At 49.9% G+C, this 115,343-nt stretch carries 110 protein-coding genes, 1 tRNA gene, 1 other RNA gene and 4 pseudogenes (1 of these 116 only partly in view); 71 read left to right on the top strand and 45 right to left on the bottom strand.

The window, feature by feature from the left end; translation table 11 throughout:
* The 3 genes from pepF to EH198_RS13290 form a co-directional block, all read right to left on the bottom strand.
* Positions 1-859, bottom strand: the 5' portion of a protein-coding gene (pepF, locus tag EH198_RS13295; RefSeq protein WP_124696011.1) for an oligoendopeptidase F. Its footprint begins 932 nt before the window's first position; only the first 859 of its 1,791 coding nucleotides appear in the window; its start codon is at positions 857-859; its stop codon lies off the left edge, out of view.
* 229 nt (positions 860-1,088) lie between these two features.
* Positions 1,089-1,259, bottom strand: a complete 171-nt coding sequence (locus EH198_RS24665; RefSeq protein ID WP_179035248.1) for a hypothetical protein — start codon at positions 1,257-1,259, stop codon at positions 1,089-1,091.
* Between the two features lie 3 nt (positions 1,260-1,262).
* Positions 1,263-1,496 carry a hypothetical protein gene (locus tag EH198_RS13290; protein WP_124696010.1) on the bottom strand — a complete coding sequence of 78 codons (234 nt, stop codon included), beginning with the start codon at positions 1,494-1,496 and terminating at the stop codon, positions 1,263-1,265.
* 167 nt (positions 1,497-1,663) lie between these two features.
* On the opposite strand from EH198_RS13290, the gene EH198_RS13285 reads away from it, so the two are divergent.
* Positions 1,664-1,861 carry a cold shock domain-containing protein gene (locus EH198_RS13285; protein ID WP_124696009.1) on the top strand — a complete coding sequence of 66 codons (198 nt, stop codon included), beginning with the start codon at positions 1,664-1,666 and terminating at the stop codon, positions 1,859-1,861.
* 218 nt (positions 1,862-2,079) lie between these two features.
* On the opposite strand, the gene EH198_RS13280 is transcribed toward EH198_RS13285, so the two are convergent.
* Entirely contained in the window at positions 2,080-2,727 is a 648-nt protein-coding gene (locus EH198_RS13280) for a nitroreductase family protein (RefSeq protein ID WP_124696008.1), read from the bottom strand.
* A 71-nt stretch (positions 2,728-2,798) separates the two neighbouring features.
* The gene (locus EH198_RS13275) at positions 2,799-4,094 is read right to left on the bottom strand and encodes an MFS transporter (protein WP_246014280.1); all 1,296 of its coding nucleotides are present in this window, start codon (positions 4,092-4,094) and stop codon (positions 2,799-2,801) included.
* Positions 4,095-4,348: 254 nt separating this feature from the next.
* Here EH198_RS13275 and EH198_RS13270 point away from each other — a divergent pair, with 254 nt between their 5' ends.
* On the top strand, positions 4,349-5,431 hold the full coding sequence (locus tag EH198_RS13270) for a tetraprenyl-beta-curcumene synthase family protein (protein ID WP_185702876.1): 1,083 nt from the start codon (positions 4,349-4,351) through the stop codon (positions 5,429-5,431).
* Between the two features lie 24 nt (positions 5,432-5,455).
* On the top strand, positions 5,456-6,427 hold the full coding sequence (gene pfkA, locus EH198_RS13265) for a 6-phosphofructokinase (protein ID WP_124696007.1): 972 nt from the start codon (positions 5,456-5,458) through the stop codon (positions 6,425-6,427).
* Positions 6,428-6,697: 270 nt separating this feature from the next.
* On the opposite strand, the gene EH198_RS13260 is transcribed toward pfkA, so the two are convergent.
* The 4 genes from EH198_RS13260 to EH198_RS13245 all read right to left on the bottom strand — a co-directional run bounded on the left by EH198_RS13260 (position 6,698) and on the right by EH198_RS13245 (position 10,882).
* Positions 6,698-8,071, bottom strand: coding sequence for an MATE family efflux transporter (locus EH198_RS13260; protein ID WP_124696006.1), 1,374 nt, complete (start codon positions 8,069-8,071; stop codon positions 6,698-6,700).
* Positions 8,072-8,231: 160 nt separating this feature from the next.
* The gene (locus EH198_RS13255) at positions 8,232-9,488 is read right to left on the bottom strand and encodes a putative glycoside hydrolase (RefSeq protein WP_246014278.1); all 1,257 of its coding nucleotides are present in this window, start codon (positions 9,486-9,488) and stop codon (positions 8,232-8,234) included.
* Positions 9,489-9,695: 207 nt separating this feature from the next.
* Positions 9,696-9,884: a hypothetical protein gene (locus tag EH198_RS13250; protein WP_124696064.1), complete on the bottom strand. Its 189-nt coding sequence runs from the start codon at positions 9,882-9,884 to the stop codon at positions 9,696-9,698.
* A 176-nt stretch (positions 9,885-10,060) separates the two neighbouring features.
* Entirely contained in the window at positions 10,061-10,882 is an 822-nt protein-coding gene (locus EH198_RS13245; protein ID WP_124696005.1) for a YitT family protein, read from the bottom strand.
* A 333-nt stretch (positions 10,883-11,215) separates the two neighbouring features.
* Between EH198_RS13245 and cshA the strand changes: the two genes are divergently transcribed.
* Positions 11,216-12,844 carry a degradosome RNA helicase CshA gene (gene cshA / locus EH198_RS13240; protein ID WP_124696004.1) on the top strand — a complete coding sequence of 543 codons (1,629 nt, stop codon included), beginning with the start codon at positions 11,216-11,218 and terminating at the stop codon, positions 12,842-12,844.
* 83 nt (positions 12,845-12,927) lie between these two features.
* Here cshA and EH198_RS13235 read toward each other — a convergent pair whose 3' ends face one another.
* On the bottom strand, positions 12,928-13,026 hold the full coding sequence (locus EH198_RS13235) for a dihydroorotate dehydrogenase (RefSeq protein WP_124696003.1): 99 nt from the start codon (positions 13,024-13,026) through the stop codon (positions 12,928-12,930).
* A 184-nt stretch (positions 13,027-13,210) separates the two neighbouring features.
* On the opposite strand from EH198_RS13235, the gene EH198_RS13230 reads away from it, so the two are divergent.
* The 4 genes from EH198_RS13230 to EH198_RS24660 all read left to right on the top strand — a co-directional run bounded on the left by EH198_RS13230 (position 13,211) and on the right by EH198_RS24660 (position 15,090).
* Positions 13,211-14,044, top strand: a complete 834-nt coding sequence (locus EH198_RS13230) for a YesL family protein (RefSeq protein WP_124696002.1) — start codon at positions 13,211-13,213, stop codon at positions 14,042-14,044.
* Positions 14,045-14,156: 112 nt separating this feature from the next.
* Positions 14,157-14,348: non-coding RNA, 6S RNA (gene ssrS / locus EH198_RS13225), on the top strand.
* A gap of 156 nt (positions 14,349-14,504) precedes the next feature.
* Entirely contained in the window at positions 14,505-14,894 is a 390-nt protein-coding gene (locus EH198_RS13220) for a DUF1499 domain-containing protein (RefSeq protein ID WP_124696001.1), read from the top strand.
* A gap of 52 nt (positions 14,895-14,946) precedes the next feature.
* Positions 14,947-15,090: a hypothetical protein gene (locus EH198_RS24660; RefSeq protein WP_185702874.1), complete on the top strand. Its 144-nt coding sequence runs from the start codon at positions 14,947-14,949 to the stop codon at positions 15,088-15,090.
* On the opposite strand, the gene tpx is transcribed toward EH198_RS24660, so the two are convergent.
* Positions 15,074-15,592, bottom strand: a complete 519-nt coding sequence (tpx, locus tag EH198_RS13215) for a thiol peroxidase (RefSeq protein WP_124696000.1) — start codon at positions 15,590-15,592, stop codon at positions 15,074-15,076. The two genes, EH198_RS24660 and tpx, sit on opposite strands and share 17 nt — an antisense overlap.
* 120 nt (positions 15,593-15,712) lie before the next feature.
* Between tpx and EH198_RS13210 the strand changes: the two genes are divergently transcribed.
* Together EH198_RS13210 and gltC are read left to right on the top strand one after the other, a co-directional pair.
* Complete coding sequence (locus EH198_RS13210; RefSeq protein ID WP_124695999.1) at positions 15,713-16,342, top strand: rhomboid family intramembrane serine protease; 630 nt, start codon at positions 15,713-15,715, stop codon at positions 16,340-16,342.
* A 48-nt stretch (positions 16,343-16,390) separates the two neighbouring features.
* Positions 16,391-17,305, top strand: coding sequence for a glutamate biosynthesis transcriptional regulator GltC (gene gltC, locus EH198_RS13205; RefSeq protein ID WP_124695998.1), 915 nt, complete (start codon positions 16,391-16,393; stop codon positions 17,303-17,305).
* A 49-nt stretch (positions 17,306-17,354) separates the two neighbouring features.
* On the opposite strand, the gene EH198_RS13200 is transcribed toward gltC, so the two are convergent.
* Together EH198_RS13200 and EH198_RS13195 are read right to left on the bottom strand one after the other, a co-directional pair.
* A complete protein-coding gene (locus EH198_RS13200) occupies positions 17,355-18,029 on the bottom strand; it encodes a zinc metallopeptidase (RefSeq protein WP_124695997.1) in 675 nt (224 codons plus the stop codon).
* A gap of 24 nt (positions 18,030-18,053) precedes the next feature.
* Entirely contained in the window at positions 18,054-18,485 is a 432-nt protein-coding gene (locus EH198_RS13195) for a MerR family transcriptional regulator (protein ID WP_124695996.1), read from the bottom strand.
* 286 nt (positions 18,486-18,771) lie between these two features.
* Here EH198_RS13195 and EH198_RS13190 point away from each other — a divergent pair, with 286 nt between their 5' ends.
* Genes EH198_RS13190 through EH198_RS13180 form a run of 3 tightly spaced genes read left to right on the top strand, consistent with a single transcriptional unit; the run spans position 18,772 to position 22,014 of the window.
* Positions 18,772-20,157 carry an ammonium transporter gene (locus EH198_RS13190; RefSeq protein WP_124695995.1) on the top strand — a complete coding sequence of 462 codons (1,386 nt, stop codon included), beginning with the start codon at positions 18,772-18,774 and terminating at the stop codon, positions 20,155-20,157.
* A 40-nt stretch (positions 20,158-20,197) separates the two neighbouring features.
* Positions 20,198-21,268: a DUF294 nucleotidyltransferase-like domain-containing protein gene (locus EH198_RS13185; protein WP_124696063.1), complete on the top strand. Its 1,071-nt coding sequence runs from the start codon at positions 20,198-20,200 to the stop codon at positions 21,266-21,268.
* Positions 21,265-22,014: an exonuclease domain-containing protein gene (locus EH198_RS13180; RefSeq protein WP_124695994.1), complete on the top strand. Its 750-nt coding sequence runs from the start codon at positions 21,265-21,267 to the stop codon at positions 22,012-22,014. Before EH198_RS13185 ends, EH198_RS13180 begins: the two co-directional genes overlap by 4 nt.
* Here the strand turns inward: EH198_RS13180 and EH198_RS13175 are convergent.
* Complete coding sequence (locus EH198_RS13175) at positions 21,996-22,472, bottom strand: M67 family metallopeptidase (RefSeq protein ID WP_124695993.1); 477 nt, start codon at positions 22,470-22,472, stop codon at positions 21,996-21,998. The genes EH198_RS13180 and EH198_RS13175 overlap by 19 nt on opposite strands.
* 217 nt (positions 22,473-22,689) lie before the next feature.
* On the opposite strand from EH198_RS13175, the gene EH198_RS13170 reads away from it, so the two are divergent.
* Positions 22,690-23,295, top strand: coding sequence for a TlpA family protein disulfide reductase (locus EH198_RS13170; protein WP_124695992.1), 606 nt, complete (start codon positions 22,690-22,692; stop codon positions 23,293-23,295).
* 115 nt (positions 23,296-23,410) lie between these two features.
* Here the strand turns inward: EH198_RS13170 and cimA are convergent, their stop codons facing one another.
* Complete coding sequence (cimA, locus tag EH198_RS13165; RefSeq protein ID WP_124695991.1) at positions 23,411-25,030, bottom strand: citramalate synthase; 1,620 nt, start codon at positions 25,028-25,030, stop codon at positions 23,411-23,413.
* A 385-nt stretch (positions 25,031-25,415) separates the two neighbouring features.
* Here cimA and EH198_RS13160 point away from each other — a divergent pair, with 385 nt between their 5' ends.
* The 3 genes from EH198_RS13160 to EH198_RS13150 all read left to right on the top strand — a co-directional run bounded on the left by EH198_RS13160 (position 25,416) and on the right by EH198_RS13150 (position 28,729).
* On the top strand, positions 25,416-26,711 hold the full coding sequence (locus EH198_RS13160) for a DNA polymerase IV (RefSeq protein WP_124695990.1): 1,296 nt from the start codon (positions 25,416-25,418) through the stop codon (positions 26,709-26,711).
* Between the two features lie 167 nt (positions 26,712-26,878).
* The gene (locus EH198_RS13155; protein WP_124695989.1) at positions 26,879-27,121 is read left to right on the top strand and encodes a ferredoxin; all 243 of its coding nucleotides are present in this window, start codon (positions 26,879-26,881) and stop codon (positions 27,119-27,121) included.
* Positions 27,122-27,271: 150 nt separating this feature from the next.
* Positions 27,272-28,729 (top strand): L,D-transpeptidase, encoded by a 1,458-nt coding sequence (locus EH198_RS13150; RefSeq protein WP_124695988.1) that lies wholly within the window; start codon positions 27,272-27,274, stop codon positions 28,727-28,729.
* Here EH198_RS13150 and EH198_RS24655 read toward each other — a convergent pair.
* Entirely contained in the window at positions 28,726-28,863 is a 138-nt protein-coding gene (locus EH198_RS24655; protein WP_185702873.1) for a hypothetical protein, read from the bottom strand. The genes EH198_RS13150 and EH198_RS24655 overlap by 4 nt on opposite strands.
* A gap of 183 nt (positions 28,864-29,046) precedes the next feature.
* Between EH198_RS24655 and EH198_RS13145 the strand changes: the two genes are divergently transcribed.
* The 6 genes from EH198_RS13145 (at position 29,047) to EH198_RS13120 (ending at position 34,786) form a co-directional block, all read left to right on the top strand.
* Positions 29,047-30,144: a quinone-dependent dihydroorotate dehydrogenase gene (locus EH198_RS13145; protein ID WP_124695987.1), complete on the top strand. Its 1,098-nt coding sequence runs from the start codon at positions 29,047-29,049 to the stop codon at positions 30,142-30,144.
* A gap of 129 nt (positions 30,145-30,273) precedes the next feature.
* Positions 30,274-31,086 (top strand): GTP diphosphokinase, encoded by an 813-nt coding sequence (gene yjbM / locus EH198_RS13140; RefSeq protein WP_124695986.1) that lies wholly within the window; start codon positions 30,274-30,276, stop codon positions 31,084-31,086.
* A complete protein-coding gene (locus EH198_RS13135; RefSeq protein ID WP_124695985.1) occupies positions 31,076-31,525 on the top strand; it encodes a DUF309 domain-containing protein in 450 nt (149 codons plus the stop codon). The genes yjbM and EH198_RS13135 overlap by 11 nt, the downstream gene beginning before the upstream one ends.
* Positions 31,526-31,626: 101 nt before the next feature.
* A complete protein-coding gene (locus EH198_RS13130; protein WP_124695984.1) occupies positions 31,627-33,150 on the top strand; it encodes an RsmB/NOP family class I SAM-dependent RNA methyltransferase in 1,524 nt (507 codons plus the stop codon).
* Positions 33,151-33,909, top strand: coding sequence for a pseudouridine synthase (locus EH198_RS13125; RefSeq protein ID WP_124695983.1), 759 nt, complete (start codon positions 33,151-33,153; stop codon positions 33,907-33,909). It abuts the gene before it with no gap.
* A 76-nt stretch (positions 33,910-33,985) separates the two neighbouring features.
* Entirely contained in the window at positions 33,986-34,786 is an 801-nt protein-coding gene (locus EH198_RS13120; protein WP_124695982.1) for a Cof-type HAD-IIB family hydrolase, read from the top strand.
* 158 nt (positions 34,787-34,944) lie between these two features.
* Here the strand turns inward: EH198_RS13120 and EH198_RS24895 are convergent, their stop codons facing one another.
* Both EH198_RS24895 and EH198_RS13115 read right to left on the bottom strand, forming a co-directional pair.
* Positions 34,945-35,037, bottom strand: a complete 93-nt coding sequence (locus tag EH198_RS24895) for a YjcZ family sporulation protein (RefSeq protein ID WP_221621519.1) — start codon at positions 35,035-35,037, stop codon at positions 34,945-34,947.
* A 137-nt stretch (positions 35,038-35,174) separates the two neighbouring features.
* Positions 35,175-36,584 carry an RsmF rRNA methyltransferase first C-terminal domain-containing protein gene (locus EH198_RS13115; RefSeq protein WP_124695981.1) on the bottom strand — a complete coding sequence of 470 codons (1,410 nt, stop codon included), beginning with the start codon at positions 36,582-36,584 and terminating at the stop codon, positions 35,175-35,177.
* A gap of 354 nt (positions 36,585-36,938) precedes the next feature.
* On the opposite strand from EH198_RS13115, the gene EH198_RS13110 reads away from it, so the two are divergent.
* Genes EH198_RS13110 through EH198_RS13100 form a run of 3 tightly spaced genes read left to right on the top strand, consistent with a single transcriptional unit; the run spans position 36,939 to position 42,776 of the window.
* Positions 36,939-38,075 (top strand): glycosyltransferase family 4 protein, encoded by a 1,137-nt coding sequence (locus tag EH198_RS13110; RefSeq protein WP_124695980.1) that lies wholly within the window; start codon positions 36,939-36,941, stop codon positions 38,073-38,075.
* Positions 38,076-38,080: 5 nt separating this feature from the next.
* Positions 38,081-39,427, top strand: coding sequence for a metallophosphoesterase family protein (locus tag EH198_RS13105; protein WP_124695979.1), 1,347 nt, complete (start codon positions 38,081-38,083; stop codon positions 39,425-39,427).
* A gap of 1 nt (position 39,428) precedes the next feature.
* A complete protein-coding gene (locus EH198_RS13100) occupies positions 39,429-42,776 on the top strand; it encodes an AAA family ATPase (RefSeq protein ID WP_185702872.1) in 3,348 nt (1,115 codons plus the stop codon).
* Here EH198_RS13100 and EH198_RS13095 read toward each other — a convergent pair.
* Positions 42,763-43,872, bottom strand: a complete 1,110-nt coding sequence (locus tag EH198_RS13095; protein WP_124695977.1) for a YkvI family membrane protein — start codon at positions 43,870-43,872, stop codon at positions 42,763-42,765. The two genes, EH198_RS13100 and EH198_RS13095, sit on opposite strands and share 14 nt — an antisense overlap.
* A 320-nt stretch (positions 43,873-44,192) precedes the next feature.
* Between EH198_RS13095 and EH198_RS13090 the strand changes: the two genes are divergently transcribed.
* The gene (locus tag EH198_RS13090) at positions 44,193-44,765 is read left to right on the top strand and encodes a xanthine phosphoribosyltransferase (RefSeq protein ID WP_124695976.1); all 573 of its coding nucleotides are present in this window, start codon (positions 44,193-44,195) and stop codon (positions 44,763-44,765) included.
* A 118-nt stretch (positions 44,766-44,883) separates the two neighbouring features.
* A complete protein-coding gene (locus EH198_RS13085) occupies positions 44,884-45,201 on the top strand; it encodes a hypothetical protein (protein ID WP_124695975.1) in 318 nt (105 codons plus the stop codon).
* 31 nt (positions 45,202-45,232) lie between these two features.
* On the opposite strand, the gene EH198_RS24650 is transcribed toward EH198_RS13085, so the two are convergent.
* Entirely contained in the window at positions 45,233-45,385 is a 153-nt protein-coding gene (locus EH198_RS24650) for a hypothetical protein (protein ID WP_185702871.1), read from the bottom strand.
* Here EH198_RS24650 and EH198_RS13080 point away from each other — a divergent pair.
* Complete coding sequence (locus tag EH198_RS13080; protein WP_124695974.1) at positions 45,384-45,599, top strand: hypothetical protein; 216 nt, start codon at positions 45,384-45,386, stop codon at positions 45,597-45,599. The genes EH198_RS24650 and EH198_RS13080 overlap by 2 nt on opposite strands.
* 96 nt (positions 45,600-45,695) lie before the next feature.
* Here EH198_RS13080 and hisC read toward each other — a convergent pair whose 3' ends face one another.
* Complete coding sequence (hisC, locus tag EH198_RS13075) at positions 45,696-46,805, bottom strand: histidinol-phosphate transaminase (RefSeq protein ID WP_124695973.1); 1,110 nt, start codon at positions 46,803-46,805, stop codon at positions 45,696-45,698.
* Positions 46,806-47,044: 239 nt separating this feature from the next.
* Positions 47,045-47,479, bottom strand: a complete 435-nt coding sequence (locus EH198_RS13070) for a YhjD family protein (protein WP_124695972.1) — start codon at positions 47,477-47,479, stop codon at positions 47,045-47,047.
* A gap of 182 nt (positions 47,480-47,661) precedes the next feature.
* Here EH198_RS13070 and EH198_RS13065 point away from each other — a divergent pair.
* Positions 47,662-47,746 (top strand) — tRNA-Leu (locus EH198_RS13065).
* A gap of 83 nt (positions 47,747-47,829) precedes the next feature.
* Here EH198_RS13065 and EH198_RS13060 read toward each other — a convergent pair.
* Both EH198_RS13060 and EH198_RS13055 read right to left on the bottom strand, forming a co-directional pair.
* Entirely contained in the window at positions 47,830-48,789 is a 960-nt protein-coding gene (locus EH198_RS13060; RefSeq protein ID WP_124695971.1) for a TIGR03571 family LLM class oxidoreductase, read from the bottom strand.
* A gap of 14 nt (positions 48,790-48,803) precedes the next feature.
* Complete coding sequence (locus EH198_RS13055) at positions 48,804-50,009, bottom strand: MFS transporter (RefSeq protein ID WP_124695970.1); 1,206 nt, start codon at positions 50,007-50,009, stop codon at positions 48,804-48,806.
* A gap of 386 nt (positions 50,010-50,395) precedes the next feature.
* Between EH198_RS13055 and EH198_RS13050 the strand changes: the two genes are divergently transcribed.
* Together EH198_RS13050 and EH198_RS13045 are read left to right on the top strand one after the other, a co-directional pair.
* Positions 50,396-51,238 carry an aldo/keto reductase gene (locus EH198_RS13050; protein ID WP_124695969.1) on the top strand — a complete coding sequence of 281 codons (843 nt, stop codon included), beginning with the start codon at positions 50,396-50,398 and terminating at the stop codon, positions 51,236-51,238.
* Positions 51,239-51,313: 75 nt separating this feature from the next.
* On the top strand, positions 51,314-52,273 hold the full coding sequence (locus EH198_RS13045; protein WP_124695968.1) for an NADP-dependent oxidoreductase: 960 nt from the start codon (positions 51,314-51,316) through the stop codon (positions 52,271-52,273).
* Between the two features lie 110 nt (positions 52,274-52,383).
* On the opposite strand, the gene EH198_RS13040 is transcribed toward EH198_RS13045, so the two are convergent.
* Entirely contained in the window at positions 52,384-52,788 is a 405-nt protein-coding gene (locus EH198_RS13040) for a CHRD domain-containing protein (protein WP_185702870.1), read from the bottom strand.
* Between the two features lie 173 nt (positions 52,789-52,961).
* Between EH198_RS13040 and EH198_RS13035 the strand changes: the two genes are divergently transcribed.
* Positions 52,962-53,915, top strand: coding sequence for a divergent polysaccharide deacetylase family protein (locus EH198_RS13035; protein ID WP_246014276.1), 954 nt, complete (start codon positions 52,962-52,964; stop codon positions 53,913-53,915).
* On the opposite strand, the gene EH198_RS13030 is transcribed toward EH198_RS13035, so the two are convergent.
* The gene (locus EH198_RS13030) at positions 53,902-54,627 is read right to left on the bottom strand and encodes an N-acetylmuramoyl-L-alanine amidase (RefSeq protein WP_185702869.1); all 726 of its coding nucleotides are present in this window, start codon (positions 54,625-54,627) and stop codon (positions 53,902-53,904) included. The genes EH198_RS13035 and EH198_RS13030 overlap by 14 nt on opposite strands.
* A 180-nt stretch (positions 54,628-54,807) precedes the next feature.
* On the opposite strand from EH198_RS13030, the gene EH198_RS13025 reads away from it, so the two are divergent.
* Positions 54,808-54,996: a YqzE family protein gene (locus EH198_RS13025; protein WP_124695966.1), complete on the top strand. Its 189-nt coding sequence runs from the start codon at positions 54,808-54,810 to the stop codon at positions 54,994-54,996.
* A gap of 84 nt (positions 54,997-55,080) precedes the next feature.
* Here the strand turns inward: EH198_RS13025 and EH198_RS13020 are convergent, their stop codons facing one another.
* The 3 genes from EH198_RS13020 to EH198_RS13010 all read right to left on the bottom strand — a co-directional run bounded on the left by EH198_RS13020 (position 55,081) and on the right by EH198_RS13010 (position 59,279).
* Positions 55,081-56,232: a hypothetical protein gene (locus tag EH198_RS13020; RefSeq protein ID WP_124695965.1), complete on the bottom strand. Its 1,152-nt coding sequence runs from the start codon at positions 56,230-56,232 to the stop codon at positions 55,081-55,083.
* A 171-nt stretch (positions 56,233-56,403) separates the two neighbouring features.
* The gene (locus tag EH198_RS13015) at positions 56,404-57,540 is read right to left on the bottom strand and encodes a YqhG family protein (protein ID WP_124695964.1); all 1,137 of its coding nucleotides are present in this window, start codon (positions 57,538-57,540) and stop codon (positions 56,404-56,406) included.
* Positions 57,537-59,279: a DEAD/DEAH box helicase gene (locus EH198_RS13010; RefSeq protein WP_124695963.1), complete on the bottom strand. Its 1,743-nt coding sequence runs from the start codon at positions 59,277-59,279 to the stop codon at positions 57,537-57,539. Before EH198_RS13010 ends, EH198_RS13015 begins: the two co-directional genes overlap by 4 nt.
* Positions 59,280-59,714: 435 nt before the next feature.
* On the opposite strand from EH198_RS13010, the gene EH198_RS13005 reads away from it, so the two are divergent.
* On the top strand, positions 59,715-62,393 hold the full coding sequence (locus EH198_RS13005) for an adenosylcobalamin-dependent ribonucleoside-diphosphate reductase (RefSeq protein ID WP_124695962.1): 2,679 nt from the start codon (positions 59,715-59,717) through the stop codon (positions 62,391-62,393).
* A gap of 491 nt (positions 62,394-62,884) precedes the next feature.
* Here EH198_RS13005 and EH198_RS25165 read toward each other — a convergent pair.
* Positions 62,885-62,983: pseudogene (locus EH198_RS25165) on the bottom strand (hypothetical protein); the annotation flags it as partial.
* A gap of 97 nt (positions 62,984-63,080) precedes the next feature.
* On the opposite strand from EH198_RS25165, the gene EH198_RS24370 reads away from it, so the two are divergent.
* Positions 63,081-63,284, top strand: coding sequence for a hypothetical protein (locus tag EH198_RS24370; protein WP_148091502.1), 204 nt, complete (start codon positions 63,081-63,083; stop codon positions 63,282-63,284).
* Positions 63,285-64,335: 1,051 nt separating this feature from the next.
* On the opposite strand, the gene EH198_RS25160 is transcribed toward EH198_RS24370, so the two are convergent.
* Together EH198_RS25160 and EH198_RS12995 are read right to left on the bottom strand one after the other, a co-directional pair.
* Positions 64,336-64,437 carry a group II intron maturase-specific domain-containing protein gene (locus tag EH198_RS25160; RefSeq protein WP_246014290.1) on the bottom strand — a complete coding sequence of 34 codons (102 nt, stop codon included), beginning with the start codon at positions 64,435-64,437 and terminating at the stop codon, positions 64,336-64,338.
* Positions 64,438-64,784: 347 nt separating this feature from the next.
* Positions 64,785-65,411: a pyridoxamine 5'-phosphate oxidase family protein gene (locus tag EH198_RS12995; protein ID WP_124695961.1), complete on the bottom strand. Its 627-nt coding sequence runs from the start codon at positions 65,409-65,411 to the stop codon at positions 64,785-64,787.
* 259 nt (positions 65,412-65,670) lie between these two features.
* On the opposite strand from EH198_RS12995, the gene EH198_RS12990 reads away from it, so the two are divergent.
* The 11 genes from EH198_RS12990 to EH198_RS12940 all read left to right on the top strand — a co-directional run bounded on the left by EH198_RS12990 (position 65,671) and on the right by EH198_RS12940 (position 75,502).
* A complete protein-coding gene (locus EH198_RS12990) occupies positions 65,671-66,342 on the top strand; it encodes a GntR family transcriptional regulator (protein WP_342772035.1) in 672 nt (223 codons plus the stop codon).
* A gap of 257 nt (positions 66,343-66,599) precedes the next feature.
* Complete coding sequence (locus EH198_RS12985) at positions 66,600-68,054, top strand: 4-hydroxyphenylacetate 3-hydroxylase family protein (RefSeq protein ID WP_246014272.1); 1,455 nt, start codon at positions 66,600-66,602, stop codon at positions 68,052-68,054.
* A 3-nt stretch (positions 68,055-68,057) separates the two neighbouring features.
* On the top strand, positions 68,058-68,513 hold the full coding sequence (locus EH198_RS12980) for a PNPOx family protein (protein ID WP_036600696.1): 456 nt from the start codon (positions 68,058-68,060) through the stop codon (positions 68,511-68,513).
* A gap of 38 nt (positions 68,514-68,551) precedes the next feature.
* Complete coding sequence (locus EH198_RS12975; RefSeq protein ID WP_124695960.1) at positions 68,552-69,325, top strand: carbon-nitrogen family hydrolase; 774 nt, start codon at positions 68,552-68,554, stop codon at positions 69,323-69,325.
* A 26-nt stretch (positions 69,326-69,351) separates the two neighbouring features.
* Complete coding sequence (locus EH198_RS12970; RefSeq protein WP_036600691.1) at positions 69,352-70,023, top strand: DUF2848 family protein; 672 nt, start codon at positions 69,352-69,354, stop codon at positions 70,021-70,023.
* A 3-nt stretch (positions 70,024-70,026) separates the two neighbouring features.
* Positions 70,027-70,371 carry a cupin domain-containing protein gene (locus EH198_RS12965; RefSeq protein WP_036600689.1) on the top strand — a complete coding sequence of 115 codons (345 nt, stop codon included), beginning with the start codon at positions 70,027-70,029 and terminating at the stop codon, positions 70,369-70,371.
* A 38-nt stretch (positions 70,372-70,409) separates the two neighbouring features.
* Positions 70,410-71,291 (top strand): carbohydrate ABC transporter permease, encoded by an 882-nt coding sequence (locus EH198_RS12960; RefSeq protein ID WP_036600688.1) that lies wholly within the window; start codon positions 70,410-70,412, stop codon positions 71,289-71,291.
* Positions 71,291-72,121 (top strand): carbohydrate ABC transporter permease, encoded by an 831-nt coding sequence (locus EH198_RS12955; protein WP_036600687.1) that lies wholly within the window; start codon positions 71,291-71,293, stop codon positions 72,119-72,121. The genes EH198_RS12960 and EH198_RS12955 overlap by 1 nt, the downstream gene beginning before the upstream one ends.
* A gap of 97 nt (positions 72,122-72,218) precedes the next feature.
* The gene (locus tag EH198_RS12950; protein WP_124695959.1) at positions 72,219-73,493 is read left to right on the top strand and encodes an ABC transporter substrate-binding protein; all 1,275 of its coding nucleotides are present in this window, start codon (positions 72,219-72,221) and stop codon (positions 73,491-73,493) included.
* A gap of 26 nt (positions 73,494-73,519) precedes the next feature.
* Positions 73,520-74,344 (top strand): alpha/beta hydrolase, encoded by an 825-nt coding sequence (locus EH198_RS12945; RefSeq protein ID WP_124695958.1) that lies wholly within the window; start codon positions 73,520-73,522, stop codon positions 74,342-74,344.
* Between the two features lie 156 nt (positions 74,345-74,500).
* Positions 74,501-75,502: an NAD(P)/FAD-dependent oxidoreductase gene (locus EH198_RS12940; protein ID WP_379310768.1), complete on the top strand. Its 1,002-nt coding sequence runs from the start codon at positions 74,501-74,503 to the stop codon at positions 75,500-75,502.
* A 62-nt stretch (positions 75,503-75,564) separates the two neighbouring features.
* On the opposite strand, the pseudogene EH198_RS25155 reads toward EH198_RS12940, so the two are convergent.
* Positions 75,565-75,789 (bottom strand): annotated as a pseudogene (locus EH198_RS25155) (IS3 family transposase); the annotation flags it as partial.
* 231 nt (positions 75,790-76,020) lie between these two features.
* Between EH198_RS25155 and EH198_RS12935 the strand changes: the two are divergent.
* Positions 76,021-76,362, top strand: a pseudogene (locus EH198_RS12935) (transposase); the annotation flags it as partial.
* Between the two features lie 355 nt (positions 76,363-76,717).
* Positions 76,718-76,885, top strand: a complete 168-nt coding sequence (locus tag EH198_RS24645) for a hypothetical protein (RefSeq protein WP_185702868.1) — start codon at positions 76,718-76,720, stop codon at positions 76,883-76,885.
* A 75-nt stretch (positions 76,886-76,960) separates the two neighbouring features.
* On the opposite strand, the gene EH198_RS12930 is transcribed toward EH198_RS24645, so the two are convergent.
* The 3 genes from EH198_RS12930 to EH198_RS12920 form a co-directional block, all read right to left on the bottom strand.
* Positions 76,961-77,911, bottom strand: a complete 951-nt coding sequence (locus EH198_RS12930; RefSeq protein ID WP_124695957.1) for an alpha/beta hydrolase — start codon at positions 77,909-77,911, stop codon at positions 76,961-76,963.
* A 25-nt stretch (positions 77,912-77,936) separates the two neighbouring features.
* Positions 77,937-78,056, bottom strand: coding sequence for a hypothetical protein (locus tag EH198_RS25425; RefSeq protein WP_342772034.1), 120 nt, complete (start codon positions 78,054-78,056; stop codon positions 77,937-77,939).
* 195 nt (positions 78,057-78,251) lie between these two features.
* Positions 78,252-78,737 carry a LysR family transcriptional regulator gene (locus tag EH198_RS12920; protein ID WP_124695956.1) on the bottom strand — a complete coding sequence of 162 codons (486 nt, stop codon included), beginning with the start codon at positions 78,735-78,737 and terminating at the stop codon, positions 78,252-78,254.
* Positions 78,738-78,755: 18 nt separating this feature from the next.
* On the opposite strand from EH198_RS12920, the gene EH198_RS12915 reads away from it, so the two are divergent.
* Together EH198_RS12915 and EH198_RS25495 are read left to right on the top strand one after the other, a co-directional pair.
* Positions 78,756-79,133, top strand: coding sequence for an MFS transporter (locus tag EH198_RS12915; protein ID WP_124695955.1), 378 nt, complete (start codon positions 78,756-78,758; stop codon positions 79,131-79,133).
* A gap of 12 nt (positions 79,134-79,145) precedes the next feature.
* Positions 79,146-79,613, top strand: a pseudogene (locus EH198_RS25495) (MFS transporter); the annotation flags it as partial.
* Positions 79,614-80,127: 514 nt separating this feature from the next.
* Here the strand turns inward: EH198_RS25495 and xylB are convergent.
* A complete protein-coding gene (gene xylB, locus EH198_RS12895) occupies positions 80,128-81,633 on the bottom strand; it encodes a xylulokinase (protein ID WP_124695952.1) in 1,506 nt (501 codons plus the stop codon).
* Positions 81,634-81,709: 76 nt separating this feature from the next.
* On the opposite strand from xylB, the gene EH198_RS12890 reads away from it, so the two are divergent.
* Entirely contained in the window at positions 81,710-82,588 is an 879-nt protein-coding gene (locus EH198_RS12890) for a helix-turn-helix transcriptional regulator (protein WP_185702867.1), read from the top strand.
* Between the two features lie 53 nt (positions 82,589-82,641).
* Here EH198_RS12890 and EH198_RS12885 read toward each other — a convergent pair whose 3' ends face one another.
* Entirely contained in the window at positions 82,642-83,097 is a 456-nt protein-coding gene (locus EH198_RS12885) for an HIT family protein (protein ID WP_124695950.1), read from the bottom strand.
* 1 nt (position 83,098) lies between these two features.
* Complete coding sequence (locus EH198_RS12880; protein ID WP_246014270.1) at positions 83,099-84,106, bottom strand: zinc-dependent alcohol dehydrogenase; 1,008 nt, start codon at positions 84,104-84,106, stop codon at positions 83,099-83,101.
* Positions 84,107-84,368: 262 nt separating this feature from the next.
* On the opposite strand from EH198_RS12880, the gene EH198_RS12875 reads away from it, so the two are divergent.
* From EH198_RS12875 to EH198_RS12860, 4 genes are all read left to right on the top strand, one after another.
* Positions 84,369-84,908, top strand: coding sequence for a D-lyxose/D-mannose family sugar isomerase (locus tag EH198_RS12875; RefSeq protein ID WP_379310818.1), 540 nt, complete (start codon positions 84,369-84,371; stop codon positions 84,906-84,908).
* 29 nt (positions 84,909-84,937) lie between these two features.
* The gene (locus tag EH198_RS12870; protein ID WP_124695947.1) at positions 84,938-86,257 is read left to right on the top strand and encodes an MFS transporter; all 1,320 of its coding nucleotides are present in this window, start codon (positions 84,938-84,940) and stop codon (positions 86,255-86,257) included.
* A 418-nt stretch (positions 86,258-86,675) separates the two neighbouring features.
* Positions 86,676-87,164, top strand: coding sequence for a DUF6323 family protein (locus tag EH198_RS12865; RefSeq protein ID WP_124695946.1), 489 nt, complete (start codon positions 86,676-86,678; stop codon positions 87,162-87,164).
* Entirely contained in the window at positions 87,146-88,582 is a 1,437-nt protein-coding gene (locus EH198_RS12860; protein WP_124695945.1) for a DUF6179 domain-containing protein, read from the top strand. Before EH198_RS12865 ends, EH198_RS12860 begins: the two co-directional genes overlap by 19 nt.
* A 140-nt stretch (positions 88,583-88,722) precedes the next feature.
* On the opposite strand, the gene EH198_RS12855 is transcribed toward EH198_RS12860, so the two are convergent.
* The 3 genes from EH198_RS12855 to EH198_RS12845 form a co-directional block, all read right to left on the bottom strand.
* The gene (locus EH198_RS12855; RefSeq protein ID WP_124695944.1) at positions 88,723-90,450 is read right to left on the bottom strand and encodes an ABC transporter ATP-binding protein; all 1,728 of its coding nucleotides are present in this window, start codon (positions 90,448-90,450) and stop codon (positions 88,723-88,725) included.
* Positions 90,447-92,261, bottom strand: a complete 1,815-nt coding sequence (locus EH198_RS12850) for an ABC transporter ATP-binding protein (RefSeq protein WP_185702866.1) — start codon at positions 92,259-92,261, stop codon at positions 90,447-90,449. Before EH198_RS12850 ends, EH198_RS12855 begins: the two co-directional genes overlap by 4 nt.
* A gap of 237 nt (positions 92,262-92,498) precedes the next feature.
* Positions 92,499-93,266, bottom strand: a complete 768-nt coding sequence (locus EH198_RS12845; protein ID WP_185702865.1) for a radical SAM protein — start codon at positions 93,264-93,266, stop codon at positions 92,499-92,501.
* A 397-nt stretch (positions 93,267-93,663) separates the two neighbouring features.
* Between EH198_RS12845 and EH198_RS12840 the strand changes: the two genes are divergently transcribed.
* The 8 genes from EH198_RS12840 (at position 93,664) to treR (ending at position 103,245) form a co-directional block, all read left to right on the top strand.
* Positions 93,664-94,110 (top strand): DUF1259 domain-containing protein, encoded by a 447-nt coding sequence (locus EH198_RS12840; RefSeq protein ID WP_124695941.1) that lies wholly within the window; start codon positions 93,664-93,666, stop codon positions 94,108-94,110.
* A 295-nt stretch (positions 94,111-94,405) separates the two neighbouring features.
* Positions 94,406-95,200 carry an SDR family NAD(P)-dependent oxidoreductase gene (locus EH198_RS12830; RefSeq protein ID WP_124695940.1) on the top strand — a complete coding sequence of 265 codons (795 nt, stop codon included), beginning with the start codon at positions 94,406-94,408 and terminating at the stop codon, positions 95,198-95,200.
* Between the two features lie 39 nt (positions 95,201-95,239).
* A complete protein-coding gene (locus EH198_RS12825) occupies positions 95,240-96,235 on the top strand; it encodes an aldo/keto reductase (protein WP_124695939.1) in 996 nt (331 codons plus the stop codon).
* 369 nt (positions 96,236-96,604) lie between these two features.
* Positions 96,605-97,651: an aromatic ring-hydroxylating oxygenase subunit alpha gene (locus EH198_RS12820; RefSeq protein WP_246014265.1), complete on the top strand. Its 1,047-nt coding sequence runs from the start codon at positions 96,605-96,607 to the stop codon at positions 97,649-97,651.
* Between the two features lie 338 nt (positions 97,652-97,989).
* Positions 97,990-98,223: a ferredoxin gene (locus EH198_RS12815; RefSeq protein ID WP_124695938.1), complete on the top strand. Its 234-nt coding sequence runs from the start codon at positions 97,990-97,992 to the stop codon at positions 98,221-98,223.
* A 455-nt stretch (positions 98,224-98,678) separates the two neighbouring features.
* The gene (gene treC / locus EH198_RS12810; protein ID WP_246014263.1) at positions 98,679-100,379 is read left to right on the top strand and encodes an alpha,alpha-phosphotrehalase; all 1,701 of its coding nucleotides are present in this window, start codon (positions 98,679-98,681) and stop codon (positions 100,377-100,379) included.
* 48 nt (positions 100,380-100,427) lie between these two features.
* Positions 100,428-102,437, top strand: coding sequence for a PTS system trehalose-specific EIIBC component (gene treP, locus EH198_RS12805; RefSeq protein WP_124695936.1), 2,010 nt, complete (start codon positions 100,428-100,430; stop codon positions 102,435-102,437).
* Between the two features lie 91 nt (positions 102,438-102,528).
* Positions 102,529-103,245, top strand: a complete 717-nt coding sequence (treR, locus tag EH198_RS12800) for a trehalose operon repressor (RefSeq protein WP_124695935.1) — start codon at positions 102,529-102,531, stop codon at positions 103,243-103,245.
* Here the strand turns inward: treR and EH198_RS12795 are convergent.
* Positions 103,242-105,050: an ABC transporter ATP-binding protein gene (locus tag EH198_RS12795; protein WP_246014261.1), complete on the bottom strand. Its 1,809-nt coding sequence runs from the start codon at positions 105,048-105,050 to the stop codon at positions 103,242-103,244. The two genes, treR and EH198_RS12795, sit on opposite strands and share 4 nt — an antisense overlap.
* Positions 105,051-105,076: 26 nt before the next feature.
* The gene (locus EH198_RS12790) at positions 105,077-105,508 is read right to left on the bottom strand and encodes a MarR family winged helix-turn-helix transcriptional regulator (protein ID WP_124695934.1); all 432 of its coding nucleotides are present in this window, start codon (positions 105,506-105,508) and stop codon (positions 105,077-105,079) included.
* Between the two features lie 157 nt (positions 105,509-105,665).
* On the opposite strand from EH198_RS12790, the gene EH198_RS12785 reads away from it, so the two are divergent.
* Together EH198_RS12785 and EH198_RS12780 are read left to right on the top strand one after the other, a co-directional pair.
* Positions 105,666-106,436 carry an aminoglycoside adenylyltransferase domain-containing protein gene (locus EH198_RS12785; RefSeq protein WP_124695933.1) on the top strand — a complete coding sequence of 257 codons (771 nt, stop codon included), beginning with the start codon at positions 105,666-105,668 and terminating at the stop codon, positions 106,434-106,436.
* Between the two features lie 127 nt (positions 106,437-106,563).
* Positions 106,564-106,833: a hypothetical protein gene (locus EH198_RS12780; RefSeq protein WP_124695932.1), complete on the top strand. Its 270-nt coding sequence runs from the start codon at positions 106,564-106,566 to the stop codon at positions 106,831-106,833.
* 150 nt (positions 106,834-106,983) lie between these two features.
* On the opposite strand, the gene EH198_RS12775 is transcribed toward EH198_RS12780, so the two are convergent.
* On the bottom strand, positions 106,984-109,137 hold the full coding sequence (locus EH198_RS12775; RefSeq protein WP_246014286.1) for an extracellular solute-binding protein: 2,154 nt from the start codon (positions 109,135-109,137) through the stop codon (positions 106,984-106,986).
* Between the two features lie 250 nt (positions 109,138-109,387).
* Here EH198_RS12775 and EH198_RS12770 point away from each other — a divergent pair, with 250 nt between their 5' ends.
* The 5 genes from EH198_RS12770 (at position 109,388) to EH198_RS12750 (ending at position 115,271) form a co-directional block, all read left to right on the top strand.
* Positions 109,388-110,227: a glycerophosphodiester phosphodiesterase family protein gene (locus EH198_RS12770; RefSeq protein ID WP_221621518.1), complete on the top strand. Its 840-nt coding sequence runs from the start codon at positions 109,388-109,390 to the stop codon at positions 110,225-110,227.
* 29 nt (positions 110,228-110,256) lie between these two features.
* Positions 110,257-111,333: an extracellular solute-binding protein gene (locus EH198_RS12765; RefSeq protein WP_124695930.1), complete on the top strand. Its 1,077-nt coding sequence runs from the start codon at positions 110,257-110,259 to the stop codon at positions 111,331-111,333.
* Between the two features lie 91 nt (positions 111,334-111,424).
* Positions 111,425-112,432, top strand: coding sequence for an ABC transporter ATP-binding protein (locus EH198_RS12760; protein ID WP_124695929.1), 1,008 nt, complete (start codon positions 111,425-111,427; stop codon positions 112,430-112,432).
* 14 nt (positions 112,433-112,446) lie between these two features.
* The gene (locus EH198_RS12755; RefSeq protein WP_124695928.1) at positions 112,447-114,168 is read left to right on the top strand and encodes an ABC transporter permease; all 1,722 of its coding nucleotides are present in this window, start codon (positions 112,447-112,449) and stop codon (positions 114,166-114,168) included.
* Positions 114,169-114,389: 221 nt separating this feature from the next.
* A complete protein-coding gene (locus tag EH198_RS12750) occupies positions 114,390-115,271 on the top strand; it encodes a DMT family transporter (protein WP_124695927.1) in 882 nt (293 codons plus the stop codon).
* Positions 115,272-115,343 lie beyond the last annotated feature (72 nt).

Here is a 115,343-nt window from a genome sequence, read left to right as displayed (position 1 = left end):
GCTTCATATAACGGTGCATCAGCGGCAGACTCTCGTGGATCGTATCGATGAGATTCGTGTAGACCTCTTTGGAAATATTGTCGCCGAACAGCGACATTTCCAGCACGGAAGGATACTTGCGCACCCGCGCATAAAAGACGTTCTTGTTCACGTTGGCGCTCAGTGTTGCGGCGATCGTGTTCTTTTGCTTGGCATACGTTTCGTATACTGCCGTAAAGGCGTTCTTGCGGACTTCCCGGTTCGGGCTCTCAAGGAACTTTATGTAGCTGCCGTGGGTCAGTTCGACTTCCTTGCCGGATTCGTCCTTGATTTTCGGGAATTTAAGATCGGCGTTGTTCAGCATGCCGAAAATATTTTGCGGCGCCTGGGACAGCGTGCCGACCTGCGCGAGCAGCGCTTCTTCCGCTTTGGACAGGACATGGGCCTTCTGGCGCTTCATTTCGGTCAGAGTGAATGTGTACTCCGACAGCGCCGGATCGGCGATGAACTCGTCAAGCTTCTCCACGGGCAGCGCCAGGATTTCCGGCGTCACATAGGAGAGGGCTTCCCCAGCATCCACACTGAGCTTCTTCGCTTTCTGGGACAGCGCCTGGTAGACCGGATTGGCGGTATCTTCATCCTGGCGCATATGGGCGTATACATACAGACGCTCGGTCTTGAGCGACAATTCGTCGTCCAGTTCAAAACATTCTTTCAGCGCGGAAGCGGTGCTGAGTTTGCCCTGGAATTTGGAGGCTTCCTCAATCAACTGCTTCGTTTGATCATAAGTTTTGTCCCATTCCTGCTGTGAAGCGAACATATCTTCAAGCTTCCAGCGGTTCTCGGCAGGCACTTCGTTTCTCTTCAATAATTGTTCCATGGGAATCCTCCTTAATAGATGGGATGATGATTGCGCGGGCTGCCGTCCGGCCGCGGCGGAGGACAAGACCCCCTGCAGTAGGCCGAGCGCGAGCAGCAGTGAAAGAGATCGGGCGGCGAATGGCATGGCTGCGGCCTCCTTAAACTAAAGGTCCGCCTAGTATTCCCCGGCAATCCATATTTATGATTCTATTTCTGCGCTGTTTGCCAACCGTGAACTCGCTAAAGCGTCAGGTCAGCAAGTCAATGATGACGAAAACAAACGCCAGCGCAATCATAATAACCGTGATAAGCGCCATGCTCCTTCTCATTTTGGGGGCAAGGCGGTCTTTGCCCATAATCAGCACGGCTCCCAGGCACAGGACGGCGACGACATAAATCGCAAGACTCTCGTTGTTCACCCACTACACCTGCTTGAACGCTTCAATGATGCGATTATACTCTTCCTGATTATCTTTATAGGATTCCTTGTTGAACCGGTTATTCACCCACTGCATCATGGCAGGACGGCTCATGAAAGTGTGCGTTTCTTCGCCCCATTGGTCCGATATTTCCCGGAGAACGATATAGCGGCCCTGGACTTCAACAGTCATCATATTCCATTTGTCCGTTTTGTATATTTCGTGTTTTTTGATCATAGTAGTCCCACCCTGGCGATATTTGGTTTTGGGTAAATGATAACGCACCGGAGAAGGGAAAAGCAAATAATTCACGCTTAAGTAAAAGATGGATTGCGTTGCCCGGAAGATTAAAGTATAATGTAGATATTCGCCATATATGGCGGTATTTTTAGGAGGTTGTTCACTTGAAAGGTACAGTAAAATGGTTTAACGCAGAAAAAGGCTACGGTTTCATCCAAGTTGAGGGCGGCGAGGACGTATTCGTTCATTTTTCCGCAATCCAAGGAGATGGCTTCAAGACTTTGGAAGAAGGTCAAGCTGTTGAATTCGAAATCACTGAAGGCAACCGTGGAGCCCAAGCCGCTAACGTAACTAAACTGTAATACAAAGCGGAAGGGATCAACCCTTCGCTCTGAATATACTTGATATGGTAAGCTTTTATTAAGGCGCTATCCAACAATGTATAACTCAAGACACAGTTCTCGAATGGGAGCTGTGTTTTTTATTGCTTCTAGAGTTTGATTGAAATTTAAAATAAGGGCCCCGCCAGTCTCTTGAAGGAGACAGCGGGGCCCTTTTGTGTCCTGCGTTTTGCGGGATTTTACTCGACTATGGTCAAAATCTCATCGATCTCTTTGCGCGCAATCATTTTTGGCTGAACGACGGGATGTCCAAGCGCAACGGCCATATTGATCTGCCGGTCCTCGGGAATGTTCAAGTATTCTCTAAGATCCTGTTCCGCCAGCAGCACGGGTCCGGTCATCGGGCAGGTAGCAAGCCCTTTGGCGTGTGCGGCGAGCATCAGATTTTGAACGGACAGGCAGCTGCTCTTGATTCCTTCCTCTGCCCAGATCTCCGGACTGCCGAACTCGAGCGGGTCAAAGATACGTTCCCGGAATTTTGAAGTGTAGGGGGTGGCGAGGCAAATAATCATCGCCGGAGCGCTCCCGAAAGCGGTCGCGTAGGGGCCGAACGACTTCACCATCAGCTTGGCCTCCCGTGCCAGTCCGCGAGTTTCCGCCGCAGCCGCAATTTCGCCCAGCCGTTTCCAGGTAAAGGCTTCGATCGTTTTAATTTTGTCGCGGTTCATCACGGCGATAAATTCCCAGGTCTGCGAGTTGGTGTCGCTGGGAGCAAAGCGGGCGCAGTCGATAATATCCCTTACGTCTTCCGGAAGTACGTCTTCTTCGCTGAAATCCCGGATACTGCGGCGGGACTGAGCCAACTGCTTGAAATCGTCAAAAGTCATTGCGGAATGCCCCTTCCAATATTGTTACCAGGTACTAACACCTGCTGCTTAGTCTATTATAGCGTAACTTCTTACAGGTGAGAAGCATCGGCAGGGGTATGTGAAGCAGGTGCTTCCGGACGCTTCGCCCGGCTGAGCCGTTTCCATGGAACAAGCGCGGACTCGCTGTCCGAATCAACCCAGTATTTTCCGAAAAACCCGGCACAGGCAACGATAGAGAGCAGCATCGCTATGCGATAGAACGGCGCAAGTCCCGCTTCCTGAAAAATAATCCCTCCAAACGTTCCGCTGAGCAGTCCAGATACGCTCGACCAGATGACGGTGAAGATAGCCATTCCCGTCGCCCGCAGATGATCCGGAATAATGCGCGTAATATAGCGGACGGCCGTTACATAAAAGACTCCGAACGTGATGCTGTGCATCAGTTGAATGGCAATCATTCCGCCCGGATGGTGAACGGAGGACATGAGCAGAAACCGGACGGCGTACATCAGGCTGGCCAAAGCGAGCAGAGGCAGCTCCTTGAAACGGTCTCCGTATTTTCCCAGCAGGAACAATACCGGAATCTCGCTTAGGGCTGAAAACAGCAGTGCCCAGCCAATCAGTTCCGCCCCGGCTCCGAGCTGCTTCATACTTACCGTCAGAAAAGCCTCATTCATCCGGTGCCCCAGGGCAAGCACAAATACACAGCCGAAGAACCAGAGAACTTCCTTTTTAAAGAGAATCTGTCTTAAGCCGTCCGATTTGACGCCGGTTGGCAGTGCGTCTTCCATTGCGGATTTATTTGTTGTCCGGTTCGGTTTCTCCGGTTTCGAATCCTGAAGCATCCATGCTGTAAACAGAGACATAATAATGATAATGATACATAGATATACGCTCCACGACGTGCCGAGCGCTCTAAGCAGATAGCCGATTGTCAGGGCAAAGAAAGCGTACCCTATCGAACCGAACACGCGTATCGAAATGAAATTCCGGCCCCGCCGCTCTGCGATTTTGATCGCCATTGTATCCGACAGCGGAAAAACCGGGTAATAGAAGAAGTAAAAGAAGGACAAAATAACCATAACTGAAGAAAATTCGGACGCCTGGGAAAGCAGCACCGCTGTGGCAAGCTGACCGCCAAGCAGGATGACCATAATTTTTCGAATGGTACCGAACCGGTCGCTGATCATACTCCAGAACAGGTTGGAGAGAATTGAGATAAGCGGGCCGAGAGAATATAAATAGCCGACCTGAGCGCTGCTGAATCCCAAATGGCTGTAAAAGAGCGGGAAATAGGATACGGCAAGCACGCTGGTTCCGTAAATGGAGAACATAAACGAACGCAGCCAGTTCTGGTCGGTGAAACTTCCGTCTCTTTGCTTCATAGCTGCATTCCTCCCAATACTTGGCATAGGGACGGATGCACGCATAAGCTGACGGTTAAATTCATGTAAGCACTCCTCTGAAGATGAAATACGGATAGTATATCATAAAGTAATGATAGATTATGTAGTTAATTTGCCTTATTCATGAAAATTCATGAAAATATCCGAGTGATTTTCTTGTTTGTACAAACGTTTGGATCATATTATAATGATTATGATTTGGATAAGGAGACAACAATGTGGAGGCACCGTCATTGAGTGAATTTGAGCAAGGCCGTTCCCTGAGTCCGCGCGGCCCGATTGGATTAATGAGCAGGGTCTACAAGTACGTGCTGCCAGAGGTAAGGAACTGCCTTAATGTCTGGCGCAAGGATGCGGAAGGGATTCCCGATCCCGAGCTTCGGAAGCAAGCGCTCGCAAGTATCGAAACGAAACAGTTTCATTGCGAAGGCGGAGGCATTTACGCCGCGGGCAATTTGCCGATGAGGCATATTCTCATCCCGCTGATTGTCGCCTATCAGACGATAAGCGATTATTTGGACAATCTGTGCGACCGCAGCACTTCTATGAACGCCGAAGACTTCAGGCTGCTGCACCAATCAATGCTGGATGCGATTACACCGGGAGCTGAACCGGTTAATTATTACGCGCTCCGCAGCGAACAAGATGATGGCGGATATTTGCACCGGCTGGTCCGCACTTGCCAGGAAATGATTTCAAGGCTTCCCGGATACGCGTCCGCGGCCCCGGAGATTTCTGAACTGGCCGGATTATATACGGATCTTCAGGTCTATAAGCATATTCGTCCCGATTTAAGGGAAGCTGCGCTTAAGGAATGGTGGGAGAAGAAGCGAAGCAGGGCGCCGCAATTATATTGGAATGAATTTGCGGCGGCGACAGGATCGACGTTGGGTGTTTTTATGCTGTTTTTGGCTTCCTGTGACTCCAGGCTGAGCAAGCCGGACGCTTCATTGATTCGAGCCGGGTATTTCCCGCATTTATGCTGTCTGCATATTATGCTGGATTATCTGATCGATCAGGATGAAGACCGCGCCGGCGGCGATCTCAATTTCTGCAATTACTACGACAATACGGATACCATGCTGAATCGGATTGCTTCAATCGTGGAGTGGGCACGAAAAGATGTTCGGAACATACCTGAGACTCCCCTGCACCGCATGGTCATCGAGGGGCTGCTGGCATTGTATTTATCCGATCCGAAAGTCAGCGAACAGCGGGAGGTTCGCTCTGTCTCCAGAAGGCTGATGAAGAGAAGTCCTCTTACCAGACTGTTTTTCTTTATCAACAGCCGGTGGATACGCAAGCATTTGTATTAGCATTCTAAGGAGGAAACCATTCGTATGGCAGAAGTAAAGAAAATCGCAGTTTTGACAAGCGGCGGAGATTCGCAAGGCATGAACGCCGCTGTCCGCGCAGTAGTACGCAGCGCTCTTTTTTTCGGAGTTGAGGTATTCGGTATTCAACGCGGCTATCAAGGGCTTCTGAACCGGGATATTTTCCCGATGGATATCCGCAGCGTAGGCGACATTATCCAGCGGGGGGGCACGATCCTGCAATCCGCGCGATGTCTGGAGTTTATCCAGCCGGAGGGACAACAGAAGGGTGCCGAAATTTTGCGTGAATACGGAATTGACGGCCTTGTCGTAATCGGCGGCGACGGTTCCTACAACGGTGCCAACAAACTGAGCAAGCTCGGCATAAAGACGATGGGGCTGCCAGGTACGATCGACAACGATATCTCTTTCACCGACTATACCATCGGCTTTGATACGGCTGTCAGCATAGTCGTTGACGCCATCAACAAGCTGCGCGACACGATGTCTTCCCATGAACGTTCTTCCGTGGTCGAAGTCATGGGACGCCATTGCGGCGATATTGCCTTGCATGCGGGACTGGCTTCCGGAGCGGAGACGATTCTGATACCGGAAATGCCATTCGAGCTTGACGAGGTTGCCGACCGTATGCGGGAGAACTTTGCCAAAGGCAAACGCCACAGTATCGTTATCGTGGCCGAGGGCGTAGGTAAGGGTGAAGACATCGCCCAGGCGCTCAAGGACCGCCACGCATCGATCGATGCGCGCGTAACGGTGCTCGGCCATATTCAGCGCGGCGGCAGCCCGACTCCCGCCGACCGTAACCTGGCCAGCCGGCTCGGCGATTTCGCCGTACGCAAGCTGATCGAAGGCGAATCGGGCAAAGCATGCGGCATCATCAACGGCGAGCTTACCCTTACGGATATCGATAAGGTTGTCAATACGAAGAAGGATTTCGACCTTGAGCTGTACAATCTTGCTTCGCGTCTCTCCCAGTAATCATATACGGACAAGCCCTGCGTGTAATGCGCGGGGCTTTTTTGCTGCAATAAAAGCCGGTTTATATCGCCGGACAGGGTAATCAAGGAAGCGGTAGACTGCTGGTCAAAAGCCGTTGATACCCTGTGTTGACGCTTAACACCGCCAAGCGTCCACCGCAGCAGAATGCAAAATACCGCCTCTTTCGCAGATGTTCAGCGGAAGAGGCGGTATCATTTGTGCGGCATCGAAAGTATCGACATGCACTTTATTGAAGCTGCAGTAGGTTAATCAGCCTTCCGCTTTAAATGTGGTGTACTCGGCCGTAAAGCGGCGCTGAACCTTGACCAGCCGCGACAGCAGCAGAATCGCACCGATGGCAAGTCCGGTAATCAAGCCGATCCAGTAACCGTACGCGCCCAGATCCGTATATTCGGCCAAAACATAGCCGACGGGAAGGCCGATAATCCAGTAAGCGACAAAGCAAATAATAAAGGCCGGATTTACGTCCTTGTAACCGCGCAGAACGCCTTGGATAGGCGTTGCAATGGCGTCGGATATCTGGAAAAAAATCGCAAAAATCAGAAAATGCCGGATTAGTCCGATCACTTCCGGATCGGTGGAGTATAAGCCGGCCACATGCCTGCCGGCAAAGAGAAGCACCATCGCAGTCGCCAGCGACATGGCGGCGGCTGAGCTTATCCCTAGAACACTGTATTGGCGCGCATCCTTCAATCTGCCCGATCCCGCCTCGAAACCGACCAGAATGGTTAGACTCATGCAGATGCTGAGCGGAATCATGTACAGTGTGGAAGCGAAGTTGATCGCGGCCTGATGGGCGGCAATCGTCATCGTATCGAATCGGCTCATCAGCAGAGTAACCGTGGAGAAGACGGCCGTTTCAAAAAAAATGGAGAAGCCTATTGGGACTCCGATTACGAGCTGCTCCTTGATGGCTGCCGGAGAGAGCGAATGGAATTTACGGAGAATCCGCAAGCTTTTGAAGGGCTCCGCCCGGTATATAAATAGAAGAGCAACACTAAAAATAACCCAATAAGTGATCGCCGAAGCCACTCCGGCTCCGACACCGCCCAGGCGGGGAAATCCAAAGTTTCCGAAGATCAGCAGGTAGTTCAGTCCGACATTGACGGGCAGGGCAATCAGAGTAATAAACATGGACACCCGGGTCTGTCCGGTCGCATCAATGCAGCTTCGAAGCACAGTATATCCGAACAACGGAATGATGCCGAAGGAAATGGCGGCCAGAAAGCGAAAGGCGATGGTGCGTACTGCGGGTTCAAGGCTCATATAATTGAGGATTGGCCCCAAAGACAGCACTCCAAGCACCAGCACGAGAGCCGATACGATAAGCGACAGCCAGATGCCCTGCATGACTTTGTAGGCGACTTCGCCTTCGCGTTTTTTGCCTATCAGCTGCGAGACGATCGGAGTGAGGCCGATTAATATACCATTCAGTCCGGTTTGGACGGGAATCCACAGGCTGGTTCCGATAGCGACCCCGGCCAGATCGGCGGTGCCGAATTTGCCGGACATGTTCATATCGAAGAACGCAATTGCCGAGAGGGCAATTTGAGTGACAAGAATGGGAAATAAAATATGGAGGAACTGGATTGACTTCTGGCCTAATGATGTCGTTGGTTTCATGAAAGTTTGCCTCTTTATCTAATAGTTTGCAAAAATGGTTAGCATATGGGCACGCGGCGCTTCAAGCGCGTTTTTCCAGCAAAGAACCCGGCATCGGAGCCGGGTCCTCACTTAGCTGTATTCGGTATAGTTGAATGAAGCCGGATAAGTTCAGTATACGTTACTTTTCGTAGTCGACGCCCGATGTATAACGGTTGCTGGCGTTCCATAACAGGAATTCATCGACGTTCTGCTCTTTCAGAGCGCGGATCTGGTCTTCCACCTGCTGCTTGCCGTATTTGATATAATGCCCGCCGCCGAGCCAACTGGCGGTGAAATCCTGAATCCAGGGACGGATCACCGGTTTATAGCTTCCAAGCGGGTTCAGCTTCTTATGGGTGTCAACCATCGAGCCTTTAATAGTTGCATAAGGATTTTTGTCCGGATCTTTAACGTCAAACCAGCCGGTGGAATAATGGCTCGGGTAAACCATGGGACTGATGACATCTACGTTTTTGGAAATTTTCACAAAGTCCTGACCGATTCCCTCGGCTGCCGGAACCGATGCGGCATAACCGAAGATATCGACAGATACGCGCACGCCGAGCGGATTCAGCTCCTGCTTCGCATATTTGACGAAGTCCGAAACGATTTGAACCCGGCTTTTACCGGCGACTTTGGTATATTTCAGCGAATCCGCACGCTTTTCAAAACCTTCGGGGAAGCGAACGTAGTCGAACTGGACTTCCTTAAAACCGAGCTTGACGGCTTCTTTGGCAATTTCGACATTGTATTTCCATACGTTCTCATTGTAAGGATTGACGAAGCTGTCACCGCCTTTGTTATGCCATACGGAGCCGTCGCTCTTTACGAAGGACAATTCCGGGTGTTTCTTCGCGAGGACGGAATCCTTGAAAACAACAATGCGGGCGATGGGATAAACCTCATGTTTCTTGAGCCGCTCCATCAGCTTGCCTATATCCCGGATGAACGGCTGCGGCTTGCCCATTTGCTGCAGTTCGGCGTTATCCGTCTTGTAGGTAATATAACCGGCGTCGTCCTTGATATCGATTACCATTGCGTTCAGTTCCGTTTGATCAATCAAATTCAGGAGTGTATCCATCCGCGAGCCGCCTGCGCTGTACGCTGTGACGTAAACTCCCTTGACTTTGGGAGCGTCCGGCTGAGGATCGGCCATCGGCGCGCCATCGGCGGCTGCGGTTGCACCGGGCAAAGCGGATGGAGCCGGAGTAGCTGTTCCGGCGGTTGTTCCGGTGCCGGAGGATGACTCCGGAGCCTCTGTAGTACCGTTCTGATTCGAGACGATGGCCGTGTTGGCGGCGGATTGAAGCACAGAGGCTACGTCAGCATCTGTCTGGACATTTTGAACGCCTACGCTTCCCAGGGCCATCATCAATATAGCCCAAGTGATGTTCATTGTTTTCTCCCCTTTTATGTACGTTAGCTTAAATTATATAAGAACGTTAAATGTTAAAAAGAACAGGTTTGTAACAATAGTGGAACATTTATCTTTACCTTTTGTTTATAAACAAAGACAGTGGGATTATAACGGTAAAATAAAAAGTAAATGCCGCCTGAACCGGTAAAACGCCGGTCCAAGCGGCAATCTAAAACCTTGTAATTCTTATTGAAGATACGCAGAATCCTGATGCTCGCAAATGCTGTACTGAATGATGTCCATCGCATCAGCAGAGTCCAAAATGCTCAGCCCGTCCCGCAGAACGATCATGGAATCGAGTTCGTCCTGCTTGAGAAACGGCATCATATCCGGATACCACTTCATGACGATTTCTAACAGTTTTACCGTTTCCATTTCCACAGTAATCACCCTTTCCTTTTTCGAATGTTGCTGAACTTGCATTCAGGTTTCACCCAGAAAAACGACAAGTGCCTGGAAAAGAGGGCAAAGAAGAATCTTCATGAGCATTATATTGACTTCTGCGCATCATTAATATATCACAATTTTAAAGTAAGTGCATCCTTTAACAATCATCTTTTGCGGAAAGAGCCTAGAATGCCAACGGTTTCCAAAATATTGACAAAAGCCTGCGGATCGCTTTCTTTGATGATCCGTTTGAGCTCGGCCAGCTCGTATCGGGTCGTTACAGTCATTAGCATATCCTTTTCCGTGTGGGAATACGCGCCTTCGGTCTTGATTTTGGTTACGCCTCTTTGGAGACCGAGCAGATGCTGAAGCATTTCGTCCGTCCGGTTCGTTACAATAAATACGGTCACTTTGATATGGCTGACATGGATCAGATCGACCACCCGGCCGGTTACATACATGGAGGCCATAGAGGCCAACGCGATGTTCCAGTTGTTCTCAAGATAACCCGCGGCGAGGATGACGAGCGCATTCAGGGAAACGAGTACGTTGCCGATCGGAAAATCTCTGTGCCGGCTGATAATCGATCCCAGAATGTCGAAACCGCCGGAAGAACCGCCGACACGGAACGAAATCCCGCAGCCGATTCCGACGAGCACTCCGCCGAATACGGAAGCGAGCAGCATGTCCGAGACGAGCGGTGTGACGGGAATCATTTCAATGAGCCATGTCGCAGCGGCGACCGACGCGATGCTGAACACGATGAAACGCCGGCCGAGCTGAAACCATCCGGCGATCAGGAGCGGAATGTTGAACAGCAGATACAGCGGACTGACGCCCAGCGGCGTAAAGTAGCTTGCCAGCATGGACAGGCCGGAAACACCCCCGCTCAACAGGCGGTGGGGAATCAGGAACAGATTGAAGCCGGCGGCAATCAGTCCGGAGCCGAATACGACGGCAAGAAGGTTTAAGCAGTATCTAAGCAAGCAAATCACCTACCGAAGTATAATGTAAAAAAGTATGCAAACGATGTAAAAACGAATGAAAGGAATACGCTGGTATTCCTCTTCGAGTTTGTGATATAATGTATAGGATATTCTTGAGTAGAGCGTTACAATGAACTTTTTGCATTGTTTCGAATGTGAAGCTACTGTTGTTCGGGCCAATTGGAGCACCTGATGAAAGGACGGCCTGCCGTCCCCTTACGCGAAACCATGCAGAGTTTTCGGCATGATTGGACACCATATAAATGTTTGCCGCTACTTAAGAATACAGACAAGCATGTGGAATGTCCACTGTATAGAAGGAGCATGAATAATTTGAAAACATTTGCAGAATTTGACTTGGAGCCAAAAGTGTTGCAAGCCATCACAGAGTTGGGATTTGAAGAGGCGACCCCAATTCAATCGCAGTCGATCCCAATCGCGATGACAGGAAGAGACCTGATCGGACAAGCTCAGACCGGTACTGGGAAAACGGCAGCCTTTGGAATTCCTCTTATCTCTAAAATTTCCCGTGACGAAGAAAAAATCGCGGCGTTGATTATGACACCGACCCGTGAACTTGCCATTCAGGTCGCGGAAGAAATCGGAAAGCTCACCCGCTTTAAGGGACTTCGTTCCCTGCCGATTTATGGCGGACAAGACATCGGCCGTCAGATCCGCGGTCTCAAAAAGAAACCGCAGATCATTATCGGTACGCCGGGCCGTCTGCTTGACCACATCAACCGCAAGACGATCCGTCTGGACGACGTACAGACCGTCGTGCTTGATGAAGCGGACGAAATGCTGGATATGGGCTTCATGGAGGATATTCAGTCCATCCTGAAGCTGGTTCCGGAAGAACGGCAGACGATGCTCTTCTCGGCCACGATGCCTCCGAACATCCAGCGTCTTGCCCAGCAGTTCCTGAAGAACCCCGAGCATGTATCCGTCATTCCAAAGCAGGTCAGCGCGCCGCTGATCGATCAGTCTTACATCGAGGTTCCGGAGCGCCAGAAGTTCGAAGCGCTCAGCCGTTTGATCGACATGGAATCGCCTGAGCTTGCGATTGTGTTCGGCCGCACGAAGCGCCGGGTTGACGAACTGTCTGAAGCTTTGCAAAAACGCGGTTATTCCGCAGACGGCCTGCACGGCGACCTGTCGCAGAACCAGCGCGACGCGGTTATGCGCAAATTCCGTGACGGCAGCATCGACGTGCTGGTCGCAACCGACGTTGCGGCCCGCGGTCTTGACGTTTCGGGCGTAACGCATGTCATCAACTTTGACCTTCCGCAGGACCCGGAGAGCTATGTTCACCGGATCGGCCGTACCGGACGGGCCGGCAAAGAAGGCTCGGCTTGGTCTTTCGTTACTCCGCGTGAGATTGATCACCTTCGTCTGATTGAACGTGTAACCCGTCACCGCATTGCGCGCAAACCGCTGCCGACGATGGCCGAAGCGATTGAAGGCAAACAGCGCGTTACAGCCGAACGCCTGATGGACACGATGGAGAACGGTGATCTGAACGAGTACAAGGGCATCGCCATCCAGCTGCTTGAGCAGTACGATTCCGTTCAACTGCTGACTGCGGCAATCAAGCTGCTTACCGGAGAGAAGAAGGATTCCGATGTCCAACTGACACCGGAAGAGCCGATCCGCGTCAAACGCCGCGGCGGCAAGAACGACATCCGCAGCGGTCGCAAGCCTAGCGGCGGCTACGGCGGTAACCGTGGCGGCTACGGCGGCGGTAGCGGTGGCGGTGGCTACCGTGGCAACCGAGATGGCGGCAGCCGCGGTGGTTACAGCAGCGGCGGTGCTGCTGGCGGCGCTGGCGGAGGCTACAAAGGCAACCGTGACGGTAACACCAGCCGCGAAGGCTCAAGCTACCGCGGCGGGGAACGCAAGTCCCAACGTCCGGGAGACGGCGAGCGCCGCACGGCAAAACGTGAGGACTCTTTCGACATTTAAGTCCGGACCTGGGTTGACAAGCCCTGGCGGCAAAGAAGACGGTGCGCATCGATGCGCACCGTCTTCTTTTTGAATTATAAAAATTAAACGAACATAGTACGAGCCATGATGACAAGCAGGATGAACGGTACCAGAATCGTGCCGGTCGAAGTCCAGGCGCCGTAGCCAACAGGTGCGCTCATGGTATACTCTCCTTTGTCAAAAACGGTAATAGTCAGGGTTACGATTTTAATATATGGGTATATGGCGATTTTGCATGGGATGCTTAGACCTCTGCCCAAACTTGTGAACTTGGGCTATGGAAATGGCCCGATAAAATAAGGTATAGTTAAGGTACGCAGTAGCGAAGAGACAGGAGGAAGTAAAGTGGAGTTTAAAGGAGCAATGGGCGGGCTGTACCGCATTACGGAGTGGATTTCACGCATTGCGTTCAGCAATGTGCTGTGGACGATATGTTCGTCTCCGTTCTTATTTTTTATCGTTATGAAGTTCATATTGATGGCGACGGGCCAAGGGGGAGTAAACGAGCAGGTCACATTAAACTGGGGGCTTGCCATCACAGCTCCGTTTACTGTTTTTCCGGCAACGTCCGCACTGTTCACGGTTGTCCGCAAGTGGGTGATGGGCAATACGGACGTCAGCACGTTCAAGACTTTTTTTAAAGGGTATAAAGAAAACTACCTTAAGAGCATGCTCGGCGGTTTGATCTATACGCTGCTGTTCTTCGTGATGTATTTCGATGTGACGATTTATATGACGCGGATGCCCGATTTTAAAATCGTTGGGATTTTGATGCTTGTTCTGATGATTGTGCTGATGGTATCGATGTTTAACTTCTTCTCCGTCGTGGTTCACTATCAGATGACCTTCAAGCAAGTAATGAGCAATTCCATTCTGCTGACCATTGCCCGCCCGATCCGGGTGTTTACAACTTTAGTGGCAGGTGCCTTGCTCGCCTTTATCGGATTGAAATATCCTGCGCTTTATTTTGTTTGTATTCCTTCGCTGATTGCAATGGTCGCTTTCTTTAATTTTTATGCTACCTACAACAAGCTGCAGCTTCAGGCAGAGCAAAAGAAACAGCGGGACGAGGAAGCTCTCGAGGCTGAAAACGGCGAAGAAACAGAAGATTCGGTACGGCTTTCGGAAAATGTCGACTTATCCAAAGACACGCAGGATGAAGAGCGTACCCGGCCCTAGTTCAGGACTTCGGGGGAAGGGAGTTTCCGTTGGGTTCACGCAAACATAATCTCCATGTAAAATAAAGCGCATACAAGGTTTACTTTTTCGTTAAAACGCAATATAATAAGACTAAATCCTGCGATGTACGTTATCGGCTGCTCGTTGTTTTGAACCAATGATAATGTCTTGGGAGATCTATATGAAGCGCAGCTGAAAGGCCCTGTCTATATGACATGGGGACTTCAAAAACGCAACTGCGGTCACCCACCTGCTATTGCAGGTTCAGAAGACACTGTAGCCGGACGGCATAGGCGGGTTTTTCCTTTATCACTTACGAAGGCGCCACTTACCCTAACGGGAGAAGGGCGCTTTCTTTTTTTGTCGAAATGCAGTGGGAGAAACAAGCATTTTACTTTTGTTCCGGGAGCAACAGTGATACACTTGGAATAGTGAACTTGGGATATGAGGAGGAAGTATGTTGTCTTTAAAAAGAAACTTGGTAGGCTTGTTCCGCAGTCATGAAGGAACGAGCGACCGTGCCAAAGAACCTGCTCTGAAAACGCGGTATTACAACCTCACCAAAGAAAAAGGATGGGAGGAAGTGTCATCCACACTGAAGAAAATTCCAGGCTTTAAAGTACTGCATGAGGTTCAATCCGTAGGTGAAATCACCCTGGAGAAAAAAACGCCTTTCGGCCGGACGCTGGATATTACCGTTTCCGTGCTGAATACGTCGCCGACACGCTGCGCGGTCGATATTTATTCGGCATCCCGGGGCTCGCTCGGCGATTTGGGAGCCAACTATCGCGTCATTCAACGACTGTACGAGTCGATGGACAAGAAGATCGGCAAATTTAAACTCGATTGAATCCTTTTCCGGTATTTACCTTAAACAAGCGTGCATTGTATGCGCTTATATTATGAAAGAAGCGAATTTCCCCCGGGCTGACGGTGGAGGAAATCGTCTTGTTTTTGCTGTAAAAAAGCGGAAGAAGGTTGATCAGCCTTCTTCCGCTTTTTTAAACATGGATGTCTATTTTCCGCAGCTTACAGCAAGCTCTTGACCGCGCCGATCGCTGCTTCGTAATTCGGGTGTTCAGCCATTTCGTTTAGATATTCCACATAAGTAATCTTGTTGTCTTTATCTAGAACGAAAATGGATCGCATGTCCAATTTGAATTCCTTGATCAATACGCCGTAGGCTTCGCCGAACGCGTTCGTTTTGTAATCCGATAGGGTAATGACACGGTCGATGCCCGCAGCGCCGCACCAGCGCGCCTGTGCGAACGGGAGATCGGCGCTGACTGTCAGAATGGCGACACCGTCGCCCAGTTCAGCAGCTTCGCTGTTAAATCGGCGGGTCTGCGCGTCGCAAACGCCAGTATCAAGGGAAGGAACAACGCTGATCAGCTTTATTTTTCCACTGAAGTCCTTTAATGTGGCTTCCTCTAGCAGGCTTTTGCTGAGGACAAAATCGGGAGCCGAATCTCCTACTTGGAGCTGCGGCCCTACAAGAGTGATCGGACTTCCTTTAAAGGTGGCTACGCCAGTTCTTTCTTGAGACACTGATTATTCCTCCTTAAATTGGAAAATTGGATTGTTGCTGTTCCAGTAAATTATAATCTTTTTAATGAGACCATGTCCAACCGGGGACGTACATAGAAGAAGGAAGAAGGAGGGTGAGCCATGATATTCATTCGGTATGAGAACTGGAAGAGCTATCTTAAGTTTTATCCCGTTACCAGCCTAATCCTTATCGCCAATATCGTAATGTTTCTGGTGCTGACGCTGAACGGCGGTTCGACCAATCCCTATACGCTGCTTCGATTCGGAGGGATAGTGGATTCTGGACAGCAAAAATGGGAGCTGTGGCGGTTGGTTGCCTCTATCTTTCTTCATAACGGATTTACCCACCTGTTGTTCAACAGCTTTGCGCTCCTGGTATTTGCGCCGCCACTGGAACGGCTTATGGGCTGGTGGCGTTACGCGCTGTTGTATGTAATGGGCGGTGTTGTCGGCAATATTCTGTCCTTGGGAGCATGGGGAGACGGTCCGCAGGCGGTGGTGACCGTTTCGGTCGGTGCTTCAGGGGCAATTTTTGCCGTGTATGGCGCGTTTCTGTATATTGCCCTGCTCCAAAGGTCTATGATGGACGAAGGCTCACGCAAGACGCTTTACGTTCTGCTGGCGTTGGGGGTTATAATGTCCTTCACTAGGCAAAATGTGGATTTGATCGCGCATATCGGCGGGTTGATCGGCGGATTTTTTCTGTACGGCCTTAGTATTCGGGTCTTTCCCAGCAGGCGGCAGCGATGACAAAGATAACCACCATAGAAAGAAGCGTAAGACGGAGGCGAATGCGGCGTGGAGCTTAGACAACTGCAGTACTTCTTGAAGGTTGCCCAAAAAGAGCATGTCACCCGAGCGGCGGAGGAGCTGCATGTGGCGCAGTCGGCGGTCAGCCGGCAGATCCGCCTGTTAGAGCAGGAGCTGGGCGTTGATTTATTCATGCAAAAAGGAAGGAATTTGCAGCTGACTCCGGTAGGCCAGCTGTTTTGCAAGCGGGTGGAATCGATTCTTAAGGATCTCGACCGGTCTGTGGCCGAAATCCATGAATTTCTGGACCCGGAACGGGGAGAAATCCGGATCGGCTTTCCGCACAGCATGGGAACGCATCTGATTCCGGCCATCGTTGCCGAGTTTCGGCAGCATTACCCACATGTTAAGTTCCGGTTCAAGCAGGGAACCTATCCCTCCTTAATCAAGGATGTGCTCTCGGGTGAGGTGGATCTGGCTTTCATATCGCCCTGCCCGGACAGCGACGATCAATTGACCGGAGATGTGGTGATGACCGAAGAGCTGTTCGCCATCCTTCCTCAGAATCATCCGCTTGCCGAGGAGAAGGTTATAAGGCTGGAGCAGCTCAAGGAAGAACAGTTCGTGCTGTTCAGTCCTGGCTACTCGCTGCGCCCTATCGTTTGGCAGGCCTGTCTGAAAGCGGGCTTTACACCGCAGCTTGCGTTCGAGGGCGGAGAGACGGATACGATACGCGGTCTGGTCGCCGCGGGAATGGGGGTAAGCCTGCTGCCGGAAATGGCGTTGTTCCAGACAAGCTCGCTTCAGCCGGCTCAGGTGAAAGTGGTGGAGCCCGCGGTTACCCGCACAATCGGGCTCATTCACCGTTCCGACGGCAAGCTGCCGCTCGTCGCCCGCTCGTTCAGAGCTTTTCTGCTGACTTATTTCAGAGTACGGCAAAATAATACCCCGGTCGGCTCCTAGAGCCTCCCGGGGTTTGTTGTGTTTCACAAGGTTAATAGCGGTTTGAGAGTCAGTCTCGATTGCTGTTGTAAACCATAATCAAGCGGAGCAGTTCGAGCACGGAAACTAGAGCGGCGGCAACGTAGGTCAGCGCTGCGGCATTAAGCACTTTGGCGACTCCGCGTTCCTCTTCATTCCGGATAAAGCCTTCCTGGACCATAACTTGGCGGGCGCGGTTGCTCGCATTGAATTCCACCGGCAGCGTCACAAGCTGGAATGCGACGGCCGCCGAGAAGAAGATGATGCCTAGCCCGATCAAGTTCAAAGAACTGAACAGGAAGCCGGCCAGCAGCATGAACGGAGCGACGCCCGAAGCGAAATTTACAACTGGGAACATCCGGTGGCGCAGCACAAGCATCGGATAGTGAACCTTATGCTGGATGGCGTGGCCCACCTCGTGACAGGCTACGGAGACCGCCGAGATGGAACGTTCGTAATATACAGGCTCAGACAAGCGGACAACCCTGTGAATCGGGTCATAATGGTCGGTGAGGGCGCCCCGGATGGGTTCGATCGGAACATCCCCGAGACCGTTCGAATCCAGCATGCGTCTCGCGGCATCGTAACCGGTCATTCCGCTCAGGTTCGCAACTTGTGACCATTTGTTGAACGTTCCTTTTACCCTGAACTGCGCCCATAACGAGAAAAGAAAGGCTACTATTATTAATAGGTACATCATGTTCATTCCTCCAATTTTTGATCGGTTGATTTACATTGGAGGCCCTTGAGCCAGCAGAATGCGGATCGCTTCGATGCAGGCGGCTCCCTGCGGGATCAGATGGGCCAGCGCCCGTTTGGCCTGTCCCGGCTTCAACTGGCTCAGCGCCGGTTCAAGCGCCTTGACCTCGCGCTGAAGCTGCTGCATATGGGCCTCAAGCTCGGCCAGCTTGCCGGATACATCGACATCGGCTGTCGCCGTGTTCCACTTGGCTATTATGGACTTGATTTCTTCCAATGTATATTTTTCTTGTTTCAATTGATTAATACGTTCCAGGATACCCAAGGTTTCATGGCTGTAAAGCCGGTAATTTTTCATACTCCTTGTTTCCGGCTGGATTAGTCCGAGCTTGGTATAATAATCGATGGTACGCTCGCTGATACGAGCCGCCTTAGCCAGTTCGCCGATCCGATACAGGTTCATATCCCCATGCCGTTCACCTCACAGTCATAAATTTTTAGGCCATGGCAGGAAAAAGGCCTACTTTCTTGATGTATGATAATGATATCAACCGTAAACCGTACAGTCAAACGTCATACTTTCATAAAGTATATGTGGTAAACTCTTGATTGATGTTGCTAAATATTTACTGAAAATTTATTTCTCTTTTCGTGAAAAATACTCTTGTCAATTTTGATGCGTTTTGCTTATAATGACATTAAGAGTTTCATGCTTTGTTAGAATATATTACATAGGGGAGTGGGGAGTAATGAAGAGAAAGTGGTTATGTTTTGTGTTAGCGATGCTAACATTAACGATTTACCCGGTCAGCGCTTTTGCAGCTGACGGTCCTACGGCTCCGGACCTGCAAATCGGTCTGGACACAGCATTTACTTATTTGGCTTTTATCCTGGTATTTTTTATGCAAGCTGGCTTTGCCATGCTTGAAGCGGGTTCCGTTCGAATGAAGAACGCGGGCCACGTTGCCGGTAAGACCGTTCTGACGCTTGCGATTGCAAGCATTTGCTTCTGGGCTCTCGGCTTTGGCCTTGGCTTCGGTAACGGCAACAGTTTCTTCGGCACGTCGGGCTTTGGATACGGCGGTGATTCGATGGCTTCGTCCTTTGACTCGCTGGCATTCTCCGACGTAACCTTGAACGTGAAATTCCTGTTCCAAATGGCGTTTGCGGCTGTTTCGCTTGCCATCGTCTCCGGTGGTATGGCTGAACGCGCGAAGCTGAGCGTATACATTATCTTCGGTATTCTTTTCTCCGTCTTTATTTATCCGGTTGTTGCTCACTGGGTATGGGGCGGCGGCTGGCTGGCAACGATGGGCATGCAGGATTATGCTGGTTCGACAGTAGTCCATCTGACGGGTGCAACGGCTGCGGTAGTAGCAACGATCTTGCTGAAACCTCGTCTTGGCAAGTTCAACAAAGAAGGCAAGCCGGTTATTATTCCGGGGCATAACCAAGTATTCACGGTTCTCGGCGTTATCATTCTGTGGTTCGGCTGGTTCGGCTTCAACCCCGGCAGCGCACTGAGCCCGATGGGCGGCTTCTTCGGATATGTAGCCTTGACCACGAATATTGCGGCGGCAGCCGGTGGTCTTGCGGCTCTGGTAGCTTCCTGGCTGTACTTCGGCAAGTCCGACATTCCTGCAATGCTGAATGGCGTTTTGGCCGCTCTCGTAGCCATTACCGGCGCCTGCGCCTTTGTTGAACCATGGGCAGCTTTTGTTATCGGTATCGTTGCCGGCGCCTTTACATTCATGACTTCGCAATGGCTGGAACGCGCGGGTCTTGACGATCCGATCTATGCGTTCTCCGTACACGGCATCGCCGGTATGTGGGGTGCGGTATCCACTGGCTTGTTCGCGACTCCTGAGCTTGTTGAAACCGTAGGTATCGGTAAAGCCGGTCTGTTCTATGGCGGCGGCGTACACCAGTTGGGCGTTCAGGTTCTGGGCGTAATCGGAACTTTTGCCTTCGTTGCCATCTTGTCCTTTGTCTTCCTGTATATCATGAAGCTGGTAAGCGGCATTCGCGTTACGGAAGAAGAAGAATTGATGGGTCTGGATATCAGTGAACATGGTACTTACGGATATCCTGAGCAAATGAAGCTGATTTCGGAATCCGAGACCTCGAAACACTAATCATATTACGAACATTTGGGAGGCGGACCGAGTGACACCGATGGAGTCTGACGATTGGGACTATAAAGCAATTTATACGTCCATCGTAACTTCCGGTTCGCCGCAGGAGCTTAAGACAAGGCGTGTCGCCTGTCAAAGCAATCTCCTCAAACAGTTGAATGTTATCCCGATAGAGGAATGGATGCTGCGCGTCAATGCGATGCACGATGCTATTGCAGAAGCGGCAGTTGCTTTATCCGAGGCGCAGATGATTGAGGCGGGCCATGGCCCGCCTCCCTGCGCTTATTCCTTTATTGTTTTCGGCAGCGCGGGAAGAAAAGAAACGACGTTGTGGAGCGATCAGGATAACGGGCTGATTATTGAAGGGGAACCGGAGGAAGCGAAGGAGAAGTATTTTGAAGAATTCGGCATCAGGCTTTCCTTACTGCTGGCTGATTCCGGATATGAGAAATGCGAAGGCAAGGTCATGGTTTCCGAGCCGTTGTGGCGGAAGACTCTGATTGAGTGGAAAGAACAGCTGACGGGCTGGAGAACCCAGTTTGAATGGGAACCTATTCGATATCTTATTATTTGTTCCGATATGCGTCATATCGCGGGAGACCGCAGTCTCTCCGAGCAGTGGCTGGATTTTTATCATGAAGGATTCGTCGATAATCCCAAGCTTTGGACGGCCGTTCTTCGCAATACCGTCCGTCACAAAGCGACGCTCAATCTGCTCGGGCAGGTGCTTACCGAACGATTCGGGGATCATGCGGGCGGATTTGACGTCAAATACGGGCTGTATATTCCATTGGTTAACGGTGTGAGATATTTTTCTTTGCAGCATGGAATTCGCGAGACCTCGACATTGGAAAGGCTGGAGGCGCTGAGCAAGGAATTCAATCATTTGCCGGAAGGCGTGCGGAGCGCGTTCCTGACAGCGCTGAAGATGAGGGTCAACACTCCCTATTCGGTTCAAGACGGTCTTTTGTCCAGCAGCGATTTTGCATCTGAAAATGAACTGAGGAACAGGCGGCTGATGTCAGAGCTGCGAGATAGCCTGCTGCTTGTAAGACGCATACATCGCGTCCTGCAGCGCCAGCTCCGGTCAGCGGAAAGGAGACAGCTATGAAGGAGCCGAACAAAGGCGGCGGGTTCTGGAACAACCTAAGACACGGCGGAATGCCGTCTGCGATCGCTTCGATTCGTGGCGGAGAAACGGCGCAGCAGACCGCGCAACAAATGGCTTTTATCCGCTCTCTGATGCGGGAGAAACGCCGTCCGGAGGTACTGCATACGCCCTTATCCGAGCTTGAAACGGTTGTGTTCGATTTGGAGACGACGGGGTTTTCAAGCCAGCATGGGGATGAAATTCTGTCTTTTGGAGCCATAAAGGTTGTCGGTGAGGAAATCAAGGAGGAAGATTGCTTTTATACGCTTGTGAATTGTAGTACCTCCATTCCATCGAAAATTACCGATTTGACGGGAATTACCGAAGAAATGTGCAGGATGGCGCCTTCGCTTATTGACGGACTTCATAATTTCATGACTTTTGTGGGCAAAAGGGTGCTGATCGCCCACGCGAGCGCTCACGACAAAGCTTTCCTAAATGCGGCGCTCTGGAAAACGTCAAAGGTCCAGCTTACCCACCGTGTGCTGGATACGATGATGCTAGCGCGCTGGCTGGAGCCAACCCGAAGCAACTACACGCTAGACGAGCTGCTGGCGGTTCATGGCATACCGATTCACGGAAGGCATAACGCGCTTGAAGACGCCAAGATGACGGCAAGGCTCTGGGTGGCTTATCTGCGTGAAATCGCCCAGCACAAGAAGGTAGAGACATTGGGAGAGCTATATGCCTACTTGAGCAGAAGCTGAACCTGGGACTGAATCAGGGAGAAGGATAGCGCTCCGTCTCCGATTCTGGTGCGTTTAATATTGTACCCGTTCAAATGAAAGGGATGCTCGGGTTCTGAACCTGGAGCTCCAATCAAATATACCGCAAAATGGTCATCCAGTCCGCTCAGTCCGTCGAAATCGGCCGGAGAAGGCTGGGGGAGCGTCCGCGGATGGGAGTGGAACAGGCCAACTGGAGGCGGCGTCAAATAAAGCGCCGAAATCCAGTCGGCCGGATGGGGAACGAAAGTATGCAGCGGGTCAGGCGCTACGTTGCGCATGGGCACATAGGTGTCGATGAGCATGCCGCCCGCTGCGGCAGCACCCAGCAGGACGCCGCACGCTTCGTGCGGAAGAGCGGATGCCAAATGCTTCCCCAGCGCTTGGTATACGGAAGGTTTCAGCCATATGGGCGGGACTTTTCCCTGGATTGCTGTCATTGTTCACCCCTCTCTCTTCATTGGGTTTCGTCCTGGACGAAATCCTCTTTTTTTTGTCCGGATTCCGGATTTAAGTAGAGTAATCTTATTCATCGCATGATTTGCTTAAAAATATACACAGCTCTCGACTTGTTTATTTCCGCCTTGGCGGTTTGAAACTTGCCGGGTCGGGGGTACAATAGGAATTAACCACTCCACTTGCAAAGGATAAGCCGCGATGAAGATAGCAAACCGCAGAAACCTGATCATTGCCGTTATAGCGCTGATTGCGGCATCCGTAACACTGTCGCAGCACCTCGGGAAGAAGAATGAAACCGCTCTTCAGCAGAATGAGGGGCTGCCGGCAGCCCGGGAGACTCTTCCCGCTCTCGGTATGGCATTGCCGACCGAGAGCGGGCCCAAGGTCGGTCTTCTTGCGCCTTCCTTCACCATTCAGGGTGAGGATGGCACCGCTTATGCGGTCGGTGGAGCAAGGAATAAGGCTGTCCTGCTAAATTTCTGGGCTTCCTGGTGCGACCCTTGCCAGAAAGAAGCACCCGAGTTGAACAAAATAGCAGAGAAATACAAGGGTACGCTCGATATATACGGCATTAACGTCACCAGCTACGATTATAAAGCCAATGCCCAGCGTTTTGTCAAGAAATACAATCTGGCCTTCCCTGTAATGTTTGATCTCAAGGGCGAGGCTTACGCCAAATATAATGGAACCGTATTTCCTACCAATGTGCTGATTGACCGAAATGGCGTGGTTGCCGAGATTATTCTCGGAGGACTGACGGCGGAGCAGATGGATGAGAAACTTAAGAAGCTGGTGCAGCAGTAAGACTTATAAGATTAGCATAGAAAAAGAGCCGTTCCCGCGTCGTAAAGCATAGGGGAACGGCTCTTTTGCCGGTTTCAGCTTAATAATTGAAGTTGACAGGACGAACCGGTTGTACTCAATGATTGACTAGCCCGCACTGGCCAAGATCCAGCAGATCGGTTGTCTCCGGCGACATTTGACCCAGCAGGGCGTAGCGCATACTGTCGACCAGCGCTTCCCAGCTTGCCTCGATGACGTTGGCGGATACGCCGACTGTGCTCCAGGTGTCCGTGTAATTTTTAGATTCGATAAGAACCCGAACCTTCGCGGCGGTCTGATCCTTTTCGTCGAGAACCCGCACCTTGTAATCGGACAGATGCATTTCCTTGAGCTGCGGGAAGTGGGCCAGAAGCGCCTTGCGAAGCGCATTGTCGAGAGCGTTGACAGGACCGTTGCCTTCTCCGGCGGTATACAGCGTTTCGTTTCCTACTTTCAGCTTGACGAATGCTTCCGAGACAACCGGTTTTCCGGCGGATTTCTCAACAAGCATTTTGAATGACTCGAAGGTGAACAGCTCGTTCATTTCGCCCGTCGCTTCACGAAGCAGCAGTTCCAGCGAAGCGTCGGCGCCTTCGAACTGGTAGCCTTGATGCTCCAGATCCTTGATCTTATCGATTACTTTCCGCGCCTGCTCGCTACTTGGGTCGAGATTCAGGCCCATCTCCTTAGCCTTGGACAGCACATTGCTCTGACCAGCCAGTTCGGAGACAAGCACGCGCTGCTTGTTTCCGACTAGTTCGGGAGAAATATGCTCATAAGTGCGGGAATCGCGCAGGATGGCCGAGACGTGAATACCGCCTTTATGAGCAAACGCCGCGCTTCCCACATAAGGCTGGTTCACCGGCATGTTGACGTTAGCGACCTCACTCACATAACGGGCCGTATTCGTTAGCTGCGGCAGAGAATCGCCTGGAATGCAATTGTAACCCATCTTGAGCTGCAGCGTCGGGATGATGGAACAGAGGTTGGCGTTACCGCAGCGTTCGCCGTATCCGTTGATTGTTCCCTGCACCTGGCGGGCACCGGCCTCAATTGCGCTGAGCGCGTTGGCTACGGCAAGCTCGCAGTCGTTATGGGTATGGATACCCAGCGGCGCTCCGGGGAGCCTAAGTCCCAAAGAGGAGACGATGTCGCGGATCTCATGCGGCAGCGTTCCGCCGTTCGTATCGCACATAACGAGCCAATCTGCCCCGGCTTCGCGGGCCCGCGACATAACCGCGGCGGCGTAATCGGGATTATTCTTGTATCCGTCGAAGAAGTGCTCGGCGTCGAAAATGACCTCAAGCCCTTTGTTTTTTAAATAAGCGATGGAATCGCCGATCATGGCGAGATTTTCCTCAAGGGTGGTTTGCAGCGCAGTATGCACATGGAAATCCCATGATTTGCCGACCAGTGTGGCCGCGGGTACGCCTGCAGCCAGTATGCGCTGAAGATTGTCGTCTTGATCCGCTTGGGAGTTTTTGCGGCGCGTACTGCCGAATGCTGTAATTTTGGCGTGCAAATGAAGATCTTTTACTCTTTTGAAAAATTCGATATCCTTCATGTTGCTTCCAGGAATGCCACCTTCAATATAGTGCACACCCAGATCGTCGAGTTTCTTGGCGATTTTCAGCTTGTCGTCCGCCGACAGACTGATACCTTCGCCTTGGGTGCCGTCGCGCAGCGTTGTATCGAAGATGGAGATGGACTTTGGCATGTGCGTCCTCCTAAAAGTTTTGATAGCATAATCTACTTGTGCCCGCTTCGTAAAACTGGCTTCGGAAGTCGAACTTAGTTTTGATAGCATAATCTACTTGAGCCCGCTTCGCAAAATTGGCATCGAAAGCGTGAACTTAGCGGGAATGAATTTTTATATTATAGCATTTTTGCGCGGGAATGTAACAGAGAACCTATACAATTATAATACATTTCCAGCGAAAAAAGAGCGGAAAATTCCGGCGCGTGTACGTTAAAGGGCGCGGCCAGCTAAAGCGTCTCGTCCAATGGCTCTCCGGATTGACCTGCTGAGCGGGGAGCGTTATGCTAAAATCAGGTGGGGAATAGGCGCATCAGCAGTATTAGATGAAGGAAGAGGGACAAGCATGAGCGAAAATGTGGACCGGTATTATCCCGCAATCGGCCGGGTCATTTTGCATGTGGATATGAATGCGTTCTACTGCTCCGTTCATGAGGCGGAGAATCCGGAAGCTTATAGAGGCAGACCGACCGCCGTAGCCGGAAGCGTGGAGCTTCGCAAAGGAATTATCGTCACCTGCTCGTATCCGGCAAGACGGCGAGGCATATCGACAGGCATGCAGGTGCAGAAAGCCTTGAGGATATGCCCCGAGCTGATTGTCATTAAACCCGATTTTCATCTTTACCGACGCTACTCCGCCGCATTCATGCAAATCGCATACAACTATACGCCGATGCTGGAGGCGGTATCCATCGACGAGTGCTACCTCGATATAACCGGATCGCGCCAGTTCGGCACACCGCCGGAGATCGCCGAGACGATCCAGCGCAGAATTATGGAGGAGCTTGGACTGCCATGTTCCATCGGAATCGCGCCCAACAAGCTGCTGGCCAAGATGGCCTCGGATCTCAAGAAGCCGAGCGGCATTTCGATTCTAAGGCTGAGGGATGTGCCGAAGCTGCTGTGGAACAAGCCGTGCGGCGAGATGTTCGGGATCGGCGGCAAGACGGCGGAGAAACTGAAAAAGCTGGGTATCTACAGCATCGGACAGCTGGCTGCAGCGGATGAAGGGATGCTGACGGACGTCTTCGGTGTTATGGGTTCCTGGCTCAAACGCGCCTCGAACGGCATCGACGACTCTCCCGTAAATCCGGAGCGTGAGCAGAGCAAGTCGATTGGACACACGACGACGCTTCCCGGCGACATCGAAGGGATTGCCGAAGCGCGGCCGGTTCTGCTCTCCTTAAGCGACCAGGTGGCAAGAAGGCTGCGGCGGCAGAAGCTTGTTGCAAGCGGCGTTCAGCTTACCGTGCGAACACCGGATATGAAGACCATCACCCGCTCGAGGCAGCTAGAGGTTCCGACCGAGACGGCAGAGGAAATATATAAAGCGGCCTGCGGGCTGTTCCAAAAGCATTGGAACGAGGAGAAGCCAATCCGGCTGCTCGGAGTGACGCTGCACGGCTTGACTCCGAAGGAGGAGTCCGCCATTCAGCTTGACCTGTTCAATTACGAGCGACAGCCGAAAAAGGAATCGCTGAACAAGGTGATGGATATGCTGCGCAACAAATTCGGCGAGAATGCTGTGCTGACGGCCGGGATGCTGGGCGACTCGCATACCGCTCTGCTGCGGAACCATCAGGCGCGCGGAACCTCGCTGCAAAAGGATCAGCTGCGGCGGCCGTCTCAGAATGAAGAGTGACGGAATTCATGGCGGAAATCACAAAGCGTGGGAATACGGATTGAAATTGCCGTCTTTTTATATTAATATGACAAGAAGAAACGACAACTCGTCCACCAGGAACGACAATCGTTATTATAACAGCCTGCCTTGAGCGGAGCTGATTGGTCAACAGGAGGCAGAGAACTATGGCTAAATACACTTGGGTCGAGAAGGACACCTGCATCGCATGCGGAGCTTGTGGCGCTACGGCCCCGGACATTTATGATTATGACGATGAGGGATTGGCTGAGGTCATCTACGAAGCGGACGCAAACCGCGGCGTAACGGACATCCCGGAAGATTTGTTTGATGATTTGCAGGATGCCGCTGACGGCTGTCCTACGGACTCCATCAAAATTGCGGATACGCCTTTTAACAAGGAAGGCTAACTTTTTCGCCGTTTCATGGATTGAGCTAATTCAGCTCATTAAGAGACATCCCGTTTCACAGATTTTATTGTGAACGGGGTGTCTTTTTGCCGTTCGCGGTCCGATATATAGTATAAACGTTGAGCCTGTTCCAACTATACGGAGGTAATGATGAAAAATTCGCAGTACCTCAAGCAGTATGTGCAGAAGCATCCCGAAAATAAAATGGCGTGGTATTTGCTGGGGAAAGAATATAAGAAGAACGGGCAGGAAGGGAAGGCAAACTATTGCTTTAATCAGGCTGGGGGTGTGTATGAAGCCTTTGAACAGAGCAAGGTGCCGGGAGATATGCTCCGTGAGTACGAGGAAGGGCTGCTCCGGACGGCCCGTGAGCGGGAACGGCGGACAGGCGTGACACGCAAGCTGCTGCTCGCCTTGTCGCTGTTCCTGCTTGTTCTGATGCCTGCTGCGGCCATAGCGCCGGGTAAAGATTTGGGGGTATCAGCCGGAAAGCCTTACGCGGTTCAGTCTGCTGACTTGCCCGCACTTTCCGAAGGGCAAGCCGCCCGTGGGAAGCGCGGCGGATCAGAACCAACGGCGATTAATAAGGTTCTGTTCACAGCCAGAGAAGCGGGAAACGGGCCGTCAGCGCGCGATCTGGCCGGAATACTCGGAAGCGGAGGCGGTAAGGCTCATTCTTTGACTGCCGTGCTGGGCATGAAGCGCTCGGGGAAATGGCTCATCTGGAAAGAGCGGCTTCCCGTGGCATATACAGTGGATCGGGGGGAGAACGGACGAACGACGATCCAGTCCTACGATGCAGCAGCCTGCGCCTGCAAGCCGCCGGATGCCGGGACCCTCACGGAGCGCGCCGCCGGATGGCAGGAGCGGCAGGAGCAGCTGGCAACTCTCTGGAGCGCGCTGGCCGGCTTCCGCGCGGCCAAGGGACGGCTTCCAGAATCGCTCTCCGAGCTGGCTGGAGATTTTCCGGGTAATTGGCTGGCAGGGACGAAGCCGCTGATGGAGCGTGCGTTCGAGCCGCTGAAAGCGATAGCGGCGGAACGGAGCCGGAAGGGGGCGCAAGGCGCTGCGGCTGGGGCGACGGCGCCGGACCAGGATATGAAAGCCGCAGCAGGGGCAGCAGCATCGGCAGGAGAAGGCGGAATGGAGATGCCGTTCCTGTCCCAGCCGCTCGCCATTCTCATCGACAAGCAAAAACACCGCCTGGCGGTGACCAGCGGCGGAATTATCGTACGAAGCTATGAAGTAGGTCTTGGAGGAAGCCGGACGCCGGAAGGCCGCTTCGTCATTACCGACAAAGTCGTGAATCCGAACGGACATGACAATGGGGAATTCGGCAGCAGGGGGATGCAGCTGTCCGACACCAGCTACGCGATCCACGGCACCGATGAACCGGAAAGCGTTGGTAAAGACGAATCGAAGGGCTGCATTCGAATGAAGCGGGACGATATCGAGGAGCTGTTCAATCTTGTTCCTAAAGGAACCAAGGTGCAAATCGTCAAAGGGGGTCTTCTGCCTGACGAAACGCTGAGTTCAGAGAAGCCTTTCACCCTAAACGCCGCCGGGAACCAGACCAACCCCCGTAAAGAGTACCATTGGCTGAATTAACTGCCTGTTACGATAAAGAGGATGATGAAAACAAGCACAAGCAGCGCAATACTGACGCCGACCCAGACAATCGCTTTGCGGTTGACCTCTTCTTTTTTCTGCTGCATCGTAGGCGGTTTGCGTTTGGCTGACATAGGGATCGACCTTCCTTTTCTCTTATCGTTAATTCCAAGTACCCTTACATTGTAATGCGTTTACAAAAAAAATACTATACTCCTTGTCCAAGACGGTCTCCTCGGGCAGAGGCAAAAACTTTTCTTTTCTCGCGGAAAAGGCTAAAATCATAATGAAACCTTATGCCTGAAGGAGCGAGAACGGTGCTATATCGAAATATTGCTAAACCTTTTTTCTTCAAAATGGACCCGGAAGCAGCGCACCATCTCGTCATCGGGGGACTGGAAAAAGCGGCCGCCCTGCCGGGAGGACGCTCTGCTCTGCGCCTGATGTACGGCGTCCCGGAGACGCCGGAGCTGGCTGTCGACCTGTTCGGTCTTCATTTTCATACACCTGTTGGACTTGCGGCCGGACTGGATAAGAACGCCCAGGCGGTTCCCGGAATTTCGTCAATCGGCTTCGGCTTCATGGAGGTCGGTACGGTGACGCCGAAGGGCCAGCCGGGAAACGAGCAGCCGCGGCTGTTCCGGCTTCCGTCCGATGAAGCGCTCATCAACCGGATGGGCTTCAATAACGAAGGCGCGGAAGCTATGGCGCGGCGTCTGAAGTCGGAAACTAGGCGGAGTATTCCGGTGGCGGTGAATATCGGCCGGAACAAGACTACCGGAAACGAAGCTGCGCACGAGGATTACCGGAAGTGCATTCGTACGCTGTATCCGTACGGTGATTTTTTTGTAGTCAATATCAGCTCGCCGAATACACCAGATTTGCGCAGCCTCCAGCACGGAAGCGAGCTGTCCCATCTGCTGTCCGAGGTTAAGGAAGAGATGGAGCTTCAGCGCAAGGCAAGCGGCGTCAAGAAGAGCATACTTGTCAAAATCGCTCCCGATGTCAGCGCATCCGAACTTGAATATATGGTGCACGCGCTGACAGAAACGGGAATGGATGGTATCATAGCTACCAACACGACGGTTCGCCGTGAGGGACTCACCCATGAAAGAGCATCGGAGACCGGAGGACTCAGCGGAAAGCCGCTGCGGGACAGATCGACGGAGGTTATTTCCGCGATCTACCGTCAAACGAACGGAAAGCTGCCGATTATCGGATCAGGCGGCATTTTCACCCCGCAGGACGCCTATGACAAGATTCGGGCGGGCGCAAGCCTGGTCGAAATTTATACGGCGCTGATCTACGAAGGACCTGAGGTGAACCGCAGGCTGAACGCCGGACTGCGGAATCTTCTGCGGCGGGACGGGTTCCGGCATATCTCCGAGGCGGTGGGCGCGGACGTCCAAATATAAGCAAAGGTAAGCTTTGAACGCTTATCCTTGGGAACTTATATTTCTAGAGAAACGGGTGCAGTCCTTAAAGAGGCTGCACGGCCGTTTCTTCTTGGCAGGAGCGGCGACGAGAGGACAGGAGGAAGGACGATGGACGGCAGGGATTGGGGCACTTTTTTGCTTCCTTATGAACAGACAGTGGAAGAACTTAAGGTCAAATTCAAAACGATGCGCGCGGAGCTTAAAAAGCGCGAGGAATATACGCCGATCGAATTCGTAACCGGCCGGGTGAAGCGGCTCTCCAGCATTCTGGAAAAGGCTAAGCGCCTGAATGTGCGGATGGAGGATCTGGAGCAGGGGATTGAGGATATCGCGGGTATACGGATCATGTGCCAATTCGTGGAGGATATCCGGCGTGTGGCGGAATTTGTCCGCGCCCGCAAAGATCTGGAAGTGGTATATGAGAAAGACTATATTACCAATTACAAAGAGAGCGGCTACCGCAGCTTCCATATGATCATCAGATATCCGGTGCAGACGGCCCTCGGGCAAAAGATCGTTCTGGCCGAAATTCAGATCCGCACCTTGGCGATGAATTTCTGGGCGACCATCGAGCACTCTCTGAACTATAAATACCGGGAAAGCCTGCCGGATGAAATGAGGCTGCGCCTGAAGACGGCAGCGGAGGCCGCGTCGATATTGGACGCCGAGATGTCCAGCATCCGGGAAGAAATCCTGGATGCGCAGAAGACATTTGAGGAAAATTCCAATACGACGACCCAGGTGCTTCATGCGATACATCAATTGTATTTCTACCATCTTGTCAATGAAGCGATCCGCAGCCAGGAAGAGTTCAACGAAATTTGGCAGCGCCAGGACATGGAAGCGATGAAGGAACTGCTCCTGCGGGTGCGCGCAATGATTTCGCAGGCGAAGAAAGGCGATTTGCCGGATGGCTTATGATCGGTTGTATGTCGCATATCTGGTCTATTTCAACCGGGATCGCGATTTTTTTGAATGCCATGAGGTTCTGGAGGAACTATGGCTCTCCAAGGAACGCGATCCGCTGTATAAAGCGCTGCTTCAGGTTGCTGTGGGACTGTATCATTTCCGTAACGGCAACGTTCGCGGTGCGTTAATTATGTTGGAGGGCGCGGCGGCGAGACTCCGGCATTACCCGGATACGACGCTCGGCATTCATCTCGCCAAGCTCGTCCGCGAGACGGAAAGGTATGTCCGGCAGTTGAAGGAGTACAACAAGAAGCCGTTTCCTTATTACGATTTGACCATCGATATCGTGGATGGCGAGCTGGCGGTGGCGGTTCGTGCCGCCTCTCGCGGCATCAAGCCGAATATCCCTCAGCGGCGGGGGCCCCGCAGACAGCAGTCCTGCCGCCACTGATTAGGCAGGACTTAATAATTTACGGCACAGGGACACCCTCAAGGGGGTGTTCCTTAAGCTATTCAACCCCTTTGTTAAAGGGATTATCGGGAGGATGCAGCATGGCGGTACAACTTCCGCACTCCTTCTCCGAGCGGATGAAGAACCTGCTGGGACGGGAGTACGAAGCGTTTGCGGAGACGTATGGGGAGATTCCTCATACAGGTGTCCGTGTCAATACATTAAAGATTCCTGTGGAAGCGCTGCGGCGGATTATGCCGTTTGGCATAGAGCCGATTCCCTGGTGCTCCACCGGGTTTTACACCCCAGAGGGAGCGAGACCCGGCAAGCATCCTTACTATCACGCCGGACTTTACTATATTCAGGAGCCGAGTGCCATGGCGCCCGTAGAGCTGCTCGGCGTCCTGCCGGGCGACCGCGTACTGGATCTGTGCGCCGCTCCCGGCGGAAAGTCTACACAGATCGCCGCCAAGCTGCAGGGACGGGGGATGCTGGTCAGCAATGACCTGCATTCCGAACGGACCAAGGCTCTGGCCAAGAACCTGGAACTTTGCGGCGCGAGGAACGCGATCGTCCTGAACGAGAGCCCGGAGAGAATCGCCGAGGCGTTCCCCGGGTTTTTCGACCGCATCCTGATTGATGCCCCATGCTCCGGCGAAGGCATGTTCCGCAAGGACGAGGATATGGTGCGGCAGTGGGACGAGAGCACGCCGGCCAAATACGCCGGCATGCAGCGCGAGATTCTTCAGGCGGCGGCGCGCGCGCTTAAGCCGGGCGGCACTTTGGTCTACTCGACCTGTACTTTTTCGCCGGAGGAGAATGAAGGCGGCATCACCGAGTTTTTGGCCGGGCATCCGCAGTTTTCGGTCGTTCCGGTCGGAGGAACAGGCTCCTTTGCCCCAGGATTCCAGCCGCTTCCGGACACGGCGCGTTTGTGGCCCCACAAGGTTAAGGGTGAGGGACATTTTATTGCCGTCTTAAGGCATGAAGCAACGGCTGGAGAGGATACCGCCGGAACGCGAGCCGGCGACCCGTCTCTGCCGGTCGCTCCGCGCCGGGAGACCGGCGGCCGGACCGCCGTCCCCCGCAAGGACAAGACTCCCGAAAGCCGTGTCGACAACCGCGGCGGCCGATCTTCCGGCAGGAACGGAAGCCGGGGACGGAGCGTGGCCTTTACGTCGGAGGGAGACATTATGGCGGCGTATGCGGAGTTTACCCGGGAGCAGCTGGGCTGGCAGCCGGAAGGCTTCCCCATACTGTTCGGAGAGCATTTGTATATGTCTCCGCTGCCGCGTGAAGCGCTGGACGGCCTGAAAACGGTGCGTCCCGGCTGGTACATGGGACAGGTCCGGAACGGACGTTTTATTCCAGGCCATCCCCTGGCGACGGCGCTTGCTCCGCATGAAAGCCGGCGAAGCGTGTCGCTTGCCGGAGATGGGGCGGAAGCGGTTTCCTACCTAAAGGGGGAGACTTTGTCGATTCCGTCGGACCGTCTGAGACTTGCCCCGGGCGCAGCACCAAAAGGCTACGTGCTCGTCTGCATCGACGAATACAGCGTTGGCTGGGCGAAATGGCAGGAAGGCATCCTCAAGAATGAATATCCCGCAGGCTGGAGGTGGACATAGATGGCAAAGACGAAAGGCGGCGAAGGTAAAAAGCAGCGGCTTGACAAGGTGCTGTCCCATGTAGGCTTCGGCTCGCGCAGCGAACTGCGGAAGCAGGCGAAGCAGGGGCTCATCACGGTAAATGGCGCGGTCGTTAAAGACAGTGGCGCGCATGTCGATCCCTACGTCGACAAGATCGAGGTGGCCGGCGAGGCGGTTCTTTACCGTGAGCATATTTATCTCATGATGAACAAGCCGCCGGGTGTACTGTCGGCAACGGAGGACAAACGGGACCGGACCGTACTGGATCTGCTGGAAGAGCGCTACGCGGCGTTCGAGCCTTTTCCGGTAGGGCGACTGGATAAAGACACGGTGGGATTGCTGCTGCTCACGAGTGACGGCAAGCTTGCCCATGAGCTGCTGTCGCCGCGCAAGCATGTGCCGAAGACGTATGAGGCCGTTGTGGAAGGCGATGTCGGTCCGGAAGATGTGTCGGCTTTTGCGGAGGGAGTGAAGCTGGACGACGGTTATGTGACCCTGCCCGCGCAGCTGGTCATTCTGAGCAGAGAGCGCGGAAAACAAGTCATTTCGCGAATTTCCCTGACGATAACCGAAGGGAAGTTTCATCAGGTAAAACGGATGTTTCAAGCGGTCGGGAAAAAAGTCGTCTTTTTAAAAAGAGTCTCAATGGGCAATTTGTCTCTGGACGAGAGCCTGGCCGAAGGAGCCTGCCGGGAGCTGACCGAGGCGGAGCTAAAGCTGCTTGGCGCGGAAATTTAACATCATGGCCACATAACGTGAAGGCGCTATTTTATAATAAAAAGACAGATAAAAAGAATTTCAAGGATGGTGGAGAATGAAATACAAGCTGATAGCGCTAGATGTCGACGGTACGCTGCTGAACGACGATCACTCTTTAAGCCCCGAGAACAAGGAGGCCGTTGCGGAGGTCACCAGACAGGGAGGCCGGGTCGTTCTGTGTACGGGAAGAAACCCGAAGAACGCCCTTCCGCTTATGGAGGAGATGGGACTGACCGGTTATGTGCTTGCCGATAACGGGGCCGTCACCGTGCGGGTGGAGGATCAGAAGGTCATTCATCAATACGCCATGGACGGGCGAGGACTTGATCCATATATTCAGTATTGCCGTGAGCGCGATATCCATTTTGACGTAAATACCGCTTTCGAGCTTTACGTGGATAATGTTGAGCATCTGACAAAAGAAGCCCATTTTATGTATGAGCATCTCCAGCTTGTTCCCGCGTCGCTTCCGGCTTGGGAGGAGTTCCGCGAACCGATTGTGAAGTTCACCGTGTTCTCCACGGTGGAAATAATGGACGAAGCCCAGCGGGAATGGAGCACATGGATACAGTCGTTCAATATTCAGCGCAGCGGAGAGTTTTTCATCGATTTAATGCACCCCGAGGCATCCAAAGGCAATGCTCTGAAGCAGTTGGCCAAGCAGCTTGGCATCCGTCAGGAGGAAGTGCTGTCAATCGGCAATTATTATAACGATATTTCGATGCTTGCCTTCGCTGGCTTGGGAGTCGCTATGGACAATTCCCCGCTGGAAGTCAAAGCGGCGGCCGACGTGGTCACCGGCAACAACAACGAGAACGGAGTATCCAAGGCGCTCATCAAATACTGTTTGTCTTAAACCGGAAGGGAAATGGGTATCGCCGGTAGATTTTAATCTCGGATGTAAAAAAGCAGGTAATTAAACAATTTGCTTATGGATAATCGTTCATAAAAGAGTGCTCTTTAGCCGCGGCCAAGAGCACTCTTTTGTTATCCAAGCGTATAATATAAGGTAAACTAAATGAACAACGAGCGGGAAATAATGACGAGCAGAATGAACAGAACCAAAATGGCTCCGGTCGAAGTGAAGCCTCCGTAAGCTGCGCCCATGCGGATTCCTCCTTTAAAGGGACTGTCTCCCCGCTGCCGTCTTATATCGCCTCGGCTTCATGGGATAGAACATCGTATGTAGGGAGGGCCTCTGCCGCTCCGGTCAGCCGCCCAGCGGATTTAATATGGGCGGGCTTCTACGGAAGGCGCAGTCCTTTCGGGTAATGGTTCTTGAGCTGGCCGGCGCTTGCTTTGCCCCAGCCTAGCGGCAGGCGATCCACAGTGACCAGCGTCCAGCCTTGCAGGGGTCCCGGCGCGGCCAGGCTCTCGCCCCGCAGCCAGCTTCTTGCCTCAGGGCCGTCCGGGTCCAGATCGAACACGCGAGCGGCCTGCTCCGGACGAAGAGCCATGGCGAGCGCATGCGCCGGTTCTAACCGGTTTTTCTTCAAATGGGCCAGATGAAGGCCGGCGCGCGGAACGCGCAGGCCTTGGAGAAGTTCCGTGGAACAGGAGGCGCCAAATGAAGAAGGCAGCAGGTAGAGGGAATCCCCAAACAGAACGGGAATACCCTCCGGCCGGTAGCCCGGAGTTTCTGCGGACGCCCATTCCTGGAACTGCCGGAATGCGGCCTGCGCGGAGGCTTCCGGTTGTCCGGCGGACCGGCCTTTGCCCGCCCGGCCTCTGCGTTTGGCGGAACCCTGGGCGGAGATGACGGCAGAAGGCTTATCCAAGTCCAAGTCCAAGGACCCGCCTTTGGCCAGCAGCGCCACAAAATGCCCTTCGCCTTTTTCGAGATGCGGCCACAGCCGTTTAGTCGCGAGCAGCTCCATATCAGGATAATTTGCCGTAAGCCGCGATACGAGTTCTTCATTCTCTTTCGTGTTAAACGTACAGGTGGAATAGACCAGCCGGCCGCCCGGCTTCAGCATCGTGTAGGCGTCCTGCACAATGTCCCACTGCCTGGAGGCGCAGAGTTCCACATGCTCCGGCGACCATTCGCCGACGGCGTCCGGGTCCTTGCGGAACATTCCTTCCCCGGAGCAAGGGGCGTCAAGCATAATCCGGTCGAAGGCTTCCGGAAAGCGGCGCGCCAGCTCGCCAGGGTGTGCGCTGGTGACGAGGGCATTCATGATACCTGACCGTTCCACATTTTCCGCCAGTATTTTGGCCCGTTCGGGGTGGATTTCGTTCGATACGAGCAGGCCGTATCCTTCCATCAGAGAAGCGATATGGGTTGTCTTGCCTCCGGGAGCGGCGGCGAGATCCAGCACCGTCTCACCGGGGCGCGGGTCCAGCAGTACGGCGGCGGACATTGCCGACGGCTCCTGGATATAATATAATCCGGCCTCATGGTAAGGGTGGCGGCCCGGACGCGAAGGATCTTCATAATAATAGCCCTCGGAGCACCAGGGTACGGGCTGAAGGCCGAATAGACTCATAGCTTTTTCCGCAGTGTTTCGTCCCGATTCCGTACCGGTTTTTAACTTGTTCAGCCTTAGGCCTTGGGTCCTCAGCGCTGTGTATGTACCCAGAAAGGCGTCCGTTTCGTTTCCCAGCATCTCTTTGATCCTGGCTGTAAAAGCGGCGGGCAGCATTTCCTTATTCATTGTTGCGATCTCCTTTGTTCATTTTAATCAAGTTGGATAAAGCTTTGCGGCGCAAGGCCTAACGGCATCTTCGACGGACGATGTCGGTTTTGTATGTTGCCGTTTCAGACGTATGCCGATAAAATCTAAGTAGGAACTTTAACAGTGTCTATGTACATATGCTCAACTATAACATAATTGCCATGCAAGGCCGTTTTTTGAAGGATAAGAATTTATAGGCTCGCCCGCTTATAAAATGTTCTTCTATTTCTGCGGGAAACGGCACCATCCATAAAGGGGCGGGTGAAGGTGTTTCTTCCGGTCAAGGAAGGCGCAACCGTTTCATCTTAGGCAATAGAAAAGGGGACTTACTATATGAATTTGCTGCAAGCGCTCTTCTTTCCGCCGGAGCAGCCCGGCGGTGTTTCCTCAATGATTCCATATTTGCAAGAACGTTTTCGATCTAGCCGCTGGGAGATGGAACTCTTCTGGCTGCCCAAGCGTATCCGCGGTAAAGGCAGCGACGAAATCGTCTTTGAAACTTTCGATTGGACGCCGTACGGCGAGAGCCCGATCGTGCAAAAATACATCCAAACCTACCGGGATTATTTATGGTGGACGAAGCTGCGCCTGAACAAACGATACGATCTGATTCATGCGCATCACCCCATAGCCGGCATGGCGATGAAGAAAGTGTTTCCGGATGTGCCACTCGTTCAGACGTTCCATTCCAGCTACGAACGCGAGCTGATCCTGAACGGAAAAATTGCCGAGGATGGGCTTGAACATCAGTTCCTGACTTTGATTTACCGGGAACTGGAGTACGTGAGCGACCGGCTGATGACCGTGTCACAGTCCTTTGCGGATTATATGTCCCATTATACAAAGGAGCCGTCACGCATCCAAATCATCCCGAACGGATTTGACGAAAAACGGTTTAAGCCGGTGGCGCATGAAAATGATGTTCCTCAGTTGGTAACCGTTACCCGTCTCGTTCCGGCAAAAGGGATCGATGTGCTCTTCAAAGCCTGCGCCGAGCTGAAGAAACGCGGACACGAATACGTGCTGCATATTATCGGCGACGGCCCGTACCGCGCCGAACTGGAAAATCTCGCGAGATCGCTTGGAATATATAATGAAACGATTTTTTACGGGTACACGCTGCATCCTGAAGAATTTATGCCGTTCTTCGATATTTTCGTGCTGCCTTCCCGCGCGGAAGCATTCGGCTCCGTATTTGCTGAGGCCGCGCTGAGCTGCCTGGCGCTCGTCGGAACGGACGTCGGGGGTATTCCCGAGCAAATTGAGGACGGCGTTAACGGTCTGCTCGTCAAGCCCGACGATGTAGGCGCTCTGGCAGACGCGCTTGAGAAGGTAATCACAGATCCTGCTTACCGCTACGAGCTGTCCCGGTCGGCGTGGGACAAAGCCAAAAATCTGTACTCGCTGACCCGCATCGCTAATGAACTGAAGAAGACGTATCTGCAGCTCCAAACCGATAGTAAAGGGTGAACCGGATGGTTCCGTTTCGTTTTGTGCATGCCGCGGATTTGCATCTGGACAGCCGGTTTGCCGGCTTGTCGCATATCCCGGTACCGATTAGAGACTACCTGCGCGAAGCCGCATTCGCCGCCCTCGGGCGGCTTGTTGCCGTGGCGGTCCAGGAAGAGGCCGATTTCGTCGTCATAAGCGGCGACGTCTACGATTCCGCCGATTCTTCGCTTCAGAGCCAGCTGCGTTTCCATGAAGCACTGCTGGAGCTCTCCCGCAACGGAATTGCCATCTTCCTCATTCACGGCAATCACGACCCGCTGGACGGTCCGCGTCTTCATATGGAGCTTCCGGACGGCGTTACGGTATTCGGCGCCGATACGCCAGGGCAGGTGACGGTTGTGCGCCGCAGCGACGGACGGGAAGTGGCAGTCGTCAGCGGATTATCCTACCCCACATCTAAAGTGACGGAGAATACGTCGCTGCGGTATCGGCGGAAAGAGGGCAGCGGGCTGTTCCATATCGCGCTTCTGCACGCCAATGTCGATGGCGATCCGGCGCATGAGACTTACTCTCCCTGTACACGCAGGGATTTGATTGACTCCGGCTTCGACTATTGGGCACTCGGTCATATTCATAAGCGGCGGATTCTTCATGAGCGCCCGTATATCGTATATCCGGGAAATATCCAGGGACGCAGCATTAAAGAGACCGGACCGAAGGGCTGCTACGTTGTGGATGTAGACGGCAGCGGCATCGCAGGCCTGCGCTTCCGGGAGCTGGATGAAGTCCGCTTCCTGATCCGGGATATTTCAATTGACGGAATGGTCCGGGAAACGGAATGGATCGAGGCGGTTGAGCAGTCGGTCGAGGAAATTCGGGCCTCGCATCCGGAGCTGATGTCCGTCGTGCGGTTCCGTATCATTGGCCGCGGCGCCGTTCACCGTGTTCTGGCTGAAAAAGGAGCTTCGGGAGATCTGCTGGACGAGCTGCGCCGGCGTGAAGCATTAAGGGCGGAACAGGGTCTGTTCCGCGGGCTCGTCTGGACCGAAGGCTTCTCCCTGGAATCCGGAACGGAGGTCGACCGTGAACGCCTGCTTGCGGAGGACAGCTTTCTCGGCGAAATGATGCGAATGGCGGAAGAAAGCGCCGAAGACGGCAAAGCTCTGGACGAGCTTGCCCGGGCGGCGCTGGCGCCGCTTGCGGAGAACCGTGAGCTAAGAAGGCTGCTTGCCGAAGTCGGGGAGGACGACATGCGCGCCTGGCTGATGCGGGCGGCCGAAACGGCCGTGACGCTGCTGAGCGATGTTATGGAACCGGAAGAAGAGAGCCATCCGTTCCCTGAAAGCCGGAACCGGCAAGGAGGTCGGTAAGATGAGAATACAGCGGCTTGAAATCGGCGGCTTTGGCCGTCTTCACAGCAGGGAACTGGAGCTTGCGTCGGGACTCACGGTATTGTACGGTCCCAATGAGGCGGGGAAATCCACGCTGCTGCAGTTTATCCGCGCCATGCTGTTCGGCATTCCCGGCCGGAACTACCCTGCGGAAAGACTTGAGCCTGTACATGGCGGCCTGCACGGCGGCATCTTGACCGCCCGGGACGCCAAGGGAAACGCCTGGAGCATCCGGCGGTACTCCGGAGGTACGGAGGGCGGCAAGGGCGACAGGCTCAAGATTACGGTAAGCGGCATCAACGGAACCGTGGAGGAGCTCGGACAGGACGAGCTGGAGAAAATGCTGCTGGGCGGTGTGTCCCGAACGATGTTCCGACAGCTCTTTGCGGTGTCGCTGGACGAGCTTCAGGAATTGGGGACCCTGCAATCCGAAGAGATGAACAGCTATTTGTTTCACGCCGGCATCGGTGGCGGCGGGGATATTCTAAGGGCGGAGCGGCGTCTTCAGCAGGAGGCGGATAAGCTCTACAAGCCGCGGGGCAAGACGCAGGAGGCGGCCAAGATTCTCCAGTCAATCGAAAAGTTGGAGAGGCAGATAACGGAAAGCCGTTCCTATCTCCCTCGCTACAACGAGAATACCGCAGCGATGCAGGCTGCGGAAATCGAGTTGGAAGAGCTGGAGAACCGCCGCCGGGAGGAAGGCGCCCGGCTGGAGCGTCTGACCAAGGCGCTCGACATCCGCGAGCTTTGGCTGAAATGGGAAGCCGCACGCCAGGAACTGCGGGAACTGCCGAATCTCCCGTATTTTCCAGAGGATGTTCCGGAACGCTGGAAGGATCTTCAGACACGGACCGGAAATGCCGAGCAGGCGGTGGCCCGTGCCGAGCGAATCGCCTCGGAGCTGAGGGAGGAGCTCGCCAGGACGGTCCCCGACCGGCGGCTGGAAGCGCAGGGCCCCCGGCTGGAGCGGCTTCTCCGCGCACAGGGCGGATATGAGAACCGGAAGACGGAACTGCGGCGGCTGGAGGAGGAGCGGAAGTCGCTGCGGGAGCAATTGCGGCGCATTCTGCGCGGCATCCATCCCGGCTGGAGCGCCGCGGAGCTCGCGGATTTCGCCGGAGCCGCCGCAGACCGCGAAGCGGCGCGCCGCTTTGCCGCCTCATTTGCCGCTTACGACCGGCAAATGGAGAGCCTCGCCGCCGGGCGGCAGGCGCTGCGCGTACGCCTTGCCGCGGCGCAGGCGGCGCTGCAGCAGGCCGAGCGGTCGCTCGCGCGGGAGCAGCAGGAAGCCGCCGCCTCCTTTGCGGCGCTGCGGCCCATGAGCCCGCGCGAGACGGCGCGGCTGTGGGACGAGCTGCAGCACGCCGCGGAGCGCTGGCGCGAGGCTCAGCTGCAGCAAGCGCCGCCGGGCGCTGCGGCGGCCCCCGGCGGCCGCGCCGCCGCCTGGCCGCTGCTGGCGCTGGCGGCCGCGCTGACCGCGCTGCTGCCGGCGGCGCTGTGGCTGACCGGCGCGCCGCCGGCCAGCGCCTGGATCGCGTTCGGCGTGCTGGCCGCCGCCGATCTGGCCCTGCTCGCCGGCGGGCGCGGCGCGCGCCGGCAGCGTGAAGCCCCGCCCGTCAGCGGCGGGGCGGAGGCCGCAGCCGAGATGCTGCGGCTGCGGCGCCTGCTGCTCTCCGAGCAGCAGGCGCCGTCCAGCCCGGATGCGGGCGGGCTGGAGGCCGGCATGAAGGAGCTGCGGCGGCTGATGGACGCCTGGACGGCATGGCGCCAGCGCGCCGAGCGGCTGGCCGGCGAGCGGGACCTCCGCCGGACGGAGGCCGAGGCGATGGCCGGCCAGGAGCAGGCGCTGGTCCGCGAGATGGACGCGGCGGAAGAAGACTTCCGCGGAACATCCGCTCGCTTTGAGGAATGGCTTCGCCGCCGGAACCTGCCGGAGGATTTGTCTCCGGAAGGGCTGCCCGACATTTTCGCTCTGGCGGAGCAGGGGAATGATCTGCTGCGCCGGGAGGACGGGCTTCAGCAGCGCATTTCCGAGCTGAAGCGGGAGATCGAAGCGTTTGAGGAGGAATGCAGGGTCTTGATGGCGGAAGCGGGAGAGGCCGTAGATGAAACGGCCTCAGCCGCCGAAGAAGCCGTGCCGGGAAAGAAGATGGCTTCCTCCAGCGCTTCCTCCTTCCTTACCGCCTCCTCGGCCGTAAGACGGCCCGATGATCCGCCCACCTTGCCGGTCGGCGTTCTGCAACCGGATCACTCATTGCCCGAAGAGCCGCCTGCGGACGTTTCGCCTGCCGGTGTATTGTCACCGGCTCCCGTTCCCTTGCCCGTTCCCTTGCCTCTTTCGTCTTCCCCTATCCGCTGGCTGGAAGACCGGGCCGCCGCATGGGAGATGCTGAAGACAGCGCTCCTGCACCGGAAAGACCTGATGTCCCGGCTGCGCGGGACGGAGGAGGAGCTGGAAGAGTACACACGTGAACGGGAAACGCTGCGTCAGATGGGTGACCATCTGCTGAGCGAAGGTGGGGCGGAGAATGGCGAAGATCTGCTTCGCCGCGCCGCGGCCGTTACAAGGCGCCGGGAACTGGAGCGGTCGCTCCGGCACTGGGAACTGGCTATGTTCGGTGGCAGGGACGGGGAAGAAAGACAGGGGCTTCTGGAGCTGCTGGAGCAAAGGGATGCTTACGCGCTGGAAGAAGAGAAGCGGCGGATGGAAGTGAGCCTGGCCGAACTGGAGGAGAGAAGAAGCGGGCTGCTTCAGCTTCGGGGCAGATTGCTGCAGGAGAGGGAGAACCTGAAGAAGAGCTGCCGGGAGGATACCGCGCTTCAGCAGTTGGAGGAGCAGAAGGCTGCGCTGCGAAGTATCGCGGAGCAGTATGCCGTGTCCGCGCTCGCCTCGGAATTAATCGGCCGGACGAGGCGCATTTACGAGCGCGAGAAGCAGCCGCAGGTTCTGACCCTGGCTTCCTCTTACTTCGAGAGTTTGACTGAAGGGGAATATCGGCGGGTCGTGATGACTCTGGGGAAGAAAGAACTGAAAGCCGAGCACCGGAAGGCGGGGCTGCTGGACAGTGGATTGCTGAGCCGGGGAACGGCAGAGCAGCTGTATCTGTCCCTGCGGCTGGCACTTGCCGGAACGATGGACCGTCAGGACCCGCTGCCTTTGCTGTTCGACGATCTGTTCGTCAATTTCGATGAGAGGCGTCTGCATGCGGCGCTTTCTCTGCTTGGCGATCTGTCGTCTTCACGCCAGGTCGTTATGCTGACCTGCCACAGGCATGTAGCGGAAGCCGCCGCCAGACTGGTGCCTGAGGCCTCCATTATTTCCGTGTAGAGCGCGGAACCGATTTGGGGGCGGTGATTGTTGTCGATTTTGTAAAGGCGCCTGCTTTGCCTGGCGGAACCATGGGTGTAAGGATCAATCTGACCGCCCAGACCAGCGACAGCGCGCCGAACATGGGATAGAACAGCCCCAGCAGCGAGCTGAAACCGAATTGGCTGAAGACATAACAGGTCAACATCACCAAGGCGGTAATGACGGAGTGTGAGATCGGCAGGCGCTGCGCCAGTTGAAGCGTGACGCCGTAAATGTCGGCCACAAAGGTGCTGAAAATTTCCAGAAAGATCAGCAGCAGATACACAAGCTGAACCAGCGTTCCGAGCCGGAAAGCGATGCTGCCCATCGGAATCTCGAACTGCAGGATGCCCGGCATGTGCGCGCTCATCGCAAAATGGGCCGCCATCAGCATAAAGCCGATGCCCAGACCGCCGATAATACCGCCGAAGGCAAGTGTCCGATCGTTCTTGGAATGACGCGCCATAGGGACGAGGACGGCCTGCGCCATACCCAGATTGAACGCCGTATACAAAAAAGGCGACAGCCAGGCGGCAATTGCGCTGCGTTCGGTAACAAGCGACATGAAGCGGTGCGCCTCCGGATGTTCAAGCGTGTTGAAAATGATGATAAGCGAAAGGGTTAGCATCAGGGGAACGACAACGCTGTTCATCTGCATAATGCCGGTAATACCCCGTTTCAGCAGAAGATAAGAACCGACTAATGTCACCAGGAGCCCAGTTTGATAATGAAGTCCGAGATGCTCCTCAAAAATGGCTCCCGCACCCGCCAGCATAATGCTGTTGACTCCGATCAGTATGAGCAGCGTGAACAGGCTGATAATGCCGCCTGTGTTTTTCCCGAAGAGGTGGCGGTTGAAATCTTCATACGATTCGGCCCCGATCCGGCGGGCAAGAATCATCATTTTAGTGCCGAGCCAGATGAAGACCCCCGTGGAGAGGATGATGGTCAGCGTTGCCCAGCGGCCGTACTGCGTGAAGAACTGGAGAATTTCCTGGCCGGTGGCGAACCCGGCTCCCACAATCGTGCCTATATAAGTAAAGGCGATTTGCAGCGTGCGGAGCGTTTGTCTCATGGCTCTCCTCCTAAAAGTTTTGCAAGCATAAACCGCGTTGATCATTCTTCGGCAAAACTGACTTCGGAAGCGTGTGCTAAGTTTTGCAAGCATAAACCGCGTTGATCATTTTTCGGCAAAACGGCTTCGAAAGCGTGCGGTAACCTTTCCGGCGAAGCAAAAAATATGGTCTTTCGGCGATGCATTGCCGGACAAGCTTGTGTACTGGCATAGTACAGGTTATGATGTTGAGCAGAAGGACATGACTTCCGCCTGTTTTGCATTGCAAGAATTTTACAGTGGAACGTCCGAAGAGAATGGATAATGGAGGCGTAAGCGTCATGGAATTATTGAAAAAGAGAATTTTGGAGGAAGGGGTTGTCATTTCCGATCAGGTGCTTAAGCTGGACGGACTCCTCAACCATCAGGTCGATCCCGAGCTGACGATGGAAATGGGACGGGAATTTGCGAGGCTTTTTGCAGACCAGGGGGTGACTCGCGTCGTTACCGTGGAATCCTCGGGTATTGCCGTGGCATTTGCCACCGCTTATGAATTGAAGGTGCCGCTCGTTTTTGCACGCCGCAAAAAAACGCTGCTCGCCGATCCCGACGCCTTGTGCGAACGTGTTCCGTCCTTTACCAAAGGGATCGTCACAGATATTATGATTTCGCGCCAGTATATCTCGCCTGATGACAAAATATTGTTCATCGACGACATTATCGCCAATGGCGACGCCGCGCGCGGTCTGATCAAGATTATTAACCGCTCGGGAGCGGAACTGGTCGGACTCGGGGTCGTTGTGGAAAAATGCTTTGAAGCCGGCGCACGGACGATCCGTGAACAGGGCGTCCGCTTGGAATCGCTCGCAAAGATCAAGTCCCTGGCTGATGGCAGAATCGAATTCGAAGAGTAACTTAACGAGTTACAAATCGTGACGAAAATGAGAACAAAGCCTATTTTTATAACAATTGCTTTCCACCCCATACATTTTCATTTATAATAAGGTCAGATATAGGAGAGGAGGCGTCACAATGGGGAAAGAACCGGTGACAGAGCAATTCTTTATTGATAAATTAGCCGAGGCCAAGGATCACTTCGAGCGTGCGCTCGATTGCAAGCACACGGAGTTTGACGATCTGTATCCCTATATGATCGAACATCCTCAATTCTTTTGGTACAAACGCTATGTTGCCTGGTCGGAACTTCTGACTATTGCAGGATTGTGCGAAGAACTGGATTTCGCATGGAGAGAGAAGTTTACAAGCAAACAAGTGGAGTATCTGGAACAACGAGTGATGTCCGCTAAAGTGCTGGACTTCTGGTTCGAGAAGAACGAAGCGCTGATATAGGTCAAACACAAAGAGATGCATATCTCGTTATTTAAATGAGACCCAATGATTCGTCATTGCGGTCTTTTTTATTCAATATAACAATATATTGGCTTCGCGACGGCGCAGCCGTTTCTTCATCATTCGGAACAATCCGGTTCAGGTGCAGGATGCGCTTGTCCCGGGAGAAGGGAGAATTCTGCATGATCAGCGACGAACAGCTGAATGAATACCGTCTCTCTGGCGAAAAGATTCGGGTCGTTCGCGATGCCCTGGAGAGCAACGATGTGATCGGTATCGTTATAGCGTGGGACGGCAGTCAGGTTATGGTCCGCAGACCCAACCGGCGGGTAGTCAAGCTGGACCGGAATTATATGTTTCAGCCCTATGCCGAGCCGCGGCGCCATATTTTTGGATAATGCAGGCAAGGGACAAGCTTTGTAAGGAGCTGCAGCGAGGACGGCCTTCGAGATAAGTCTCGAAAGCCGTCTTTTTCATGTGCAGAATCGGTGGGATCAATCTCCCGGGTTTGGGGTTTGTTCGCTTTCTGGCAGGAGTCTGTTTGTTGCCATCACAATATCCATGAGCGCATCATAAAAGATATCCATTTCTTCATCCGTCCCGATTGTCACACGCAGGTAATTATCGATTCGGGGTTTGGGAAAAAAGCGCACGAAAATATTTCTCTCCCGCAACGCCTCATACAGCGCCTTTGCCCGTATCACCGGGTGGGACATCATTAGAAAATTTGCGCTCGAATCAATGACATGGAATCCCGATTCTCGGAGATGTTCCGTCATTCGGCTCCTGGTTGCGGCTATCCTGCCGATGTAATGTGTGAAGGTCTTCGTATCTTCAAGTGAGGCTATAGCCCCCGCCTGGGCGATCCAGTCGACGGTGAAGCAGTTGATACAATCCCTGACGCGTATGAGCGCTTCAATCAGATTGCGTTGCCCCAAGGCCAGGCCGATTCGCAGACCCGCCAGCGACCGCGATTTAGAGAACGTTCGGATGACGAGCAGGTTGTCGTATTTTGGAATCAGTCCTATCGAGGATTCTCCCCCAAAATCAACGTACGCCTCATCCACAATAACCACTGCCTGGCGATTGCGTTTAATAAGGAACTCAATGTCCTCCAGGGAGATCGTTTTGCCTGTGGGGGCGTTCGGATTGGCCAGTATAACGCCGTCATTGTCGGTGAAGAACCCTTCGATCGGAACCTCGAAGCTTTCCGTCAGCGGAACCGTTCGGTATGACACTCCGAACAGCTCTCCGTACACTTCATAGAAATTATACGTAATATCAGGAAAAAGGATAGTATCGCCCGGGTCGAAAAAAGCCTTAAAGCAGAAAGCCAAAATTTCGTCGGACCCGTTGCCGGCAAAGATCTGCTCGGCCGGGACGCCATAGTGGCGGCTGGCCGTCTCCCGCAAACGGGAGCAGTTCGGATCGGGGTATAGTCTCAGCTTGTCGGTAACGGCTGCTTTCATTGCCTCCAGCACTTCAGGCGAGGGCGGGTAGGGATTCTCGTTCGTATTTAATTTGACCAGTCTGCCTGCCCTTGGCTGCTCTCCCGGCACATAAGGCGCTATCCCCTTGATCGTCTCACTCCAGTATTTGTTCATTGCCCTTCCTCCAATCCCCATCTTATGGCGGCGATGCCGTTCTTCTCTATTTATATGTGCCGGACAGACGCGGAGGAACAATTAAAATCGATCTTGTCTTGACGAAAGCCGGGAAGTGCTTGAGCCTGAGGATAAGGCAGGGGAGATTACCGCTCAGGGCAAACAAAAAACAGCCTGACATATATATGCCAGACTGGAACGGTTGCGGTCCATAATTTCTCTTGATTATTCGGTTTCCGTCAGATGGACAAAGCCATCGGATTGGATGACTCTTCCCGGGCAAGAATGGGGAACTCTCCCGCTAGTCCAAGGTAGGCGCGCATGCGCAGCGTCATCTCCCGGCGGAAGCTCGGCCACTGAATATTCATCTCGCCGGCGATTCCCCGGCACTTGAACTGGGCTTCGACGCCCTTCTGATCCTGCCGGATCGTTGAAATGATGATATTCTGCGACTCCAGCTCGCGTTTGACCTCCTGCAGCATGAGGGCTGTCTTCTTGGCTCCGATGGAGACCAGTTCCATATAGAGCTGGGGCATCTTGAACAGACCGCTCTTGCCGATGGCCCGGCAGTCGCGCTCAAATACTTTATGAATGAACGTTAGCAGCAAATAGCTTCTGACAAGGGACAATTCTTCCTGAGTTGCTTCACGGTTACGCTTTGCAATCGTCGCCATCAGAATCACCTCAATTGTAGTATGCGAACCTTTGTTCTTATTATACATCCGATATAGCAGTGAAAGCAATATTTTTGCAAGCAATTTATGAAAAAAATGTTATTTAAAAAAATCGTTGACTGATATTTAGCGTCATGGTAAGATATATCTTGTGGCCGCGAAAGCGAGCCATTACAAAATACGCGGTCGTGGCGGAATTGGCAGACGCGCACGGTTCAGGTCCGTGTGGGCTAACCCCCCGTGGAGGTTCGAGTCCTCTCGACCGCATCCCTAAAATGAAAAGGTTCATAAAATTGCTCTTGCAGCAGTTTTATGAACCTTTTTTAGTTTGTTGTTCATGGCCCTTATTGTCAACCCTTAAACAAGTGCGGCGGGAAAAGAGGCAGCACGTATTCACCCAGTTCCTGTATGACTTCATCGGCAGGACGATCGCTGTCAAACAGAGCGAAGAAAAGGTGATTGACGCCGATGGAACGGTAGATTTCTAGTAATTCGACCAGTCTGTTCCGGCCTACGCGATATCCAAGCCGGATGGGGGTTTCCCTTTCATCCGGGTTATCCGCCAAATCAAGATGCATGGGCATGGAGAAAGGGCGGAAACCCTCGTTCCCTTGGCGGACAGCCGAATCACGCCATGCCGCTATAACTTCTTGCTGCCGTGTAGGTGCTTGCGGGTAATACAACCAGCCATCACCATTCAGTCCCAGCCAGTCCAGGTCTTGCTGCGCAAAGCCGGTAACAAGGGTAGGAATCTTGTGGTCAAGCTTCGGAACAAGCGTGGTTTGTTCCATATGGCCATAGCTGGAATGAATCAAGGGATAGTTCTCATACAACACTTTTTGAAGATAGGAGAAAGCTTCCCGAAATTGAGTGCCCCGGCTGGGGTGATCAACTCCAAGTCCTTGGAAGTCTGCTCGCCGGTCTCCGGAGGAGATTCCCATAATTAGTCTATGGGGAAACAGCGCTTCAATTGTAGCTGCCTCTTTCGCCAGCCGAAGCGGGTGGCGAAGAGGTAGTACAAGAGCGGATGTACCGAGAGCGATTTGTTTGGTCTGACTGAGAAGATGTGTGCCGTAAATTAAAATATCATAAATTTGTCCGACAGCCGGGTCCAGGAAACTGGGATCTTTCAAGATAACGTCCCGAAGCCAAAGCGCGGTAAAGCCGTAGTTTTCAGCAGCTTGCGCCAACTGGGCCTGATGCGCCATCGTCGGTGCCGTCATTCGATAATTCTCCAGGGGGATGTGAAGGCCAAGCGTTAGCTCGCCTTCTTGATACATCCTTTGGTAACTCTCATGAGATTCAAACATATGCGCGCCCCCGATCAATTCCGCTCAAGCTTAATCGAAACAGCGGTGAGTATAATCGCAACGATAACCATTAAAGAACCGATCCACGGGGTATGCACAAGGCCCATCGTATCGACAACAACGCCGCCGACAAAAGCGCCAATGGCAATGCCGATGTTGAAAGCCGCAATATTAAGCGCCGAAGCAACATCTACCGCTGATGGAACGTACTTTTCAGCCAGTTGAACAATATATAATTGGAGACCGGGAACATTCATAAATGCAAACAATCCCATCAAAATGACTCCAATCAGACCGACCGCTTTAAAGGGAATGAGGAACGTTAGAAGAATCAGAACCGCGGCTTGTATAATAAACATTATGAGCAGTGCGCGGATCGGGTTTTTGTTGGCCCATTTTCCGCCAAAAGAGTTGCCGAATGCTACAGCAACACCATAGGCGATCAGGATAATGTTGATGGCGCCTTGGCTGAATCCGGTAACGTCGTGCAGGAGCGGGTTTAAAAAAGTGAAAGCGACAAACGTGCCTCCATAACCGAGCGCAGTGATCAGAAAGCCCAGTAACAGCCGTCCGTTCGTGATCAACCGGAACATGTCCGAGAATTTGGCGGGAGGTGATTGCTTCAAATCACGCGGGATAAGTATGGAGCTGGAAATGATCGCAATGACACCGAGCAAGGCGACGCTCCAGAATGTCGCTCTCCAGCCGAAGGCTTGCCCGATAAATGTCCCGAGCGGAACGCCTGTAACGATAGCTATCGTAAGACCGGTGAACACAAGCGCGATAGCGCTGGCTTTTTTTTCCGGAGATACTAACTGGACGGCAATCGTCGATGCAATGGAGAAAAAGACGCCGTGAGAGAAGGCTGTAACGAAACGCGCAATCAGCAGCAGTTCAAATGAAGATGAAAGCGCGGCGGTCGCATTGCCGATGATGAAAATAACCATCAGCCACATAAGCAGAGACTTGCGGCTCATCCGATTGCTGAGCGCAGTTAGAATTGGTGCTCCCACAGCAACCCCGATGGCATAACCTGAAATAAGAAGGCCGGCCAGCGTAATGCCGATTTTCAAGTCGTCGGCTATGGCTGCAAGAAGACCTACCGGAACAAACTCGGTTGTTCCGATACCAAATGCGCTAATGGCAAGAGCTAGAAGCGCCCAGTTACCCGATTTTTGCATCTCTTTTGGCTGAGACGCGGATTGTGCATAGTTGCTCATTTATATTTCCTCCACTTTAATTATTTGCATTGAACAGGACTCCAACGCATTTGTTATCTGTATTGCATGGGGTTATTATATAGCTGTACAATCCTCGTGATAAGTAAGTACTTTAAAGTAATGTAGGCACCAAAAAGTACCTATAAAGAAGTATCCTTCATGTTTAAGGAGAGATACTGAACATAATCTTCGAACTTAAGGCTCCGCTTTGCTGAGCTTTTTTGCGCTGTCGTCCGGCATCCTCCCCAAGAGCTTTATAGGTACTTTTAAGTACCTGCGGTACTAAAAAGTACGTACTACACTAAATGAACGATTAAATCTATAATGATACCTGCGCCGGGTCAACGATCCGAATGAACTAGATATCAGAATGGAGGAAAGAATCAATGGCGAAGAATTTACATGATACAACTACTCTGCATAATGGTATAAGCATGCCGTGGTTTGGTTTGGGTGTATTTAAAGTAGAGGAAGGTCCCGAACTTGAGAATGCGGTAAAAACGGCGATCAAACATGGATACCGCAGCATTGATACGGCAGCCATCTATGGCAATGAAGAGGGTGTTGGACGAGGAATCCGCCAAGGGCTTGAAGTAGCCGGGATTGGCAGAGAAGAGCTTTTTGTGACATCCAAAGTATGGAATGCCGATTTGGGATATGAATCTACGTTGGCAGCCTATGAAACAAGCCTCAAAAAGCTGGATCTGGATTACCTGGATTTGTACCTGATTCACTGGCCGGTAGAAGGGAAATTCAAGGAAGCTTGGAGAGCGCTGGAAGCCATTTACAAACAAGGCCGTGTAAAAGCGATTGGCGTAAGTAACTTCCAAATTCATCATCTTGAAGAGTTAATGCGTGACGCAGAAATTAAACCTATGGTGAATCAAGTGGAGTACCATCCCCGTTTGACCCAAAAGGAATTGCAAGAATATTGCAGCGTGCAAGGCATTCAGTTTGAAGCCTGGTCTCCGTTAATGCAGGGTCAATTATTGGATAATCCGGTTATCAAAGAAATTGCCGATAAATACAATAAATCTGTTGCCCAAGTTATTTTGCGCTGGGACTTGCAGAACGGTGTGGTGACGATTCCTAAATCCACTAAGGAAAATCGAATTGTCGAAAATGCCAGCGTATTTGATTTCGAATTAACAAAAGAAGATATGGAACAAATCGATAATCTGAACCAAAATCATCGGGTCGGTCCGGACCCGGACAATTTTGATTTCTAAAACGTAATAAGACGATCCATCCCTTGAAATTTTTTAGGGGTGGATTATTTTTTCAGTGGAAAAGGGGACTGAGTGATGATCGGAATTGGAATTGAGGAATACGGCGATGAACAACAACTGAAGAAGATAGCTGTTCCAACTGAACCTTTGGGACCGGAAGACCTGCTGATTTCCATAAAAGCAAGCGGTGTAAACCCCGTAGACTGGAAAGTGCGGGAAGGGCTTTTGAGAGAAGATTTTCCCTATCGGCTTCCTCTTATTTTAGGTTGGGATGCGGCGGGGAAGGTGGCTGCTGTCGGTTCAAAAGTGACCGAATTTAAGGCGGGGGACGATGTCTTTTTCAGACCGGAAATGGAAAAACAGGGCACCTACGCAGACGAAATCGTGGTACCTGCATGCCTTGCCGCACCGATGCCCCGGGGATTGACTTATGTTGAAGCGGCTTCACTTCCCTTGGTAGGGCTAACGGTCTGGCAGGCTCTTGTGGAAGTGGGGAATGTTCAGCCAGGGGATAACGTACTTATTTTAGCCGGAAGCGGCGGGATTGGTTCAATTGCCATTCAGTTGGCCAAAGCACGCGGCGCCTATGTGGCAACGACGACAAGCTCTAAGAACAGTCAATTCGTACGTGATTTGGGCGCGGATGAAGTTCTCGCTTATGACCTGGGGAGCATGAATACAACAACGGAATTTGACTTTATGCTGGATACGCTTGGGGGCTCGTCTTATGGGGATGCTCTGAAATTCATGAAGAAAAATGCAACAGTGGCTACCATCATTAGCGAGCGGGATGCCATTCGTCCCGATTATGCAGATACATTGGAAAAAGAACGTCAGTTGACGGTTAAGTTTGTGTTTACTCGTCCGGACGGAAGGAATTTGAACCATATTCGTGAGCTTGTAGAAGCACGCCAAATAAAGCCGGTTGTAACCGAAGTCTTGCCGCTTACAGTTGACGGAGTCAGACAAGCCCACCTTTTAAGTCAGACAGGGCGGACAAGGGGAAAGATTGTTTTGAGTAATATGAACGGATAAATCAGACCCCATCCATATATATGCCAAACGAAAAAGCCTCCTGGTGAAGGGGGCTTTTTCGTTTATTATCGTTGAACGCGGGCTGCTTTTTTGCTATGATCCCGCCATTTTTACGCCTTTTTGATTTGTCCGCGGATTTCTCCGTCCGGATGTTGTATCGTGTGGACATTCGCGTAAGTATTGCCACGTTTAATTTCATTGACTAAGGATCTTAATGTCATCCCGCGCTGAGGCCCGACTAAGTCCGCCGCTGTGAGGGTTCCCCGCACAACCCCTCTCCTTACTGAGATGCCAAACTTGTTTGGGCCGAACAGAAATGCGACAACAGGACCGTTCTGCCCTCTCCGGCCCAGATGGATATGAGCTTGAGTGACCCGGGAAATGTTTCTTACGGTTAGAACGAAAAACAATTTTCTGCCGTCGCGGCTAAGCTTGAAGATAGCGGTTCCGAAAGCTTGTGTCCGGACCGGAGGCACCTCATTTCTGCCAGATAAAATAGCTCTGAATGTTCTCATGATATTCTCTCCTTTCGGAATAGATAAAGTATCTTATTCCGGTTAAGAGAGAATGACATGTTCAAAGGCCTAAGGCAGTTGTCAATTGTTGACTGCCGTCCGCCCTACATAAAATTCCCTTCGTCATCAAACAATGAAACTATATACCCCATGCTGGCAAGGGAGATGAAATCATGAACAAGAAACGTTTATGTCAACCGAATAGTGTCGGATCGAAAGCTGCCGTTCTGCTGGTTCTGTCATTGAGTCTAGCCATTGGCGGCGGCAACGGAAATGCAGCGGCCTGGCAGTTTTATAAATCCATGGGACAAGGACCAGCAGCAGATACGGCGCGTGATTATTCACTTAATAATCGGCAGATCCTGCCCGGCCGGGTGAAGACGAATGCTCCAGTGCCGGCCGGCCAGACAGCCGGGCGCGAAAATCCGAGTGTTGCCGTAATTATCGACGACTTCGGAAACGGTATGCGGGGAACGGAGGAAATGTTCGAACTGCCGATCAAGCTTACGGTTGCGGTGATGCCGTTTCTGTCCACCTCGGAGGCGGATGCCCGGCGGGCGCATGAACGGGGATTTGACGTTCTGGTGCATTTGCCGATGGAACCCCGAAACGGCAAGCCGGAATGGCTCGGTCCGGGAGCCGTAAGATCGGACTTAAGCGATGAAGAAATCCGTAAGAGGGTCGAAGCGGCCGTGGACAATGTGCCTTATGCAATCGGTATCAACAACCATATGGGCTCTAAAGTTACGGGAGATCAGCGGGTCATGCGCACTGTACTGTCCGTCTGCAAGGAAAGGGGCTTGTTCTTTGTAGACAGCCATACCAATTACCGCTCGGTAGTCGGCCAGATGGCCGTTCAAATGGGCCTGCCGCGAGTGGAGAATCATGTCTTCCTGGACGACACTCATACAGCCGGTTACGTCACCCGTCAGCTGCAATTGGCGGGGAAACGGGCGCTGGACCAGCATTATTGCGTAACGATCGGTCATGTCGGCTTACAAGGCAAAGAGACCGCCGCAGGGATCCGCGGCGGCATCAAGGAATTAAAGAACCGTGTTCAGTTCGTCGGAATTTCCGATCTAGTGAAGAAGGAGTGGAATTGGAACCCGCGGCCTACAATTCCATGAGATAAGCGGCAATGCCGCTGGATATCGCTTCGGCGATTTTCTCCTGGCCTTGCGAAGTGGTCAGCATGGCCCGGTCAACCGGGCTGCTTATAAAGCCCGCTTCCACGATAACTGTGGGAGCGGTTATTTTGTTAAGCAGGTAGAACGGCTTTCCGGGCAGGGTATGGGACTCTACCCCGTAGAGCCCATTCAGCTGTTCCTGAATGGCTTTAGCCAGTATGAAGCTGCGGCCTTCCTGGCGGTACAGCACAATCGGTCCGTGCTTCGAGGAAGTAGGCGCCCAATTGATATGAACGCTTACGACTACAGCTGCGGGCAGCGTCTCGGCAAGCTCCTTGCGCTGGGCAAGATCGCGCTGATGGCGGGAGCGGCTGCGAAGCCACATATTCTCCTCGCTGGGCGCATAATCGCCGAACCGGTTCAGGACGGCGTCAAAGTCATCCGCTCGAAGCAGCAGGAACAGCTTGCGGGAAATGGCGAGTGTCAGATCTTTTTCCAGAATGTCTCCATGCGAGGTCCCGCCGTCAATGCCCCCGTGCCCGGCATCGATCAGAATGATGCGGTGTCCGTGCCCAATCAGTGTTTGACGTTGTTCATGCCGATCGTCCGGTGAGGCAGAGGATGCTTGAGCGCTGCCAGCCAGAAAGGTTCCGGCAATGAGCAGAATCAGCACCCCTCTTGACGGCGCTCTCCATTTATTATTCAGAATCAAGAGATAACCCTCCTGTGTATCCTTGAAGCAGGAAGCGGCTGAGCTTTGCTTCAGGGTTTGTTCTTTTTTGGTTAGATTGTGCTTCAAAAGACAGATTTATGCGGATGGAGCCCGTTTAGAGCGGAGAGAAACGGTGCAAACTAACCAATAAGGAGAGGATGACAGGAGGAGGTGAGTGCAGTGGCCTCGGACGGTGAAGATCTGGTCAAATACATTACTGAAAAAGTGGTCGTTTTCATGGAAAGCCCGCGCGAAAGCCGCAGCCGGAACCGCGCCGGCAGACAGCCCTGGAGCCAAAAATGGTTCGGGATGCTGCCGGTCGGCTTGTCAATTTGGCGCAGCAGCCGAAAGGTTAAGGACAAAGGATAGATGAGAGAACAAATAACGAAAAAGCCCCATTCTCCGAAAAAAACGGAGTATGGGGCTTTATTGCTTTCAATTGATGCGGTGTGCTTAGCGTCTTGGTTGTGCCGCTACACCGTCGCTGGAGATATAGACTTGGAACTTGCCGCTTTGCTGAAGGGCGTCAAGCGGAAGGAAACGCCGTCCGCCAATGCCTAATGCGGCATAAGCTATCGTACCGCCGCCGGAAGCTTCCGGTCTTGACCACAACTGGTAACCCGAAATCATCAGCGGGGCGCTCAAGGTATCGTTCGCTCCGTCATTAGACCGGAACACAAGTCCGGGATGCCGGTGAAGCAGCTCGGCAAATTCTCCGGCTGCCAGCGGAGCGAGCTTCGGAGACGTCAGCCACAACAAATTATCGTATGGGTCTCCGGTATGTCCGGTCTGGAACATCGGCTTGGCCGTAAAGTCTGTCAGCGAACCGTAGGCCGTTAAGCCGTAGTGCTGGTCTGCTTCAGCGCTTCCGGCGACCGCTTCCGCCTTGCTTTTGTCCCAAGGAAGGATTTCCGGGACGATGGCGTTTACGTACAGCGTTTGGCCGTTCAATGTTTGGCTATTCAATGTTTGGCTATTCAATGTTACTTTCCAATAAGGCAGAAGCGGCGCATAAAGCGGAATCTGTTCAATTAATTCATCGGAAGAATGGATAAGGCCTTTCTGCGCCAAGAACAGGCGCAGCTCGGTGACGGAATAGGGAAGACTTTCGTCGGAACCTGCTCCGTATTCGCTTAATGTATATCCGCCGTTATCCGAGGCGGTAATGATCATATAACCGATCCGCTTATCGCCGCTGAGGAGGTTGACGAGCCATCCGTGAGTACCGGGACCCAGCGGATAGATCGATTGCTCTGCCGTCTTCCATTCCTTGAATGGAGCATCGACGGCAAGCTTGTCCACTGCTTCGCGGACAAAGGCCTTCAGCGAGTCCGGAATGGCCGTATCCTGCCGTTTAGGCAGCGGCGATAGGGCTGAAGACGCCGATTGGCTAGTCCCGGCATCGGCTGGGTCTACGAATCCGGCGACCCGGGAGGCTGAAGCTTGGTCCGCCTGCTTGTCCGTCAGTCTGACGACAAGAGCGCCCGCCGCCGGCGGTCCCAAGGGAAATCCGGGAAAGGCTGCCGTCAAAACAAGGACAAAAATGAAGAGAAAGCAAACGCGCATCGCCGAAGCGATCCGCCTTACCCTGCTGTTGTGTTCCATTAGCGTTAGTTCACCTGTCTTTCTGTTTCGTGCCGGATTTGTCCAAATATATGGTTCATCGTTCTCACTTTTATTGTAGCGGACAAGCGCTGAAAAGGTTGTTGCAAGCTGTCGGGCTTCCGGGCGGCGGATTTCGCTTTTTTTGGCCGCTTTTAGCGAGCCGGGTCGCTTCTACTGCTTTCGAAGATGAAACAGGCCATAGATGACCGGCGATACGGAAATATGCGGCTCATACTGCCAAATCGTTTCCTTTCTTCGGCCGTTGTACTGCTCTTCGACGGCAAGGCGCTGTGCTTCGTCAGGTTCTTTCAGCAGTTCGCCGTAGTAGGCGTCTATAATTTCAAGCTCGCCCTGCAGACGCCGCCTCGCTGCCTCGGCCCAGCCGTAATCCTGCCCGGAAAGCTTCGAAACGATACGGCGCTCCAGCAAATCGGCGCCCGTAGAGACGGTGAGTTCATAAGGCTGGATATGGACGTTCTCTGGCAGCCGGGGAGACAACTGGATGGAATCCAGCCTGGAGCCGAAGTTCTCCCGAACTTCCCCGGTGAGAAGGGATACACCGATAAAATGCAGTTCCTCCCGCTTCAAATCGCAGCTGAGCTCTACCTTGAAGCAGACGGCAAGCCATGGCTCGTAAGCGGCTGAAAATAACGTCATCCGTTGAAGGCTCCCCGGGACTTCGAATAGATGCAGGCATTTGCCCTCGGTCTGCGCCGCGCTCCAAATCTGGCGCAGCCGCCTGCTGCCGTAAGTGACATCCTCCCGGCGGATCAGGCCGGGACCCAGACGCGGCAGCACTGGCGTCACTCCGAAGTAACGCGAGAGGATGCCGTCATTCGGTCCAGCATTCGCCGCCGGCGTGTTTCCGGCGCCAACTGCTGCGCCGCCGGCGTTCGGCGCGGGACTACTCCCGGCGCCCGGTGCGGGATTGGCGCTGGCCTGGCCGGGGCCGGTGTCTCTCCCGGCGCTCAGACCCGGGCTCTCGGCGGGGAAGGCTCCCCCGGCGTTCGGCGCCTGGCCCGGCGCTGCTCCTCCCGCCGCGTTTACCACGGGGCTGACGCGTTGAGCCGGGGCATTCGCCGCGTCGTATTTTTCAGGGTCGAACACAAAGGTGAAGGACAGCGTCTGCGGCTCCGCGCCGGTGCGCTCGACGAATCCCCAGTAATACGGCCGGTCGGTCAGCATTTGATCGGCCCGGGGGGACAGCTTTACGGTCACGTGCGCCGGCGATTTTTCAATGACCTGACATTCTGTCGCTTCCAAGTAGTCCATTACATGCTTCTGCACCTGCTGGGGGGTCATTGTCATGGCGTGGCCTCGCTTTCATTAAGCATTCCGTCCTTCAGATCGGCCAGCGTCTGGCCGAGATTTTCCACTTTGCTGCGGATTTCTTCGTCGCTTCCGGCCTCCAGCATGATCTTGTAGAGGCTTTTTTCCAGCGACTCTTTCTTCTCGAAGCGTTCCAGAATCGTATCCAGACCGCCGATTACCGTCTCGAACAGATTAATCTTCTCATGCAGCAGATGCAGGATATGCTCCTCGATTGTGCCGTTGGTGGAGAGGTTGTGGATGATGACATCGTTCTGCTGTCCCAGCCGGTGCACCCGGCCGATCCGCTGCTCGACCCGCATCGGATTCCACGGAAGGTCGAAGTTGACCATATGGTGGCAGAATTGCAGATTGATGCCCTCGCCGCCCGCTTCGGTGGCGATCATCACCTGGGCGCGGCCGCGGAACAGGTCCATCATCCAGTCTTTTTTGCCGCGGTTCATGCCGCCGGAATAAGGGACGGACTGGATGCCGTGCTCGCGAAAATATTGCAGCAAATATTCCTGCGTCGCCCGGTATTCGGTGAATACGATTACTTTTTCGTTCATCTCCTGGATGAGCGAGATGGTCTTCTCCGCCTTGGTGTTCGCCTTTACCGTCCGGATCAGCTGAAGGAGTTCGATCATCCGGTCACGGCGCGGCGAGTCCTCGGGCAGCTTTTTCATCAAATTGACCAGGGTTACGAACACCGCGTCCCGGCTGCTGCACACCTCCCGCTGCAAGGTGACAAGCGACAGCATGCTGCTTAAATTGCCGCCCGATTCCTGATATTGATCTTTGACAAAAGAGGTAACGCCGTCATATAATGTTTGTTCTTCGGGTGAAAGGGTAAGCGGGACATTCCGCACTTTCCGCTTCGTAAAGGTCACCGGTCCTTCGCCCCTGCGGTTGCGGATCATCACTTTGGACAGCTCGCCCCGGAGCTGGTCTTCATTCTTGGCCACGCGCTTGTCCACTACGAAATTGGCGGCAAAATCCCCCTGATTTCCAAGCTGGCCCGGCTTCAGCAGGGTAATGAGATTGAATAGCTCGCCCAGATCGTTCTGGACCGGGGTGGCGGTGAGGAGCAGGCAGTATTTTTTGCGGAGCTGCTGGACGAATTGGTAGTTGGTCGTCTTCTTGTTCTTCAGCTTGTGGGCTTCGTCGATGATAAGCATGTCGTATTCGTCCGAAATCAGCCGGTCCTTGTGGGGACCGCGCTTGGCCGTATCCATGGACGCGACGACGATGTCGTTGTCCCAGGAGTAGGCTTTTTTTTGCGCAACGGCCGATATGCCGAACTTCGTGTTCAGCTCGCGGACCCACTGCAGCACCAGCGATGCGGGAACGAGAATTAGCACTTTGGAGACCAGCCCGCGCACCAGATATTCTTTCAGCACCAGGCCCGCTTCGATCGTCTTGCCGAGGCCGACCTCGTCCGCCAGAATCGCGCGTCCCGACATTTCAAACAGCACTTTGCGCGCCGTGTCGATTTGATGGGGGAGCGGCGACAACGATGACAGATGCTTCATGCACTGCAGTTCCTCGAAGCTTTCTACCAGGCCGGAAGCCTCGCCTTCTATTGCCAGCCGCGACAGCCTCCAGTCGCCCCAGGGGCCGCCTTTGTCCAGCCTTGACTCCAGATCTTTCAGCCATTCACGTTCGAAGGAGATAGGCACGGGGAGAACGAAATCCTGACCTTGTTCTTGCTCCGGATTATTGCGGGGTACGTGAGTCATGAGAGCTGTCTCCTCCTGCGGGCCTAATGTTTACGTTTGCGTTTACATAGTGAATTGTATAAGTAGTATGCGCGCAAAAGAGAGAATTCATAACTGCTATTTTTGGAGTCAGCCTTTAAGAACGAGAGAAACAGGGAGAAAATACGGGATGTTGCCGTGATTTTTCGGCATGGGCAGCGGTATTTCGCCAAAGACTCTTTCTACAATATATGGTATAGTTTAAAGGCTGCTTCACACAATATATTGTGACAAATGCAGTCGAAGCCGTTTTAATCCGGAATAACGCGGTTATTTGTAATTGACAAGATGAACTTCCGGCAGAGACGACAAAGCCGCCAGCGCGTGGCAGGGAAGCTCATGTTGTGGGTGACAAAATGGAAACCCGCCTGACACATACATCGGAATACTAATCATACTTACGGGAGGTTGTTTATATTGAGTACAGTGGAGCGCAAGCAGCAGCTGGAGGGGCTCAGCGAGAAAATCTTTTTGGACCGCTACGCCTGGAAGGACGCCGACACAAACAATGCCAAGGTGGGGGACGTGGTGCTGGTCCTGACGAAGGACGATCCGAAGTTCCCTACCAAGGAAGTGGGGGAAATCGTGGAGCGCAGCGGCAAGACCGTAACAGTCAAGACCCGCCGGGGCGAACTAGTGCAGTCCGACGTGGAGAAGCTGACGCTCAATATTGAAAAAACACCGGAAGAAATGTGGGACCGCCTGGCAGGAGCTATGGCTTCCGTTGAGAAGACGCCGGAGCTGCAGCGCGAATGGACGGATAAATTCCGCAGCATTCTGGATGACTGGAAGCTCGTTCCAGGGGGGCGGATCGCGGCCGGAGCGGGAGCGAGCGATGAGCTGACGCTGTTCAACTGCTATGTCGTGCCTTCGCCAAAAGACAGCCGGGGCGGCATCATGGAAACTTTGTCCGAAATGACGGAAATTATGGCACGCGGCGGCGGTGTCGGCATCAACCTGTCTTCGCTGCGCCCGCGCCGCGCCGTAGTCAAGGGCGTTAACGGTTCTTCCAGCGGAGCGGTATCCTGGGGCGGACTGTTCAGCTACACGACAGGCCTAATCGAGCAGGGCGGAAGCCGCCGTGGGGCGCTGATGCTGATGATTAACGACTGGCATCCGGATGTGGCCGATTTCATTACTGTCAAGCAGACGATGGGCCAGGTGACGAACGCCAACCTGTCGGTTTGCGTCAGCAACGGCTTTATGAAGGCGGTCAAAGAGGATCTCGACTGGGATTTGGTCTTCCCGGATACGACGGAGCCGGATTATAACGAAGTCTGGGATGGCGATCTTGACAAATGGAAGGCTGCGGGACGCAAGGTCAATCACTACCGTACCGTAAAAGCGCGGGAAATCTGGCATACGATCATTGAATCCGCATGGAAATCGGCGGAGCCGGGTGTCGTCTTCATGGAATACTACAACCAGATGTCCAACAGCTGGTATTTCAACCCGATCATTTGCACGAATCCGTGCGGCGAGCAGGGGCTGCCCGGCTGGGGTGTCTGCAACCTGTCCGCCATCAATCTCTCCAAGTTCTACGACGAGGAGAAGCATGATGTGGCTTGGGACGATCTGGCGACGACGACCCGTTATTCCGTGCGCTTCCTGGACAATGTCATCGACAAGACGCCGTATCATTTTCCGGAGAACGAAACCAATCAGAAAAAAGAGCGCCGCGTAGGTCTCGGAACAATGGGTCTGGCCGAGCTGATGATCAAGCTGAACGTCCGCTACGGCAGCCCGGAATCGCTGGAATTTCTGGACAAGCTGTACGGCTTCATGGCCCGCGAAGCCTATCTGGCCTCTGCCGGAATTGCGGCGGAAAAAGGTTCCTTTCAGGCGTTCGACGCCGAGAAATACCTGCTGAGCGGTTTTATGAAAAATATGGCTGAGGTGTACCCCGAGGTCGGCGAAGCCATCTCGAAGCAAGGGATGCGCAACGTTACGGTCATTACCCAAGCGCCGACAGGCAGTACGGGCACGATGGTCGGCACATCGACCGGCATCGAGCCGTATTTTGCCTTCAAATATTTCCGTCAAAGCCGTCTCGGCTTCGACGAGCAGTTCGTGCCGATTGCAGAGGAGTATCTTGAGGCTCATCCGGGCGAAGAGCTGCCGGACTATTTCGTAACTTCGATGGACCTGTCCGCCAAGGATCATATCCGCGTACAGGCCGCCATTCAGCGCTGGGTGGACAGCTCCATTTCCAAGACGGCGAACTGCCCGAACGACTTTACGGTGGAAGAAACGAAAGAGCTGTACGAACTGGCCTTCGACCTCGGCTGCAAAGGCGTCACGATCTACCGCGACGGCAGCCGCGATACGCAGGTGCTGCAAACGGAGAAGAAGGAAGACAAGAAAGACGCTCTGCTGAAGGAGACGGCTGAACCCGCTGCCGAAGCGGCTGCGGAAGCTCCTGCTGCGCCGGCTGTGAATGTAGCTCAACCTGCTCCGGCTCCAGCTGCGCAGGCTGCCGGAAGCGTCGTAGACAAGCAGTACAAGAAACGCCCGCAGGTGCTGCGAGGCGCGACATACAAGATCAACACGCCATTCGGCATGGCATATATTACGATCAACGATCTGGACGGCACGCCGGCCGAAATCTTCCTGAATGTCGGCAAGGCCGGCTCCGACGTGTTCGCGATGGCGGAAGCTCTTGGCCGCGTCTGTTCCCTATTCCTCCGCTACGGGGACCACGGCGAGAAGGTAGAGCTGCTGATCAAGCATCTCAAAGGCATCGGCGGCTCCGGCGCCATTGGCTTCGGCGCGAACCGCGTGGAATCCATCGCCGACGCGGTGGCGAAGGCGCTGGAAACCCATGTGCAGCAAAGCGCACATGAAGACCACGCTCCGGCGCCGATCGCCGCAACGCTCGCGCTGGAGGATTTCGAGAGCGCGCTGAACGCCGAGCTTCAGGCAGGCGGCGCTGTGGCTGCCCCGGCCGCCGAGGCCGACCACGGCCACGGCGGACACGGGCACAGCCACTCGTCTGCGACTTCCCGCGACTTGTGCCCGTCCTGCGGCAGCGCCTCGCTGATCAACATCGAAGGCTGCAAGACGTGCGGGAATTGCGGGTATAGCCGGTGCGGGTAAGGGGAAAAATGAAAAAATGACTTTCACATCATTTGTGATGGATCATGAAAGCTGCAAAAATGACCACAAATGATGTTAAAAATGGCTCATGGAAAATGACAATTATTTTCCTTATACATCATTTTGCATAAATATCCTATATTGTTTTTTTATTCACTTTATTACATGAATATCCACTCAAACGCGAAGATGTGTTAGATTAAACTTTGCGACCTGTTTGATTTTTCGTTTTAAGAAAACTGTACTATCATCTTTTACACGGCAGCATAGTCTAATTGCTGCCGTTTTTTGTTTTTTTCTTTTGGAGATATATGAGGATTATAATATTAAGGCTAGATTTGGATAATAACTTTAAGAAAAGTTAGCACAGGTAGGATGGGGAATCAGAGTATTAATAAAAACGATAAGAGCCCCTTCCACCGACAATGGGAAAGAAGGGGCTAATTGATTTTACGTTTTAGTATAAAAACCTTTAGATTTTGAATCAGCTATTAATATTCATCAAAATATTGCTGGATTTTCTCAGGATCCGTTGTTTTGGTAAGCGCGAGTTGAAGCAGAATTCTTGCTTTGAGAGGAGGTGAAGAATTCGTTTCAATTCTTCTTTAGCCCACCCTGCGTCGGCTCCGCGCGGATTGCAGCCGGGCATTATCCGGAAGCTCCGTGATGTGAACTGCAGCTGCCAGTATGGTCGGTGGCTGGTTTGATATCGGATTGGGTGGGATGGAGCATGCCTATAAAATGCTGCCCGAGGAAACGCGCAGTCGAAGCAAGATGGTGATCGGCCCTTGGGATCATTCCTTTAATCCATCCGGGGACTTGACCTATCCCAATGGCGATGGCATTAGCAGCATGGCGCCGGCCATCGAATGGTTTGTGATCGGCATTTAAAACCCAATGGGCAACACGCCGATGCTGGCGTGAAGGCTTACGTCATCGGTTCCGACGAATGGAAGACGTGGTCGAACTGGCCGCCCGCGGCGGACGAACAAGTCATGCATCTGCAGGTACCCAATGAAGGCGCAATAGTCGGGAATTTGACATTTGAACCGCCTACAAAGCAAGGGTGTATTCAATATACTTATGATCCAACAAATCCAGTTCCTACCATAGGAGGGAACGTCGTACTCCCATCGGGTATTTCCGAGGAAATCAATGTAATATCTGGGAGGCAGATGGGATAACGACAATAAGGGTTGGTCGTGTTGCTGAAAACAATACCAAACAATTGGTAGAGACGATCCTTATTCAACTTTGGCCGTTTCCATTGAAGTTGAATAAGGATTCGCAGATTCGAGTAGGTATTTCGTCATCCAACTTTCCTGCTTATCATGTTCATCCCAATATCGCAGGAATATGGTCAGGAATTGCGGATCAGAAAATCGCAAAGCAAACGATTTTTACCGGGGCAGGTTTCAGCAGTTTCATTGTACTCCCCATTGTAACCACTGATTAAAACCGTGCGAGTTATCTGGAGAGACCTACTCACCTCTCTGGGAATTTGCTGGACTATTGAAGTGAATTCATCACCGTAGCAACGAAAGACCATTAACAAGTAGGATAATAAACTTATCTGGGAGAAAGTGATAAATTAGTCTTTTCCCGTACGTAAACTTTTCGGAGGGATAACCATACCTGAATCGAGTAGGAGGGGGAAGCGCCTCCCACCCTCTTACACCTTTGTACATACGGTCTGCATACATCGGTTCCAAAAGGTTAACTAAATTCTAGATATCGTGAAGGCATACTATTCAGCCCTTTCGCTTCCCAATAGGAAGCCGGAAGGGCGTTATTCATATTCCGGGACATTTCACATTCGCTCGCTGAGAGTTGGACATGACAAAACAGGTCCACTCCGGCCCTCCTAACGCCAGCAATTCATGGATCTGCGTTCGCACCTGTTTCCAGTCTTTCCATAGGCACATTCGCAGTCGTCTTCGTATCATTGGCCGAAATGCTGCAGATGGGTCTTCGCCGAAACTAAGTGAAAGTATCCGAGCCATCCCAGCATATAGCGGTTTTGCCTCTGGATTCGTTCTTCCATCAAAATGAACCATGTTCGGTTTGTCAGTTCTCGGATCTTTTCTTTGAATTCCAAGACCGTATTGGGTGCCAGACAAATAATCGCTTGCTTCTGGCTTAGAAAGCTAAACCCTAGAACATGCAGTGCCACGGCCTTGCGACTGAGATTTTCTCCCAGTTTACTTTCTGTTCGTTTCCTTCCACAAAGCTACTTACTGACTCCATGAAGCGCCCCCCTGCACTACAAAGATATTACACCCGCCGAAAAGGAGGAGTATGCGGAGAATGTATTAGATTGTAAGTTTAAAGACTTTATCTATTTTTAATTTATTCCTCCTGATCATCAACAGGGATTTGAAATTTGAAATTTCACCATTCATACCGCAACGTATTTTCTTGCCTATCATTAGAAAATTCATAGATGGATGCAGAACCATGTTCGATATAAAACATAGTTAGAATGGGGTTATCCGCCGAACCATAAATCTTCTTAATGTTAGGGAACATCTCTAGAGTACGGTCAATTAATTTGTAATTGTATTTAAAAACGACTCCAGCGCTGACTCTCAGAGATTCTGTGTAATCTCGATTGCTTGAGACAAGTTCAATATATGGAAGCTTTTGCAGATCTTTATACAATGAAGCGTTTGTATCGGTTTGAAAATAGATTCTGCCATTCTCAAAAAATTGGAACTGAATCGCCCGGATCGCCGGTTTTCTGTCTGTGCCAACCGTTGCCATCTGCAATTCTTTATTAGCTGTGAGAAACTCGACAATACGTTTCATTTGGTCATTTAAACCAGTCAAATCTTGCTGAAACACAGGAGAGGTTTCTGAAGCTGCGGAAGTAAGTGGCGGTAATGCATGGGTGGAAGTGGGGGTGGGGTTAACAATTGCAGTTGATTGTACTGTGGGTGTTGGAACAGGCGTGGCAGTATTGTTCTGGGTGCATGCTGTGAGTCCGTATGAAACTCTAATATCAATATTTGAAAACAAGTTAGCACGGTTTTTTCACTTCAGTAAAGAAGCCCGCCTTTTATAGGGCGGGGACTCTTATGTGGATAAAAGTGGATGGAGAGTTTTAGTAAAAAAGCAGAGAAGAACAACGCCTGGGTCGACCGAAACTTGGATAAAACTTTCAATGAGGTTCTTGTGTGATTCCACGTTTTTGCTAAGTAAAAAAACTCCATATATTGTGTTGACGTTATTTGATAAGTTGCGTATTATGTATACATAAATCATAACTTAGAAAGGTATGGATTATATGGCCTCAATCAAGTTTAATATAAAACCAATCGATAAACCTTCCACGACAAAGGAAAGAGTTTACAATGAAATTAAGCACGTTATTTTGAGCGGTTATATTTCTTCGGAAGAAATTTTTACTGAAGTTAAGTTGGCAGAATTACTGAATACATCGAGAACACCCGTTAGGGAAGCTTTGCAGGATTTAATTAAAGAAGGCTTAATCGTTTCAATTCCGCGCAAAGGGATGACAGTTCGCAGAGTGACTGAAAGTGAAATCGAGCAAATATTTTTACTTCGAACTTCAATAGAAACGAAAATAATCCGAAAACTGGCCAAAATCATTACACCGGAACAATTGAAGATGCTAAAAAATATTTGTAAGCAGCAAAAGGAAGCTATGTTAGCCAACGATGACATTGCTTTTATTAAACTCGACCAATTATTTCATACTTCTCTTGTTAAATTTGTCGATTTTGAATTAATTGAGCAAGTACTGCTGAATCTTCACAATTTGTCACAGCTTATCGGATTAAGGGCCATTAAGAAAAGTAACCGGATGAACGAGGTATTAGAGGAGCATATGTCTATTATTTCTTGTATGGAAAGCAAAGATGAAGAAAAATCTGGTGAAGCGATGACTTTACATTTAAACAATACAAAACATACGTTAATTAACTAAATAAGATAATAAAATGATAGCACTCAATTAAGAAAGCGGTTACAAGCATTTTATTTATAGATATCTCCCCTTTCATGTAAGTAAACCTACAAATTTTTTAGAAAATTTGAAATACTATTGACTAATAAGAGCCTAATGCATAGAATTTAGTTAGCTAATCTAACATAAACGATTCAAGTAAATTTTTTTATGATTTTGTGTATACACAACACAACATACGGAATTCAAACTTGAATTAGGCGAAGGGATGGTCAGCGATGATTCGTAATGGCAAACAATATTTGGATTCATTGAAAGATAACAGATGTATCTACATTAATGGGGAGAAAGTTGATGATGTCACGACACATCCCGCGTTCAGGGGTATTACACAGTCATTTGCGACCCTGTATGATTTGGCTGCGGATCCGGCTAACGACATGATTTATACAACCGAGGACGGGACCACCGCCAATAAAGTGTTTATGATCCCCCGCTGTCGCGAGGAACTGGCTATCCGCCGCCGAGCAATCACCAAGTGGGCGGAAGCGACTTGTGGGTTCGCAGGACGCAGCCCTGACCACGTTGCCGCTTTCCTTGCCGGATTCGCCAGTTCCCCGGAAGTATTCGGTGAGTACAAGCAAAACGTGTTGGACTTTTATCAGTACGCTCGCGATGAAGACTTGTTTGTAACCTATGTCATCATTCCTCCGCAGGTGGATCGCAGTAAGGCCGCACATGAGCAAGAAGAAAAGTATTTACCGGTTGGTGTTCTTGAAGAGAGGAAGGACGGCATTGTCGTACGCGGATCGCAAATGCTCGGGACGAGCACTGCAGTTTCCAACTATTTATTTGTCAGTTGTATTACACCACTCAGACCGGGTGATGAGGATTATGCCATATCCTTTGTCCTGCCGATAGATACGCCCGGGTTAAAGCTGTACCCTCGTCCTGCCTATGCAACAGGCAAGGAAAGCACATTCGATTATCCTCTTTCTACTCAGTTTGACGAAAGTGATTCGCTAGTTGTATTCAACGATGTATTTATTCCGTGGAAGCATGTATTCACATATAAGAACATTGAAGCAACGAGGGCGCAGTTCCATGAGACACCGGCTCATTTGCTGGGGAACAACCAGGCGCAAATTCGACTGTGTACAAAGTTGAAATTTACGATCGGAGTAGCCCGAAAGATTACCGCAATGGGGGGCACTGACAAGTTCCCGCAGGTACAGGAACGGTTAGGTGAACTGGCTTCGTTGGCTGCGACGGTTGAGGGCATGCTGCTTGCGAGTGAGTATGAGTGTACAGTGGATAAGAATGGTACGGCTCGTCCTAATGCACGATTTTTGTATGGCATAGTTGGTATGCAAGATCAAATTTATGCAGGTGTAATTAAAATTCTGCGCGAGCTTGTCGGTGGAGGCGTGCTGCAGTTGCCTTCCTCCTATCATGAGATGGTCAATCCGGAAACCAAAGATGATATCCGCCAATATATACGCGCTTCCAGCGTCGATTCAGAGGCAAGAATTCAATTGTACCGATTGGCATGGGACATCATCGGTTCAGAGTTCGCTGGACGTCACCAACAATATGAAATGTTTTATAACGGGGCCCCTTTTGTCGTAAGAGGGCACGCATACCGTAATTATGGTTATCATGAACCTCTTGAAATCGTCGACCGTTTTCTGGGAAGCTATACCCTTCCGAAAGCCTTATTAAAGGAGGAGTAGGACATGACCACACTTATTACCGAGCTTACAGCCGGCATGATATCCGAGTTACAAGGCCAGAGCATTGTGATCCTGAATGTAGTGAATAAAGAAAACGGGGATATATTTTCGACGGCCCTTTCATGGGTCTATGCAGTAGGTCCCCAAACGATTCGTTTTGCAATCGACGCCAAATCTGATTTTGTACGGATATTGAAAGAGGACCCCAAATTGGTTTTGAATTTTTTTTCACATGAGACGGTGTACTCTATTAAAGGGACTGCAGTGGTAAAGGTCAGTAAAACAGAAGATATTACGTTAAAGATGGCACTGTTAGAAGTGGAAATACAAGAAATTCGAGACATCATCTTCTACGGCGGCAAAATGGTTACCCTTCCGACATTTGTCAAAACATACAAAGCTGAATTGATTAAGAAGCTGGATGATGAAATGAAGAATGCGCTGATTAACCTTGCTTAACGTATATTCACGATCCCAAAAGGAGGGGACAGAGAGGCATGAAGATTGCATCCATTCAATTGGAAATTAAGGATCAGGAGAGCAAAGAACAGCGAGTTGAACGTGCTGCCGGGCTGGTGGATCAGGCGGCTCAAGATGCAGATCTGATCCTGCTGCCGGAAATATGGGCCACCGGTTACTTTTCGTTTGATAGGTATATAGAAGAGGCGGAGTTGATTACAGGTCCCTTTGTTACATTATTTTCTGAAATTGCGAAAAGTCACGGGGTCTATTTGTTTGCGGGAAGCTTTGTCGAAAAGAGAGACGGAAATTATTACAACACAAGCATTCTGTTTGATCGTCAAGGCAAGCTGGCAGGCACTTATCATAAAACGCATTTATTCCGCTATGGCTCAAAAGAAGGCGAGCTTCTGACAAGAGGAGATGGCGCGAAAGTAATCGAAACCGAGTTCGGAAAGGTTGGACTGACAACATGCTATGATCTTAGGTTTCCTGAACTTTACCGCCAGCAGGTTGACTTAGGAGCGGAGATGTTCCTTGTTGCCTCGGCTTGGCCGCATCAGCGCCTTGAGCATTGGAAGTTGTTTAATGCTACGCGCGCATTGGAAAATCAAAGCTTTCTTATTTCATGTAATTGTGTAGGTACAACCCGGAATGTTCTGCTCGGCGGACACAGTTCAATTGTTGATCCGTGGGGCATTACGTTGGCATCAGGCGAAGAACAAGAAGCCATCGTGAAGTCAGAAATTGATCCGTCCGAGGTATCCCGAATAAGAGAAACATTCCCTAGCTTGAAACATCGTGTGTTATAGGCTGATGAGAAAGGATGTATGAGAAGATGGAATTTATATGCGAAGAGACCGTTATAAGCTGGTCACCCCAACGCTTGGTTATTGCGGGTTATACAGGCAAGGATCAAGAGGCTGTCAAGAAACATATAGAGGAATTAAAAGAATTGGGTGTCCCGGCCCCGCCACAGGTTCCGATGCTGTATGATCTATCCCCGGAGTTGCTGCTTACCTCGAACGAAATCACAGTTGTTCAAAATGACAGCAGCGGTGAAGCAGAGGTCGTATTGCTCCACATTAATGGAAGCTGGTACGCAGGGCTTGGCAGTGACCATACCGATCGGATACTGGAGGCGGTATCGATCCAAAAATCAAAACAGGTTTGCGCCAAAACCGTTACTAAAGAGCTTTGGTTGCTTGATTCGTTTATTAATCGGTGGGATGAAATTGAAATTAAAAGCTGGGTACAGATCAATGGCAGCGAGCAATTATATCAATCCGGAAGGTTAGGCGAGTTTCTGCATCCGGAGCAGTTGATGAGAATTGTAGAAGAAAGAGGCTATGCAGGCTCCGATATGGCGCTTTATTGCGGCACACTGCCGCTTCACGGGGGATTTGTGTTTGGAGGCGTCTTTCGGGCTGAGCTGGTGGATCGCAAGACAGGCCGCAAGCTTGAGCTTAAATATCAAATGAAGCTTTTAAAAAATGCTGAGGAGGAATAAGAAATGGGAAAACCGGAACTGGAATTTACCGATTATCGTCAATTTGCGCAAGTACCTTTTAGCAAGGTGGAAGGCTTATCAGAAAGAGTCATCGCCCAAGATCCGGAATCGGGTGTCGCGACGCGGATCCTCATCTTTGAGCCAGGGACCGATACGACGCCTAACGGGGTACAGATCCATGATTTTTGGGAGGAATTGTATATCATTGAAGGTTCAATAATCGACTTGACTCTAAATCAGGAGTTTACTGCGGGTATGGTGGCTTGCCGACCGCCCGGTATGAAGCACGGTCCTTGGATATCGCCGACTGGCTGTAAAACATTCGAAGTTCGTTATTATTCCAGATAGCATTATTAATATTAAGAAATAACAACAGAGGTGTTGTAATGAACAGAGTTTGGTCATCAAGTATAATGCAACAAATTGTATTTATGGGCCCTTTTGTTGTTTTGTTCATTTTGATCACGGCCATTCCTTTTACTTTTGGTATCTATTATTCATTTACGGATTGGAACGGTTTGTCGGATAAGCTGCCTTGGGTTGGAATTGACAACTATAAATTTATCTTCACAAATGATACAGCGTTCATACATTCACTCTGGTTTACGATTCGTTTTACAATTGTGTCAGTTATTTTATGCAATGTAATCGGGTTCATAATAGCATACTTTTTATCGAAGCCTTTAAAGAGCAGAAATGTACTGCGCACATTATTTTTTATGCCTAACGTAATTGGTGGAATAATACTTGGTTTCATATGGCTATTTATATATACTCAGGGGTTCTCTACTATCGGTGAGTATACTGGCATTGCTTTTTTTAATCTACCATGGCTAGGTACTGAAACAACCGCTTTTTGGGCGCTGGTCATCGTGTTTGTCTGGCAGGGAGTCGGTTATATTATGGTTTATTATATTGCAGGTCTTGCAAATGTACCGCAAGATTTGATCGAGGCAGCTACGATTGACGGAGCTAAAACCCTACAGATTCTGCGCAATATAATTTTCCCAATGATCATGCCATCCATTACAGTTTGTATTTTTATTTCTACTGTCGCTTCCTTCAAATCATTTGATTTAAACTATTCCCTTACAAAAGGAGGTCCTTTTCTTTCTACCGAATCAGTTGCTATGAACATCTATACTGAGGCATTTGCAAAAAATAATATGGGCCTGGGTGCTGCAAAAGCAATTGTTTTCTTTTTTATAGTCATGATTATTTCAATTATTCAAGTATATCTTACGAAGAAGCGGGAGGTGCAAGTGTGATGAGTGTCACTTATTTCCGCAAATTTTTCCTAATAGAACTAATGCTACTGCTTATTCTTGTCCTATTTCTCTCTCCCTTCTACCTTGTGTTAGCTAATTCTTTTAAGACTTTCGCCGAAATTACCCAAAACGCTGCGACCCTTCCAACTAGTTTTCATTGGGAAAACTTTTCAATAGCTTGGAAATCTATTAATCTTCCGATTGCATTTCGAAATACGATTGTTATCACATTGTTAGGATCAATAGGGATTACCTTGATCTCGGCAATGGGTTCATACCGAATCGCACGTCATGAATCTCGTGTGAATAGATTTTTATTTGGAATGTGTATAGCTTCAATGGCTGTTCCGTTTCAAGCGGTAATGATCCCTTTGATCAAGGTCGCGAAATGGTTTCAATTAATGAACAACATTCTAGGAATTGTTGTTGTATATTGGGGGCTCGGAGTTTCTTTTGCTGTAATATTATTTCACGGATTTATTAAATCCATTCCAATAGAGCTTGAGGAATCGGCACGAATAGACGGTTGCGGCCCGTACCGAGTATATTGGAAAATTGTATTTCCTTTACTGAAACCGATGGTTGTAACGGTTATTTTGATTAATTCATTTTCGATATGGAATGATTTTCTGCTTCCAAACATTATGTTGCGAAAACCGGGTTACGGCACTATACAACTGGCAGTAAGTACCTTTTTTGGTGAAAGGGAAAAAGATTGGAACACTGCATTGGCTGCTTTAGTCATAACTTCTGCTCCACTTTTATTATTCTTCCTCTTCCTACAGCGTTATATCATTGATGGGATTACAGCCGGCTCTGTAAAAGGGTAACGAATTGAACAAACTATCTACCTAATAAATTGTTTCATAATTAGGGGTTTGTTCTCATAAGCAATCGCAATTCCAAAAAATTACTGGAGGGGTAAGTATGAAACAGATTTGGTCGGTTGTTTGTACGGTAATAATACTGGGAACGTTACTGTCGGCATGTTCTTCTAGTGGAAATCAATCAAAAACAGATCAAGCAGCAAATGGTGATGGATCCAATAAACAAAAAGAAGTAACGATTAAAGTGGTTGAGTATAAGAATCTTGAAGGATACAAAGATATAGCCAGGGAATTTGAGAAACAGAACCCTGGAGTTAAAGTTGAGTTCTCGTATATTAATTCAGTCGACTTTGATCCAACTATGAAAGCAAGATACGCTGCCGGAGATATGCCTGATATTTTCAATAACTGGAATGTAGATGTCTGGAAAGACTTTTATGAGGATTTGTCCGACCAACCGTGGGTGGGTGATTTATTTGAAGGTACGAAAGGATTTGTCACGAGGGATGGCAAGTTGTTAGGGATGCCCTATATTATTGAAGGGGCTGGGCTGGTTTATAATAAAGAGCTCTTTGAAAAAGCAGGTATTACAGCAACACCGAAGACGTTCACAGAGCTTAAAGCTATTGCACAAAAGCTCGAGGATTCTGGAACCCAGCCGTTTGTTAACTCTTATGGAGAACCATTATTTCAGTTGGGAGCACATTTTTTTAATAATGCTATGGATAGAGTAGATAATCCCGTTCAGTTTATTGAAGACCTTAGGAATGGCAAGGCACATCTTGTTGGTAATCCAATGTTTGAACAGATGCTTGATGTTTTACGTTTCTCAGCTGAACATGGAAACCATAAAGATTTAACAACTGACGGAAATACACAGGCAAATGATCTCGTAAATGGAAAGGCTGCGATGGCTTTACAAGGGAATTGGATTCAAGACAATGTTAATAAATCAAATCCGGGATTAAAAATGGGAATCATGCCATACCCATTTACGGATGATATCAATTTAAATGACAAAATAAACATGCAAATTTATTCACTAGCGGTATACAACAAATCTCCGAATAAAGAAATTGCCAAAAAGTTCTTAAATTTCCTTGTAACCTCAGATATAGGGAAGAAAACTCTCGTTGAAGTTTTTCATCAAGTTCCAGCCATGAAAACGATCAAACCCACAGAGCAATTCGTTGGTCCCATCAATATGGATTTATTATCTTATCTTGAACAAGGGAAAGTTGTGCCCGTGGCATTTTGGGATTACTTTCCTATAGCAACCGATATTGGTCAAGTATTACAGAAGTTTGTTGCAAACAAAACTAACTCCACTCAAACTTTAAAGGAAATTGAAACTTTGTTTAAAAACTGGAGATAATACACATCGAATGGAGTGTGGTTCTTTTGGCTTTGATGGAATGCAAGTTTTTTTCTAGGAAATTAATGTTGCAAACTTCTATGTTCGTCTATATTCCTACTCCGACAATGGATGATGAAAATTTTGGGAGACTTGATCAATATTTTGAAGAGGGAAAGAAGTATCCTACTCTGTATTTGCTACATGGCTTGTCGGATGACCACAGTGCCTGGTTGAGGAATACCTCGATTGAACGATATGCTGAGGCAAAAAAAATCGCGATTGTGATGCCAGCAGCAGATCATAGCTTTTATACCGATATGGCTTATGGTAAGCCTTACTATAGTTATTTTAGCGAAGAGCTGCCACAGATAGCGAGAACGTTGTTTCCTCTTTCCAGCAAGCGAGAAGATAATTTTGTTGCCGGATTATCAATGGGAGGATACGGAGCATTCAAGCTTGCACTCAGCAACCCGGAAAAATACGCTGCTGCTGCAAGCCTATCTGGAGCACTTAATTTATATAAGGTCGCTAACAGCTTAGCTCAAAAAACGCATAAAGGAAGTCCAACTCTGCTGCCTTTGCATCAAGTTGCTATGAATGCATTTGGAAATATGGGAGAACTGAGTGGAACGGAGCACGATCTGAATTACCTTGCAGAGAGAGTCAAAGAATCCAATACAGAAATTCCTAAACTCTATCAGTGCTGTGGAACAGAAGATTATGTTTATGAAGTTAACGAGGATTTCAAAGATTTTACCAAAAAGATTGGACTCGATTTAACTTACGAAGAAGGTCCCGGAGGGCATGATTGGAGTTACTGGGACACCCAAATTCAGAGAGTTTTGCAATGGCTTCCAGTCAAACAATAAAGGGCGCCCAATGCTGGGATGTGACATACGACAGATATCTGAAGAAATCCATTAAAATTGATGACTTTTAATGAATAGGACTGTCAGCAGGAAGGGAAATAAACAAATAAAAATCTTAAGGAATATTCTAATTAGTTGACTAGGAGGATACTTCTTTTGACTCAAGTACAATTGACTGTTCAACCGGTAGATATCGCCATTATCGGCGGCGGTCCTGCCGGAATGTTCGCCGCTTTTTACGGCGGAATGCGTCAAGCTTCTGTTAAAATCATCGAAAGCATGCCTCAGCTGGGGGGGCAGCTCGCCGCCCTATATCCGGAAAAATATATTTACGATGTGGCTGGGTTTCCTAAAGTAACGGCTCAGGAATTGGTCGATTCGCTCCAGCGGCAGATGAATCACTTTTCGCCGGAAGTTTGTCTGGAGGAAAAAGTGGTCGAACTGATCAAACTTGAGGAGCGACTGTTCGAGATCCGTACGGATAAAGCGGTGCACTTCGCCCGATCGGTCATTATTACTGGAGGCGTCGGCGCGTTTGAACCCCGAAGTCTAGAGCTGCCAGAAGCAGTGAAATACAAACAGAAAAATCTGCATTATTTTGTCAGCGATCTGCATAAGTTCAAAGGGCGAAAAGTGCTGATCAGCGGCGGCGGCGATTCCGCAGTCGACTGGGCGCTCATGCTAGAGCCGATCGCGGAAAGCGTGATGCTCATTCATCGCCGGGACAAGTTCCGAGCTCATGAGCACAGCGTAGAAAATCTGATGAAATCGAAGGTCAACGTTATCGTCCCGACCGAGATTGCAGAGCTCGAAGGCGAGAGCGAAATCGAGAGCGTCACCCTGCGCAACGTCAAAACGAAAGAAGAAGTCAAACTTAACGTCGATGCCGTTATTGTCAATTTCGGCTTTGTTTCTTCGCTTGGACCGATTTCCGAGTGGGGTCTGGACATCGAGCATGGATCGATCGTTGTCGACTCCCGGATGGAATCGAGCATTCCAGGCATCTTCGCCGCAGGCGACATCACGACCTACCCCGGCAAAGTGAAGCTGATCGCGGTCGGATTCGGTGAAGCTCCAATCGCTGTTAACAACGCCAAGGTGTATTTAGATCCGAACGCCAAGTTGTCTCCGGGCCACAGCAGCAATATGAAGCTATAACGACTCTTCTGGTGATGTACGAAGCACCTTTTTATGATTCACCCATACGCAGTGTTCTATTTTACAGACTCTTCAACGATTGCCGTCGTTGTACAAATTAAACCTTCGCGATAGAACGTTTCATACTTTAGCGTGGAATGAAACGATTTGATGGGGGCATTACCAGCGGTCGTACCCTTGCGGGACATGCTCATGGTAATGCCTTTTCCCTTTACGGCATCCTAATACGTCCAAGACGTATCTTGATCGCTATGAAGGATCGTGCCTGGAAGGTCTGGCAGTTGATTCCATTAAACAAGTCTAGAATACTCGACAAGTACAACGTTTTTCCCTAAAACTTCTTTTATGAACCAATTGACCCTAAGTCGCGCTGTGGGCAAATGATTTCTCAATAATTAGGGCTTGCTGAACAAACAAAATCTCTTACTCCTACAAGGATTTGAGGCCATTTTGTCGAATGGATCTGCAAGGAAATACCCGAAAAACAGCCAAAACCCTTGCAGATGGAGGAAGCGAACATGTTTCATCGGATCGAAAATACCCCTGACCTTCTGAAAAACTTTTATCTCCCCTTCGGCGGTAAGCTGAACCCCAACAATCGGTGGGTTCAACTCGCCAAACTTATCCCTTGGAACAAAGCAGAGGAGAAGTACATCCAGACCTTAGGCTCTCCCATCGTGGGGCAAAAAGCGTATCCGGTACGTGTTGCACTCGGGTCTCTGCTGATCAAAGAACGCTTGGGCTTAAGCGATCGGGAGACGACCCTGCAGATTATGGAAAACCCGTACCTCCAGTACTTCCTCGGCTATGACGGCTACGTGGATGAAGAGCCCTTCCACCACTCTCACTTCTTTCGCTTTTCAGGCAATTGGCAAACCGATGCCCAATTTAGTCAGTGACGCTTTGCGTATGTTAATCACTTCATTTCCGGTGCTGCTGCCATTGCTTCATATTCCCATCAAAAATATAAACCTTATTTTCATATTCTTTGGAAGCGGAAATCTGATAGCATTCTTGCTTCTGTATTTGTGGGCAAAACGCGAGTTTATAAAACTGAGAAATAAGCCAACAGCTACTGAGGCTTAAAACAAGACGGGAGCGGGTTTTGAAAATAATTATGCGTTCTTCGGGCATTTTGACATCAAACCGGCCGCAGGCCAAGCTACAGAAACCGGAGCGTATTACTCCTACGATTATAGTAACGCGCATTTTGTGGTGCTGAACACGAATGAAAACTCGGAGGAGTATGCGGATTTCTCCAATGCCCAGGTAGAGTGGCTGAAAAGTGATGTGAAGGCAGCCAAAGCGGCGGGCGCCCAGTGGATTATTATAAAGGACACTGGGTTATTAAAAATCATGCTTATTGGACCGTTCTACAATTGATTAAGCAAAACGTAACTTGTTGGTTCGACTTATTGCTCCGATGCTAGTTGAGATACATCCCCCTTATCGGTAGGGTTATTGAAACCCGTCTTTCAGCCAAGCGCTGGCCAGAGATATTGCACTTTTGGCCGCGGCAGTGTCCGACAATGCATTCAACATAACAAAGTCATGGATTATTCCTTGATAGCGTACCGCAGTGACATCAACACCAGCTTCTCGAAGTTTATTCGCATAAGCCTCACCTTCGTCCCGCAGGACATCGGCTTCGGCTGTTATGATCAAAGCCGGCGGAAGACCGCGAAGCTGCTCGGTAGTTGCCCTCAGCGGGGAGGCCGTAATCTGGTTTCTTTCCTCAGAATCGCTTGTATACTGATCCCAGAACCACTTCATCCCGTCGCGCCGTAAAAAGTATCCTTCGGCAAATTGATGGTAGGATTCCGTATCAAATGAAGCATCCGTAACGGGGTAGAAAAGGAGCTGCTGCCCAATAGCAGGACCACTGCGTTCTTTGGCCATTAGCGTAATTGCCGCAGTCATGTTTCCGCCGACACTATCGCCGGCTACAGCCAAGTGATCCGAATCCAGCCCATGTTCTTTGCCGTGCTCTGCGATCCATTGCAGCACAGCATAGATTTCTTCAATTGCCGTAGGATACTTCGCTTCAGGAGACAGACTGTAATTCGGGAATACAACAGCAGCTCCACTCTTCACGGCCAGTTCACGGATCAACCGATCATGGGTGTGTGCGTTGCCGAACACCCAACCTGCACCGTGTATGTACAGAATGACAGGCAGATTCTTTTCAGTAATGAGTTTCGGACGTAAAATCCGAATAGATACATCGCTTGGGCCACCTGTTATGCTGATATCTTCAATGTCCACGTCTGGCTTTTGAATCTCGCCCGCTTGGGCTTCGTCGACCGCAATCCGCCCCTGCTCCGGTCCTAGCTCGAATAAGAATGGCGGATTGGCTGTAGCCTCAACAAAATTTTGTGCTTCCGTTTCAAGAATAAGTTTTTTCTCCATGTTTATCATTCTCCCTCACATCATTTTATCGAACCGCCGATTTGATACCTTGAATTCCCCCTGCGACAATAAGCCACAACTGTGATTCCGCTAAACAGCCAAGCAGAGAGCCTAGACCGAAGAGGCCTATGGCAATGATAAACATCCGGCGTCTACCTAATAAATCCGACCATCTTCCTCGGCAAGCAAGATCCGCCATAGACTAAAGAGTAAGTACTGACTACCCATCGAAGATTATTTACTGAAAAGCCGAGGTCTTCCGCGAGCAGGATAACGCTAATCCCTTATATTTGTTATTGTTCATGTTTAAACTTCCTCTCTAATTTTTGAATCATACCATTCAGTCTAAATTCATCCTAACAAGCATATCAGGCATAGGCTGTTCTAAATTGGCAAAAGCAATATCGATCTCACCGCGTTCCAACAATTGGTATAATTCCGTTGATTGCTGAGTGCGAATCCGAATTTCGATTTGTTTTGAATATTTGCTTAGTTCCTTGTAAATGGCAGGGAGGACGTAAGTTTGTATGCTATCTGCCGCTCCGATCGAAAGCGTCAAATGTTTTGTGCGGGTACGGATCTGACTGGTCTCCTGAACAAGGGCCTCCCATCTTCTGGCCAGCACTAAAAATTCCTGCCCGCTGGAAGTTAACGATAATGTTCTTAGCCCTCTTCCACGGTCGATTAAGTTCATCCCGACTTCCCGTTCCAGCTGAGCTAACCGGTGACTTAGAGTGGACTGGGATATAAATAAGGAGCTGGTGGCATCGGTTAAACTGCCGTGTCTTACTATAGAAAGAAAAGCTTCGATTCCTAATGTGTCCATAGCGTAGCACGCTCCAAAATGGCCTTATTTTTTACACATTCGTTCAGTTGGCTGCTTGTATTCCGATTTGTTCAAGGGACCTTGATAACCGGAGTAACGACGATCCTAATGACCTATGCGGCTGAAGAATTTCCCATCAAGAAAAAAGGGATGGTGCTGGCCACATATGTTAGCGTCACATTGGCTGGAGGACTTTTGGGAAGGGTATTATGCGGATTTATTACGGAGCACTTCAATTGGGAATGGTTCTTTTTTATAACAACGGTTATGACAACTCTCGTCAGTCTCTTGATCTATTTCTGTTTATCGGAATCGACTGGGCAGGTGAAAAGCGGTAAACAAAACTTCACGGATCATTTCAAAAATCTGCCGTTGTTTTCCATTTTCTTTATTTGATTTTCTCATTTTTTCGCTTTTGTCGGATTCTTTAATTACTTGCCTTTTTACGCCAGTCAAGCGCCTTTTCATTATTCAGTCACCCAAACATCGCTTCTCTATCTTACGTATATTTGGGGCATTGTATCTTCGCTAATTACGGGGACGGTCTCTAACCGGTTTGGCCGAAGAGCAACGATTGCCGTCGGACATCTTGTGGGAGCTACAGGGATATTGGTTACGTTGATTCCTTCTCCATATACGCTTATTTTAGGCGCTTCGATACTGACTTTAGGCCAATTTTGTTCCCAATCTTCAGCCACCGCCTATATCACGGATGTTGTAACCCACTCGAAGGGTCGGCCACTTCCTTGTACCAGTGTTTCTTTTATTTGGGGGGAGCCTCGGGGCGTGGATTCCTGGAATCCTGTGGAAACATTTTCATTGGTCCGGTATCGTGGTTACGACGGTAGGTTTTATTTTATTGACGCTTGTCATTAAACGTGGTCCTTGTACAACTGGAAGGACGGTTCGAACCATTTTCGCAGTAAAACCAGCTGTCCGGCATGAAAGGCAAGATGCTGAGCACAATAATGCAGCACAAACGGGATGGTCAAGCCGTCTTCTGTAAAAAGCCGGTCCAGATCCGATTCGGTGAACCGGCTAAGCACGTCGATGCTTTGTGTTTGAACGATACTCCATGCATGGAGAAGCTCCGCCTACATCCTTCCCGTGTGTAGCGGACATTTCTAGGTCCCGGTCACGTTCCAAGGGGATGCCTCCCAGTTTGTTTCCAATCCACTGGTGCTCCGATCCGCATACATGCATCAAAATATTTCCGATGGATAGGGTTGTGGGGGAGGTACGTTTCCAAACATACTCAGCCGGCAAACCTTCAACGCTTTGGTACATCAATATTCGGCATTGGTCAAGATTGGAGACAAGGGGTTGAAGACAGATTTAGCCTGCTACAACCCCGAGGCTAAACCTTGATCGCGATTGATCGCTTGTTTTGTTATGATTGATGATGACTACAACCTAGTTCTTTTTCCAAGTTATACATATGACTAAAAGCATCCTTCAAGGATCTATACAGTAAAGTATATTGCTGAAACCGCTTTTGATAAGCCTTATGTCTTATCTCATCAGGCTCAAATATATGATTCATACCTACAGGAGCATCTTTAAAAGCATCAAGCCCTTCCGTAGCTCTTAAAGCAAGAAGCGCAACACCCAAAGCTGGTCCTCCCGATGATACCCAATGCTCTACCGGGAGCCCGAAGATGTCTGCAATCATTTGAAGCCAAAGAGGGCTTTGCGCTCCTCCGCCAATGGCACGTACGCTGTTGACGGGGATTTGCAACTGCTGTGCAATAACGATAGATTCATATAAAGAGAAGCTTACGCCTTCAAGAACAGCTCGGGTCATGTCGCCTCTCGTATGTTGGTGACTTAAACCCAGGAATGTACCTCTCGCATAAGGGTCATTGTGAGGTGTGCGTTCACCGGATAGGTAAGGGAGGAAGTACAGCCCTTTTGAACCGTTTGGTATCTGCTCAGCCTCGGCTAAAAGTAAATCATAACGGCCATCTTGGATTTCTTCTACCCACCATTTGAGGGAAGCGCCTGCTGACAAAGTAACACCCATTACATGCCATTGTCCGTTGGCATCACAAAATGAATGCAGCCGTGCGAATTCATCCGGAAGATAAGTGCTTTGTGGAGCAAACACAACACCGGATGTCCCAAGAGAAACCATCACAGTGCCTTCTTCGGCAATTTGGATTCCAACTGCTCCTGCCGCATTATCCCCAGCCCCCGCTACAACAGGAATGCCAAGGGGAAGTGCCGTCTCTCTTTCCGCTGCTTCATTTACTTTTCCAGCTGCTTCGTAAGATTCATAGACTTTTGGCAACATGTCTGGATGTAACTCAAGGATCTTTAGCATGGGTTCAGACCATTTTCGATTTCGTACATCAAAAAATAGCGTTCCTGACGCATCGGAAACATCTGTGACTAATTCTCCGACAAGCTTGTAATTAATGTAATCCTTGGGAAGACAGATGGATTTCACCTTTGCAAAAATGTCGGGACGGTGTTTTTTTAACCATAATATCTTAGGAGCTGTAAAACCTGGAGAAGCAATATTTCCGGTAAGTTCGATTAAGGTCCCTTTACCTACCACATTATTTAAATAGTCTGTCTCCTCATGGGATCGCTGGTCGTTCCACAAAATAGCTGGGAGAAGGGGATTTCCGTTCTCATCCAACGCTACCAGGCCATGCATCTGACCGCTCACTCCTACACCTTTTAATTGGGAAGGGTCAAACGTTTGGAACAGTTCCTGAAGTCCATCTTTTACAGCTGTCCACCAATCCTCCGGGTCCTGCTCACTCCAGCCTGGGTGAATGTGATAAATAGGATATGCTCTGATTGCCTCTGCCACAATTTTACCGAACTTATCGATAATTACCATTTTTGCCCCTGATGTTCCTATATCTATCCCAAGTGTGTACGACATATAATGTCCTCCTTTATTTGTTAAAATGAATGTGCTAGAATACGTTGAAAGTTCTTTAAGAAGGAGTAAGAAGTGTATGAAATTAAGAGATAGCCAGCTTCAGGTATTATGGACAGCCCGTGTGGACTATTCCAGAAACAGCGGTATAAAAGAGCACTCTCATGATTTCTACCAGCTTCTTCATATCATTGACGGAAAAGGGTCCGTTTCACAGGAAGGGCGGTTATATCCCGTGCTTTCAAATCATTGTTATCTTTTTAAAAAAGGAGTTTCTCACAGCTTCCACTTTACAGAAGAAACCATCACATTTGACATTAAGTTCTCCTTGGCGGAAGAATTTGCAAAGTATATTGCGAATTATGATTGGTCTGGAGGATTAGCATTTAATAATATTGCTCAGTTTAAGGAATTATTTCGACTTTCAAGCATCAATCTGAAAGAAACCCATGATCTGCTGCCTTTTCGAATTGATGTGGGATATAAAGGAGTTTTATTAGAAATTGTTCAGGACAGGAATTCACAGAATTCTAACCCCCAGATTACAACACCGGTTACGGAAACAGACGAAGGGTATCCAATGGTCCAATATTTAAAGCAGAATCTGTCCTCCAAAATCAACCTGGAAGAAATGGCCGAATATTTCAACTTTAATTCTCATTATCTTATTGAACTGTTTAAAAAGAACTTGGGTACTACACCGATGCAATATCTGCAAGCCCTTCGGCTTGAAAAGGCAAAGGAATATCTTGAATTTACATCCTATTCTGTTTCGGAAATTGCTGAACTAATCGGATTAACTCCCCAGTATTTCTCTAGACTATGTATGGAGCGGCTTGGAATGTCCCCAAGTAAGATCCGTGAACAAATGCGGACCGTAGTAGGGAAAGATATTATACTGGAAGAAGATTTCAGTATTGATGAACAGCCGACTCTCACCAATATAGAAGGCAGCTGAATTTTGTTGGACAAAAACCCCTGTAAATATGTTACAGGGGTTTGGTTTGATTTCTACCTGAGCAACTTTGCTTGGATGAGCTTTATGGTCTCTTGATACCCTAATGGATCTAACATTTTTTTGGAAGGAGGAGCATTTAGGAAAGCTTCTCCCCATTCCGCAGATTCTTTATATTTTGGAACGAGATGAACATGCAAATGGGAGACCAGATCGCCGTAAATGCCATAATTCATCTTATCCGGTTGAAAAGCTTCATGAAGGGTTCTGGCCGCCTGGGAGACATCCTCCATAAATAGCTGCAGATCGGTTGGATCCAAATGGAAAAGTTCCCTGACATGCCGGTTATACGCGACAATGCATCGACCTTGATGTGTTTGGTCTTTGTTTAGATAGAGGGTGGATACTCTTAACTTGGCCGCCTCGATCATTAAACCTTCCAGTTTATGATTTTTGCTGCAATAAAAGCATTCCGGATCATCTATGCTACCATTGTCAGCTTTATTTGGCATATTAAGAATTTACCTCACAATCTATCATAACGTGAATAATATCCCCACTGCGTTGGTTGCGAAGCTTAAACGCTTCTTCAATTTTTTCCAGAGGGAAGATGTGGGTAATCGTCTCTTTTGTATTCACTAATCCGTCCATAACCAGACGAAGCCCTTCTTCGAAAAATCTACGATTATCAATGTCGCGCTTCGGTTCAGTAGATAAAATGTCTAGACGTTTTTTATGAACTTTAAAGAAATCGATTGGCTTGTGACTCGTTCCAATGCAGCCATACATAACAATCCGGCCGTTCTGTGCAGCTGCATCGATGGCGTCTACCATACCAGAGCCCTCAAGAAGACACGGGATGACCACATCAAAACCGTCAGGAAAGTCTTTACCAACGACGTCCATCGTTTTGGTATCGGATGATGGCAGCTTATAAGTATGCGTTGCTCCATATTTTTTGGCAAGCGCTAATTTTTCATCGAACAGATCAGTAACTACAAGATTCTTTGGGCTAAAAAGGTTAATAACCTGTGTCATAGCAAGTCCGCTAACACCTTGGCCCATAATCAGAACATTTTTAGCAGGAGAAATTTCAGCCCTTTCCGCCGTATGTAGCAGAGGAGGAAGCACCTCAATAAGCGAACCTTCAATTAACGGGAAATCTTTGGGCAGAACCTTTACCGCAAAAGGAATGCAGCATACATATTCTGCAAAGGCTCCCCATACATAACGTAAAGCAACATGATCACCTTCTTTTAATCCAATAACATTTTTTCCAACTTTGTCGATAATACCGGCTACTTCATGACCTAAACGGGTCGGATAGGAAAGAAACTCAGGTTCACGCGCTCCCCGGTACACTTCAAGATCACTCCCACAGATGCCAACCCACTTCACTTTAATTCTAACTTCACCTTCATTTGGCTCCGGAATATGAGCTCTTTTGATAGAAACAGATCCTATATCCTCCATCACTGCACACATTTGAGTGCCAGGGCCGTCTCCTTCAACTAATTCCATAGGGGGGACTGTCATCTTTCGTACCATCTATAAAACCTCCAATATCGAAATCACATCGGTGTGATGCGTTACACAAAGTGTATGGTAAACGCTTTCAGGTATCAATATCGAAAATTCATGTAAACTTAATCAAAATTCATAGGTTGACAATTATCTGTAGAATCTGACTTTTGGATAAATATCTATGGGTTTTCGATATGGCTTTGTCCGTCATGGGGGGATACAATGGTCACAACAAAATGAAAGGGGTTGCAAAAAAGTGATCAGTAAACAAGAATATAAAAATGTAAAGAATGAATCGCTTCGCTATCTAAAGGAGGCGGGTATCAAGCTTTCTTCTCAAGAAGCGGAAGCTTTGGAAATCGCTGATTTTGGCTTAGGCCGCATCCGCGAACTTGGGTTGCAGTTAGTAACCTATGTGAATACATCCAGATATTGTGCGAAAGAACTTGTATTATTGCCGCGTCAGACCTGTCCTGAGCATTATCACCCACATGTAAATGAAAATCCGGGAAAAGAGGAAACGTTCCGCTGCCGCAAAGGAATAGTCTATTTATATGTGCCGGGTACTGCAACTGAACATCCCCAAGCTGTCATCCCCGAAGGATATGGAGAGCATTTAAGAGTTTGGAAGGAAATCGTGTTGAAGCCCGGTGAGCAATATACGATTCTTCCAGAGACGCCGCACTGGTTCCAAGCTGGAGATGAGGGGGCGGTTGTATCGGAATTTTCATCAACGAGTACAGACGAGAATGATATTTTTACAGATCCAAAAATTATCAGAACTCCAATTCTCCAATAAGCCCAAAAAAATGAGAGGGTGAGAAGAAAATGAGTATTTCATCTGTCGAAAAATCCGCGACGAAAAAAATAACATTACACATTGTCCCTTATTTGTTTATTGCTTATTTGGTTTCTTTTCTGGACCGTGTAAGCATCACGTATTCTTCCTTAGGCGGTATGGATAAGGCATTAGGGATAACAAGCAGCGCTTTTGGTCTGATCTCGGGAATCTTCTTTATTGGGTACTTTGTTTGCACAGTACCCAGTAATATCATGTTGAATCGCTATGGAGCCAGAAAGTGGATTGCCCGCATCCTTGTTGCCTGGGGAATTGTAACCGTTATCACGGCATGGTCCAACAGCGTCAGCCATCTTTATATTCTTCGTTTTCTTCTAGGTGTAGCGGAAGCCGGCTTTTTTCCGGGAGTAATTCTTTATATCACCTTCTGGTTCCGATCGAAAGAACGGGCCAAAGTCGTAGCTTTGTTTATGACTGCGCCACCTCTTGCAAACGCTTTAGGCGCCCCTCTTTCCATATGGGTTGTGCAAAATATTCATTGGGCAGGAATGCCGGGGTGGCGCTGGCTCTTTATTTTTGCGGGAATTCCTGCTGTGGTTCTAGGAATTATTACTTTTTTCTATCTAAGCGATAAACCGGATCAAGCCAAATGGCTGAGCAGCGAAGAGAAAGAATGGTTAAGCAATGAACTCAAGAAGGAAAGTATAAATAAAAGAGAAACGAAAGCGCTGTCATTCAAGGAAGTATCTAAAGATAAAAAAGTCTGGAAGTTTGCCTTTACAAACCTGACCTATGTCATTGGACTTTACGGAATAAGCTTCTGGATGCCGCGGATTATAAAATCCTTATCTGGTGTTCTAACTGATACGCAAGTTGGTTACATCACTATGGCTCCTTATATTTGCGGGGCAATCGCCATGGTCTTGATGGGAGTGCATTCCGACCGTACGAGAGAACGTAAATATCACGCTGCTTTTGCACCATTATTGGGAGCATTCGGCCTAATCGGAGCGCTGATCGCTCCGAGTCCCCTTGTCGCAGTCCTTATGATTTGTGTGACCACTGCGGGGTTATACAGCTTTTCCGGCCCATATTGGGCATTTACTTCAGCCACACTAACAGCGGAAGCCGCTGTTGTAGGTATTGGGATTATCAACTCGTTAGGAAATTTCGGAGGATTTATTGGACCCTACGTCATCGGTATTTTAAATGATGTAACAGGCACAGTTTCATTCGGTATTGCCTTCCTGGCACTGATGCTGATTCTTACTTGTATTCAGGTATTGGCAGTAAAGAGCGGGAAGAATCGTACGATCGTGGAGAACCAGGAGCCGAGGAATGCAGTTTGAGAAAAGCTGCCCTCTTTGAAATAACAGGCTTATTAAAGTTAATAAGGAATCGGTGATATACGATATTTAAGTCTTAGATTATATTAGCCGGCGAAGATCGGCCAGCTCGTTAACTGCCACATTTCAGGATTCGACAAGTATATGTCCTTCAGAGGATTTTGGATTAACACAAAAAAGGTTGGGTCAGAATCATCTTCTGCCCAACCTTTATATTTTTAAAAACCACCTGCTGTTTTATCGTCAGCTTCAATTGACATCGATGCAAACAGTGATAAAATATAGAATGACTAAAATAATATATATTATACCATAAAACCAAAATAAAGTCAACTTCTTTTTTAAATTTTTCTCGAAAAATTAATGGCAGTGGAAAAATGATTGATCGTTATTTAAAAAGCGGAACAAGGAGGATAATAGCATGTATATTTCTCGCCTTTTCAACTCCTTGAACGTGTCTATGCAGGCACAGTATATGACCGAATTACTGGAATTGAATGAGAAGACCAAGGAATATGGTCTGGTTCTGACCCCACGGGATGTTGAACTGATGATGGCGGCAAGAAACGAGGTTCTGCACAGCTACGGGCGGGTGGAATTGAGCATCGAAGTGACCAAGGCGCTCATCGAGGTATTCTCGGCCTCCTCGTTCATCCAGCAGGAGAACTATGTGGATACGCTGAATGAGCTGCATGAGATTTTTTATGATCTGAAAAACGAAACCGAAGACCGAATCAGCGATATGAAGCTACTCCACAGGATGAAGGATATGTTCGAAGAGGATTGTGAGGGTTCACTGGGCTTGTTGAAGAGCAGACTCGAAGAGTATGCCGAAGAGTTCAGAAGAGAATTGCAGAAGAACGAGTCTTTATTTGAAGGAGAAAATGACTATTGGGATCTGAAAATTTGAATAAAAGACGCGAGCTGACTGTTCAGGGCGGCATTCGAAAATCTCGGCTGCAGCGAAATCAATATACGATCTCCTTAATGAACGAAGGCTTGCGGGCGGGGCTGCTGACGAGCCGGGAAATGATGCGGATTCAGAATGCGTTCATGCAGATCTTGCAGGAGCTGATTAAGAAATACACCCGGGGCGAAAGCACCTCGGTCACCACGGAAACCGCCGAAAGCCTCCTGACCTCCATCATGTATGCGGCCGATGCGCATCTGTTCAGCTTTGAGGAGCCGGAGAAGGCGATTGTGTATCTCAAAACGGTTGATGTTCGCCAAATCTATGAACGGGGCGTGGAAAAGGTCAGTCAATGCTTGGAAGAGACCAAGCAGCTATATAAGCAAATTACTGCTAACAAGCTGGAGGTTCCGGTCGACGCCTATAACATGACCATCGATGAGTCCCTGCCTGTCTTTCTCAGAAAGTACGGCATTATCTTCGATGCCCACAATACGATGGCTAGTATCGATTACCCGCTGGCTGTGGATGACATGCGGCTTCAGGGCGTTTTTTATATGAAGCAGTATCTGGAACAGCTGAAGCTGGAGACCGAGTTCTGCGCGATGTTCGATCAGCGGGAGCTGCTGGATTTGCTGGCCCACTACGGAAGGGAATGCAGGTTTAACTATCGAATCGAGCTGTTCAATATTTACGAGCTTGTGCTGAATAATGCGATTTTCTCTGTTTTATCAGGAGGAGATGCCGATCAAATCAGAATTTCCGAGAGTCAATACCAAAGGTTAGAACAGCAATTCATGAGCCTTACTGAACCGCAAATCAGGTCCGTCATCTCCGGTGCGATGGGTAAGCTTCAGCAAGAATTGCCAATTCATACCCGATTGAAGGAGTATATGGACGGTTGCATGGAAGACCTCGTTCAGCGAGTGACGAATGCCGCAAAGCATGGCAGCTTGCGGGCTGTCATTATTACAGAGCGGGAGGCGGGAGTGAAATCCATTGTCCTTTTCTTTAACGAAGAGGACAGAATGAGCGATGTAGAGCTAAGAAGACGGCTGGATGAGATTATGGCCTGCGAGAGGAAGGAGGACAAAGTCAAGCTGATCTTAACAAGCTTTCATTCATTCCACGACTTCCTCGATATGCTTGAATCCGAATGCCTGTTCGGGGATGAGTATACTGCCCTCTTTCATGCGTTTGGCGATATGGAGCTGGCTATTTTGGCGAAAACCGTTTTCTATGAAGAGCTGCGAAGCGAGTCTTTGGATTTGCCGTCCATTCTGTTATTGGAGAATGAGTATAAGATGGATTGGCAAATGCAATTTGTCCGGTGTCTGCAGAGTATGAGCCGGGAGCGGCTGCAAGGCGTAGAGAAGTATATGGATGAGATTGACTATGAACAAATGAAATTTTATTGATTTTTCAACATTGACAAACAGACCTGAGCGGAAACTCTCGATCAGGTCTGTTTGTCTTGTTAAAGGAGGCGCGAAAAATGAACGGCGGCCGAGCTACGTTAACGGGCAGATACTTACAGTCCCAACATGCAAATTTATTCCTACGCACTCGCCAAGTCTTGTGCTTCTCTTTCGAAAGTCCGAACCAATTCCGGATAAAGGTCGCCTTCTCTTAGCAGCTCCTCATGCGTGCCTTCCTCAACGACCTGTCCTTCTTTCATGACGAAGATGATGTCTGCATTCATTACCGTGGACAACCGATGCGCAATGATGATCGTTGTTCGTCCCGAACGCTTGTCATCCAGCAATTGCTGCACTTTCCTTTCCGTCTCCATATCAAGGGCGGATGTGGCTTCATCCAGGATGAGGATATCGGGATCTCTCAGCATCGCTCTGGCCAAGGCAAGACGCTGACGCTGGCCTCCGGAGAGCTGAATGCCCCGTTCCCCTATGGTTTCATCCAGCTTGTTCGGCAGCTTCATGACCGTATCAAGAAGCTGCGCGTCCTGAAGCGCGCCGATAAGGTGCTCATCCGTGTCTTCCCGGCCAAACAGCACGTTCTGCCTGATCGTATCGGCGAGCAGGTAGGGCTCCTGGAATACGATCGCAATCCTGCTCATCCAGTCTTGGCGCCGAATATCGGTAAGTGGAACGCCGTTCACCAGGATTTCACCTTCGCTTGGATTGTAAAACCGGGTGAGCAGTTGGGCCACGGTCGATTTGCCGCCGCCGCTTGCTCCGACGAACGCGATTTTCTTTCCGACAGGAAGGACGGCGGTAAGGCCGTTAAGTATATTTGTGTCCTCATAAGCGAAGCTGACGTTCCGGAATTGGATGGATTGAACCTCGCCGTTCAGTGGTTCCGTCCCGTTATCGATTTGCGGCATATTATTGAAAGCTTCAATGCGGTCGATTAGAGCGAATCGCGCGATCATCATCATGACGTAATCGAACAGCCAATGGATTTTATCCATGACCTGCAGTACCAATTGAAGGATGACCACGAAGGTGCCGAGGCTCAGTTTGCCCTCCATCAGCTGATAGCCGCCTACGGCTACAACCGCAACGGGAACCCCCCAGCGCAAAGGCGTGCTGAACAGCATCTGAAGGTTGACCGTCCGGCCTTCCTGCAGGATCGCGTCATAGTATTTTTGAAACAAGGCTTGATAACGGTTGGCCTCCCATTCCGTCTTGTGAAACGCTACGACTTCCCGTGTCGAGGAGATCCCTTCCTCCAGATGAACCGTCAGCTCCGTCCGTTTTTCCAGCACGACGGCTGCCGCTCTCTTAATCCTTTTCGCAAAGAAACAGGCATTTGCAATATACAGCAAGCATACGGCCAAGACACACAGCATGACCCAGATGCTCGAATAGCCGACAATCGCAAGCATGATTAGCGCTTCAAACGCACTCCTGATCCCTGTGGGCGTAAGATAACTGACCAGAGAACCCGTATCCAGCACATCGCTGTTCAGGTTTTGGACAAATCTGCCTGATCTCTCCTTTTGGAAAATGGATAATGGAAAGCGGAACAACCGGCTGAACATGTCCTTTGTCATGATTTTGGTAATAATATATTCGTTTCGGACAAAAGTGTAGGGCGTGGCGACGAACAAGACAGCATGACAGATGAAAATGAAGGCAAACACGCTAAGCAGAACGGGCAAAAGCTCGAACTTTTGTTGAATGAACAGGTCGTCGATTATGTATTTTTGCACGTAGATGGAAGCGACGCCGAAGAAACTTTCCAGAATAAGCAGCACGATGGCCAGCTGGAAGCCGGCTCTGATCATCATAAGATGATTCCATATCCATTTAATATATTTCATTGCGCATCCTCCGAATCACCGGAAATAGCGGTTGCTTGACCCTGTCCCTGAGCCAAATTATAGAAGACCCCTTCCTGAGCCATTAATTCTTCGTAGGTACCGATCTCTGCGATTGTCCCCTCATCCATGACCACAATCCGGTCAAAATCCTTTATGGTCGATAATCGGTGTGCGACGGCGATCATCGTACGGCCTTGAAACAGACGATCCAGCGCCGTCTTCACCTCTCCCTCCGACACGTTGTCCAGCGCCGAGGTTGCTTCATCCAGCAGGACGATTCTCGGATCTGAAATGAGCATGCGTGCAATCGCGATTCTTTGCTTCTGTCCGCCCGACAGCTTCATGCCGCGGTCGCCGACCAAAGTGTCATAGCCCTGCGGAAGTTGAAGGATGAATTCATGCGCAAAGGCATCTTTCGCGGCCTGCTCTACCTCTTCGTCCGAAGCTTCCGGCCGCCCAAAGCGAATATTCTCCTTGACCGAGAAGCCGAACAGATACGATTCCTGAAAGACATAACCAATACTTCCTCTTAAATCTTGAAAAGATAGCCGGGTGATGGGCACACCATCCAGCTCGATGGATCCTTCCTGGGGATCGTAAAAACGGTTGATCAGCTTCAATAAGGTCGATTTGCCGTTACCGCTTGTGCCTACAAAGGCCAACCGCTCTCCGGGCCGGATGTCGAGCGTGAAGTCCTTGATGACCGCCGGGCGATTCGGGTAAGCGAAACCAACCCCTTTGAATGTGATTTGACCGGTTATTGTTCCCAAGGGAATCGGATGTTCCGGTTCCTCCACAAGAGGTTTCAGCAACATGAGCCTGCGGATCGGATTGGCCTGCTCCAGCATCATGCCTTGCTGCGCGAGATTGCCGATCAGCATAGATAATTTGAACATAACCACAGAGTAAATGAGGAAGAAGGAAAGGAAAGCGCCTACAGTTAACGTCTGATTACGGATAAACCAATATCCGAATACGAACAGCGCGACCGCGCCGGCGTCGAAGAACACCCTACGGATGCTCCAGCGGGTATGTATGAAGAACACCCATTTCAAGGTAGTGTCCGTGACGGTCTGATACAGCCGGAGTCCTCGCTGCATATCCCAATGCTCTGCGGAAAAAGCTCGAAAGTCGCGGATGCCTGACACCGATTCATGGATTTTGCGGTTATAATCCATCCGCTGTTCATTCATGCGTTCATTCCATTGACCTGTCTTTCGATCAAGGATCGGCCCTATAGCATAGTAGATTAAGAAGAACGGGACGGCAACCAATGTCAGCTTGAGACTGCCCGACACCATGACGGAAACGGCCAGAATAACGAACAGGGCAAGCTCCAGCATATCGGGAAAAAAGCTGGTGTACAGCTCCTGCACCGCGTGCACCTGATTGTTCATCAAAGAGAGCGTTTCGCCTACAGGACGCTGTTCATAGTAGGAAAAGCCAAGCTTCCGCAGCTTCTGAAGTACGGAGAACTGCAGATCACGCGCGGATTTGCTTCCGACCGTTCTTTGAAGCAGATTACGAAGAAGAGAAGCGGAGACGGAGAGCGCTACGATTCCAATTAGCAGGAGAAGCATCCTTGTAAAAGCGCCTTGGTCCTTAGCCGGAATGATGTTGTCGACCAAATGCTCAATCATCTTTGGAATAACCAACTCTCCCGCAGCGGCAATCAGTCCGCACAGCACGATCACCGTAAGTTGGCCCGCGTAAGGCCGAAGATAGGATACGACCCACAGATAAAGCCTGAAACGGCGCTCTTGCGGATATTCTGCCTGATTTACGGTCACAGCTTCAGAAACTTGGCTCAAGCTTAAACACTCCTTATTCATAAAAATATTTCCAAATTTGGTTACGCATACTTGAGTTCAATTACACAATATACAATAGATTTTTTGTTTACAACTACTTTTATCGGTTGTTTTGTTTCGATTTCATCGGATCAAGGCAGATACGGAATTTATGGCGCCTCCTTAGCCGGTCTAAATATGAAAAAAGACAATCTCCTCTAATCGGAGGATTGTCTTTAACTTTTGAGAATATGTTCATTAGGAGCAATTCATACGATGAGACAGAAAGGCTTCCTGATAGGCGGCCAATTCCAACTCGGTAAACAATGAAGCGTTGTCTGGGGCATTGTGCCGCCCTGACGGATCTGCCTGATTGTTGAAGGGGAAAAGCTGAACCTGTTTTACACCTATACGCTGAAGCAGTCTGGCAAATCCTTCTGCGTCTTCCGGACGGTCGTTTAATCCGGATATTAGGGTAAGCCGAACCTCAACCTCGCTTGGACCGGAGAGAGAGTTCCGCAAATTTTCAATAATCAGATCATTGTATACGCCGGTTATTTTTCTGTGCGCTTCACGTTCATAGTGTTTTAGATAGAATATCAGATGATCGATTAGAGGAAGCAGTTTGGCAAACTGAGCCTCTGGCACATATCCGGTAGTTTCAACGGTCGTATGTACTCCCAGGTCTTTCAAGTGTGACAGCAGTTCATGGAGAAAGGTGTGCTGCATCATGGCTTCTCCGCCGGTCAACGTGACCCCGGACACTGTCCTTCTGACTGGATCATGATTATCGAGGCATAACTCCAATACCTCCTGAACGGAATAGATCCGTCCGTCCTCGTAGTGCTTGGCTCTGATCGGGTCCCACAACAGTCTGACTCCGGGGTTGCGGAACTCCGGATTGGGGCACCAATTGCAGTAGAGAGGGCAGCCCTTTAAGTAGATGATCGTTTGAGTACAAGAACCGTCCTGGGTGCTCTGTTTCTGTATATCACTGATGCAAGCGCTTACGTTTCTTGTTATCACTGAAAAACTCCTCCTTAATAATAGTGACAAGTGGGGGCTACAAGTGATCACAAATATCCCTGGACAACCCAATCTGCCGCACATGTCCGTTATTTAACCCAAATCCAGCGGACAAAACCCGGATAAAATGAAAATAATGTGAAATAAACAAAATAACTCAGTCGTCATTCCATGAGGGAAATAGTTTGTACGAATACTAATACAATATATATTCACGAGGCTGTGAAATACGCATGTTGTCGCTGAAATGTTTGGCAGATTGATATTCATTAGTGTAATGTCATTTGAGTTTCGTGATATATGGAAAATGGGGAAATAGACGCCAAAACGCCGTTTCCGAAAGTATCACCTTCCAATATTATTATTTTATATTTTCAAAACAGGAGGGTGATAGAAAATGGCTGTAAGTCCACTTTGTAATCGGTTCGCGGAGATTTTTGGCGCAGAAGCTCAAGTCGTTAATGGGGTATGTGTAGCAACTAAGTTACGTACCAATATTAAGGTGAAAATATTAGGGAGACGTTCCAAGGGCTTATTTACCCTGCCGTTCGGCATTTCTTTCGAGAGTGTTGGTAAAGATGGTAGAGCATTATGTCTTGGGGAATCTGTTATTCTTACTCGGGAAATTAACCCGTTTATCTCCAGGCTCCGTAAAGCCGGTATTAAAGTAACAGCTCTTCATAACCACTGGTTATTTACAAACCCAAACATTTGGTACATCCATTGGGAAGCCATTCAACAGCCGCTGGTATTCGCCAGAAATGTGCGGAACGCGTCGAGCGTGCTGACGAACCAACCTGTAGGTCCATTTTTGTGTAAGTCTTCTGGAAAAAAAAGAAAATAATTAATATACAACCAATCATCCGGAAAGCGTTGGGGCTGTCCTTAAGTAGTATTTTTACTACTCAGTGACAGCCCCTATTTTTGTCCGATAAGGGTGCCGAAAGGGACGCCGAGAATGTTAGCGATTGTAAGTCCTGCAAACATCATGGAAATTGCGCTTGATTGTTTTTCGCGGGGACATATAGTAACCAACAGACCGCCGATGGCGACGCCCAGCGCATATCCGGTAATCAGCATGGCTTTCTGGATTAAATTGGTTTGGTAGGTTATCCTGTTATGGAGGAGGGAGATAAATCATGGAGCTTCATTTAGAAGGAAAAACAGCGCTTGTCACCGGTTCGACGGAAGGAATCGGCAGAGCCATCGCCGAGGCATTGTCCAAGGAAGGCGTTTCTGTACTGATCAACGGACGTAATGCGGACAAGGTGTCCAAAGTTGTACAAGAAATAAAGGAATTGTATCCTAATGCAAATCCGCAGCCTGCCGCTGCAGATCTGGGGACGGAAAACGGCTGTCAGGAGCTGATTAATCGGGGATTTGACATTGATATCCTCGTCAACAACTTAGGGATTTTTAGGCCGGCGGAATATTTCGAAATTCCGGACGAAGAATGGTTCAAGTTTTTTGAAGTGAATATTATGAGCGGAGTCCGGCTGACACGGCACTACCTTCAGCAAATGCTGAAAAAAGATGAAGGAAGAGTAATCTTTATCGCCAGCGAAGCCGCCATTATGCCTTCTCAGGAAATGGCTCATTATAGCGCGACCAAAACGATGCAGCTGTCTCTCTCCCGGAGCTTGGCCGAACTGACCACAGGCACCCGTGTAACCGTGAATACCGTTATGCCGGGTTCAACGCTTACCGAAGGAGTGGAGAGCATGCTCAATTCCTTATACCCGAATGAAGATCTTGGCATAGAAGAGGCAGAAGCCAAATTTATGAAGGAAAATCGGCCGACGTCCATTATTCAACGTCTCATCAAGCCCGAAGAAATCGCCAATTTCGTCACCTTCCTGAGCAGTCCCTTGTCTTCGGCAATCAACGGCGCGGCCTTGCGGATAGACGGAGGTTTGGTGAGAAGCGTTTTTTGATATCAAGTTATACAACGGAACAGAAAGGATGAAGACAAGGTGGAATTTGTACAGGTATCCGATACCGGGCTTCAAGCCTCCCGAATTGGTCTGGGCACTTGGGCCATCGGCGGCTGGATGTGGGGCGGAAGCGATGATGCGGAGTCGATTCGTACCATTCACGCCGCATTGGATCGTGGAATTAATGTAATCGATACGGCGCCCGTGTACGGTTTCGGTCATTCTGAGGAAGTTGTTGGACAAGCGGTTCAATCTTATGGGAAACGGGATCAAATTCTGATCGCGACCAAAGCGGCGTTGGAATGGGTTGATGGCAACGTCCAACGCAACGCGACAAAACAGCGCATCCTGAAAGAAGTAGACGATTCGCTTCAACGTTTGAAGACCGACTATATTGACATTTATCAAATCCATTGGCCGGACCCGTTAGTCCCAGTAGAAGAAACGGCGGAAACGATGCGGCAATTATTGGAGCAGGGGAAAGTTCGCGCGATTGGCGTTAGTAATTTCACAACCGCCCAGATGGACGAATTCCGCAAAATCGCGCCTTTGCATACGGACCAGCCTCCGTACAATCTGTTTGAGCGCGAGATTGAAAAGGACGTACTGCCTTATTGCGCGGAGAATCAAATCACGACATTGCTGTATGGCAGCCTATGCCGCGGATTGTTAAGCGGACGCATGAAGACTGATGCGGAATTTACGGGCGATGATCTGCGCAAGGTCGATCCGAAGTTCCAAGCCCCGCGTTTCGGGCAATATCTCAATGCTGTGCAGAAGCTTGATCAGTTTGCTCAGGAAAATTACGGCAAACGTGTAATTCATCTGGCGGTTCGCTGGATTCTGGCTCAACCCGGCGCCGGCATCGCGCTTTGGGGCGCGCGCAAACCCGAGCAGTTGACCCCGGTGGATGAAGTGATGGGCTGGTCGCTGGATCAAAACGCTTTGAAAGAAATTGATCGTATTATTGAAGAAACAGTGAAGGAGCCGGTCGGTCCTGAATTTATGGCGCCTCCCAGCCGGTCTAATAAGTAGGTGTAAGGAAATTTCCTCTTTTTAAGGAGGATTGTTGTGTGCTTAAAGACGCATCACCTGACACGGCAGCATCGAAACGGTGCTGCCGTGTTTTTTCATATGGACAGGGTTCTCGTTGTTCCCAAAGGGCAAAAGCGGCATGTAAGCTTGTTTAATTCATTAAGTTCTTGTGTAATCAAGCTTTGATGAGACTAAATGTGATCATGCATAACGTTATGGATTGTTTTTTATGCGCGTGAACAAAAACAAAGATTTTAGATTGATTATTAAAATGAAATGATATTAAAATACACATCATCAGTCATATTAAATGACATGCTAAAATTAATCACAATAAATATAATAATAATGAAGTGAGGTGGAGCGGTCATGTCAGAAAATAATAAGAAACCGATGGACGAACTCGAACTTCCCCGTGATTGCACGTTCTCGCCTGAGGATTGGCGTGTGTTGTCCCAATATTGGTACCCGGTTGCCATTGCGGATGAGGTGCAGGATAAACCGGTTGCCGTGAAGCTTTTGGATGTGAAGCTTGTATGTTACCGCAGTAATGGGAAGGTTGTTATTGCCCGTGACCTCTGCTTTCACCGGGGGGCGCCTTTAAGCATGGGCTGGGTTGAGAATGGGGAAATTGTATGTCCGTATCACGGCTTTCGTTATAACTGTGAGGGCAAATGCACGGCCGTTCCGGCGCACCCAAGCGCCAAAATCTCTCCCAAATTGAAACTGATTGTCTATCCCGCGGTTGAACGCTACGGTTTGGTATGGACCTGCCTGTCGTCTGCACCGGAGCAAATCCCGTCCTTCCCTGGATGGGACGATCCCGATTACCTGAATATTCTTCCTCCGAGCTTTGATATTGCGGGTTCCGCCGGACGCCAGATGGAAGGATTTCTGGATGTGTCGCATTTTGCTTATGTGCACACCGAAACGTTTGGTGACCGCAATAACACTGAAGTTCCTCAATATAAAGTGAAACGCGAGGGAGACGAACTGGTGGCCGAATATTGGAGTACGGTCAGCAATTACGGAAAAGGTCAGGATAATCCCGCCCCGGAGGGCTTTCAGTGGCTTCGTGAATTCCGTGTATTCCCGCCGTTCGCGGCTTCGCTTACCGTATACTTTCCGGACGAGGGAAGGCTGAAGATTTTAAACTGTGCCTCGCCGGTATCTGCACGCTACACCCGACTGTTCTGCCCGATCTCAAGAAACTTTGATAAAGATGCTCCGGTTGAGGATACCATAAAGTTTAACTTGCAGGTGTTCCAGGAAGACCGGGAGATGGTGGAGGCGCAAACGCCAGAGGATTTGCCGCTTGATTTGCAAGCCGAAGCCCACATTCCGGCGGACCGTACGTCCATTGCTTACAGACAGCTCCTTAGTGAAATTGGGCTCGGGAGACCCTACACTTCATAAGCCTAGTGAGGAGTGTTTTTTGATTAATCCAATACTAATTAACCGTCACAGAACAGACACAGGATTGATCGGAAGGGTCAGGCCAATTTTGCAAAAAAATGAATGAATGAGTCTGCCAGATTAGTGTTTGTGCGCAATTAAACAGCATCGGCTCTTCGGAAAATCAGTGATTTATGTAGAGATTTATGTTAAGTAAAGTTACTTGATTACGTTAATTTTAATGAAAAAACATTGTTAATTCCATTTTACTCTTAAATAATATAAATTAAGTCACATCCATACACGAAATCTCGCTTTTATAATATGACTTATCATTTATAAATAGAGGAGTGGGATTAATGAGTAAATATGTACTGGTTAAAAAGGATTCTTGTATCGCTTGCGGAAGCTGCGGCTCCGCGGCTCCGGAAATTTTCGATTTCGATGATGACGGTTTGGCGGAAGTGATTTTCGAGGGCGATAACAATAAGGGCGTTACGCTCATCTCGAGCGACCTGCTGGAAGAACTGTCTGATGCCGTTGACAGCTGTCCGACGAGCTGTATCAAGACAGCAGCCGCTCCGTTTGCATAAGCTGTTTTTTAGCATCGATCTTTACACCAAATCCTTCTTGGGTTGTTTGTTCCGCTTGGAGCGGACAACCCGAGGGGGATTTTTTGGTTTGCGGCGGCATATTTACTTTTCGGTCCGCATTTTGCGGTTGTCCCCAGTTTAATAAACCGCATGATTCAAGCCTCTATTTTTATGTGCTTCAACTATTCTGCCCGGACAAAATGCACTTTTCGGTTGCTTACTGTGCCCTTTAGGGTACATGAACGATCCGGAAAGTGCTTTTTTTCGATAAAATTCGAGCGCTTTCATTGACAACTTGTATATACAGGATTAGTATAGGGGTAAGAAAAAAATCCTGTATATACAGGTTGGTATGAGGATTCGCAGATTGTCTGCACCATTTTACGAAAACGCTACAATGAAGTGTTATAGGAAGTTTTCTAGGAAATTATATATTCAGCGGGAGGGATCAGGCCGTGAATGAAGTAAAAAAGCAGGAGTGGTGGCGGCGCTCCACGGTTTATCAGGTATACCCGAAAAGCTTCAAGGATACGACAGGCAGCGGACAGGGTGATATCCGGGGGCTGCTCGAAAAGTTGGATTATTTGCAGGATCTTGGCATCGACATTATTTGGCTGCAGCCGGTTTATGTGTCGCCGCAGAATGATAACGGTTACGACGTAGCCGATTATTGCGAAATCGATCCGCAGTTCGGCACGATGGAGGATTTCGACGAGCTCGCGGCCGAGGCCCGGCGCAGAGGCATGCGCCTGATGCTGGACATCGTTGTCAATCATTCCTCGACGGAGCATAGATGGTTTCAAGAGGCCAAGAAATCCAAGGACAATCCGTTTCGTGATTATTATATCTGGAAAGATCCGAAGCCGGATGGAAGCGCTCCTAACAACTGGCAGTCCAAATTCGGCGGTTCCGCTTGGCAGTACGATGAGGGGACCGGGCAATATTTTCTTACGTTGTTCGACAAGACGCAGGCTGACCTGAACTGGGAAAATCCGAAGGTCAGGGAAGAAGTCTACCAGCTTATGAACTTCTGGGCGAACAAGGGAGTCAGCGGTTTCCGGATGGACGTTATCAACCTGATCTCCAAGGACCAGCGCTTTCCGGAAGACGACGGCAGCGTTCCTCCCGGAGACGGAAGGAAATACTACACGGACGGACCGAGGGTTCACGAGTATCTCAAGGAAATGAACCGGAGAGTATTCGGTCCCGATACCGTGACAGTTGGCGAAATGTCTTCGACGACGATGGAGCACTGTATCCGGTATTCCAATCCGAAGGAACAGGAGTTCTCGATGACCTTCAATTTCCACCACCTCAAGGTCGATTATCCGGGCGGTCGAAAATGGGAGCTGATGCCTTATGATTTCGAGCAGCTGAAAGCGCTGCTTTCGCATTGGCAGATCGGCATGCAGCAAGGGGGCGGCTGGAATGCCCTGTTCCTGAACAACCACGATCAGCCGCGGGCATTGTCCCGATTCGCCGATGATGGCGAGTACCGGACGGAATGCGCCAAAATGCTGGCGACGACGCTGCACGGTCTTCAGGGAACGCCTTACGTGTTCCAAGGGGAAGAAATCGGCATGCCGAATCCGCACTGGAACGATATCGGAGAGCTGCGGGATATTGAATCCCGGAACATGTACGTCATTTTGCAGGAGCAGGGAAAGACCCCGGAAGAGGCGCTGGATATTATCCGCGAACGGTCCCGTGACAATTCACGCACACCGATGCAATGGGATGACGGTCCGCAGGCGGGCTTTACAACCGGAACGCCTTGGATCAAGGTGGACGAACGCTATCGCGAGATTAACGTCAAGAACCAGCTTAACGACCCGGATTCCGTATACAGCCATTATAAGAAGCTGATTGCGCTGCGCAAGGAAATCGACGTCCTGACCGACGGGCGGTATGAGCGTCTGGACGAAGGACATCCGCAGGTGTTCGCTTATGCGCGGATCAGCGATGGGGAGACCGTGGCGGTCGTTTCCAATTTCAGTGACAGCGAGGCGGTCTTCGAGTTCCCGGAAGCATTTGCAGCGAAGCTTTTGGAGGGCGGATCGTCAGAGCTGCTGGCCGGCAATACGAAGGAGGCTCCGGAGCTGAAAGCGCGGATTGAGCTATCCCCTTATGCCTCCTATATGTGGATTATCCGATAGATCTCATAATATTCCGATATGGTATAGATTAGAAGGGAGCGAGAACCAATGGCTGTAGATAGAGCAAATGTGGAGAAGATCGTCCAGGCTGTCGGCGGAGCGGACAACATCGAGGCCGCAACGCATTGTGTCACGAGATTGAGGTTTGCCCTGGTTGACGAAAAGAAGGTCGATCAGAAGCTGCTGGAGCAGAATGATTTGGTGAAGGGGCATTTCTCTTCCCAGGGGCAATTTCAGGTCGTAATCGGCCCCGGTCTTGTGGACAAGGTATATAATGAAATGATCGCCATCACCGGGGGGCAGCGTTCCTCCAAGGATGACGTAAAGAAGGTTGCCGGTAAAAAACAAAACCCGCTTCAGCAGGCGATCAAGACGCTGGCGGATATCTTTATTCCGATTTTGCCTGCCATCGTCACCGCAGGTTTGCTGCTCGGCATCAATAATATTTTGACGGGCCCCGGCATCTTCTTCGAAGGCCGGTCCCTGGTGCAGGAATACCCGGCATGGACGGACTTCGCCGGCATTATCAACCTGATCGCCAATACCGCGTTCACCTTCCTGCCGGCGCTTATCGGCTGGTCCGCCGCGACCCGGTTCGGCGGCAGTCCGCTGCTTGGGATTGTACTCGGCCTGATCCTGGTCCACCCGGATCTATTGAATGCATGGGCCTACGCCCAGGCCTCGCAGGAAGGCAAGATTCCGCATTGGAATCTGTTCGGCTGGCAGTTGGAGAAAATAGGCTACCAAGGTCAGGTGCTTCCGGTCCTCGTATCGGCTTACCTGCTTGCCCGGATTGAGAGATTCCTGAACAAGAAGGTGCATGACTCCATCAAGCTGCTCGTCGTCGCTCCGGTGGCGCTGCTGGTAACGGGGTTCCTGGCTTTTACAATCATCGGGCCGGTCACCTTTGCAATTGGAAACGCGATCACGAACGGGCTGGTGCATGTGTTCAATACGCTTCCTGCAGTTGGCGGCTTGCTGTACGGCGGAATTTACGCGCTGCTGGTCGTGACCGGGATGCACCATACGTTCCTGGCTGTTGACGTGCAGCTTATCGGCAATACGGGAGGGACCTTCCTGTGGCCGATGCTGGCGCTCTCCAATATCGCCCAGGGCTCGGCTGCGCTCGCCATGCTGTTTGTATTCCGCGAGCAGAAGTCCAAGGGCCTTGCTGTCACTTCCTCCGTCTCGGCATTTCTCGGCGTTACCGAGCCTGCTATTTTCGGGGTCAATATCCGCTATAAATATCCGTTCATCTTCGGCATGATCGGTTCCGCGTTAGGCGGACTGGTGCTAACGATCAATCACGTTCTGGCATCGTCTATCGGTGTCGGCGGCATTCCCGGCTTTCTGTCCATTTTTCCGAACCAGTGGGGCGTCTTCTTCGTCGGCATGGCCATCGTGCTTGTCGTTCCGTTCCTGCTGACAGCGGCTTATGGCAAAGTAGCCTCCCGCAAGGCTGGGGGAGCTAATGCTGACAATGGATCAACGTCAGGGGAAATCTCCTCCGAGACTGCTGGGGTAGCCGAAACAGAAGCCGTATCCCTGTCGGCTCCGGCTGTCTCGGCAGGGGAAGCTGTCAATGTGTTGGATATTCTCGCTCCGCTTGCAGGCCGGGTCGTTCCGCTTGAGAATGTGCCCGATCCGGCTTTCGCCGAACGCCAGATGGGACAAGGCATTGCCATCGAGCCTTCGGATGGCCGGGTTGTCGCTCCGTTCGACGCCAAGGTCGTGCATATCATCAAGAGCAAACATGCCATTGTTCTGGAGCATGCCACCGGCGTCCAGATTCTGATTCATGTCGGCATCAACACCGTGTCGCTGAAAGGCGTTCCCTTTACGACGCATGTCGGCATCGACGATGAAGTGAAGGCCGGTCAGCTGCTGATCGAGTTTGACAGGGAGGCCATCCTCCAAGCCAGACTTCCGGTTATTACTCCAATCATTATTCCGGACGGACAGCCCATTGTGGAGCGTGTAACCGAGGAGTCTGCCGGAGAAACGGTTTCCGGACGGGATATCGTGTTGAAGGTTCATTTATCCACTCAGGGTATCTAAACGGCTCTGTACAAAACAAAAGAAGCGCAGTCCTAGGGGCTGTGCTTCTTGTTATCTTCAGGTTATGCTATATACAGGATGGTGATAAACGGTGAGCGCCAATATTTATTGGACCATTTATAACGATTACGCGGAGAAAATCCAAAACGGCGACATACCTGCCGGCGCCAAAATCCCATCGGAGAGCGAGCTGGCCGACAGCTACGGAACTTCAAGGGAAACGGTGCGCAAGGCGCTGGGTCTTCTGTCGCAGAATGGATATATACACAAAGTCAAAGGCAAAGGTTCTTTTGTACTCGATTTGGGTAAGATGAAATTCCCCATTACGGGCCTGATCAGTTTTAAGGAAATGTCTGAGAGATTGGGCCGTAAATCAAGAACGCTTGTCTATAAGACGGAACGGGTTCCAGCGTCCCGGGTCATTTCGGCGCATTTGGATCTTAATGAGGGAACAACGGTGTGGGAAGTGATCCGTTCCCGCGAGATTGAAGGGGAGCGGGTCATTCTCGACAAGGATTATTTTGTACCGGAAAGGGTAGGGACATTGACTCCGGAAATTGCCGCAAGGTCGATTTACGATTATTTGGAGAATACTTTGAATTTATCGATCAGCTACGCCAAAAAAGAAATATCAGTCGAGCCGGCAACGCCCGAAGACCGGGCCCTGCTCGACCTGAATAATCTTTCCCATGTCGTGGTCGTACGCAATTATGTGTATCTGGAGGATACGACGCTGTTTCAGTATACGGAGTCGAGGCACAGACTGGATAAATTCCGGTTTGTCGACTTTGCCCGCAGGGCGCATTAAGTGACTTTTTTCCCAAACTGTTTATCGTATAAGTCCTTGTAAACCCCGCTCTTCTCCAAAAGCTGCTCATGCTTTCCTTCCTCAACAACCTTGCCTTCCTTGACGACAAGGATGTTGTCCGCCGACATAATCGTGGACAGGCGGTGGGCGATGACGATGCTGGTCTTGTTCTTCAACAGAACCGCCATCGCCTGCTGCACATAAAATTCCGAGACGGTGTCAAGGGAAGACGTTGCTTCGTCCATAATGATGATCGACGGGTTCTTCAGCAGAACCCTTGCGATGGAGAGGCGCTGTCTCTCTCCGCCCGAGAGCTTGATCCCCCGATTGCCCACAACCGTGTCGTAGCCATCCGGAAGTTCCTTGATGAAATCGTGAATGTAAGCCGCTTGGCAAGCCTGCAATATCTCTTCATCGGTCGCTTCTTCGTTCGCATACAGGAGATTCTCGCGGATCGTTCCGTTAAACAGGTAAGTGTCCTGCGTGACCAGCCCGATGCCGGACCGCAAGGACTTCAAAGTTATCGAAGCGATGTCCGCTCCGCCAATCCGGATGCTGCCCGAATCGGCATTATACAGCCGGGGGATGAGGTTCGTAATCGTTGTTTTTCCCGCTCCGCTCGGACCGACGAGGGCGGTCATTGTGCCCGGTTCGGCCTTGAAGGAAATATTCCGCAGCGCCGGCTTATCCAGCTGATAGGCAAAGCTGACGTTCCGGAATTCGATGCCGCTTCCTGCTCCGTTCAAGGAGAGGGCCCCGGGAGCGTCGGCGATCTGCGGCTCCATGTCGAAGTAATCGAAGATGCGCTCGAACAGGGCGACCGACCGTTTGATGTCCACGTACAAATTCGTAAGCTGCCCCACCGGAGCGTACAGTCTGCCGAGCAGCGCAACAAAGGCGATAATGGCTCCGACGGTAATCTCTCCTTGGATGAACAGATAGCCACCGTACAGGTAAATCAGCATGGGGCCGATGGACGCGAATGTGTTCACCAGCATCATAAACCAGCGGCCGGCCATGGATTCCCTGATTTGCAGATGTGTCGTTTCCGCGCTGACGGTTTTGAAGCGGTCCCGTTCCCGGTCCTCCTGAGTAAACAGCTTCATCAGCATATAGCCGCTAAGGCTGAGCGTTTCTTGGATAATATGGTTTTGCTCGGAGATTTTCTCCTGCGTTTGTTTCGCCAGCTTCCAGCGGACGCTGCCCATCTTGCGGGTAGGCGCGACAAACAAGGGGACAACGAACACGCTGACCAAGGCCAGCTTCCAGTTCATCCAAAAAAGCGTCCCCGCCGTCGTGACCAGCATCAGCAAATTGCTGGCAAAATTCACGATCGTTCCGCTGAACACTCCTTGAATCCCCGAAATATCGCTGGTCATTCGCGTAATCACCTCGCCCTGCTTTACATTCGAGAAGAACTGCAGCGGCATTCCCTGCAGATGGCGGTACATCTGGTTTTTCATGTCATAGACGATATTTTGCGAAACAAAAGAATTTAAATAGCTCTGGAGTACCCCCAGCAAACCGGAAGCGATGGTCGCGGCCAGTGAGCCCACAACCAGAAAGACGAGCAGCCGTAAATCCTTGCCCGGAAGCGCATGGTCGACGATTTGCTGAACGAGCAGTGGCGGCAGCAATCCAAGCACAGAGGTCGCAAGCAGAATCGCCAGCACGACAAGCGTCTGTTTCCAATAGGGCAGAAAATAGCGAGAAATCCGCAGCAGCATGTCTTTGGAAAGGTCGGGGTTCTCCAGCGAGTCGTCGAATTTCATTCTTCCCATGGTATGTCCGCTAAATCTTGACATATCAAATCACCAACTTTTTTATATAGTTACAGCTTATCCAGCAGCCGTTGATGCATATCCAGCAGGCTCCCGATCTCTTCCGCCGAGAACTGCCGTAATGCTTGGTCAAGCGCCAGGCGCGATTGATCTTCCCGGTCGTACCGTTCGCACAGCTCTTCACCGGTCGAAGTCGGGCGGAGCAGCGTTTCCCTGCGATCCTGCGGAGAGGTTTCACGCACGGCAAGCTCTTTTTCAACGAGGGCGTCAATATGCAGGCTGACTCTGCTCTTGGGCACCCGGAGCCGCTCGGTCACTTCCTTCTGGGTAAGCCCGGGAACCTTTCGGATCAACCGCAGAATATCGAGCTGATGGACCGTCAGACCGACTTCGGCGGCGCTTTGGTGGGCGAGCCTTTTGAGCTGCCTGGCAACGGAAAAAAAGGAATGATAAACCTCGGCGGTATGACGATTATCGTACATTTTAAACGCTCCTCATTAGTTATCGTAGTAAACAGTTTACAATAAAAACTAAGTGAATGCAAAATGCAGTCTATTACAATTTTGACATAGAAGAGAGAACGCCTTTCTGTATAATGGGAGCATCTGGATGGAATTTTGCGTATAGGAGGAACGACTCTTGGATACCCGGCATGCTTTGGATCAACTCGTACAATTATTCAAAGAGGAAATGACGGATAATCTGGCCGGTATTTATTTGCATGGTTCACTTGCCATGGGATGCTTTAACCCCGCCGAGAGCGATATCGATCTGCTGGTAGTCGCTTATGAGAAACTGTCTGTGGAAACGAACAAGCGGATTGCCAAAAGGCTGCTTGCGCTTCACGATGAGCTTCCGAATCGGCGCGGCATAGAGCTGAGCATTATTCTGGAGTCCTGTCTAACTGATTTTGTCTATCCGACGCCTTTTGAGTTTCACTACTCCGACTATCACCGGGAAAAATACCGTACGGACGAAAATTATATTTGCGGAGGGTTTGAGGATGCGGACCTCGCGGCGCATTTCACCGTTACTTATCACCGGGGGGTTGCCCTATACGGAAAGCCGGTCAGGGAGGCCTTTGCTCCGGTCGGCAGGCAGTACTATCTTGATTCCATTCTTTCCGATATCGAGGGCGCGCCTCACAATATTGTCCATTCTCCGGTCTACTATACGCTGAACCTCTGCCGGGTTCTATTCTTTCTGCAAGAGGGTATCGTTGCTTCCAAAAAAGAAGGCGGGGAGTGGGGAGCACTAAATCTGCCTTTACAATATCGCGATACCGTCCGGCTGGCCCTAAGCGAATACGCGGGAAACCCGTCGGCTGCGAAGCCGGAGCCAGAAGCATTGACGGATTTTGCCCAATATATGATGAATGCAATCGGCCGATTGACCGGGCATGAGTGTTAGTCCCCTCATATTTTCTACATATTTAAGGAATACAATGGATTTGAACAAGGCACTACATTCAGCCATCTCAATAAGCGGAGAAGCAACGATTGCCGCAGCTTATTTGCGGAAAAAGGAGGCGAACTTAATGAAGAAGAAATTGTGGATCGGCATTGGCGCTGTCGTACTGACTCTCGGAATCGGGACTGCCGTATATGCTGCAGATGCGGGCGACGCGACGTTTCAACAGATGCTCCCCTTTATGAAAAAAATGCACCCGAGCCTGTCCGACCAGCAGCTAAATGATATGCATAAATCCTGCGGACAGCATAACAGCAGCACGGATACCATGATGAAATCCGGTTCAGGGATGATGAAAAATGCGGGAAGCATGATGAACGGAAATTCGATGATGTAACAATTTCGAATGTGACGGGTAAATGAGGACAATGGCGTGCGAATCGGGAGATTCGCACGCCATTTTTGTTTTGGATAGAATGGCAAGAGCCGGCACGGCCCGCATCGTCGTGGGCAGCTCTAGCGGACACCACAACTCTGGTGCTTGACTCTATTTGAGAAATTTTCTTTCGTACTGCTGCTGAGCAGCACTCAATGCATCCGGGATTGACATAATGTCCAGAGCCGCATTGCGCACTGCCATCCCCAAAATTCTTTCAAATTGGTTTTCATTAAAATCCGTGGTAGAGTCAGGGTGTTTTCTTCGCCATCCCATTTTAAAATGATGCTCTATTCCTCGCAGCCACGGGTACAGCTCTAAAATTTCTTCGTTCTTATAAACCGAGGCACAAGGTGAGAGTCCTCCCAACAATGTAATCAAATTAGCAGTTTCAGTACTGTAGATCCAGTTAAGAAACTCTATACACAGATCAACATTCTTACTTTGTCTTGAGATACCGATGCATCCCCCGCCCAGCAAAGGAGTCTCCCCCGGAGTTGGTGCTGTGCCTACTCGGTTAAGAACGCCTGAAAATCGATTATTGACAATTCGTGAAGCGTGATTGATAAACACAATCGTCATTGCACATTTTCCATGAGCAAATGATTCAAGCGAGTCTCCCCACCAATAACTAATCTGCGGATCTGAATATTTTTTGGTTTCAAGGTATTCCTTCAAAGGAACACTAAATACCGGAGAATGCAGATTAATATCCCCCGATACGTGGTAAACTTCTTCTTCCTTTTCTTTTACCCAAGGTAAAAAATCACATGCTGCCACACTAGCGGAGCCATAGGTCATCGTGGTGCCGAATTTGGTAGGTGAGTTCGGATTAATGCTTTGTGTAAAAAAAGCCGCGATCTTGTTATATTCACTAAAACTGCTTGGAACAGTTAATTGTTCATGAGTCATTTCATAATACATTCTGCGAAGTGTCGTATTCTCAAATAAATCTTTTCTATAAAAAAGCATTTGAATGCTGGGATCAAAGGGCAGCGTATACTGTTCACCAGGTAACGAACAGTACACATTGCGAATTTCAGGTAAAAACGAATTGAGCGCCGTAGACAACTCATCCATCCGAGGGCCAAGCGGAATGCACAGTTCCTTTTCAAAACGTGATAGCCATACCATGTCCATTCTGATCAAATCAAAAGGGAATACCTGCTCAGAAGACAGCATCCCATACAGCTCTTCATACGGCAGGGCAACGATTTTCAATTTTATGCCCGTAGCTTTGTAAAAAAGTGGAGATAATACCGATATAATTTCGCTGGTTGGGCTGACTATGGTTGCAAGCGTGATTTCTTTATCTACGGATAATTTAGGTACAGTGAACTCCAGGTTTCTGAAGCCATTGGCAGAAAGCAATAGACTCTTCCCCATACACTCTCCGTCTAATACATCCATGACCTGGTGGGCCAATTTCCTGTAATCAAGCTCAAAGCGTGGGATATCCCATGTGGAGATTACCTCGGCTGGAGAAAACGAAATGATAGGAGGCAACTCTTTTCCAATAATCTCATGCATTCTCATCAGTTTTACAGCACGTTCCGTATCACTGGTAATAACGACATCAAAAGAGGGCTCATGATTCGCAATTTCAATGGCCCCACTGCCTGAAAGACGGGAATCATAGCTGAAATTGGATATAATAACCCCCTTGGCATCCAAATGAGTTTGTAAAGCTGTAAAAAAAGCCTGCTCTGAAGGCGTGTTCTCGGATTCTGCAAAGTAGGCGACAGATTTGTATCCCCTTGCCAACAGCTTATCTGCGAATACAGACGCGAAAACTGCGTAATCAAAAGTTACTACTGCCTGATTTGGCTGTGGAACAACAAAAGGATGATTCATAAACAGTACATTCGTATTGACCTTGTAAGCCTCTTGTAGTGAATGTAGGCAGCTAAATGTAACAATCAATTCAGGTCGATTGGACATCGCCTTTTGAATACATTCCTGTTCTTTTTCAGGGACGTTTTTTGATAGATGAAGACTTGTGTCGTAGTTTCTCTCTTCTAGCAGCTGAATCAATGTTGTATAGAATTGGTGATAAATTTCCTTCATGAGATCAGGCAAGATAATGGCAACATGCTTCACTGAATCTTTGCGCAGCTTTTGTGCCTGAGCGTTCGTATTGTACCCAAGCTTACGGGCTGCCTCTTCAACTAAACGGATTTTTTCAATGCTGACATTTCCTTTTTGATTGATGACATTAGATACAGTGCCGTGCGATACCCCGGCTAACTTGGCTATATCATGCATGGTGGGCACGTCGAATTCCCCCGCTTCTTTTATAATTTATTGATATCACAAATCATAATTAAAATAAAGAAAGGTTTTGATATATTAATTTGAACGTGTCAATTTATTTTAGATGATTTTCTATTGATATTGAATGTAATAATGAGTAATTAACATATATTTTACATGATTTTAACGAAAAACGAATTGATACGTTCCAATCTACGTGTATAATCTGAATTGTTCCAATTAACCCGGTGGAGGAGATAGCGTGGATATTGTCTTGTCGGAGTCTCAACATACACTTAGAAAGTTGACTGATCAAAATAAGGTGTTAATTATGGCTCACCGTGGTACTGCTGGAGGTAACATTGTCCAGAATACCATCGGAGCATTTGAAAATGCTTTGAAACATGGCGCTGATATCGTGGAAGTAGACGCATCTATGTCTACCGATGGCATTTTCTATGCTTTCCACGATGGTATGGAGCCTGTAGTACTTGGAACCACAACGAATATTCGCACCTTGGACTCCAAGGAGATTGATAGCTTGTGGCTCCGCAATTCAAACTTTGAAATCAAGAAAGAGAGGGTTAACCGCCTCGATGATATTTTGGAATATCTTAAAGGCCGCTGCTTAATAAACATTGATCGCGGTTGGTTGAATTGGGAAGAAATCATCAAGCTTGTCAAACGTCATAACATGAGTGATCAAATCATTTTAAAATCCCATCCAGTTCCTGAGTACTTGAAAGCTTTGGAAGATCAAGCGGCTGAATTTATGTTCATGCCGATTATAACTTCGGCTGAACAGACTGGGTGTTTCGATCAATATAAGATTAACTGGGTTGCCGCAGAATTGGTTTTCGAGGATGTTAACAGTCCTTTAATAGAAGAAGATCTGATCACTCATTTGAAGTACAAAGGGTTACTCCTATGCTGTAATCCGATCACCTTGAACGACTGGATCGTTCTTACAGCGAAAATGGATGATAACCATTCAATTTTGTATGGGCCAGATCCTTATTGGGGGTGGTGCATTAAAAAAGGTTTTGACATTTTGCAGACAGATTGGCCGATGCTGCTCAAATCATATATTAAAAGCTTGTAGATATTCTATTCATTAATAGGAGGCAAATGATGAAAAAAGCGGTTGGTAGGTTGTTTACGGGGCTCTTAGGTTTAATGCTAATTGCTGGCTGTACAAGCGGGAATACTTCGTCAACTAATAGTGCGACAACAACCAATTCGGCGAAGCCAGAGGGCTCGTTAGTTGTTTATACCAACTCTGGCGGGGACGGCCGTGACGTGTGGTTAAAAGAGCAAGCCGCAAACGCTGGTTTTGATATCTCTATCGTAAGTCTGGGTGGGGGGGATTTGGCCAACAGAGCCATAGCTGAAAAAAACAATCAGGTGGCAGATGTTGTTTTTGGTCTCAATCCGATGGAATACGAACGAATGAAGCGTGAGGATCTTCTTCAGCAATATGAACCCGCGTGGAGCAGCGGTGTCGACAAAACACTTGGGGATCCTGAAGGATACTACTATCCCGTTGTGACTCAGCCCTTATTCATGATCTACAACAAAGATCAGTACAGCTCACAGACAGCGCCAAAAGATTGGACTGATCTGGCTACCAATCCTGAATTCAAAGACAAATATACCATCCTAGGTTTAGGCGGCGGTACTTCCAAGGCGATATTGGTAAGCATAATTAGCCGCTATTTGGATGATACCGGTGAGTATGGTGTTTCGGCGGAAGGCTGGGAAATGGTAAAAAACTTCATTCAAAATGGACATGTTCAGGGAGAAGGAGAGGACTTTTTTGGGAATGTGGCTAGCGGAGAACGACCTATAGCCGAAATCTGGGGAAGCGGGTTCCTGCAATTCACCAATGAAACCGGCGCAGACAACGTAGATTATGTTGTCCCGGAAATAGGTGTGCCCTACACGGTTGAACAGACAGCTATATTTAAAAACAGTAAGAACATTGAACTCGCCAAAAAATTTGTGGACTGGTTTGGTTCAGCAGAGTTTCAAGCCAAGTGGTCCAACCAATTTGGAAGCATTCCTGTAAATAAGGATGCGGCTTCACAAGTAAAACCAGAAATTAAGGCTATGCTTGAAAGGGTACATCCCCAGAAGATTGATTGGAAAAATGCATCCGAAAAGATTGAAATGTGGATGGAAAAAATACAACTGGAGTACGTAAAGTAAATTTTGGACTTTTGCCCTCCTTGCAGTCTGGTGACCATGCCAGGCTGCAAGGGTTACAAAGCGGTAAGGAGTACTCGAAAGGAAATTAGTCATGATCTCATTTCAAGATATTCAAATCAAATATGGAGATTATGTAGCCATTGACCGTTTGAACCTTCATATCGAGCCAGGTGAATTTTTTACATTTCTCGGACCCTCTGGATGCGGAAAAACCACGACTTTGCGTGCGCTGGCAGGCTTTATTACACCTTCGGAAGGATCAATCTTCGTAAATGATAATGAAATAACCCACTTGCCGATTGAAAAGCGGAAAGTAGGCATCGTATTTCAAAGCTACGCGTTGTTCCCCACCATGAATGTCTATGAAAATATCGCGTTCGGATTGAAGCTGCAGAAAAAGACGCGTGAAGAGATTGATCGAAAGATAAAGGAAGTGGCCCGAAAAATCGATTTGAATGAAAGTCACTTTACCCGGAATGTGGCGGAGCTTTCTGGCGGTCAACAACAACGGGTAGCCTTGGCACGGGCCATTGTATTGGAGCCGGACATCCTGTGCCTGGACGAGCCTCTTTCCAATCTTGACGCCAAGATGCGTGTCGGCCTGAGAAGTGAACTGAAAAGGCTGCAGCGTGAATTAGGCATTACTACCCTTTACGTTACCCACGACCAGGAAGAGGCTTTAACCCTGTCAGACCGTATAGCTGTCTTTAATAAAGGGAAGATCGAACAAATCGGAACACCTTATGAAATCTACAATCAATCCGCTACAGAATTTGTATGTGACTTTATCGGAGATATGAATCGTCTGGACAAACACATTTTGCAAGAAGTAAATAAGCAAACCGGGAACTCGCTGGATATAAGCAGGGAAGGTTATATACGAATTGAAAGAGTCAGCCTGCAAAAAGCGCCTGATGCTAACGTGGCTTTAAGCGGGAAAATAATTGACAGAGAATATCATGGGATGTATATCAAGTATACCTTTGATGTTAATGGAAGCCATATAAAATGTATTGAGAAAAACGATGGTTATGTCTTTTTCGAAGTAGGAGAAGCTCATAACCTGCATCTGAATTCCCGGGATATTATGCAGTTTTGAAAGTAGGTGAATGTATGAAAAAATCTGCAGCACAGCGTTTGCTTCGTATTGGACCTGGCGGGCTCCTGCTTAGGGCGGGACTGCTTTGGGTTATTTTTGCCTTGCTCATCTATCCGAACTTAAATATGATTACGAGTATTTTTTACCAAGACGGTCATTTCACTGCGGAAATCATCGGGAAGTTGTTCTCCTCTGAAAGGGCGATACGCTCACTTGTCAATAGCTTCATCCTCGCCATCTCCATGGTGGTCACGGTCAACATTGTAGGAATATTACTCGTTCTCTTCACTGAGTACTTGGATATAAAGGGAGCATCCTTTCTTAAACTGGGCTATTTAAGCACGCTGATCTATGGAGGCATTGTACTTAGTACGAGCTACAAATTTGTGTACGGCAGCAACGGCATGGTCACGAATCTGCTGCTGAGGTTTGTTCCTGATATGAACACACAATGGTTTACTGGTTATGGTGCTGTTTTATTTGTGATGACGTTTGCTTGTACTTCAAATCATATCATTTTTCTAACTAACGCTATTCGGGGCATAGATTATCAAACGGTAGAAGCAGCCAAAAACATGGGAGCATCTTCATTAAAGATTTTTATCCGGGTCGTTCTTCCTACCCTTAAGCCTACTTTGTTTGCTGTGACGATCCTGACCTTTATAACGGGATTAGACGCAATGTCTGCTCCTTTGGTTTTAGGCGGACCGAATTTCCAGACTATTAATCCTGTCATTATGACCTTCGCCAAAAGCAGCTACTCTCAGGATATTGCAGCTTTATTGGCCGTTATCCTTGGAATTGCGACTGTATTATTGCTTGCAATCATGAACAAGTTTGAAAAGAACGGAAATTATATTTCTATCTCCAAAGTGAAATCCAAAATACAGAAGCAAAAAATATCAAATCCAACTTTAAACATCATCGTCCATGCGCTGGCCTATTTATTATTTCTAATTTATGTTGTTCCCATCGCACTTGTTATTTTATATTCGTTCTCCAATTCCCAAGCGATTCGTTCCGGCAGTTTGAATTTAAATGACTTGACGATGGATAATTATTTTAATATTTTCACATCCGCAGAAGCATTTCGTCCTTTTACAATCAGTATGATTTATTCCCTGTCAGCGGCCATACTTGTTGTGATTCTTACTTTGATCGCATCTCGTATCGTGCATAAAGATAAAAGTAAAGTTACGATGGTCTATGAATATGGAATGTTGATTCCATGGCTGTTACCCGGGACCCTGATTGCTCTTGGACTCATGACAACCTATGATTCCCCGCAGTTCATCATGTTCAATCATGTATTGATCGGAACAAGCACTATTATGCTTATTGCCTATATCATAATCAAGATTCCTTTTTCCTTGCGGATGATAAAGTCGAGCTTTGCCAGTGTAGACACGTCATTAGAGGAAGCCGCCCGGAGTATGGGAGCCAGTCCCCTCTACACGATGCTTAAGGTTATCCTGCCAGTAATCCTGCCAACATTATTATCAGTTATGACTCTTAATTTTAATAGCCTGCTTTCGGAGTATGATCTTACTGTATTATTATATCACCCCCTAATGCAGCCGCTTGGCCCTGTAATTAAGGCAGCAAGCGACGAATCCGCCTCGATTAATGCGCAGGTAATGCTGTTTGTTTATTCCGTGCTTTTGATGCTGATCTCTTCCTTGGCGTTGTGGCTTGTTTACGGAAAAAAGCTATCCTTCAAAAACCGGAAATATTAAGGAAAAGAGGGGTCTCCCTCTTTTTTTCGCTCAGATATCTTGGGGTAGAATGTGCGGATGATGTTAGTACAGAGGTAGCAATTGATAATCCAGATTCACTTCAACAAGGGAATTAACCCTTTTAGGATGAGATCGAATCCGCTGCTCCCCTTGCCCATGTATATTATAATGAAAGAAATCAATATGCATTTTCATAGGGTAGAAAGAGGCGAGCAGGGATCATGGGCAAGTACCGTACTTATCTTTTTTTAATTTTGGCTAACCTGTTTTGGGCGGGGAATTATGTGTTCGGCAAATATGTGGTGGCGGAGATGACGCCGGTGCAGATGACGTTCTCGCGATGGCTGATCGCGGTGTTTCTGCTGTTTCCAATTGCTCAGTTTGTGGAACGCCCCAAGTGGAAGAGCGTCTGGGCAAAGTGGAGGATTCTGCTGATCATGGCCGTACTGGGCGTGGTCGGATATAATTTTCTGCTGTATGAAGCGCTGAGGTTCACGACCTCCATGAACGCCGCGCTCGTCAATGCGATGAATCCGGCGATGATCGTGCTGTTCTCTTCCTTTTTTCTCCGGGAAAAAATATCGCTTGCCAAAGGTGTTGGCCTGCTGGTGTCGCTGCTCGGCGTGCTGCTTGTGCTGACCAAGGGACAGCTGCAGCTGATTTTTCAGACCGATTACAATCTCGGCGATTTGCTGATGCTGGCCGCGATACTGGTATGGACGCTGTACTCGATTTTTGGACGGAAGATTGGAGGGGTGCCTCCCATCTCGGCTACTGCGGTATCCGCGCTGCTGGGGCTTATTCTGATTCTTCCATTTTTTCTGGCATCCGGCATAAATCTGCCGCTGAGTCACCGGGCAACCTTGGGCATTCTGTATATCGGCATTTTTCCATCCGTGGGATCATTCATTTTCTGGAACGCGTCGATCCGCGAGATCGGGGCCAGCCGGGCGGGGATTTATCTGAATCTGATCACAGTGTTCACGGCCATTCTCAGCATGCTGCTCGGCAATCCGGTCACGCTTGCGCAGGTGCTCGGCGGGCTGCTTGTATTTGCGGGGGTATACATAACCGGGAAAAAAGGCAAAGAGATAAGAAGCTAGCTAAATTGAACTTCGGAATGAATTAGAGGCGGAGCGGCGAAGAGGAAGCTTGGAAGTGAAGGAGCGTCAGCG

The sequence above is a fragment of the Paenibacillus rhizophilus genome (assembly GCF_003854965.1).
In the GTDB taxonomy this organism is placed as follows: Bacteria; Bacillota; Bacilli; order Paenibacillales; family Paenibacillaceae; genus Paenibacillus_AQ; species Paenibacillus_AQ rhizophilus.
Note: the sequence above shows the minus strand (reverse complement) of the source record. Positions and strands in the feature narration are given on the sequence as shown.

Coding starts and splice junctions, on each gene's coding strand:
- EH198_RS13210 (WP_124695999.1), top strand. CDS start 15,713: ATGATATTCATTCGGTATGAGAACTGGAAGAGCTATCTTAAGTTTTAT.
- EH198_RS12790 (WP_124695934.1), bottom strand. CDS start 105,508: ATGTACGATAATCGTCATACCGCCGAGGTTTATCATTCCTTTTTTTCC.
- EH198_RS13200 (WP_124695997.1), bottom strand. CDS start 18,029: ATGAACATGATGTACCTATTAATAATAGTAGCCTTTCTTTTCTCGTTA.
- EH198_RS13125 (WP_124695983.1), top strand. CDS start 33,151: ATGGCAAAGACGAAAGGCGGCGAAGGTAAAAAGCAGCGGCTTGACAAG.
- EH198_RS13060 (WP_124695971.1), bottom strand. CDS start 48,789: ATGTTTGAATCTCATGAGAGTTACCAAAGGATGTATCAAGAAGGCGAG.
- xylB (WP_124695952.1), bottom strand. CDS start 81,633: ATGTCGTACACACTTGGGATAGATATAGGAACATCAGGGGCAAAAATG.
- EH198_RS13020 (WP_124695965.1), bottom strand. CDS start 56,232: ATGGAACACAACAGCAGGGTAAGGCGGATCGCTTCGGCGATGCGCGTT.
- EH198_RS13105 (WP_124695979.1), top strand. CDS start 38,081: ATGGTTCCGTTTCGTTTTGTGCATGCCGCGGATTTGCATCTGGACAGC.
- EH198_RS12950 (WP_124695959.1), top strand. CDS start 72,219: ATGAAACAGATTTGGTCGGTTGTTTGTACGGTAATAATACTGGGAACG.
- pfkA (WP_124696007.1), top strand. CDS start 5,456: ATGGCAGAAGTAAAGAAAATCGCAGTTTTGACAAGCGGCGGAGATTCG.
- EH198_RS12980 (WP_036600696.1), top strand. CDS start 68,058: ATGACCACACTTATTACCGAGCTTACAGCCGGCATGATATCCGAGTTA.
- EH198_RS13250 (WP_124696064.1), bottom strand. CDS start 9,884: ATGGAAACGGTAAAACTGTTAGAAATCGTCATGAAGTGGTATCCGGAT.
- EH198_RS13150 (WP_124695988.1), top strand. CDS start 27,272: ATGAAAAATTCGCAGTACCTCAAGCAGTATGTGCAGAAGCATCCCGAA.
- EH198_RS13095 (WP_124695977.1), bottom strand. CDS start 43,872: ATGAGACAAACGCTCCGCACGCTGCAAATCGCCTTTACTTATATAGGC.
- EH198_RS12820 (WP_246014265.1), top strand. CDS start 96,605: ATGTCAGAAAATAATAAGAAACCGATGGACGAACTCGAACTTCCCCGT.
- EH198_RS12765 (WP_124695930.1), top strand. CDS start 110,257: ATGAAAAAAGCGGTTGGTAGGTTGTTTACGGGGCTCTTAGGTTTAATG.
- EH198_RS13170 (WP_124695992.1), top strand. CDS start 22,690: ATGAAGATAGCAAACCGCAGAAACCTGATCATTGCCGTTATAGCGCTG.
- EH198_RS24895 (WP_221621519.1), bottom strand. CDS start 35,037: ATGGGCGCAGCTTACGGAGGCTTCACTTCGACCGGAGCCATTTTGGTT.
- EH198_RS13040 (WP_185702870.1), bottom strand. CDS start 52,788: ATGAGAACATTCAGAGCTATTTTATCTGGCAGAAATGAGGTGCCTCCG.
- EH198_RS13195 (WP_124695996.1), bottom strand. CDS start 18,485: ATGAACCTGTATCGGATCGGCGAACTGGCTAAGGCGGCTCGTATCAGC.
- EH198_RS12755 (WP_124695928.1), top strand. CDS start 112,447: ATGAAAAAATCTGCAGCACAGCGTTTGCTTCGTATTGGACCTGGCGGG.
- EH198_RS13070 (WP_124695972.1), bottom strand. CDS start 47,479: ATGGCGACGATTGCAAAGCGTAACCGTGAAGCAACTCAGGAAGAATTG.
- EH198_RS12760 (WP_124695929.1), top strand. CDS start 111,425: ATGATCTCATTTCAAGATATTCAAATCAAATATGGAGATTATGTAGCC.
- EH198_RS13115 (WP_124695981.1), bottom strand. CDS start 36,584: ATGAATAAGGAAATGCTGCCCGCCGCTTTTACAGCCAGGATCAAAGAG.
- EH198_RS13255 (WP_246014278.1), bottom strand. CDS start 9,488: ATGAACATCACTTGGGCTATATTGATGATGGCCCTGGGAAGCGTAGGC.
- EH198_RS12775 (WP_246014286.1), bottom strand. CDS start 109,137: ATGCATGATATAGCCAAGTTAGCCGGGGTATCGCACGGCACTGTATCT.
- EH198_RS12955 (WP_036600687.1), top strand. CDS start 71,291: ATGAGTGTCACTTATTTCCGCAAATTTTTCCTAATAGAACTAATGCTA.
- EH198_RS13045 (WP_124695968.1), top strand. CDS start 51,314: ATGATCGGAATTGGAATTGAGGAATACGGCGATGAACAACAACTGAAG.
- EH198_RS12965 (WP_036600689.1), top strand. CDS start 70,027: ATGGGAAAACCGGAACTGGAATTTACCGATTATCGTCAATTTGCGCAA.
- EH198_RS13185 (WP_124696063.1), top strand. CDS start 20,198: ATGGAGTCTGACGATTGGGACTATAAAGCAATTTATACGTCCATCGTA.
- EH198_RS13275 (WP_246014280.1), bottom strand. CDS start 4,094: ATGAAGCAAAGAGACGGAAGTTTCACCGACCAGAACTGGCTGCGTTCG.
- cimA (WP_124695991.1), bottom strand. CDS start 25,030: ATGCCAAAGTCCATCTCCATCTTCGATACAACGCTGCGCGACGGCACC.
- EH198_RS13155 (WP_124695989.1), top strand. CDS start 26,879: ATGGCTAAATACACTTGGGTCGAGAAGGACACCTGCATCGCATGCGGA.
- EH198_RS12830 (WP_124695940.1), top strand. CDS start 94,406: ATGGAGCTTCATTTAGAAGGAAAAACAGCGCTTGTCACCGGTTCGACG.
- EH198_RS13290 (WP_124696010.1), bottom strand. CDS start 1,496: ATGATCAAAAAACACGAAATATACAAAACGGACAAATGGAATATGATG.
- EH198_RS12750 (WP_124695927.1), top strand. CDS start 114,390: ATGGGCAAGTACCGTACTTATCTTTTTTTAATTTTGGCTAACCTGTTT.
- EH198_RS12920 (WP_124695956.1), bottom strand. CDS start 78,737: ATGGACACATTAGGAATCGAAGCTTTTCTTTCTATAGTAAGACACGGC.
- EH198_RS12795 (WP_246014261.1), bottom strand. CDS start 105,050: ATGTCAAGATTTAGCGGACATACCATGGGAAGAATGAAATTCGACGAC.
- EH198_RS13090 (WP_124695976.1), top strand. CDS start 44,193: ATGGAATTATTGAAAAAGAGAATTTTGGAGGAAGGGGTTGTCATTTCC.
- EH198_RS12915 (WP_124695955.1), top strand. CDS start 78,756: ATGGCCTTATTTTTTACACATTCGTTCAGTTGGCTGCTTGTATTCCGA.
- EH198_RS13130 (WP_124695984.1), top strand. CDS start 31,627: ATGGCGGTACAACTTCCGCACTCCTTCTCCGAGCGGATGAAGAACCTG.
- EH198_RS13190 (WP_124695995.1), top strand. CDS start 18,772: ATGAAGAGAAAGTGGTTATGTTTTGTGTTAGCGATGCTAACATTAACG.
- EH198_RS13175 (WP_124695993.1), bottom strand. CDS start 22,472: ATGACAGCAATCCAGGGAAAAGTCCCGCCCATATGGCTGAAACCTTCC.
- EH198_RS12865 (WP_124695946.1), top strand. CDS start 86,676: ATGTATATTTCTCGCCTTTTCAACTCCTTGAACGTGTCTATGCAGGCA.
- EH198_RS24370 (WP_148091502.1), top strand. CDS start 63,081: ATGGTCGGTGGCTGGTTTGATATCGGATTGGGTGGGATGGAGCATGCC.
- EH198_RS13015 (WP_124695964.1), bottom strand. CDS start 57,540: ATGACAATGACCCCCCAGCAGGTGCAGAAGCATGTAATGGACTACTTG.
- EH198_RS12840 (WP_124695941.1), top strand. CDS start 93,664: ATGGCTGTAAGTCCACTTTGTAATCGGTTCGCGGAGATTTTTGGCGCA.
- EH198_RS12970 (WP_036600691.1), top strand. CDS start 69,352: ATGGAATTTATATGCGAAGAGACCGTTATAAGCTGGTCACCCCAACGC.
- EH198_RS13160 (WP_124695990.1), top strand. CDS start 25,416: ATGAGCGAAAATGTGGACCGGTATTATCCCGCAATCGGCCGGGTCATT.
- EH198_RS13035 (WP_246014276.1), top strand. CDS start 52,962: ATGAACAAGAAACGTTTATGTCAACCGAATAGTGTCGGATCGAAAGCT.
- EH198_RS24650 (WP_185702871.1), bottom strand. CDS start 45,385: ATGCAGAATTCTCCCTTCTCCCGGGACAAGCGCATCCTGCACCTGAAC.
- EH198_RS12975 (WP_124695960.1), top strand. CDS start 68,552: ATGAAGATTGCATCCATTCAATTGGAAATTAAGGATCAGGAGAGCAAA.
- EH198_RS25160 (WP_246014290.1), bottom strand. CDS start 64,437: ATGGAAGAACGAATCCAGAGGCAAAACCGCTATATGCTGGGATGGCTC.
- EH198_RS12815 (WP_124695938.1), top strand. CDS start 97,990: ATGAGTAAATATGTACTGGTTAAAAAGGATTCTTGTATCGCTTGCGGA.
- EH198_RS13110 (WP_124695980.1), top strand. CDS start 36,939: ATGAATTTGCTGCAAGCGCTCTTCTTTCCGCCGGAGCAGCCCGGCGGT.
- EH198_RS13280 (WP_124696008.1), bottom strand. CDS start 2,727: ATGACTTTTGACGATTTCAAGCAGTTGGCTCAGTCCCGCCGCAGTATC.
- treP (WP_124695936.1), top strand. CDS start 100,428: ATGGCTGTAGATAGAGCAAATGTGGAGAAGATCGTCCAGGCTGTCGGC.
- EH198_RS12930 (WP_124695957.1), bottom strand. CDS start 77,911: ATGGAGAAAAAACTTATTCTTGAAACGGAAGCACAAAATTTTGTTGAG.
- EH198_RS13120 (WP_124695982.1), top strand. CDS start 33,986: ATGAAATACAAGCTGATAGCGCTAGATGTCGACGGTACGCTGCTGAAC.
- EH198_RS12890 (WP_185702867.1), top strand. CDS start 81,710: ATGAAATTAAGAGATAGCCAGCTTCAGGTATTATGGACAGCCCGTGTG.
- EH198_RS13100 (WP_185702872.1), top strand. CDS start 39,429: ATGAGAATACAGCGGCTTGAAATCGGCGGCTTTGGCCGTCTTCACAGC.
- hisC (WP_124695973.1), bottom strand. CDS start 46,805: ATGAACAAATACTGGAGTGAGACGATCAAGGGGATAGCGCCTTATGTG.
- EH198_RS25425 (WP_342772034.1), bottom strand. CDS start 78,056: ATGTTTATCATTGCCATAGGCCTCTTCGGTCTAGGCTCTCTGCTTGGC.
- EH198_RS13135 (WP_124695985.1), top strand. CDS start 31,076: ATGGCTTATGATCGGTTGTATGTCGCATATCTGGTCTATTTCAACCGG.
- EH198_RS13055 (WP_124695970.1), bottom strand. CDS start 50,009: ATGAGCAACTATGCACAATCCGCGTCTCAGCCAAAAGAGATGCAAAAA.
- EH198_RS13260 (WP_124696006.1), bottom strand. CDS start 8,071: ATGAAACCAACGACATCATTAGGCCAGAAGTCAATCCAGTTCCTCCAT.
- yjbM (WP_124695986.1), top strand. CDS start 30,274: ATGGACGGCAGGGATTGGGGCACTTTTTTGCTTCCTTATGAACAGACA.
- EH198_RS24655 (WP_185702873.1), bottom strand. CDS start 28,863: ATGTCAGCCAAACGCAAACCGCCTACGATGCAGCAGAAAAAAGAAGAG.
- EH198_RS13050 (WP_124695969.1), top strand. CDS start 50,396: ATGGCGAAGAATTTACATGATACAACTACTCTGCATAATGGTATAAGC.
- EH198_RS12985 (WP_246014272.1), top strand. CDS start 66,600: ATGATTCGTAATGGCAAACAATATTTGGATTCATTGAAAGATAACAGA.
- EH198_RS12855 (WP_124695944.1), bottom strand. CDS start 90,450: ATGAAATATATTAAATGGATATGGAATCATCTTATGATGATCAGAGCC.
- EH198_RS13010 (WP_124695963.1), bottom strand. CDS start 59,279: ATGACTCACGTACCCCGCAATAATCCGGAGCAAGAACAAGGTCAGGAT.
- EH198_RS13085 (WP_124695975.1), top strand. CDS start 44,884: ATGGGGAAAGAACCGGTGACAGAGCAATTCTTTATTGATAAATTAGCC.
- EH198_RS12885 (WP_124695950.1), bottom strand. CDS start 83,097: ATGCCAAATAAAGCTGACAATGGTAGCATAGATGATCCGGAATGCTTT.
- EH198_RS12880 (WP_246014270.1), bottom strand. CDS start 84,106: ATGGAATTAGTTGAAGGAGACGGCCCTGGCACTCAAATGTGTGCAGTG.
- EH198_RS12780 (WP_124695932.1), top strand. CDS start 106,564: ATGAAGAAGAAATTGTGGATCGGCATTGGCGCTGTCGTACTGACTCTC.
- EH198_RS24660 (WP_185702874.1), top strand. CDS start 14,947: ATGAAAGAAGCGAATTTCCCCCGGGCTGACGGTGGAGGAAATCGTCTT.
- EH198_RS12870 (WP_124695947.1), top strand. CDS start 84,938: ATGAGTATTTCATCTGTCGAAAAATCCGCGACGAAAAAAATAACATTA.
- EH198_RS13180 (WP_124695994.1), top strand. CDS start 21,265: ATGAAGGAGCCGAACAAAGGCGGCGGGTTCTGGAACAACCTAAGACAC.
- EH198_RS13080 (WP_124695974.1), top strand. CDS start 45,384: ATGATCAGCGACGAACAGCTGAATGAATACCGTCTCTCTGGCGAAAAG.
- EH198_RS13235 (WP_124696003.1), bottom strand. CDS start 13,026: ATGAGCGCACCTGTTGGCTACGGCGCCTGGACTTCGACCGGCACGATT.
- EH198_RS12990 (WP_342772035.1), top strand. CDS start 65,671: ATGGATTATATGGCCTCAATCAAGTTTAATATAAAACCAATCGATAAA.
- EH198_RS12960 (WP_036600688.1), top strand. CDS start 70,410: ATGAACAGAGTTTGGTCATCAAGTATAATGCAACAAATTGTATTTATG.